Origin of the sequence: Undibacterium sp. TC4M20W, from assembly GCF_049340245.1 — a bacterium.
Taxonomy (GTDB): domain Bacteria; phylum Pseudomonadota; class Gammaproteobacteria; order Burkholderiales; family Burkholderiaceae_D; genus Undibacterium.
This window is the reverse complement of record NZ_JBMPPI010000006.1, coordinates 230687-339120: the sequence shown is the minus strand read 5'-3', so window position 1 is coordinate 339120 and position 108434 is coordinate 230687. Positions and strand designations below refer to the sequence as shown.

Genomic DNA, 108434 nt, shown 5'->3' with positions numbered 1-108434 from the left:
AAACTTTGATACTCTTTCATCTTGAAACTCCTTCTTTTGGTAGAGATAGAAGTTTCAAACCGACCGCCGTATAGGTCAAACCTTGAGGAGTCCCCCGGCAGAGCCGGGGGATTACCTTATTTATTTAGCTCAGGCTAAGACACTATTTTCAATGACGTCATTCGCTCAAAGAAATTTTTGAGATCAGTTTTTTCCCAATCTTCTTTGGTCATTTCAGCAGCAATCTTCCAATTTTGGTTCTTACCCCAAAATTTCGGAGAATCCTTGGAATTTTGAAATGGTAGTAATGGCTGATACTCCTCATTTCGCAATGCTAATTTTATGGCATCAGAAGTGAAATAGTTTTCAGTCGCCCTTAAACGAGTTTGCATGGCATGGTTTTCACCGAATATTTTGTTACAGACGTCAACAAATTTATTTCGTTTCGAAATAGAAGTATCTTCACTACTGCGTTCACTATCAACAATAACGAAAACTTCAACACCAAATCGCTTGAACTCTTCTAATTCATGCTGTCTATTTGCATCAATTAACGCTTCACCACCTAATGGCACTATCAAAACCGATGAATCAAGATTCCAATGACGTAAAATTTGCCGAAAAACTTTTACCTCTGTCACGCCTTCGCATAGCAATATCTTGTCATATCCTAATTCGCGAAATTGAGAAAACGAAAGCTCACCCATTAACTCTGAAAAATTATTTATCCCTTCAAAAGGTTTAATTGAGCTTCGACCTTGTTTATCTTGCTGAACAACCAATATTGAATCCGCACATGTTCTTGCTAGACCTATAGAGTGAGTAGTAAAAATCAAACCACACGATGCAAGTTGAGTTAATGCTTCTACAAATTTCACTTGCAAAGATGGATGCAAATGAGATTCCGGCTCATCAATTAAAATCCAACTTGGCTTCCGGGTTGCTGCTGTTACTATACAAATCACCAATTCAGAAATTCCTGCGCCGAGCTCAGAAATTGAATAACGATGTAAATTATCTTTCGTAAGATAAAGTTGTGATTTGTCGTCACTGGCATCAATCGACAAATTCGACCAGCCCAATAATTCAGCGATTAATCGTTCAGCTTTAAGTGCCATTGAAGCACTTAGGGAATTAACTCCAAATTTGAGTTGATTCCATGAATTAATAAAAACTGTTCCAACAGATAGATCGAAATAATCACTAACGCCTGTAGTGATTAAATTCCGTTGTGCACCGATGTACAAACTGTATTCGAATTGATCTTTTACATCATGAAATTTTTCGTCGAAATTAATTTCACTACTAGCTCTTACTTGGGTCTTATGTAATTGGTACCCAACACGTTCATTTGGTTTGGAAATTTCAAATGCATATGTAATATCGGAAGTAGAAAAAGAAAATTTGACAGAGTTTGAGGAATCTCTATTGGGGTATATATCAAGATTATCCCTTAGTCCATATCTAGCATTTAATTCTGGGTCTACTGGATTTTGATTTTTCCTCGTCAATACATCAACCGTCTCCCAGTTGCCATTAATAAAATTAATGAGTGGATATTTAAATTCATAAAAGAAACGCAATAATGCAGACTTCCCAGCATTATTCTTTCCGATAAGCGCAATTGTTTTTCCTGGTTCAAGAGAAAACTTAGTTGGAATTGGCTCTTGAAAACACCGGTAATTTTTTAGTTCAATTTCTATTTTCTGCACAGTAAAACTCCAAAATACTGCTTCTTAGGACAATAAATTATCTCGTTGTGCAATGTTCCTCAATGCGCCTCTTCCCAATTTCCCCCCACGCCCACTTCAGCCAATAAAGGTACATCCAGCTTCGCCACGGTCGCCATCAACTCTGGCAGTTTCTGTTTGACCAATTCCAGCTCAGCTTGCGGTACTTCGAGTACCAGTTCATCGTGTACCTGCATGATCATTCTTGATTGCAGCTTGTCTTTTTCCAGCCAGCCTTGTACCGCAATCATGGCGAGTTTGATGAGGTCGGCGGCGGTGCCTTGCATGGGGGCGTTGATCGCAGCGCGCTCGGCTCCAGCGCGGCGGGGGCCGTTGGGGGAATTGATTTCGGCCAGCCACAGGCGGCGGCCAAAGACGGTTTCTACATAGCCGTGGGCCTTGGCCTTGGTGCGGGTGTCGGCCATGTATTGGGCGACACCGGGGTAGCGCTGGAAGTATTTGTCGATATAGCTTTGTGCGGCGCTGCGTTCTATGCCGAGGTTGCCAGCGAGGCCAAAGGCGCTCATGCCATAGATGAGGCCAAAGTTGATGACCTTGGCGTAGCGGCGCTGTTCGCTGCTGACTTCATCAAGCGCTACGGCAAAAATCTCTGATGCAGTGGCACGGTGAATGTCTTCACCATTGGCAAAGGCGGCCAGCAGGCTGGCGTCACCAGAGATGTGGGCCATGATGCGCAATTCAATTTGCGAATAGTCGGCAGAGATGATGACATTGCCAGGCCCGGCGACGAAGGCTTCGCGTATGCGGCGGCCTTCGGCGGTGCGCACGGGGATGTTTTGCAGGTTGGGGTCATTCGATGACAGGCGGCCAGTCACAGCTACGGCTTGCGCATAATTGGTGTGGACGCGGCCTGTGCTGGCGTTGACCATCTTGGGCAATTTGTCGGTATAGGTGGACTTCAGTTTGGCCAGGCCACGATATTCAAGCAAGACCTTGGGCAGGGGGTAATCCTCGGCCAGTTTTTGCAAGACTTCTTCATCGGTCGATGGCGCGCCGGATGGTGTTTTCTTGACGACAGGCAGGCCCAGCTTGCCAAAGAAAATCTCGCCCAGTTGTTTGGGGGAATTCAAATTGAAGGGCTGTTCTGCCAGTTCATAGGCCTTTTGTTCCAGCTCCAGCAGGCGTATGCCGATTTCATGCGACTGCGTTTCCAGCAAGTCTTTGTTGATGTGCACGCCATTGCGTTCTACCTTTTGCAGCACGACTGAGGTGGGTATTTCTATCTCGCGATAGACGCGCAGCAAATTGGCATCCGGCTCTATCTCTGGCCACATGGCCAGGTGCAGTTGCAGGGTGATGTCGGCATCTTCAGCCGCATAGGTGGTGGCGCGTTCTATGTCTACCTGGTCAAAGCAGATCTGGCTTGCGCCTTTGCCACACACTTCTTCAAAGCTGATGGTCTTCTTGCCGAGATGGCGCATGGCCAGGCTGTCCATGTCATGCGATTTGTGGGATTCAAAGACGTAGGATTGCAGCAGGGTGTCATGGACTATGCCGTGCAAATTCACGCCCTGGTTGGCAAAGATGTGGCTATCGTACTTGAGGTTTTGGCCGACCTTGGCTTTACTGTCGTCTTCCAGCCATGGCCTGAGTTTGTCGAGTACCAGGGCCTTGGGCAACTGATCAGGCGCGCCTGGGTAGTTATGGGCGACAGGTATATAGGCTGCATGCCCTACCTCGCAGCATAGCGAAATGCCGACCATTTGCGCGGTCATCGGGTCCAGCGAGGTGGTTTCTGTATCCACTGATGTCAGCGTCGCGGCGTTGATGCGGGCCAGCCATTCGTCCAGTGCGGCCTCGGTCACAACTGTCTCGTAATTTTGAATAACAGGTGTCGCAGGATTGTCAACGTCGGTTGCATCATCATTGAACAAACCAGCCTGTACTGAATTACTGCCGCTGGTCGCTGCTTTGGCAGCAGGCAGCGGTGTGGCACCGGCAGTAGCGTCGCCAGTCAATTCACGCAGCCAGGTCTTGAAACCCCAACGGCCAGCAAAGCCGACCAGTTCTGACTTGTCTTCTTCTTTCGCGATCAGGCTGTCTTGTATCGATGTGTAATGCCCAGTCAGGTCGCAATCAGTCTTGACGGTGATCAGTACGCGGCCTTGTGGCAGCCATTCCAGCGCACTACGCAGGTTGTCGCCGACCACGCCCTTGATCTTGTCAGCATTGGCGATGACGCCATCAAGGCTGTCGTATTCTGTCAGCCATTTGACGGCAGTCTTGGGGCCGCATTTGGCGACACCAGGGACGTTATCGACGGTGTCACCTATCAGTGTCAGGTAATCGATGATGCGGTTAGGTGGCACGCCAAATTTGGTCAGTACACCAGGCTCGTCGAGCTTTTCATTACTCATGGTATTGATCAGGGTGACATTGGCATTGACCAGTTGCGCCAGGTCCTTGTCGCCGGTAGAGACGATGGTGTTCATGCCCAACTTGGTGGCCTCTACTGCCAGTGTGCCGATAACGTCATCAGCCTCTACCCCTTCTACCATGAGGATAGGCCAGCCCATGGCCTTGACGGCGATGTGGATAGGCTCTATCTGCAGGCGCAGGTCGTCTGGCATGGGGGCGCGCTGGGCCTTGTATTCTGCATACAGGTCGTCGCGAAAGGTCTTGCCTTTGGCATCAAACACACAGGCAATGTATGCTGCCGGATAATCAGTACGCAAACGGCGTAACATATTGATCATGCCGTGTATGGCGCCCGTTGGCTCGCCTTGTGCATTACGCAGGTCAGGCAGGGCATGGAAGGCGCGGTACAGATAGCTAGAGCCATCAACTAACAAGAGAGTATTTTGCATATGAACGGAAACAGAAAAGATGTAACGAGGTTGCGCCAGATTATCGATCAGGAAAAAGCAACTTCGCTGAAAGCGCGCGAATCATGGCATATGTTCACGATTATGGCAGAATTTATCGAGTCCACCGAGCGGCTTTCATCTATCCGCCCTGCCGTGACGATTTTTGGGTCTGCCCGTACCAAGGATGACCACCCGGATTATGCCAAATGCGTGGATTTGTCGCGTCGTTTGTCGGACGAGGGTTTTGCCGTTATCTCTGGCGGTGGCCCCGGTATTATGGAAGCCGCCAACAAGGGTGCGTTCGAGGGAGCCTCCCCTTCTGTTGGACTGAATATAGAATTGCCACACGAGCAACGTAGTAACCCCTGGCAAAACATCAGCCTCTCCTTCCGCCACTTTTTTGCGCGCAAGGTGGCTTTTGTCAAATATGCCGATGCCTATGTGGTTTTCCCTGGCGGCTTTGGCACTCTGGATGAAGTCAGTGAAGTATTGACGCTGATACAGACTGGCAAGACCCGCAACATCCCGGTGATTTTGGTAGGCACCAGTTTCTGGCAGGGTTTGCTGGACTGGATCAGGGTGCAAATGGCGGGCAACGGCATGATCAACCATGATGACCTGAATCTGGTACAACTCATCGATGAACCAGCAAATATCGTCGATGCGATTTTTGCGTTTTATGAGGCCAGGGATATTAATCTGACTGAGGAGCAAAGACAAAAGATGCTGTATCTGTAGAATAAATTTGGTAGGGTGCGCCGTGCGCACCGTTCGTGCAGTTTACGCAAAACAGGTGCGCACGGCGCACCCTACCAAGGTTTTCACACCATCCATCATTCAACGTTTACTTCGCTTTCAAAGCCCCCTGCTCTGCCTGCGGAAAACTTTGTATCACCTCACCTTTGTCATCCAGGAAGTTCAGCATGGCCTGGCCTTCTGGTGTCACCAGCATCATGATGCGCGGCTTGCCTTTGGCGTCTGCCATGATGATGGCAGATGATTTGCCACGGGTCTTGCCGATGAACATGCGGTTGGTTTGCTGGCCACCCGCATCTTTCCATTTCTGCAGCAGCGCATCTTTTTCTGGTCCGGCCGGGGCTTTTTCATAGGCTTGGTACAAGCCATCGTAATCTTTTTGCAGGCCGCGGTCGTAGATCTTCAGGCCAGACTCCATGCTACCGCCGCTTTCATAATGACCGAGCGAGAGTTGCTGGTCACCGCCAAACCTGTCCATGGAAAAATGCATACCGGCGACAGGCCTGCCCTTGTCGTCAAGCTTGCCGTCGAAGATGAAGCCACCGTTTTCATCGCCCTGCGCATTATAAAAAATCATGCCGGGGCGTTGCGGGCCGCTGCGCTTGCTTTGTTTGCCATCAATCACAGGCTCAGGCAGGCGCAGGTGATTGGCGATAACCATCTCATGCTTGCCTTCAGGCGTGACGATGTTGATACGCTCTACATCGATTTCAGAAAATTTGCCACGGTTTTCAGTATATGCGGCAGCCGTCAGCAGCATGATGCCCAGGCCTGCCCCTGCGACTGTCAGCACTTGCTTGAGCAAACGGTTCTGGCGGCTTAATTGTGTGATGAGTTCATCTTGCTGTGTCATGCTGTCTCCTTGATTGTCGTTGATCGTTATGGCTGCCTTCATGGTTTCTTACAGCGCTTGCGCATGATAAAAGTTCGGCATTCGTGCAAGCCAGCATGCTGCGACTAGTGGGAAGACCGGAGGCTCGAATGGCAGATTAGAAAGATGAACGGGAGGGCAGACTTCTGTATATAGGCTGCGAATGCAAATCGGACTACTATTTGCCAACGACATGGCTGCATGCCTTTGATCCTGACCCGAAAACATGATACGCGCACTACTTTTATTGATTAGCTTGCCGGGAGCTCTCTTGTCCGCCCTGGCATTGCTACTGTCTTACAGCAATCCCGTCATGGTAGAAAACATGGCACGTGAAGTTGTGCGTCTGGAAGTGAAAAAACGGGTTCATGCGAAGCTGCATACGCTGCAAGACAGCAAAATAGCCGAGTTGGCAGGCCAGGTGCTTGCACGCCAGACGGCAGAGATGGAAAAATTAAAACTTCAGCTTGCCGCAGACCTGCCTGCCCGCATTGCAGGCATCGTGACAGATTTGGGCAAACTCGACTGCACTTGCCGACAGAAGATAGAAAGGTCCCTGACAATAGGCATGCAGGAGCGCAGCCAGAAACTTGCACAAATCAATGACAGATTGAACGAACTGATACGCAGAAAATACATGGAAGTGGCACAGTCATTGACGCGTGAATTCCGCATTTTTACTGCGGCCAATACCCTGATTTTTGTCTTGCTGGCTGCCACAGTGGCACTGCGCCCACGCGCCAGCGTGCAATTGCTGCTGCCTGCTGGCGTATTGCTGGGTGCTGCTGCACTCACCGCGTACTTCTACCTGTTCGGGCAAGACTGGCTGCACACTGTCATTTTTGCAGACTATACAGGTCTGGCTTATTTTGCTTACCTGACGCTGGCCATTGTTTGCCTTGCCGATGTTGCTTTCAACAAAGCCAGGATATGCACTGCCGCAATCAATGCTGCGGCAAATGTCGTGGGTTCTGCGTTTCAGGTTTTGCCTTGCTGAGCCAGCTCGGCCTCATCAAACAGACGCAAGGCCAGCAGACCATGCCCGACAGCGGCACCAGCGCGCAATGCCGCGGCAATGAAAACCACCTCGGCAATCTCTTCCCTGGTCGCCCCAGCTTTTGCGGCATTCTTGCCATGCGCATCGATGCAATAAGCACACTGGGTAGTCAGGGCAACGGCAATGGAAATCAGCTCACGGTATTTTTCAGGGATGACACCATCGGCTCTTTCTGCTGTGGTCTTGAGTGCCAGAAAAGCCTGTGCCTCTTTAGGCGCGAGACTGATCAGTTCTTTGGCTTTGGCCAGGTCTTGCGGGTTTTGGTAAGTGAGCATATTGTTTCCTTTCAGGGGCTGTTTGACATCTGCTTGCCATGACAAGAGTCAGCAACGAACCAAAAGGATTCATCAGAGGCGATCTTTTTTTTGCATCTGTGTGTATATACACTGAAGGTATAATTATCAGAGCAGCGCGTGCAGACTCATGGCAGCATTCCAAAATTTTTTATCAATACAGCTTTTAGCGTACTCCAGCAATTACATAAGTACCGGACAATGACTACCAACCAGTTCCCGCAAATTACTTCTACATTATTCGCCCATGAGCGCCTGCTATGGTCAGGCCAGCCACGCCAGGGCATCATGTTCCAGGTCACTGATTTGTTCATGGTGCCCTTCAGCCTGCTATGGGGTGGCTTTGCGCTGTTTTGGGAATACAACGTCATCACTTCTGGCGCTCCCCTGTTTTTTTGCTTGTGGGGCATCCCATTTGTACTGATAGGTTTGCACATGATAGGAGGCCGCTTCTTTCTTGAAGCAAGACAAAGAGCTGGCACTTATTATGCCGTCACCAGTGAACGCATACTGATAGTCTCAGGTCTGTTTAACAGCAATCTGAAATCACTGGACCTTAAAAACCTGGGTGAAATCAGCCTGGCTGAGGCTAAAGAGGGTGAAGGCAGTATCGTGTTTGGCAATAACCCACTGGCAACCCTGTTTGGCGGACTCTCAGGCCTGCCTGGTAAGATAAATGCGAAGACGATGACGCAGTTTCAATCCATCGCAGAGGCGAAACAGGTATTTGAGCTGATACATCAGGCTAAGAGGATGGCTTAAAACTAAAGAAGCCGTGCTTTAATTTGCAGGGTGCGCCGTGCACACCGTCGTAGATTTATCGCTGTAAAACGAATGGTGCGCATGGCGCACCCTACGAATCAGTAAAGGTATGGGCAAGCGATAGTAGTGCTGTAAGCAGCCCTGTCAACCTATTTTGTTGCCTTATCAATCGCCCGGTTCATGGCTTTCAGATGCAGGTCTTCCTCAGCACTGGATGCCGGGGCACTTTTACCCAGTGCCTGCTCCATGATTTTTTTCTTCATTTCTTCATTGCTCATAGAAGCCGGATAATTATTATCTGCACCCTTGCCGCCATCTTCTTTGGCGACGGCAGTTTTTGGCGGCTCCATGCCTTTGGAGTCATTGAGTTTGATTTTTTTGGTAGTGGGATTATTGTCCAGGCACAGGGTGTCTGAATACACGGTCTTGCCATCAATGGTGCAGCGGCGCACGCCTTCGCTGGTGGTGGCAGCCTGGCGCATGCCGGGTCCTTCACTGTTGCCGGTTGGCAGACCTGTGGTTTCTTTAACGTCATTGCTGATGACAGCAGCCGCCTTGCCAAAGCGCGCCCACATGTCATGCATGGGCAGGCGGCCATAGCGCATGTAGTACAGGAAGCCCATGCCCAATGCAGCAATCAGCATGGAAAGGAAGGCGACGGCAATCAGGCTCAGCCCGCGTTGTTTTGTATATTTCATGGCAGTTCAGAATTATTCATGCGCTGCAGGATGACTTCGCTACGTCTTTGCAAATAGCCAGAGCCCGGGTTTTTATAAAAATAGCGTGGTTTGGGTAGCATCACGGCCAGCCTGGCTGCCTGGGCAGGGCCGAGATTGGCGGCACTGGTATGGAAATAATTTTGTGCGGCAGCCTCTGCCCCAAACACGCCTACGCCCCATTCTACAACATTGAGGTAGATCTCCAAAATGCGTTGCTTGTCCATGCATTTTTCCAGCATATAGGTGATGATCAGTTCTTCACCCTTGCGGAAATAACTACGGTCTGGCGAAAGGAACAGGTTCTTGGCCAACTGCTGGGTAATGGTGGAACCGCCAGAAACGACCTTGCCTTTTTTCTGGTTTTTTTCGTACGCTGCCTGCATGGCTTCCCAATCGACACCTTCATGATCGACAAAACTGTCATCTTCTGAGGTTATAACGGCGCGCTTGAGATTATTCGAGATGCGGTTATACGGCACCCATTTATGCTTGAGCTGGAAGTCCGGCTTTTTCTCTTGCAAGACACTGAGTTGCTGGCGCATGAAGCTGGTCGATGTCGGGTTGTGGTCTATCCACCACCAGACATGCGCCAGATAATACGCCTGCAAAAGCGTGAACAGCAACAGGGGTACGAGTACCAGCCAGAACAGGATGCGGCCAAATAATTTCATCACAGGCTCGCTTGCAGAGCGGCACGCATTTCCGCCAGTACCGATGCCGATGGCGGGCGCACGCCGCGCCACAAAACAAAAGCTTCTGCTGCCTGCTCGACCAGCATGCCGAGACCATCACGGCATTGCGCACCGTGGCTGGCAGCCAGCCGCAAAAATGAGGTGGGTGCAGCGGCATACATCATGTCATAGGCCAGTGTGTCTTTGCCAAATACTATCGCAGCCAGGGGCGGCACATCGTCATTGATGCTGGCCGAGGTGGCATTGATGATGACATCAAAAGGCTGTTGCAAGTCTTCAAAACGACAGGCTTGCAGCTCACAACGATCACTCAGGCTGCTGGCTTGTTGCTGCAAATCCTGTGCTTTGGCAAGCGTGCGGTTGGCGATAGTCAATGCAGCAGGTTCCTCCTGCAACAACGGCAGCAAGGCACCACGGGCTGCACCGCCAGCACCCAGCAAAAGCAGGCGCTTGCCGCGCAGGCTGACACCGGCATTGCGCACGATATCGGCCACCAGGCCTATGCCGTCGGTATTGTCGCCATAGATATGGCCGTGCTCAAACTTGAGGGTATTGACAGCACCGGCTATCCTGGCGCGCTCACTCAACTCTGTCGCAAGAGCAAAGGCTTCGAGCTTGAAAGGCAGGGTCACATTGGCGCCCTTGCCACCAACCGCAATAAAATCGTGCACAGTGCTGGCAAAACCGTCCAGTGGTGCCAGCAGGCGCTGGTAATCAACTTGCTGGCCTGTCAGCTCTGCAAAGCGGGCATGAATGGCAGGTGACTTGCTGTGCGCAATCGGGTTGCCGATGACGACGTAGTGGTCAAAGTTCATTCTCGTGCCTCACGCAACTCGGCCTCAAGATGTTGTTCCCGTGTAAACTTGAATCGGGCAATCATCTCAAAATAGACATTACCATCTCCCGGAATTGCATTCTTGGGATATTTCTTGAATGGTGCAGAACGCCTCACGATACGCAATGCCGCTGCATCCAGGTCCTTATCACCTGAAGTCGTAATTACTTGCGGCCCACCATTTCTTTCATACAGGCTGCCATCAGGTGAAATTGGAATGGCTACGTACATCTGACCATAAAGTTTTTTTCCATCCTTTTGAGGGAAATTCAGGGTACCTGTGTCTTCAATACGCTGGCGTACTTGTGTGTAATACAGAGAGTCCTCCCGCTTTTGAGTAGAAGGAGTGATCGATATTTTTTTTGGCCGCTTGTTCTGGTCTTCTATCGTCTGTGCAATTTCAGCGGGGCCACGTGCAAGAGCTTTACTGGTTTCTGCATTATCGCTGCCAGTATTTGGTTTGGGTTTATCATCGGTATTTTTTCGTTCTTGTTTTTCCTGTCGAAAAATATCTTTGAGTTTAGTCTGATCAATTAATTGCTTTTGCTGCTCTTCGAGCTCGGCAATTTTTTTTGTGCTAGTCTGCAGTGCGTCACCGTTTTCAATACGGTTCATATCAGGCAAGGGTGATTTGCTGCGGCCACTGTCGTGCGCTCCGCCGCCATCCAGGTCTGCCTGCGCAAGTGCTTCAGCGACCACCGGACGCTTGCTGTGTTTGGAATTAACCAGTATCACTTCCAGGTCCGGTTCACGCGACTTGTTTTCTACCGTTTTCGGCATGACAAAATGCACCAGCAAAGCCAGTGCATGCAAGACCAGAGACGTTGTGATCGCAACACCGAAAATCAGTTTTTCTGTCTTGCCAGCTCCAGGTTGCGCAGAGCCAGAACTGGTTGCTTTAGTTCTGGCTTTGCTGTTAGTCGTACTAGCTACAGCAATACCTTTAGCCGGTATTGCAGGTGTTGCTGTAGTCGTGGGTGTGACTTCACCTGCCTTGGCGGCCTGTTCTTGCCCGCCTGGCGGTTGTTCTTGTTTAACCTGTTTCGCAGGCTTGGTTTTTTTATTCTGACTTTTCATTACTAGGCTTGTGGCTGTTCTTCGTCTGGAGTATTCGCGTCGTCATTGGCAAGCTCATTGCTAAGCTCAGTTGCCACCTCAGTTTCCACCTCTGTTGTCGCGCTCTCCGCCTCTGCTACTGTCTCTGCTGCAGGTGCGCCTTCTTCTGCGCTGAAGTCTTCTGCAACTTCAGTGCTGGTTTCGTCGTCCAGTTCTTCTTCCTCAAGCTCGGTAACGGTAGATAACAATTCCAGAAGGCGCGCTTCGACTTCAAGATCGACTTCATCCCAGCGCAGGATATCCAGTCTGACTTGGGCACCGCGTGCTGTCTGCGGCATGCCCGGCAAACGGATGATGAGCGGAATATCGACGAGGCGCAAGACTTCGTCTTTCAAAACAACAGCTTCTACCTGGCGCTGTTCTTGCTGGCCCAGCCAGCGCAGGCACCAGTAGCGTTCCATATTGTTCTGGAAGTCGGCATAAGCGGCATAAGCGGCATCAAAGCCTGAGACTATCGCGAACAGGTCGGCATCCTTGGGTTTAAAGGTAGCGACCAGCGGTGCGGTAATGCCGTGTTGCACACAGGCGATGATCTGCCATTGATTGACCAGGTCGGTATAGCGGCGCAGTGGCGATGTGCTCCAGGCATATTGATCGACACCCAGGCCCTGATGCGGCGCTGCATGGGTCAACATGCGTACCTGCATGCGCGCTGTCCAGCCGCCGGGGCCACGGCCACCTGCCACGCCCTGGGCGCGGTAGATGCCAGGGATGCCATGGTCAGCCATGAGTTTGCCCCAGGTGCTGTTGGCAAAGATCATCAGTTCGGCGACGATCTTGTCCAGCGGCGCACCACGCTTGCGGCGCACGATGGAAACGACATCATCTTCTACATAGAAATTGAAATCGACGCGATTGTTTTGCTCGGGCTTCATGCCAAAGCTCTCGCGTTTGACCATACGGCCCTGCTCGAGCACCAGCGCCCATTTCCACAATTGGGCGATGTCGGCCTTGTGCGGATATTCACCGGCATTATTGGCGAGATTGTCTTCTGTCACCAATGCATCGAGGTCATTGTGGCGCAGATTGCTGGCCATAGGCACGGCTTCTACCTTGGTCTCGGTGCTGATGACAGACCAGTCTTCAGTATTCAAAGTCGCATACAGTGATACTGCCGGGCGGGTCTGGCCTGCCCCCAGGGTATAGACATTGACAAGTTCATCCGGCAGCATGGTGATCTTGTCGCCAGGCATATACACGGTAGACATGCGGCCACGGGCCATCTGGTCTATCGCATCGCCGCGCTGTATGCCCAGGGCTGGCGCGGCAATGTGTATGCCGACACGCAACTGGCCATTGCCAAGATCAACGACAGAGAAGGCATCATCAATCTCGGTCGTGGTAACGTCATCGATGGAGAAAGCCTGCACATCTGCCACGGGCAAATCAGTGGGTAAAGCTGGCAAGGTAATCGCCGGGAAACCCACGCCTTTTGGGAAATGCTCGTAATGAAACCTGGCCAGGTGCAGATGCTTGGGGCTGGCAATACCACCGACGGCAAGCATCAGACGTTGCGGTGACATTTGCATGGCATCGCAGGCTTCTGCCAGGGCCTTGTATTCTATGCTGTTCTTGTCGGGTTTGAACAAGAGCTGCAGCGCCAGTGATTTCATTGCATCTGGCAGGCGGTTTTGCTTGAGTTCTTCTACATAGCCAGCCTGTATCAGGGCTTGCTGTTTTTTCTTTTCTATACCGGCCAGTGCGGCTTTCAGCGATGCTTCAGGCGCGGCCTTGTAACGGCCACGGCCTTTTTTGTAGAAATAAACGGGGGCGTTATGCAGGGCATAGATGAGGCCTGCCGCTTCTACCGGTTGTGGTGCATGGCCAAAATATTCGGTACCCAGTTCAGCAAAACCAAACTCTTCCTGTCCGGCGACTTCCCACAGAAATTCCAGGTCTATCTCAGCCGCAGCGGCTTTCGCCTGCTCTATCAGGCTGGCGGGATCGGGCGAGGCAAATTGCAGCAGCACATCCTTGGCTTTGACCTTTGTGCGCTTGCCACTGGCCATCTCGACCTGATAAGCCTCACCAGCATGCGTCATGATGCTGCCTGCCTTGAAATCACCGGATTCTTCGAAAAATAAATTCATTCAATACTTCTTTATGTTTTAAGACCAAAAAGCTCAACACAGAGGTACGGAGACACAGAGGTGGCACTGAGAAAATCTTTGTCATTTACTCGTTCTGTTTTTGCTCTGCGTCTCTTGTTTGAGATGTTTGTTGTTCTATATTTACTTTGCTTTTATCAGCAAAGCGGGAAATCATTCATATACCTATTTTATTCCCTCCCCTTCAAGGGGAGGGTTAGGGTGGGGATGGGTTTCGGTTAATTAGTCTGTCATCAAATTGCGTTAGAACCCCATCCCCCACCCAACCTCCCCCTTGAAGGGGGAGAAGTTTTAAACATTTCGGCTTGCGTTTTGGTTATATCAGTTTGCCACGAACGCCCCTGGATTCCTGCCTTCGCAGGAATGACGACTTTACGATTGCGGCTTCATTAACAAAGTGACGCAATGCACTCCTGTCTCTTTCTTGTCTTTCTCTGTGCCCCTCTGTGGAACCTCTGTGTCTCTGTGTTGAGAGGTCTTAAGGTCTTAGGTTTCAACGCTTTTCAATAATCCGCAAACCCTCAACCCCCGGCAAAAACACTTCCGTCACCTGCAAACACCCGCCCTTGCGCCAAAACAAAGACCGGCGGGCCAGCATGCTGTGCACGCCTGCCAGCTCCGGCTGTCTCGCCACGATGCGGCGTATCAGCGGGTGGCTCTGTCTTAGCCTGGCGTAATGCAAATCACCGCGGCGCACCAGCGGGTCGTTGAACAGGGTGCTGCCCAAGGACTTTTCACCCAGCGCATGAAACAACGGCCATTCATTGGCAGTGGAACTCAGCGGCACTATCGTATGACCATACACCATGGCCTCGCCATCGCAACGCAAAAACACTTCGCGCTCATGCACCTTCATGGCACGCGGTAAACCTATGGCAGCATATTCATCCTGCAGGCACACTGCCTTCTGCTGCGACAAACGCTGCACGCGAAACTGCTGGCACCGGGCCACCAGCCTGGCCGTCAGCGAATCGCGGTTGCTGAGCCAGTCTTCCATCAGCGCGCTGGTATCGACCGCATTCACATGCGCATACCATTGTGCGGCTTGTGGGCGCTGCATTTGCTTACTTGTCTGCAAACTCGTGTGCAAAATCGCTGCGTCCAAATCAGGCCCTGCCATCCGCAAAGGCCATCACCTGATCCAGGTAATCGGCAAATTCTGCAATGCCATGATCGCTGCCTTCAATCACGAACTGTCTGGCTTGCGGATAGTGAGCGACCATTTCGCGCCAGTCCAGTACTTCATCGCCAGTCGCGGCAATCAAAAAATAACGTTCAGGCTGGCTGATCTGTTCCACGGCAAGTGCACGCAATTCAGCCATGTATTCTGCCTTGAATTCAAAGACTCTATCGCTATGGTAATAAGTCGTTACACCTACATAGCTTTCCAGGTCACGGGGCGGCTTGACGGCGGGGTTCAGCAAGATGGCTTTGCAGCCGTATTTTTCTGCCAGCCAGGTCGCGTAGTAACCGCCCAGCGACGAGCCTATGATGCAGATATCGTCTGCCTTGTGCCCGGCCAGCAAGGCCTCGGCTTGCTGGATTGCCAGCGCTGGCGAGGGTGACAGGTCGGGGCAGGCTATCTCTTCGCTACGGCCCAGCTTCGCCATATGCGCAAGCATGACACGCGCCTTGTAAGAATCAGGCGATGAGCGAAAGCCGTGCAGGTAGAGGATCATGCTGCAATCGCCCTATTACCAGGTTGATTACCATCTTGACTATCGGCTGGGCTACCGGCCTGCTGTGCGCGGTCTTGCAGCGCATCCAGCAATTTTTGGTGTATGCCACCAAAGCCGCCATTACTCATGATGAGTACATGGTCACCTGTCTTGGCCTTGCTGACGATATCCTGCACCAGTTGATCTATCTTGTGATGACAGGCGACCTTGTCACCCAGCGGTGCCAATGCTTCTGCCAGATCCCAGCCCAGGGCTGATTTACCGTCCGCCTCACCAAAACCAAATACCAGGTCTGCCTGCTCCAGACTACCGGGCAAGGCTTGTTTCATCGTGCCCAGCTTCATGGTGTTTGAGCGTGGTTCCAACACGGCCAGGATGCGGGCATTGCCGACCTTGTGGCGCAAACCTTCAACGGTTGTGGCAACGGCTGTGGGATGATGAGCAAAATCGTCGATGACGGTGACGCCGTCCGCTACGCCGCGCACTTCCATGCGGCGCTTGACGCTGACGAACTGGGCCAGGGCTTCTATCGAAATTTCTGGCGTAACGCCGACATGGCGGGCAGCAGCAATCGCGGCCAGGGCATTCTGGCGGTTATGTTCGCCATTCAAATTCCATTGCACCCTGCCTTGCAACTGGTCGTTGAAATAGACATCAAAGTCTTCACCGTCTTGCATGAGCAGACGCCAGGCCTGCTCATTGCCAAAGAATTCTTTTTCACTCCAGCAGCCGCGTTTAAGCACACGTTCCAGCGAGTCATTATTGCCATTGACGATCAAACGGCCTACGCCAGGCACGGTACGCACCAGGTGGTGGAACTGGGTTTCTATGGCGGCTACATCCGGGAAGATGTCGGCATGGTCATACTCCAGATTGTTCAGTACTGCTGTCTTGGCATGGTAATGCACGAACTTGCTGCGCTTGTCGAAGAATGCAGTATCGTATTCGTCAGCCTCGATGACAAAGAAGTCAGAGGCATGGTTGCCCCACAAACGGGCAGAGATACCAAAGTTCAGCGGTACGCCGCCGATCAAAAAGCCAGGTGCATAACCGGCATATTCGAGTATCCAGGCCAGCATGGCAGACGTTGTTGTTTTGCCATGCGTGCCAGCGACCGCGAGTACCCACTTGTCATGCAGGATATGTTCGCCCATCCATTGCGGGCCAGACACATAGGGCAAGCCACGGTTGAGGATTTCTTCCATCAGCGGGTTGCCACGCGAAACGACATTGCCTATGACATATAAATCCGGTTCCAATGCTATCTGCTCAGCCCCAAAGCCCTGCGTCAGGCTGATGCCCTGGGATTCGAGCTGGGTGCTCATGGGCGGATAGACATTGGCATCACAGCCCGTCACGGTATGACCTGCTTCTTTTGCCAATACGGCCAGGCCACCCATGAAAGTGCCGCAGATACCTAAAATATGAATATGCATAATTGAACCAAATTCCAGAATCCCGCAATTCTACCTGAGAGAAGGCATGTTCTTGTCACCACTCGTAACAGAAGCTGAAAACCTATGACTACATAGGCAAAAAATCGGCATTTCTCTGGCTTGAGGGGCCTTGTTTTTGGATTTCCCCAAGGTTTCAGTTATGATTACCCCATGATGATCCATACACCGAATGAAGCAGAGAGCCTGCGGGCTGAGATTGCGGCGCTGGCGGCGCGCATGATCGCCGAGGATGGCGCCGACTATGCCTCCGCCAAGCGCAAGGCAGCCAAGCAGTTGCTGGGCAACCATAAAGTCAAGGGCGATGTCCTGCCTGACAATGCCCAGATTGAGCAGGAAGTGCGCGAATACAATGAATTGTTCTTTGGCGATACCCAGCCACAGCGCTTATTGCATTTGCGACAACTCACCCTTGAGCTCATGGAAGAGCTGGAACGCTACAATCCTTATGTCGTAGGTGCGGTACTGAATGGCACGGCTGGCAACCATTCCGACATTCATTTGCATCTGTTTGCCGACAATACCAAAGAAGTTGCCATTTACTTACTAAACAAGGATGTGCAGTTCGAGGTTTCAGAAAATTTCAATAACCGCAATGAAAGCATAGAAACCCTGAGTTTCATGTACAAGAATGAAGGCGTACACCTGATCTTGCGCGATCAGGACGATATACGCAGTGGTCATGGCAAAGCTGCCGAGCGGGCCAATGCCTCAGGCTTGCGTGCCATCATGGCGGAAGCCGGGGCAGAAGAATAAGCCAGGCAACACAGAAATAAACAGTAAAGCGGGATGGCGCACAGCAGTCCCGCTTAATTCTGTACTTGCTCCTGCAGCGATATCGCACTACTCCCCCACTAAATACCCTCCTTCAGGGGTAGCTGAAATACAATAGCGTTTTTTCATTTTCTGCCCGCCATGAGTTACACGCTGACGATTCTCGCTGCCCAGACACCGGCCAGCGATGCAGAAACCTACACCTGGTTGAACGACAAGCGGGAAAGCTATTACAGCAGTGATGCGGCGGCAGTACCAGTGCTGGTCAAATTTCATGATGCCATTACGCGCCTGTTCCCCTGCCTGTCCAGTTGCACAGATGGCGAAGCCATGGATGCCTGCCCCTGGTCGGATGGTCCGCTGATCAATAATTTTGTTGGCGACATGGGCGTTGTCGGCATTTCGCAGAGACATGAAGAAGTCATCACGCAGATATTGCGATTTAGCAATACGCTAGGGCTGACCGTGATTGATGAGCAGGAAGGTGTAATACACAGGCCGCAGCGCTATCGCATCGTGCTACAGGGTATCAAAGAAGACCTGACTGTCACTGCTGTAGCTGACAAACTGGCCCCCTTGTTCAAGCGCACTCCGGTGCAAGTTGCGGATATGCTCGCGCAACCTGGCCTGGTGCTGAAAAAAGACCTGACGCAGATTGTCGCCCAAAACTATGTGGCTACACTGGCGCAATATGGTTGTGTCTGCATCATGGAGCCAAGCGCCGACATCACCAGCACCGCCGCAGAGCAAAGCGCGGCTGTGCCCGACGAAAACCCGGAGCAAGCAGCAGCAACGACGACGGTTACGGCGGCCGCAGACACGGACGAAGCAATGCAGCGCTGGATAGCCTATAACAATACGGGCAAAAAGAAAGAAGTAGCAGACAAGCCCGAACCTGAAATCGTCAACTACGACGATATCCGCATTGCGGAACTGGCTGATGGTCAAAAGCAGCTGATTTATGCTGTGGTGCTGAATTTTGTAGTGATCAGCATGAAGAGCGATGTTATTGGTTTTTTCACGATTGCATTTTGCCTGCTGCCCATTGAAGTCATGTTCTTTGCCGGTTATTTAAAACTGGCCGCCAATATGGGTTTCAACAACACCATGAGAAAGGTCATCGCTTACGGTTCCATGGTACCGCTGGTGAACACCTTTATCTTGCTGGCCATCAATGATGAAGTCAATCGCCAACTCAAAGATGCAGGCTTGCGGCCAAGTATCCTTGGCCTGTCTGCAAAACAGCGCGCCAGCCTGAATGAGGAAATATGCCCGCCACCTGGCCGCCCGCTAAAGTGGGCGATAGGCACGGCAATTTTCATCGCTGCAGTGATAGGCATCGCGCATTGGAGAATCAGCATACCCAAAGATAAGCGCCTGGATTCCAGCTTGCCATGCGCGATGATGGGTAAATGGGTGTTTACAGGTACCAGCACGCAGAAAATATTGCGCCTGGATAAGGATGGCAATATGCAAAGCAGTGCCGGTATCATGGGTACTGCACCTTACAGCGGCCTGGACGGTACATGGAAGGTACAGGACAGGCACCTGCTACTGCAGGATAAAAATGACCGCCCGGCAAAACAGGGCAAGCCTGTCATTCTCAGCAAGGATGGCAAAACCATGACACTGATCGATGAAGAAAATGAAAAGCAAGACTATATGTTGATCGAAGCTCTGGCACCGTACAACTGTAATCACTAATTGTTGTTGACCAAACTCTTGCCAGCCTCCTTACTCAGTCGCAAATGCCGCTTTTCTGAAGCGTGCGATACGCTCGTCTGTAGCAGGGTGACTGGCAGTATAGTCATACACTGAGCGTAGCCAGTTTGGCGTAGCATCTTTACTGCTTCTTCTGTTTTGGCTACTCATGAAAGCAAGTGCGTCAGCCAGCCGGCCAGGTGAAATATGTCTTTGCGTCAAAAGATCGATAGCATAGATATCAGCTTCGGTTTCCATCGCACGTGTATATTCTTTGCTGATTAAAGCCGCAGGTGCGAGAGCCGCAACGGAGCTGACATCACCAAACAGGCTGCCCAGGGCAACTGTCATGAAACCCTGGCTGATCAGGCTGCGCATGCCGTGACGCTGCTCTATGTGGCCGATCTCATGGGCCATCACACCAAACAATTGTTCGGCCAGAAAACCGTTCAACTCCCTGTCTGCATCACCGACGAGTAGCGTAACCAGTTGATCTGTCACGACTATCGTACCGCCCGGCAAAGCGACGGCATTTGCCCCCATTTCCGGCGCATTGCGCACTTCCAGATGTATGGGCACGTGCGTATCCTGAGGACGCAGGCGGCGCAATAATTGTTCTACGCGCGCGATGCTGCTGTCACTGAGCTTGCTTGGTTTGAAAATGGTCTGGTCCAGCACATTCATCACTTCGGCACCCAGCGCACGTTCATAGCTGACAGGAACCAGAACTGCGGCCTTGCCGGCCAACACGGGCAATCCCCATTTATAAGCTGAAAACACGATACCGGCCATGACGATGACAGCCAGCAAGGCTGCCTGCCATTTGTGCTGCCAGCGCTCTATCGTGGATGGATGATAGCCAAGGTGTGCAAGCAGGCTTTGCTTGTCAGCCTGGTCACGGATTTCACAATGGCTGCCGTCGGCAAAATTGAGTATGCAAGGAGCATTTTTAAATGCTTCTTCCAGTTGCAATTGACTCTTGTCTATCTGCCTGTCTATACCCTCACCTGCCAGGCTGATGCCCGTAGTTTGAAAATACAGAATGACTTTGTGCAGCAAGGCCTGACGGTGGTCGAAATAATGCGCTTGTATCATATACATGTATCCTACCAGGACAAATCAAAACCAAACAAGTCTGCCGTGCTGTCACCACTGGCCTGACCTATCTGGCCTGCTTGTCCTTCTTGCGCAGCTTGTGCACGCTGAGCGGCCAGCAATTGTTCAAAGCCAGCAGCTTTAAGACTGACGTGTTGCAAGCGGAAGCGATAAATATTCACGACCGCAAAAGGCCGGTACAGACCCAGCGTCAACATGGTCAGGATAAGATTTTTTACCTGCAACAAGTAATAAGCTTTGTAAGGCAAATGCGAATCTATTTCTATGCCGGGAAAGCGGGTTGCATTCCAGGATTTGTTCCAGACTTTGACTTGCAACAAGGTACTGAAACTGAGGAAGCTGGCATAAACGAGCAAAACTGCCAGAAACCCTAAGGGAAACAAAAGCCAACCGTAGGTATCCATGAAAAGTTGGTAATCTGCAGGAGAGTGCATTTTGAGCGACGAAAAAAAGACCGCGCTGCCCATGCCTATCATCATGACAAAGATCAGCAAGGCCAGGCAGGACATAAAATAGGATAAGAAAAAAGCTCCTTTGGTGAGGCTGCAACTACTCCTCAATTCGCCAAAAGCCAGTTCTTTGTGCTGGTAAATACGCATGCGCGCATGCAACCAGGGCCAGCTCAGATAAGGGATAAATGTGAAAACAAAAATACCCACATAATATGGAAAGAAAACGCCAAGCAAACCGGGCAACAAGATAATCAGAGCAACCGGCAAATACGTTGCGTAAGCACCGGCAAGCGTGCCATGAAATTGCAAGCGCAAGCCAAAATAACTGGTATTGCGCAGACGAAACCGCAAGGCACTGCGCATCATCCACGGCACCCCCAGCAACAAGATTGCAAACAAACTCAGTGCCAGCGTTTTTGAAAAAGTGAACAGATAGTGGTAGCAAAACAGCAGTATCACCGCGATAACCCGGCCGCGGAATATGGTTTTGGGATCACCATGAAAATTAAAGACGGCACCGTTCAAATGTGTATTACGGTCAAAATACTTGAGCCGCCGTACCTTTGCCCACGCGGAATAAATACCCAAAGTCGCCATGCTCAGGCAGAGATTGACGATCCAGATACGGAAATATTCCTTGCCTGTGCCAGTGAATGACAGATGGTATTCAGTCAGCTGTCCGCTCGTCACTGCGGTACTGGCAACTGTTACAGGATAATGATCTGGAATAGTCGTTGCGGGCTGGGTATCTGCCGCAGGCGGCCACATCGCTGCAGCCCCGGTTTGTATTTGCATGCCTGACAGTCTTTATGATCTTATGGATTTATCTGCTTTGCCCTGCACTTTTGGCAAGGACACAGGAAAATAACATAAGATCAATGACTTTGTAAAATTTTGTTACACATCCCTGCGCAGGCTGTTGCTGTTGCTTTTGCTCGGTGCGATTCAATCGCACTATTTTGCTGCCGCCCTGAACCTTGCCACCCTGTCTTCAGTCGCCGGATGGCTGGACATGTATTGGGTGATACGCTTGGTGGTGGATTCTTGTGCGGCTTCACGCTTGTGCATTTTTTCCATGCGTTCCAGCGCATCTGCCAGGCGGGCGGGTGACAAGCCTGTTTCCTTCATGCGCCTGATCGCATAGTCGTCGGCTTCGGTTTCCATTTCACGCGAAAATTCCATATTCACGACCCCGGCAGACGCCAGGCTGACGACGGAACTGAAATCAGAAAACAGGCTGCCCGCAATCACCGTCACCATGGCGTCACGCACCAGGCGGCGCATGCCATGATTTCCTTCGACGTGGCCGATCTCATGCGCCAGCACACCCGCCAGTTCTTCAGCCCCTGCCGGACTCAAGCCACGGTCTTTATTGGTACTGAGCATCTCTATCATGGCGTCGGTAACGACTATGGTGCCGCCTGGCAGGGCAAAGGCGTTGGCACCGATATTCGGGGCATTCCTGATTTCCAGCCGCATGGGTATGCGCCCATGTTCCGGCATGACGCGCTCTATCGCTTCCTTGGCCTGGGCTATGCGTTGATCACTTAAATGGCTGCGGCTCAGCACTGATTTGTCCAGCAGTTTCATGACTTCGTCGCCAAGGGCCTGTTCATACTTGCCAGGCAGGCGAGCAGCGATCTTGTCAGCCAGCAAAGGCACACCCCATTCACGTGCTGCCAACAGCAATGCCGCCATGACGATGATTGCTGCCAGTGCCCATTTCCATTGTCTTTGCCAGCGCTGCACGAGGCTGGGCCGGTAATCAAGAAAATCCAGCAGGGTTTGCTGGTCTGCCCTGTCATGGATTTCGCAATGGCTGCCGTCTGAAAAACTGAGTATGCAGGGCGCATGTTCAAAGGGCTCTGACACCTGCAATCTCTTTTTCCTGACGGGATATTGCTTGCCATCAAAAATGACATTCACAATATCTTGTTGCAAGTCCAGCTGGATGGGCTGTATCCGGCTCTGTTGATGGTCGAAATAATTGGCTTTAATCATGGGGCAATTACCAGGATAAATCAAAGCCAAACATGTCGGCAGAACTGTCACCGGTGGCTTGCGTCTGCCCGGCTCTGCTGATGGCTTGTACCTGATCCAGTTCTTCCGCCATTAGACGTACATACGCCAGGCGAAAGCGATACAGCGCCACGACCGCAAATGGCCGGTACAAGCCAAGGCTGAACAAAGTGAAGAAAAAGTTTTTTACCTGCAAGCGCCAGTAAGGCCAGTATGGCAGTGATGAGTCTATGTCTATACCTGGGAAACTGGTGTTGTCCCAGGATTTATTCCAAGCCACGGCCTGTATATAGCTCAGGCACCCGATTGCGGCCAGCACTGCCGCCAACAACATGAGAAATCCCATGACCAGGAAAAAAACGTCTTTGGTACTACGGATGTATTGCAACAGGCTGCCACCATTTTTTTCTATGACGACAGCAACTATGCCACTCAGAAAAATGCCGACAATCAAAGAACAAAACAGTGCCAGCAATACCCCGACATAACTCCAGCTAAAGGCCCCGCTTTTCATGTCGCAACTGGCGCGCAAATTACCGTAGCTGATATTGTCATGCTGGTAGATACGCATTCTGGCATGCAGCCAGGGCCAGAAAAGATAACCGGCGAAAGCGAAGAATGCCATATAGCTTTCTTCAGGAAACAGCGCACCAAACAAGCCAGGCAAGAGGATCACGAGAGCAACCGGTGCATAGGCCGCATAGGCATCCTGCACCGAGCCATGGAACTGGAAACGCAAACCACGGTAACTGGTCTGGTGCAAGCGAAAACGCAAGGCGCTGCGCATCATAAAAGGCAAACCCAGCACGAATATGACGAAAAACAGCAATGCCAGGTTCTTTGATAAAGTGAACAGATAGTGATAACAAAACAGTAAAACCACGGCAACAAGACGGCCACGCAAGATGGTTTTTGCCTCACCATGAAAATTGAAACTGGCACCGGCGAGACTGGTATTGCGGTCAAAATATTCCAGCCGTCTGACCTTGGCCCAGGCCGAATAAATGCCCAGTGTTGCCAGACTCAGGCAAAGATTGACTACCCAGATACGAAAATACTCTTTGCCAGTGCCGCTGAAGCTGAGTTGATACCAGTCTGGCATGCGCGGCTGTTCAGACTTGCTGGCAATGGCTGCGGCTGTGGCGGGCGCTTCAGGCAAGGGATCGATGTCTAAGTCGTTCGTCCATTCCTGGTATTCAACAAGGGGGACAGTGGGTAGCCAGACTTCGGCTTCTTGATGGATTTGCATTGCTGAACGTGGGTGTAGTGTTTATCTGAGATCAGATGCAAATAGATTTTTCCAGCTTTGCTGTATCGAATATATGGATCAGGATGTCTTGATGAGTATGGTTTTATCAGTCTGTCCGTGTCAAGGACATCAAGGATAAAACACACCTACGTGAAAACCCGCAGGTTTAAGTACAGGCAGCTCAAAATACAGTTTGATGCTTTGTTCGCCGCCAGCAGCAAAACCTTTTGCCAGCTTGTCTTTTTCGGTCAGATAGTCTGCCGGGGTAAAAGCGCGCTGCAACAGGGGCTTGTCTTTGACGTCGTTCAGGACCAGTTCTATATTTGGCCAGGTCTGCGCGACGTCGCTCTGGTTCTGGATTTGCATGACCAGCATGAAGACATTGCGTTCTGGTGCCAGGTTTTGCAATTCATTTGAATCAACGGCAATTTTTTCTATTTGTGCAGGCAAAGTTACCTGGCAATTCAGGTATTTGCATGCTTGCAGCAGCCAAGGTTTGGTTTCTGGCACACGTGCAGCGAGCTGGTTACGGAAGATATAGGCAGACTGGCCCAGCAACAAAGGCAACAGCAAGCCAACCATCAGGCCCAGCATGATGTTGGCCATGCGTTTGCGGGAACGCTGTTTTTCTGCCTGGATCACAAAATTGGGTTTGGCCGGCTCTTCTTCAGGATCACTGCTGGAGTCTTCATTGGCAGCAGCCTGCTGCGCGAGCGCGGCTTCGGCCTCGCCTATGTAGGCTTCACCTTGTATGCCATCGACAGTATTGCCGGTGGTGGCCGTTGCAACCTCATCATTGATGGACACAGCATCATCTGGCGCGGCCACATCAGCATGGTCTTTATGGCGCCAAACTTTGCTGGCAGCATGTGCATCGGCTATTTCAGTGGCCGGGAATTCTGGCAGTTTTTCTTTAGCGTCGGCCGCTTCTTCTGCACCTTCGCTGACTGACCAGTCGGCAGTTGGTGGGTCCATCAGAGCGGCGCGGGTTTCCAGTTCCATGCGGGACAGATCAGCTTCCTGCACTTCTTCAGATGGCAACAGGAAGCCACCATCACCGAGGTCAAAATCAAGAGCAGATGAGCTAGTAATGACAGGTTCTTTTTTTAAACCTGCCGGTTCAGGGTCAGCCTTGAACTGGCTGAGCGGGTCAAGCACAGGTTCAAGCTTTTGCATCTCTGCGGTGGTGGCTGTCGTGCTAACTGGAGTAACAACAGTAACAGCGGCGGGAGTAAGCGCAGCGGGAGTAACAGCGGCAGGAGTAAGCACGGCGGGCCTGGCTGCCGGAGGAATATCCCTGGGCATGTCAAAAGCTTCTGCCTCAAATTCCAGCTCGGCCTTGCTGATGGCGGCCAGCACTTTTGTTGCGGGCCTGGCAGTAGCGCTGCTTGCTGGCTTGCCGACAGCTGCGGGCCTTTCTGGCGGCACCAGACTGTCTGACAAGAGCATGTCTTCTTGCGGCAACGCATCGGGCGGAAAGAAGCGGCCCACAGGAGTGACGGGAGACGGCGGCACTATACGCGTCTGCTCGAAATTGGGCTCAGGTTCTATCAGGAACGACAGATGTTCTGCCGGCAGTGGCTTGGCGTCCTGCTTGGCGTCCTGCTTGAGTTCCGGCCTGGATTCTGGCTTGCTTTCTGCCACAACTTCGCTTGCCGTGGCAGACATGACTGGTTTTGCTGCTGGCGCTGGCACCGCTGCACTGACTTGTGGCCTGACAGGTGCAACAGGTTGGTCAGGTGCTGCCGGTGTGGCTGGTGCTACTGGTGTGACTGGTGCGGCACTAGCCGCCGCTGGCACGGTAGCGACAGTTGCTGTTGCTACCGTCGGTGTCGCCTGAGTTGGGACACTCGCAATACTTGCTGGTCTGGCAGACGTTGGAGAAGGTACCGGTGCCGGTACAGGTTTTTGCCCATCGCCGGGCAACAGGTTTTCTACCGCATTAAAAGTTTGCTGGCATGAGCCGCAACGCACCAGGCCCGCATGCAATTTCAACTGATCATTGGCTACCTTGAAGGCAGTCTGACAGTGGGGGCAGCGGGTCGCCAGTGCCATAGTCGCCTCAGTTAGCCAAAGAGCCTGACAACGCGACCCAGCCTTCATGCTCAGCCCAAACGGTGAGCTTGATGAAAGGTTCGTATGCTGCTGCCACTTCTTCGGCCTGCCTTGCCAGCACGCCCGAGAGTATCAGCGAACCGCCAGGGGCTACACGGCCAGCCAGCATTGGGGCCATCAACTTCAAGGGACTGGACAGGATATTTGCTACGACCACATCAAATTTCTGTGATGCCGGGTGAGCTGCACCAAAACCTTCTGGCAGCGCATATTCAATCTGGCAGTTATTGCGCTCAGCATTGAAATTCGCAGACTCAATTGCTTGCGGGTCAATATCGACACCAATGACGCTGGCGGCACCCAGCTTGCTGGCGACCATGGCCAGAATGCCGGAACCACAACCATAATCAAGTACAGACAAGTCCTTGGGCGCGTGCGCTTCCAGCCATTCCATGCACAGCTTGGTGGTTGGGTGGCTACCAGTACCGAAGGCGAGACCAGGATCAAGCTCCAGGATCAGGGCATCAGGATCAGGCGCGTCATGCCAGCTAGGCACAACCCAGATATTCTTGCCGATATGAATAGGGGCAAACTGCGATTGCGTCAGGCGCACCCAGTCTTGCTCTTCGACATTACGGGTGATGTAGGCTGGCACGACAGTCAGGCCAATCGCAGCGGCAGCTTCAGCCACCAGTTCTGCGTGATCGGCGTCGATATCAGCGAGTGCAACCACGCGGCTGCGGTCCCAGGCGGCTTCATCAGGCTCCATGCCTGGCTCACCGAACAGCGGACGTTCAGCATCCGTACCTTCATCGGCATCTTCCACGGACACCGACAAGGCCCCCGCATCCATCAAAGCGTCCGACAAAGCCTCAGCCTGCTCACGCGCTACTTCTATGACTATTTCTATCCAGCCCATATTGCTACTTTCTTACGTTCTATATACAGCGTTATTACTTCCAGAAACTTCAAGGTACTTCAAGACCCAAAGGCTCAGCACAGAGCAAGGAAAGGCAGCCTGCATGCTGCCTTCGTTTCGCAGGCGAACGGCATGCCGTTCGAAACCCCTGCTACACCACAGAGGGGGCACCGAGATGCACAGAGAAAATCAAGAGAAAAAATCACTCATCGACGCTACGCACATAAAGATGAATATGCTGTGTTTGTTTAACTTCGTGCGTTAAAAATCTCAATAGCAAAAAGCTTACCACAGAGGCTCCATAACAAAGCCAAAAGCACAGGGAAAAACTTGTGTTTTCTCTGTGCTTCTTTTTGACGGGATTTTTACATCCCGCCTATTTTCGTAGGTTGGGCCGGGCCTCGCTAGGCTACGCTTCATCAGCCCAACACTGGGCCTCAACAAACATATACGTCATTCCAGCGCCGAGTGTTGGGCTGGTAAACCGTAGCCCAACCTACACTCCAAAGCCTTACCCCGTGACTCGGTGTTGAGAGGTCTTAAGCTCTTACTTACTTTTCTTCGACAACTCCGGCATATCTGCAAGCTTATGCTCAAGGTAGTGAATGTTCGTACCACCTTCAATAAAGCGCGCATCTATCATCAGCTCGCGGTGCAGAGGGATGTTGGTTTGTATGCCTTCTACCACCATCTCTGACAAAGCGATCTGCATGCGGCGTATCGCCTGTTCGCGGGTTTCACCGTAGGCGATGACCTTGCCTATCATGGAATCATAATTCGGCGGCACGAAATAACCTGCGTAGGCATGCGAATCCACCCGTATGCCAGGGCCACCCGGTGTATGCCAAGAGGTGATGCGACCTGGCGAAGGGATGAACTTGAACGGGTCTTCGGCATTGATACGGCACTCAATGGCATGGCCCTTGAGCATGATATCGGTTTGCTTGAAGCGCAGCTTTTCATTGAAGGCGATGCGGATTTGCTCTTGCACGATATCAACACCAGTGATCATTTCTGTCACTGGATGCTCAACCTGCACGCGGGTATTCATTTCGATGAAATAGAATTCGCCGTTTTCGTACAAGAATTCAAAAGTACCAGCGCCACGATAACCTATCTTGCGGCAGGCGGCAGCGCAGCGGTCACCGATTTTTTCTATGATCTTGCGTGGGATGCCTGGTGCCGGTGCTTCTTCGATGACTTTTTGATGGCGGCGCTGCATGGAGCAATCACGCTCACCGAGCCAGATGGCATTGCCATGCTGGTCAGCCAGGATCTGGATTTCCACGTGACGTGGGTCTTCCAGAAACTTTTCCATATACACTTCTGGATTACCAAATGCTGCACCAGCCTCTGACTTGGTCATGGTGACTGCATTGAGCAAAGCCGCCTCAGTATGCACCACGCGCATGCCACGACCACCGCCACCGCCAGCGGCCTTGATAATGACGGGGTAACCAACCTTGCGGGCTGTTTGCACGATGACTTTAGGGTCGTCTGGCAATGCGCCTTCAGAGCCTGGCACACAAGGCACACCAGCCTTGATCATGGCGTGCTTGGCCGATACCTTGTCACCCATCAAGCGGATGGATTCAGCACGCGGGCCGATGAAAACAAAACCGGATTGCTCTACACGTTCAGCAAAGTCGGCATTTTCAGACAAAAAACCATAACCGGGGTGGATAGCCTGGGCATCAGTCACTTCAGCGGCGCTGATAATGGCTGGCATGCTCAGGTAACTTAAATTCGACGGAGCCGGGCCTATGCAAACAGATTCGTCGGCCAGCTTCACATATTTTGCTTCGCGGTCAGCCTCAGAGTGTACGACCACGGTTTTGATACCCATCTCGCGGCAGGCGCGCTGGATACGTAGCGCGATTTCACCACGATTGGCGATAAGAATTTTTTCAAACATGATTTAACTTTGCGGTGGCAATGGTTGCAATTGCGTGAGCAGAAAACCTGTCCGGTATGATTGCCCTCAACACGGGCAGCGGACTTCAGTTCGCGCACGCGCGCCTGGATCAGCCAATCACGAACAGCGGCTGGCCGTATTCAACAGGCTGACCATTTTCAACCAGAATCTGTTTGATCGTGCCGGTGAAATCGCTTTCGATTTCATTCAGCAATTTCATTGCTTCGATAATGCAAAGGGTGTCGCCAGCATTGACGCTCTTGCCGATATCAGCAAAAGGAGCGGCACCTGGGGAAGACGAGCGGTAGAAAGTACCGACCATAGGGGATTTAACAATATGACCATCTGGCACCACTGGTGCTGCTGCAACAGGAGCGGCTGCGGCTGGAGCAGCGGCAGGCATCATCTGGTGCTGCGGTTGCTGCATCATGACTACCTGGTTTTGCGGCATTGCAGAAGATTTGACGATGCGGACTTTGCCCTCACCTTCAGTTACTTCGAGTTCAGCGATATCTGATTCTGCTACGAGGTCGATCAGGGTCTTGAGTTTTCTTAAATCCATGTGGAATCCCCTTGAAAAAAGTGGTTCTGAATTAATTGGGACGCACAATACTGAGCACAAAAACAGCTCTACAATTGCCGCCGAAGTTTGGATTATATACGAAATAAGCTGGCTTTATCAGCAAATTACGCGAAGATGCGAGAATTTAAATATTTTTCAGGGAAAAGTCAATCGCCAGACGGTAACCTTCAGTACCGAGGCCGCAGATGACGCCTTTGGCAATTGCAGACAAATATGAATGATGTCTGAAGGCTTCTCTTTGATGTACATTCGATATATGTACTTCAATAAACGGGATCGCCACGCCTGCAAGTGCATCCCTCAGGGCAACACTGGTATGCGTCAGGCCGCCCGGGTTGATGATAATAGCATCGACTTGCTCATTGCGGGCAGCATGGATGCGGTCAATTAATGCGCCTTCATGATTACTTTGAAAAAATGACAACTCTGCGCCAGCTGTTTTTGCCTGCTCCTGCGCTGCAGCCTCTATCTCGGCCAGGGTATTAGCGCCATAGGTAGCGGGCTCGCGGGTGCCGAGCAAGTTCAGATTTGGGCCATTCAGCAGCAATAGTTTGCGCGCCATAGTCACTTACAATTTGACGAAGATGGCCGCATTTTGCCGCTAATCGACGCAGATTGGCAAGGAAAAACGACGCGTCTTTTATTTTTCCAAAGAATATTTGGCAATATCGGTATGCAATTCATCCATTTTCAGGCGACCAAGATAGGATTTTACAACCTTGCCTTCTGCATTAATCAATACGGTAAAGGGCAAGCCACCACCGGTATTACCTAATTGGCGCGATAACTCAGAACCTTCCATGCCCGTAGAAAACAAGGGATAACTGATTTTATATTTTTTTGCAAAATCAGCAATATTTGTCGGACTATCTATACCCAGGCCCAAAATCTGTATGGACTTGCCCTTGTATCCATCTTGCATGGCAGACAACTCAGGCATCTCTTGCACGCAAGGTGCGCACCAGGTCGCCCAGAAATTCACGACCAGGAACTTACCCCGCCATTCCGCCATCGATTGCTGCTTGCCTTCACTATCCTTGAACTGCTGCGCCATCAATTGCGCGACCGACTTGTCGGCAGGTGGCTTGGGCGTGGTCTGGCGATTGCCCGCGTAGATACCCAAACCCGCAAACAGCAAACCCAGCGCCACTGCCAGGCCAATAAGCTTCTTATTCATAAATACCCACTCACATAAATCCAAAATCACGGCTCAAGGCAGGGATATTAGCCTAGCTGGGAGATTTATGCTGCATCAGTAAGCGAATCAGTAAGCAAGTCAATGAGCGAAGCCGGGCGGATGACGGCTCGCCACCGGGCATCGGTCCCGGCACTATCTGTAGAAAAATCACGATACATATCATTGATATATATCATCATCGAATATGAAAAATTGGTATATACTTTTGATACATACCATGACAGGAGAAGCAAATGTCATCTACAGCAAAGTTGTTTACTACCGGCCGCAGTCAGGCAGTAAGACTGCCTTTGGAATTCCGCTTCCAGGGAACGGAAGTGTTCATACGCCGCAATCCTGACACGGGTGAAGTCATACTCTCACCCAAGCCTGTGACATGGACAGATTTTTTCGCCCTGGCCGACAGCGTTGATATTCCGGCAGATTTCATGTCTGAGCGTGACGACAAGCCTGCAGAAGAAAGGGATTTGCTTTGAGCAATATGCGCTACATGCTTGATACCAACATGGCAAGCTATATCATCAAAGGCAATTTCCCCGAAGTCCGTCAGCGCCTTGCCTCCCTCCCCATGGACAGTATCGTGATCTCGGTTGTTACCGAGGCAGAACTACGTTATGGGCTGGCACGCAAAGGTAATCCGGCAGCCTTAAGCAATCTGGTCAATGAGTTTCTTTTGCGCGTAGAAATACTAGCCTGGGATAGTTCGGTCGCCATCACCTATGCCGACTTGCGGGCATCTTGCACCGCATCCGGCATAGTCCTTGGCGCGCTCGACATGATGATTGCAGCCCATGCCATTGCAGTGAAAGCCCGTCTGGTAAGCCATGATAAAGCCTTTTCCCTGATACCTAATAATGCACTTGGTATTGAGGACTGGATCAGCCAGACCTGAGTGATTATTCGTTCCTGATGCTTGCAACACATTCACATCAGTTAAAGTACTGACTCAAGAAAGAGGCGAGGCATTAAACTATTCCTCGCCCCTGTCCGATACTGGCACTAATTACCCTTCCATATCCATCAAAAAGATAGACTCCGACCAAGTCACGGCATCCAGCTCACGCACGGCATTACGTAACTGGGTTTCCAGCCTGGCGCTGGCAGCAGGATCTGCTGACACACTGAGCAATTGCGCAGTATCAGCGCTTGTTCTTTCACTAGCCTGCAACCCTGCTCTCTGCTCTTGCGATGGCAGCAGGCGCTCCAGCATTTCTGGCTCAGCCATGATGCTGAAAAAGAGTTTGATGACTTGCAGTGGGCTGAGCTGGTCTTTGCAGTCTTCCCAGATTGCCAGTTCCAGCCATTCAATGATAGCTTCACCCAGCTGTATCTGTCTGAGCCCGGCAAAATTGTCTGGCCACAATTGCTCGTCGAAGTATCTGAGCAAGAGTGTCAGGCCCAGCGGTGTCAGCCCCTGATAATGCATGTCACGGCAGATTATCCTGTCCGCCCCAACAGCGTTGGCGTATTCAAAAAACGCTTGCATTGCCTCTGCATCAAGTACCGACCATTTTGCAGCAGGCGATGGCAGATTACTGGCGTCCATGGAACGCTCACCCGGTTCATCAGCCATATCCAGAGCGGCAAGTTTGGACAATTTCCAGGCCGCCAGCCTGCTGCGCAGATCCGGCGCGGCAGGCACAGGTGCCGCCTGCGAGGACAAGGAATAGGCCGCACCACCGGCGGCAGCGGGCGCAGCCATGACCGGCGCGGAGCAAACACCGCCCGCGATAGCCCCCAGCCCACCCCAACCTGCCGCCAACATATGCGCTACCTCCATCAGGGCAGGCATATCCAGTGGCTTCTCATCTTCTGCTCTTTCCTCGACGATCAGGAAGCTGGTTTCTGTGCAGATCAATTGATATTGCACCGCCAGTTCCTGCACGACCGATAGCTGCTCAGTCATGCCTTGCATACCGGACAAATAAGTCGCCGCAGCCACGCGTGACAAACTGGTGTCAGCCTGCAAGTCCGCTGTCAATGCAAGGCTGCCCAATTCGACTTCCTCCACCTGCCCTGACAAGCGGCCAAACAGCTTCATCTGACCCTGAGGTTTTTCTGGTAACAGATAAAACATATTCAGGGTTTCACCTTTGAATACGCTTGCAGGCAAAGCCGTGGACCACAATGGCTTACCGGCAAAGCCGGTGTCGATGCGAATATCCTGCCAGACTGGCGAGCGCAATTTCATGAACATGCGCAGGATGGCGGGTGCCACATCTTCGCCCGGCGCCACATATTCACAAGAACCACCACTGGCCCTGGCCAGACGTTCCAGATGCACTTCTGCCGGGCTGGAACCTATGCCAACAATAAACACCCTTTGCCCGGCAGCGCGGGCGCTGCTGATGAGGCTATCGACGCTGTCGATTTCTCCATCAGTAATCATCAGCACATCGCTGCGCCCGCTGCTCTGTATGGCAAAGGTAGATTCCAGCGCCAATGCCATCTCGGTACCACCAAGATTGGCATGAAGCTCATCTACCCAACGCAATGCTGCTGCCTTGCTGGGTTTGGCAAACTTCCACATCGCTGGTGAACGGTGCTGCACTTCACTGCCAAAGCGTGACAGGGAAACATGATCCCCGGCACTGAGTTGTTCGACTATCTCTCTCAGGGCCGTGCGTGCAGCCTGTATGCTGTCGCCATTCATGGAACCTGAGCAATCAACCAGCAGCTTGACGGCCACATCAGTCATGTCAGCAGCCGCAATTTGCGGGCAAAAACTGGCCAGCAAAGCGACATGTTCAGGCTGATGATAGTCCCGTCCAAGAACACTGAAAGCCTGCTGACTGAACTGATCCAGGCACAGCACAAAATCACGGTCGAGATTACCCTTGCGTGACAGGCTGACGATCGTGCCGCCATCGCCAGGCATGACGCTGATGGGATGGCTGGGCGAGGCAATACGCGCACCCGCCACTTCAGCCGCCAGGCGCAAGCTGATCTCAAACGGATACTCGATGCGTATGTCATGCCTGGGAGTCGTCAAGCGCTCAAACAGGTTTTGCTTTTTGGCCGCGACCGCCTCTGTCATTTCATAGCGTGGCGCAATCACTGTTGGTACACAAATGCGCAAGGCATTCATGCCATCCATCTCGGCAAAGCGCAGGCTTTGTGCGTAATGCATGCTCAGCGTGCACGCTTCACCCGGCGCCAGATTGCCTATGCTGAGGCTATAACTGCGGTCACCATTTTCTTGCAGCATGAAAGCCGTATTGCCTTCAGAGATGGCTTCTTCATAATCGATTTCAGCCTCTTTCCTCGGTACGACAGCGCCAGATAATTTCCTGCCATCCAGCTCGACTTCTATATCCAGCAAAACTGCATCCACAGGCAAAGGAAAGGTATACAACACCTCAACATGTTCTTTGTCCGATGGATTGATAAAGCTTTGTGTAAGCTGCATGTCCAGCAGCATGCCTTGTATGACACCCATCGCACTGACCTTGGTCAAGGCCATTGCCTGCCCCAGGCTGGATTGTATTGTGGCTGTATTTTGGTTAAACATATTCATCCTCTCTCTGCTAGCCATTCGCATTAATGCGTACTGTTATGCGTGCTGTCATGCGTCCTGGCTGTTTTTCATACGCTCTGCCAATTCGATAGCCTGCCTGACGAATTCCCTGAGCTGCTCCGGGGTCCAGCCTGCTTTGCCGGCATCGATCACCAGCTCCACCCCCTGCGCTACCGTCAAATGTGTACAGACAGAAATTGACCCGATTTGCTGCGGTTTTACTTCCAGCGGGGCAGGTGCGCCATGCAACAATTCACGTATGCGCTCCAGTGATACCCCCGCAGAACTCCACTTCTTGATCAGCAATAATTGTTCGAGATGCTGCGCTCCATAACGCGCCGCCCGCGTCCCGCCTTCAGGCTTGCTGACCAGACCTATCTGCATGTAGTAACGCACAGTGCGTACTGACATCTCTGCCATCAAACAGAGTTCAGGGAGCAGATAGCTGCTGTCTTTTTTATCAGAAGAAGTATTCATACAGTACTTTATAACAGTTAAACTGTCATTATTCAAGTTTACTTTTTTGGAAAATGTTTGGCGCCCGATCAATCCAGGGATTGAATCAGTATAAAATCAACAACCATGAAAAAAACAATCAAGCAAAACACAGGGCTCAACTTGCCACTTAAATCTCCAGGAGCAGAACAGTTTAAAAAGAGGGCTATACCTATCTCCTTGTTACTGGGCATATTTTCTGCTGCTATCTGTTATATTTTTTTGCTGTTGCAACTGACTGCCATGTCAGGCACCAACAACATCAGCAGGCAACTGGTGGTGATTGCCAATTCCCCTCAAGTTTCAGCAACTTTGAATTTGTCACCCAATTGCAGTGTGTGGACTTTGCAAGCATTAAGACTTGAATGTGGTGAAGTTCAAGTGGCAGAAGAATATGTCAACAAGGGACAACTCCCTCAATTGATAGCTGCACTGACAAATCCTTGTGTAAGCATGCAGGGCCTGCCAGAAGCAGACCGGGACAAAGCACGCCGCTACTTTCAGTGCGATGGAAATCCCATCCCCTACAAGGCAACGGTCAGCATCGTCAAAATCACTACCACGCACCCTGAGCCAAGAACAAGCATCAACAAGAAAGAAAAAGTTGGCGAAATTGTGATCAACAAGTTTTAGCCACATCAAGGCAATCAAACCCAAGGCGAAGCTGCATGAATTTATGCAAATCGTTCAACTTGACATAAATTCGTTTATAAACGAAACTTGATTATGTACGATATCAAACACTATTTAAGCTCGGACAATAAAGACATTTACTTTGACTGGGTTCGCAAGCTGCGTGATGTTAAAGCAAGAATTGCCATAGATCGTCGCATTAACCGGATTGAGCTTGGCAACTTTGGTGATCACAAATTTTGTCGGGATGGTATTTGGGAGTTACGCATAGACGTTGGTGCAGGATATCGAGTTTATTATGCAATTTCGGGCAAGGAAATTGTTTTGCTCTTATGTGGCGGCGACAAAGATACGCAAGACAAGGATATAGCCAAAGCCTGCGATTATTGGCAAGATTGGCAGAGGAGAATAGGTGATGAAGGATAAAAACCATGACGAGGCAATGGCCGAACTATTTCAAAATGACCCGGCATATGCGGTGCAATTGCTCAATAGCATACTTGAGGATGGCGATCAGGGTGAACTGCTTATCACCTTAAGGCAAATGACCAAGGCTTTTGGTGGCGTACCAGCAGTGGCTGAAACAGCACATTTGAGTACAACCCAGCTTTATCGTACGTTATCGCCGGATGGAAACCCTGTATTAAGCAGCTTGTCTGCCATACTTAAGGCAATGGGATTAAGGCTTGCGGTAGAAACGATAGATTCCAGCCACGCAATACCTGAATTGCCCTGATATACCTTCCTCGCTGAGCTGTGACAGGCATCATAAAGAAAAAGGCTTGCAGGTTTATACCTGCAAGCCTTTTTTGTCATCTCAGCACCAAGTCTAATGCGCCCCACCCGCATCCACAGGTACCGCCGATTTTTTTGGTTTGGTCAACCACACCAGACCGATGAGACCGATGAACATATAGGCCGACATCCAGAAAATATCCGTCGCGGCCATGGTGCTGGCCTGTACGCTGATGGTGCGGTCGATGATGGCGTAAGCACCTTGTTCTGGTATGCCTTGCTGCATCAGACCCTGCACGGTTTGTACAAAGGTCGGGAAGCTGCTGCCGGTGTTCTCGGCGATCTGGGCATGGTGCAGAGTACTGCGGCTGTCCCAGATGGTGGTCATGATGGAGGCGCCCATGCCACCGCACATGATACGCACGAAGTTCGACAAGCCCGATGCTGCCGGGATCTTATCCGGTGGCTGGCCAGACAGGATGATCGACGTCAATGGGATGAAGAACATCGACATCGCTGCACCCTGTATCAAGGTAGGGATCAGCAGGGTATAAGTATCCACCTCGGTATTGAAACGCGAGCGCAGGAAAAACACTAGCGCAAATCCCATGAAGGCAGCAGAGGCAACCTTCCTGGCATCCACCTTGGGCAATATCTTGCCTATGATAGGTGACAGAATAATCGCGAAGATGCCAACTGGTGCCATGACCTTGCCCGCCTCAGTTGCGGTATAAGCCAACTGCGTTTGCAACCATAGCGGCATGATGACCAGGCTGCCGAAGAACAGGCCATAACCTATCGAAATCGCCACCACCCCGGCACTGAAATTACGACCCTTGAACAGCGACAGATCAACCACGGGATGGTCTTGCCCCAGCTCCCACACGACAAAATAAATCAGGCCTATCACAGCAATCACCGTCAACAGGACAATCTCGCCAGAATTGAACCAGTCCAGCTCCTTACCCTTGTCGAGCATGATTTGCAAGGCACCGACCCAGATCACCAGCAAGAACAAACCGACCTTGTCGATAGGCAGACTCTTGATGGCAGATTCGCGTTTGCGGTAGATGGACCAGGTGGCCCAGGCAGTAAACAAACCTACCGGGATGTTGATATAAAAAATCCAGGGCCAGGAATAATTATCCGATATCCAGCCACCCAGCAAAGGACCCATGATAGGCGCGACGAGAGTGGTCATCCCCCATAGCGCCAGCGCCATCGAGCTTTTAGCGGGCGGATAACTCCCCAGCAACAAGGCCTGTGACAACGGGATCATCGGGCCAGCAACTGCACCCTGCAAAATACGCGCAGCAATCAAAATCTCGATATTCGGTGCCATACCGCACAGCCACGACGAAATGACGAACAGCAGGATAGATGACAGGAACAACCTGACCTGACCAAAGTGGGTCGTCAGCCAGCCTGTCAGCGGCACAGAAATCGCATTTGCCACCGCAAACGAAGTGATGACCCAGGTGCCTTGCTGCGGCGAGACACCGAGGTTGCCAGAGATCGCCGGTATCGATACGTTGGCAATCGATGAATCCAGCACATTCATGAACACCGCCAGCGACAGGGCCAGCGTGCCCATTGCCAACTGCCCACCTTTCAGTGGTGGATGCGGTGCCTGAGGACGTGGCGCGCTCATTACGCACCCTTGCCTGTAGATTTCACTGCGGCAGCGCTGTGATTTTCTTTATGGTCGTCTTTGTGATCGTCTTTGTGATCCTTAGTACCCGGCAAATTCGCTGCAATAATCTCGGCGATGCGCTGGTCAGCATCTTTACCGTTTTGTTCAAACACAGCTGTCTGGTAAGCAGGTGCCGTGCGGGCAGCCGCAGTTACCGGTGCGCCTTGCTGTTGCGAGATATTGACCTGTACCTGCATCGAAACACCGATGCGCAGCGGATGCGCTTCCAGCTCTTTAGGATCGAGGCTGATACGTACTGGCACACGCTGCACGACCTTGATCCAGTTACCGCTGGCATTTTGTGCTGGCAGCAAGGCAAAGGCAGAGCCCGTACCAGCCGACATACCAAGTACCTTGCCGTGGTAAGTGACGTCGCCGCCAAACAGATCAGAATGCAATTCCACATCCTGGCCTATACGCATATGGGCGAGCTGCACTTCCTTGAAATTGGCATCAACCCACAAAGTATTCAAAGGCACGATGGACAGCAAAGGTGAACCTGGCGCAATGCGCTGGCCGACTTGGACGGCACGTTTGGCGACAAAACCATTCATGGGTGCTGGCAAGCTGGTGCGGCTCAGTGCCAACAAAGTTTCACGCACACGGGCAGCGGCACGCAAGACATTCGGGTGCTGGGTGACAGTGGTGTTTTCTGTCAGCGTGCGGTTGGATGTCAGTTGTTCATTGGCCGCTTGCAGGGCAGCTTCTGCACTCTTGACGGCATTGCGGGCATGTTCCAGTTCTTCAGCAGAGACTGCGCCTGTGCTCAGCAACTGGGTACGGCGCGCCAGGTCAGACTTGGCTCTTTCGACTTCGCTGCTGCGCAGGCTGACATTGGCTTGCAGACTGCCGTTATTGGCAAACAACACGCGTACTTCGCGCACTGTCTGTGCCAACTGGGCCTCAGCCTGATCAACAGCTACCTTGGCATCCGTTTTGTCGAGTTCTACCAGGGGCTTGCCAGCTTGCACCACATCAGTATCATCGGCATGAATGGCAACTACAGTACCGGCAACTTGCGATGTCACTTGCACGACATTGCCAGCAGCATAGGCATCTTCAGTATGTTCAAAATTGCGGCCTACTGTATACCACCAGAATGTATAGGCAGTAATTGCCACCAAGACGATGAGGGTAATGATGATCAGCAGTACACGGCGCTTGCCATTTTTTTCTGGTGCGATTTCAGCTTGAGGAGCTACGTTGACAGGTTTGTTTTGATCTGGGGCGTTCATAACGCAGCCTCCGGTGTGTTTTTAACTTGGGATTGAATGATGGTTTGATTGGTGCTGGCAGCAGGCAGGTTCTTGCTTTCATAGCCGCCACCCAGCGCCTTGATCAGGTTGATGCGCGCTTCGGTATGACGCACGGCCAGTTCCAGTGAGAGCTTTTGCTGTGACAGCACGGCACTTTCAGCAGCCAGCACAGGCAGTTTGTTGGCAGTGCCTGCTTTTTGTCTTTGCTGTGCCAGTTGCAGGCCAACGCGGGATGCTTGCTCGGCAGCTTGCTGCTCAACCAATTGCGACTGGCTGGCTTGCAGTATCTGCACCTGGTCTGCCACTTCATGCAGGGCATCCGTCAGGCTCTGGTTGTAGGTCGCCACGGCCACATCATAGGCCGCGACCTTGCCCTTCAACTGCGCACGCAAACGGCCGCCTTCAAATATCGGCAAGCGTATCGCAGGGCCTGCACCTATAATGCTGCTGCCACTATTGGCCAGGTTGGACAAACCAAGGCTGGACAAACCCACGAAGCCAACGATATTGATGTTGGGATAAAACTGAGTCTTGGCGACATCGACATCACTTTGCCCTGCTTCTACACGCCAGCGCGCAGAAACGATATCAGGACGGCGGCCCAGCAATTCCAGAGGCAAATTACCCGGCAATGCCGTATCTGCCACAGGCTGGAATTTTGGTGTGGCAATCAGCTTGCCTTCTTCTGGCCCCAGGCCTTGCAAGGCGGCAATCTGGTTACGCGTCAGCGCCATGGCCTCTTGCCACTGGGCGAGTTCATTTTTGAGGCCAGACAATTGCACCAGGTTTTGCTGCACTTCTACTTTGGTATCGAGACCGGCTTTGACACGTTGTTGCGTCAGGCTGTCAAACTGTTCACGCACAGCCAGCTGTTGCTTGCTGAGTTCCAACTGTGCATTCTGGCGTGCCAGTTGCAGCCAGGCGCGGGCAATGGCGTTACTAAGCATCAGACGTACGCTTTGCGCTTCGGCTTCTGCCACTTTTTCCTGCGACAATGCGCCACGCATTTCGGCACTGTGCTTGCCCCAGAAATCGAGTTCATAAGTAGCATTGAAACTGATCTGGTTATTTGTATTGTAAGTACCTGCCAGTGGTGGTGGCACCAGGCCATGTTCAGTAAAGCGCTGGTAAGTACTATCGACACTCAGATTTGCCGATGGCAATTTGTTGGCACCCACGGCAGCAGTGGCGGCCTGCGCCGCCTGTAAACGTGCGGCGGCAGCCTGCAGACTGGGGTGATTTTCCAGAGCGCGGTCTATCAGAGACTGCAATTCTGCACCGCCTATACCTGTCGCCCATTGCAAATCAGGCCAGGCAGCATTACCGCCCTGGTCAGGGAAGGCCCCTGCTTGCGCCGTCAGTGTCTTGAGTTGCGCCTGGCTTTGTATACCTTGAAAACTGACGCAAGCCGACAGCAAGCACAATGCAGATGCACTGAGCAGCAAACGCAGGCTGGCTGCGGCTTTGGCTGGTTTGAAAAGTGATTTTTTCATATGGACGTTCACTAAAAAACGATGACTACAATTAAAAGTCTTTAAATCTACAAATGAAGCTATAAAGTGGAGCTAAGATTGGAGCTAAGATTGCTTGCCTGAGCAATCAATTATTCTTTTCCATCCAGGCTTCAAGAATCGGCCTGTTCAACAGCAATTTACGCAAGAGATACTTGAGGAAATTGATTTCTTCAGGAGCAAATCCGGTAAAGCCCACATCCAGCACTTCGGAATAAACAGCTGGCAATTGCGCCGCCAGTTCCTTGCCGCTGACTGTTAGCGCCAACTTGAACAGGCGCTTGTCATTCTCATCGACGATGCGCTGCACGTAGCCTTTGCTTTCAAGTTTGTCCAGCGTGCGTTTCATAGCGGCAGAATCAATAAACAACTCGCGCGCCAGGTCAGCCGCGGTATGGCAGCTTCCCATGGACAACATCATGAATACACTGCCCTGGGCATGGGTAATATCCAGGCGGCGCAGGGATTCATCAATAGCACGTGACAACATGGTGCGGGAACGGGCAAGCAAGTAACCCACGCTTTCTTCAACCTGATGAGCAAAAAACTCTGAATTTTGTATTTCGGGATTCATGGCAGCAACAATATTCATTGACTAGTCAACAGTTTATACCAGTTTAAAAATTTTTGCAGGGCAGCATGGAAATTGATTGCAGCAACAAATAAATATGCCGCTGTCATAGGAGAAAATGGCCGAAATCGACTCAAAAACAGGGGTAAGAATGGAGTAATTCTCATGCTGCGTTACAAAAAATAACAATCGCGACACAAGTAACAGCATGCTGGTAGCATGCAATATAGCAATAGGCTTACTGGCAAAAAACAGAAGGAGTCATGGCACAGATTTGAAGAAAATCATATCTGATTGCTAATGCACTCTATAATCAAGCTCTATAATCATTACCTATTTGCACTGATTTGTCCGATTAAGATAATGTGAGGCTCTTGTCACTTATTGCAGGCAGCCTTAAACAATCAATGATGGAAGGTATCCCTTCATGACCACCATAACAGCCATAAATACCGAGCGCCCAACCCAGGCCCCAGCACCCAAAAAATTGCCCATCACTACCCTGGCAATAGGTTTTGTCGTTCTGGTATGCATATCTTTGATATTGATACAGGTATGGGTTACCTGGAAGGCTCGTGAAGTGCAATTGGCAGAAACCGAGAGAGCCACTTACAATCTCGCCCGGTCCATAGGCCAGCATGCCTACGACACCATAAAAGGGGCAGACACTGTCCTGGTTGGCTTGGTTGAGCGGCTGGAAGTCGAAGGTTTTTCAGAATCCCATCTGCAGCGTTTTCATGCATTGGTGGTCAAACGGGTAGAAGAATTGCCGCAGTTACACGGTATTTTTGTATATGACCAGGCCGGCAACTGGGTCGTCAACTCCCAGCCTGAGTTAAAAAAAGGCGCCAATAATTCAGACCGCGAATACTTTATCTATCACCGCGACCACACCGATCGCGGTGTCCATATCGGCCCGCCGATCAAAAGCAAATCGACTGGTGAATGGATTATCACGGTGTCCCGCCGCTTTAACAAAAGTGATGGGAGTTTTGGCGGTGTCGTGCTGGCCACGGTAAAGATGAGTTATTTCAAGAAATTTTATGAGCAATTTGAAATAGGTAATTCTGGCGCGATTTTTGTTGCACTCAACCAAGGCATTATTTTATTACGGCGTCCGTTTGAAGAAAAAACCTTGGGCAAAGATATCTCGCAGTTCCCCTTGTTCCGTGAGTATCTTCCCCAAGCCAGGGCTGCGACGAAAACATTTACTTCTGCCCAGGACGGTGTCGTACGCATCAATAGTTACCGTCAACTCGATGAATACCCGCTGGTGGTTTCTGCCGCCCTGTCACGCGATGAAGTCTTGGCGGACTGGAAATCTAACACCATTATTCATGCCATAGGTGTGGGCTGCCTGGTCATCGTGCTGGCATTCATAGGCTCTCGCCTGATACGCCAGATAGCATTGCGTGTACAGGCAGAAGCCGAGCTGGTCAGGGCGCGTAACTCTCTCGAACAATTGAATCAGACGCTGGAAAAACTCGCCATGCAGGATGGCCTGACCGGCCTTGCCAACCGGCGTCAGTTTGATATCGCCCTCAAAGATGAATTCAGTCGGGCCATGCGCAACGCCAGCTCCCTGGCTTTGATCATGATTGATGTCGATTGCTTCAAACAATATAACGACATCTACGGCCATGCCGCCGGTGACGAATGCCTGCGCGCGATCAGTAAAGTAGTGGCCGCTGGCAAACACAGGCCAGGGGACTTGAGCGCACGTTATGGCGGTGAAGAAATGGTCGTTTTATTGCCCGGCACCGATGTAGCCGGTGCCATGAAAGTCGCTGAAAGCATCAGACAGGCAATTTACCAGCTGGAACTGAAGCACTCAGGCAATGCCACCGGCGTAGTCACCATCAGCGCTGGCATAGATGCCTTCGTCCCCGTCAGAGAAAACAATCAACCACTGGAATTGATACAAGCCGCCGACAAAGCACTGTATTACGCCAAGTCTCAGGGGCGCAATTGCATACGCGTCAGCAACGGGCACCCGACCTGAGCTTGCCTTGCGACCTGATGAGCCCGTGCGGCTTCAAGACTTCACCTTCCTGCGCCAGATCGTGTAATAGATCAGCCAGACTGGCATGATGAGAGCGTTGGAAATCAGAAAGGCAAGGCCTGGATTCTTCACGTCACCATTGATGCTCAAACCTATTGCGATTAATTCTGCATAAACTAGCGGCCCGACAACAAACAGGGCAAACCAGGTTTTCTTGACCCAGCTTTTTTGGCTGCTGCTGATACTGGCAATCGCACGGGCTTCGTCTATTGATGCCTGGAAGGGATCATTCGGGCGATAGACGTATTGCGCTTCTTCCACGGGTTCGGGTGTTTCCGGCTTGTCTGCTTTGACTGGCGCAGCAGCAGCGGCGGCAGAGATGGAACTGCCCTTGGGCAGCTCCAGGTAAAAATCGCCTGCTTTAAAGCGTTGTGGTGTTTCGCTCATGGTGCGATGTGGTACAAATCTGTACTGTAAGAGAATGTCCACATCTTACACGCGTGCGCAGCAAAATTAAATTCTTACCATACATTGCTACAAAAACCAAAAACCAAAAACCAAAAACCAAAAACCAAAAACCAAACTACTCACTAGCGCATCAGGCAGTCAGCTTCAGTTGCAAACTGGTTGCAGTGTAAGTCGGCGTCGCTGTATATCCATCAACCGTGATGCTGGTGAACTTGCCTTTCAAACTGCCTGCATTGATAACGGTAAGGGTATCGCCAACGCTGGGTTTGTAGCCATTCTGGAAGCGTATGCGCAAGCTACCGCCAGCGATGGTGACTGTGCTGCCAACCTGCATCTGGCTTTGCGCGCTGCGCAGGTTGATCTCCAGTGTGCCGCTAGCTAACTGCGTATATTTGCCCGCGATTGCCAGATTGCCTGCGGTATTGACGATGACGCCAGCGCCGCTGTACACATCGCCAGTACCAAAGGCCGTGGCTGAATTGGCTTCGATTGTACCTGCATCGATTTGCGTGCCACCGGTCCAGCTATTATTACCTGCCAGCTTCAACGTGCCGCTACCGAGTTTGCTGAGTTTGCCGCTGCCATTGATGTCATTGCGCCAAATATCCATGATATTGAAACCACCTTTGGTGGCATCCATGTTGACAATGACATTGCCAACAAAACTGCCATAACCATCTGCGGCGGCAAACAGGTTCAGCCTGCCCCAGCCTTCGGCATCATCCATGACAGGGTAGCCGGATGCCATGGCAGTAGTTTTCAAGACCACGCGCCTTTGCGCATCGCTCAAATAAGGCAAACGGGTTTCCAGCAAGACTTCTGCCCCCTTGGGCACGACAGGGGCAACATTAGTGGCAGCAATCGGCGCAAAGCCGTAGGTCATGCGGCGCAGATAGTTGACCTTGTTGCTGGCATAGTCAGCAAAACGGTCTGTCGTTGCAGTGGCAGAATGGGCATAGGCATTGAAGCTGTCTGCCGTGGTATTGGTTTGCGTGATCAGCGTAGCGTGAGCCTGTGCATAAGCTGCAGTTTTCTTGGCTGCATTGGCAGCATCATACAAGTTGGCGGCGGCTACGGCTTGTGCCTGTATGCGGCCACTCATGACATCGAGTGGTGAATGCATGCCTGCCATGATGCGGTTTTCACCGAGTTCCAGGCCACGGCTCAACAATTCCTGGAAACGCTCGGGCACCATATAAGCCATGGCAATGACGTCGCGAGTCGCTTCTGCCGAGTGACCACTGGTGAAGCCGCCATCGGTTGCCGGTGCAGTGCTCTTGGCTGGCACCAATGAAGGAGCAACGATGACCTGGTTGCTCCAGCGGTAAGGGCGGGCATATTTATAAAAGCGCTTGGCCGGTTCGGTAGAACCGTTATTGCCTATCAGCGACAACAGATCGACGGCATTGCCAAAGCTGGTATTGGCAATGCCACCCACACCTGTATTATTGCCGCTGTCATTGTATAAAACCGTGCCCGCATCAGCGGGGATTGCGGTGATGCTGGTAGTCTGCTGCGCAGCGCTGCGCCATGCTGCTGTCAATGGGCCCAGGCCATCGGTCACGCTATAGCCTTTGCCGCGGCGATCATCAAGGTAGGCAGCCAGCTCCTGTTCAGGCGTGCGTTTGCCAGTCAGGTTCGCAACATAATTGATGTTGGCATCGTGCACTACACGGTTCAGGATGGTGCCGTCCGCTGTGCCATCATTAGGCACACCTGTCCACTTGGAAGTGGCTACTGCCGGGAAATTATCTACTGCCGGTGCGGTCACACCAGCATCCACAATCAGGGTCAGCGGCTGCCAGATCGCGAGAAAGCCTGACAATACGCGCACACCCGCATTGGTTTCCAGCGTCGCATATCTGGCGTCCCCACGCTGGTTGCTGGCGACATTATCGACAAAGGCGGGCACACCGGCAGGCACCGGTGCGCTATCGACCGTGCCTGGATCAGCAGGCGGTGCAGGTATCACCAGCGGGCCTTCGATAACGACGGTATCGGTCACCACGGTGTTCGAGCCGCCACCACAAGCCATAAGAGTAAGCGCAGTGCTGATCATTAAAGCCAGGGGCAGGCGTTTCAAGCAGTGTTTCAAGCAGTGTTTCAAGCAGTGTTTCAAGCAATAAGCAGAGGTCATGATGCAGGTCTGATCTGAAGTGGAAAAGTCCGGCGATCATAAGGTATGCACATGACTGTTGTATGACAACCGATCACAAAACACATGAAATTTGCCAAGCCTCATCAGAAAACATGATTATTTAGCCGCTTCACTGGCATTTACATGGCAATGTTGTAGGATGACTAGCTTACAAACAAAGTGCCCCAAACCATGCCTTACCGCTTTTCCCTCACCCTGCTCGCTTTGATATTCAGTTTCTGCCAGCCTGAAAGCTGGGCGCAAGCTGTAGTGCCTGTGCCCGCATTGAAAGACAGCGCCAAATTCCCTATCGGGGTTGCCTTGAATGTAGGGAATGCGCCTGGTGATATGGCCGACATCAAGGAAAACGCTGCACTCATCAATGCGCAGTTCAACAGCATCGTCGCAGAAAACGGCATGAAAATGCGTTTCCTGCATCCCGCCATTGATACCTATGATTTTGCGGCGGCAGATGCACTGGCAGAATATGCACGTACACATGGCATGATATTGCATGGACATACCCTGATCTGGCACCATGATTACCAGCTACCGGTCTGGATGAAAAACTATCAGGGTGACTGGCAGGCGATGCTGCGTGAACATGTACAGCAAATTTGCAGGCATTTTGCAGGCAAGGTCAAAAGCTGGGATGTCGTCAATGAAGCGATAGATAACAAGCATCCCAAACAATACCGTGCCACCCTCTTTCTTGAAAAGCTTGGCCCCGCCTACATAGAACAGGCCTTCATCGCCGCCCATGAAGCCGACCCCGCTGCGGTGCTGTACTACAACGACTTTAACATGGAGAGCAAGGCCGACAAATTGCAGTTCATGCTGGATATGATTGATGACTTCCAGCGCCGTCACATCCCCCTGCATGGCATAGGTTTTCAGATGCATGTCAGTGTCGATAGCCCGGATATCGCGCAAATCAAAACTGCGCTGCAGGCGGTGGCTGCACGTGGCCTGCAGGTACGTATTTCAGAACTCGATGTCAGCCTGAATCAACAACAAAAGGCAGCCAGCCTGGACCCGGCACGGGCACAACTGCAAAAAGCCAGATACCGGGACATCGTCAGCGCTTATCTGCAAAGCGTGCCACCTGCCCAGCGCGGCGGTATCACCTTCTGGGGTTTGCTGGACAAGGATTCATGGTTGCTGGACAACAAACCCTACCCGGACTGGCCACTGCTATTCGACGACATAGGTCAGGCAAAACCAGCGTACTTTGGCGTACTGGAGGGTTTGCAGGAGTCACAATAAATGCTGCCCGATGCCATTTGCTTCTCATATATTTTTCGCTCCAGAGTCACGTGCTTCAGATGCGGTACAAACCTCAGGTAATTTTTTGAAACAGTTTCGTGATTGTTAAATCAGGTCTCATCCCGTATCTTTGCTGGATCTTCTCTCATCAATGATTGCCATGACACCATCCCGCCTTGCCATTGCTGTAAGCACCTGTCTTTTCATCAGCGCCAGCCCGGCGTGGGCTGCTGACCTCGCCTATAAAAAACTCTCAGGCACAAGCTTTGAACTGGTGCTCAGCAGTGACAGCAGCCTGACCGTAGATCAGGCACAAACCATGATGGCCGAACCTGCGGCCAAACTATGCAATGGCAAAATACCAGAATTTGGCAAATACAAATTCAACCGCGATGAACCCCTGGCGGGTCAGGCTGCAGAGGGCAAAACCAGCTTCAGCATGGTACAGATATTGAATTGCGTGGCCGACATCCCGGAACGCCCCAAGCTGGCCAGTAGCAAACTCAGTGAAGATGACATCGCCAGGTTCAAGATAGAAGGCAAAAAACTCAGCAATGCCTATATGTCAGCCATTGACAATGGCTACTATGAAGTTGCCTACAATATGCTGAGCAAGGGTTTGAAGAACACCAGCACGCTGGAAGAATGGCAAACCCGCACCTCAGCCTACCAGACGCAAATTGGCAAGCAAGTCAGCCGCGACCTCTGGCGCATCACCGTCTATGACAACCCTGCCAATGCGCAGCAGGCAGGCACCTATATCGCCGTCGATTATGAAACCAGGCAAAGCATCGCCCCCGTCACCTGCGGCTACCTGATGTGGTTCCAGCCCGCCGGAACCAAAAATAATTTTACCCTCATGCGTGAAGAATATGGGCACATCCCTGAAGACATCCTGAAAGCGACTGCAGCCGGTGATGTGGGCAAGTTGCGTAAGCAGATGGGGTGCAAAATTTAGCATGAAATCATGATAAGAACCGAGCATCTGGAAAACCTGATTCTTCAAGAACTGCATTGCTATTACCACGCGAATGTAGTTGTTTGGAGCAAAGAGGGATTTTCTTCACTCGCAGAACAAACAGCTTTCAGGTTGCATGATGGTGCCCCAAAAGAAATGGATGCTCTGATCTCTTTACTTGACGAAGTAAGATCAAATCGTCAGCATGTATTTCTGGATTTTCTGATTGAAGAAACCTGGATAGAATGGCGGGAAGATTCATCTTGGCACTGCCTTCAGATACACTTGAAAAAAATGACTCAACATCTGAAGCGACTCATCAATGCTTCATAAATAGCAATCGTTACTTTGCTTTTGAGAAGCGTCGAAAACAAAGCACAATAAAAAAAATGAAATTCAACCTCCGCCGCCGCGATCTGTATGCCGTCAGTATCGTTTCATTTGCGGACGTAATCATCTCTGCCTGCCTGGGCAGATTGCTGCCTGCGCTTGCATTTGCAGTCTTGGCGCTGGTATTCTTTTTATGGGCCAGAAAAGCGTGAGCATATCGTTGGCACTGGCATGGCTAATACTGATTGGTATCTGCGGCGCAGCCGTATATATACAATTCTTTGTTAAAAACTGGAACTCTGTTGCCCGCTGGTTTGGTGTTGCGACTTTGTGGATGTTTTTATCAAGAGGTTTTTTCGAGATCATTTATTGCGGTGACCTGTTATACAATGCTTGCGCGCTCACGCTCATCTGGACTTCGCTTTTTTTCATTGCGCCTGTTGCCTATATAAAAATCTGCGGTGACAAGGTTCGCTTAAAGAATATGCAGCTAGTCCTGTATCTGACAGGTGCCACCGGCATATTGCTGCCTGTGCTATTCATACAACTGACAAAAATCAGCACATCGGTTTGCTGATCTCTTATTCAATTCTGCAATGACGCAGCTTTATCATTATGTAGGCCCCGTAGAAATTGCCACCGCAGTTGCAGCCATCCCCATAGGTTTTGCGATTCGCGAGTTGCAGGATGTCATGCGCTGGGTAAAAGAGACTGAACAGCATATCAACCGTGATGGCAGCATAATTGCGACCTTCACCATAGACCAGCATGGCATCCTGCACCTTGCAGACCGGCATAGCGAACATGTCGCTTGCGCCAGTGGAAAACCAGTATTATCTGCTGGTGAAATCACTTTTGTCATCAATGGCGACAAGCCCGCAGTGAGCGCCATCACCAATCAATCCACTGGCTATTGCCCGCAAACCTCGTCATGGCCGGATGTGGCAAACGCCTTGCAACTCGCAGGCATGGCTGCGCCCGGACATTTCAGCAGCAGCTATGAATTTCGCCGTTGCAGGCTATGCCAGGCCATCAACATCATCAAGGACGATGTGCTTGAATGTGCGCTGTGTGAAGCTGCATTGCCTGAGGAATGGAATTTTTGACATAGTGAGGCAATATATTGCTTAAAATACTGTGACTTACTCCCATTCTTAAAAAGGAAATATTCCATTGAAAAATTTTCAAAGCCATTTCCTGAGAAAAATAATTTTATCAATCACCTTATTCTCTTTAACTCTGTACTTGATTCCTGCTTTTGCGCAATCGCAAGTAAGCAAGTCAACTGCCAATCAGACAGTATGTCTGAACAGGCTCAGAGACAGGGAAGCCTGCACTGACCCATGGCGTCAAGTTCCTATCAAGTTGCTTGAACTTGCCGACTATCAAACTCAATGCCAGCAAGCAGGCGATCGCGGTGCCTTCGAATATTACGAAGGGGTACTGCGTAAGCTCTGGTATCGATCTGAACAATATGATGCAGCCATTGATCGCGGCATAGCGAGTATAGAAATATCGCTGATGAATGGTGGCCGAGGTGGCGTATATGGTTCCCCCTTCTTTTTGTCCTACCTCGTTCCTCCTGAGATGAGAAAAATAAATGGCGCAGGTATTTCCGCAGATGGCAATAAAGCACTAATAGATGCCTATGCAGGATTAATTCCAGGTTTCAAGCATTGGGTCAAGGCTGGTATTCCTGTCATTGAGAAAGAACTATGCGCACACAAGGCCAGACTGGCAATTTCTGATGCAAAAAAACTGCTTCAACTGCCAATGGCTACAATGACAGAATTAGAAAAACACACTGAGCAGTTTGGAAAAATTCTTACGCTGGCAGAAAATGTCAGCGCCTGTTCCTCTAGTGCATCCGATGGAATTGAATGGGGTGATTTCTTTGATTTTTATGAAGCTACTTGCGAAGGATGTATTACAGAGATCAGTGATCTAGCCAGGAGGCAGCTTCGTCTGGAAATTAAAGCATACAAACATCTGATCTTGGGAATGGTAAAAATCAGGGCCAAGAATGAGAAACCGCCATCCTGCGAGACGCTGGAAGAGCGAGTCACACATTTTAAAGACCACGTAAAAACACAACTGGTGCGTGGCACTTGGATTCCATTAGATGAAAAGTAGTAAGCCCAGAAACCAAAGATCATGACATCAAACAATTAATCTTCAACATCCCCGGCTGTTGTGTCTTGTTTCCGACGCGGCGATACCAGGCTACTTCCGGCGCATTGTTTTTTTCTACGTCTATCTGCTTCAGCGACATCTGTTTGCCATCATAGAAAATCCTGTCGGCAGCATGAACAGATGTTGCAGCGAGGAGTAGAAGGCAGATGACTGCTTTCTACTTGTTGGTGGGCTTGTTCATTTTTTCATCTTCCTCTTTGTACAGAGCGCAGCCTTAGTCCTTATCGTCCACTGTTAACCTGTTATGCCTGAACCACTCAGCAAATCCCTGATCCTCCAGCGCATAGATGCCGCGCGATTGTTTCCAGACCAGGTTTTTTTCGCGCAGGCCATCAATGGCTGTTTGCACCGTTGCCTTGGATAAGCGTCTGGTTTTGGTGATGGCCATATAGGCCGCCATGGATTCATCAGAAAATGGTATCCAGTGTTCGCCCTTGCTGATGAGCACGCTGAGCACGGCTTTCTGTATCGCTGTCAGGGCATCGAACTCGCTGGCGAATTCTTCCCACAGGCGGTTATTGATTTTGCGGGCACCATCTTCGAGTATTTCTGAAAGGCTTTGCGCCTGACCTTCGAGGGCGATGTGGGCGATCAGGTCACGCAGCATTTCTGGCCGGTTGCCCAGCAACTGGAATGCTGCCCACACACTCTCGGCGCGCAGCTTGTTGCCTCTGGCCAGATTGCCATTTGCCCATTTGGTAAAGGCATCGGTGTATGACTTGTTGAGCAAGGGAAAAGCGGTAATGCTGGAACCAAAGAAAGGCTGGGTGCGGTTCAGCACGAGGTGGGCGAGTTTGTCACGGTTGGAACCAGTAAATACCAGCATCAGTGCGGGCAGCTCAGCACTGAGGTTCAGGGTATCGCGTGCTGACTTGAGTGCAAACATGGCATTCAGGCCTGCTGGCGTGCTCAGGGCATGCTGGGCTTCATCGACGATGAGCACGATAGGTTTTTTAACCTGGTGACTGAGCTCGGCAATCACATCTGACAGCGTGACATTGTCTGGCAAACCCGGTTGGTTAATATCAATGGTCAGCGTGCCCATGACATTGACTTTGGACAAGCCCACGGCCTTGGCCGCCTTGCTGATGATGCCTATGGTGTCGGCCAAATGTTTTTTGATGGCCTCGGTAATGATGAGGGCAGGGTCGCGCTCTTTGTTGGCCCACAAATCCACATACACGGGCAGCCAGCCGCGTGCACTGATCTCTGGCACCAGGTCTTCGCGCAGGAAGGTGCTCTTGCCGACGCGCCTTGGGGCAGCCAGGAATAAACCCGAGCGCGCATCACTCAGGCCCTTGCCTTGCAACCTGTTGCAAAGCTCCTGCGCCAGCTCAGGGCGGCGAAAAGTAAAGGAAATGCTCATGGCTGACGACCCTTTTTATCTCTGCTTTTTATTTGTACTTACTCTATTATGCTTTATTATGTCCAGATACATAAATTATGTACCAAGACATAATAAAGCATAAATTGCAGCAAATACAAGATATTTTTAAGGTCTTGTCACTGCAAAAGACGATGTATCTACGCCTTTTCAGGTTTAATGCATCTGCGGCACGAGCTAGTAAGCAGTGATGGTTTCAGCCACGAATCATACTGCTTCAAAAGTGCAGACCAGCTCAGGTGCAAGCGCATGCAAAAAGCTACGCGCATCAAAGACTGCACCTGGCGCATGCGCGCCACTATGCTGTTTCACTTCACCCTGCAAAATCCGTTGCGCTGCCTCGCATATCAGTGGCGCAGTGAAGCCATAGATGTCGCGCCCCTGCGCCATCAGTTTGCGGGTTTGCCCATCCTTGCCTGCGATGATCTCGACCAGAAATATCTGGGCAGACTTGCCGCTTTCGTCTGCTGCCGCGGGTGGTGGCGTCAGCGGGTCACGTATATCCTGCAGGGCAGACAGATTCAGATAGGTATGCAATTGCCCTATGCTCAAATGTTGTGTCATCAGTATAACTTCCGAGAACGGCACTTCTATCGCATCAAGCCGCCCGAAGGGCTCAGCATAGTCCCAGGCAATTTCAGTTGCAGGCAATGTCATGGGTACCAGCTTGCCATCACTGACCACCAGACGATGTGCTGTATTGCGCGCACCGGTGATGCGCGTGCCTTCGGTAGGGTGCCAGCTGTCGAGGGCGATGCCTATGCGGATGTCATCAACTGCATCCCAGTCGCCAGTTACCGCTGTCGCCAGCAAATCTGCGAGGCCACCGTAAAAGCCCATGGCGGGCATAACCAGCACGCCTGCTTCACGCGCTGGACCATCAAAGTTCTTCAAGGTATCGTGGGCGCTCATTTGCTCTGCGCTGACATCGAGATAATGCACGCGATTGCGTATGGCTGCGGCAGCAAGCTGGTTGGCGGTTTCCAGGAAGGGGCCAGCGCAATTGATCAGGGCCGCGACGCCTTGCAAGGCCTGATCCAGCGCGGCATCATCAGCGATTGAAACGCAGTGGGTCCGGATGCCGCGACTTTCAAAGCCAGCAGCGGCCAGCTTGCCGCTATCGCGGGCCAGGGCAATTGGCACCATGCCGCGCCTTACCAGCTCATCCACCACGAAGCGTCCGGTATGCCCGGTAGCACCAAAAACAGCAACTTTGTTATTGACTGGGGTATTCATCGTTTGACTCCAAGTTTATTATTTATTCAATACGATACAGACCGGTATGTTTTATAAGATACATACAGGTCTGTAGCATGTCAAGCAATCATGCTATAATTTTTTCCATGAATACTTCAAAGACCGCCAGCGCATCTGCACCCTCAGAGGTAAAAGAACGCATACTTGAAACAGCTTCCCGGCTTTTTTATAGCCAGGGTGTCAGGGCCGTGGGCGTGGATCTGGTGGCAGAGCAGGCTGACGTCGCAAAAACCAGCATCTATCGTCACTTTGGTACCAAGGACGATCTCATCGCCGCTTTTTTACAGCGCGAAGATGAAGATTTCTGGCAATGCTGGGGCGATGTGCACAAGCGCCATGCAAATGATGCGGCTGCCGAGCTTGATGCGCATTTCCAGTGGATAGGTGAACGGGTAGCCCGCCCTAACTACCGCGGGTGCCCACAAATCAATGTGGCGGCAGAGTTTCCTGACCAGGATCACCCAGCCCGCGAGGTTGCCTACAAGCATAAACATGAGCTGCGACGCAGGCTCAAAGACATCGCTGTGCGCCTGGACGCAAAACGCCCGGATGAACTGGCTGGCCAGTTAGCGGTGTTGATCAACGGTGCCTTTGTCAGCTCTCAAATGTTCTTTGACGGCGAAGCCACGGCATTGCTAACTGCAACAGCACATGCGCTGCTTGCTGCAGCCAAAGCCTGATGGACGAAGACGCATCCGCAGATGCTAAGATAAAAACCTGCCAGGATTTTTACCGGTACTGGATGAAAAATGCTGGACTGGAAATGGTGTCCCTGCCAGATGCTGCCAACAGATTGCAGGCTATTGCGCATCCGCTGCCACTCGCATTGACAGCCTACTATCTTTGCGCCGGCAACAGCCCTGCCAACACTGCATACAATGAACTTTTACAGCCCGAAGATTTGTATGCAGAACAAGAACATCTGATCTTCATGCACGAGAATCAGGGTGTGGTCGATTGGGGCATACGTCTGCAAGACCTGGCGCAAGATGATCCCATCGTCTGGCAAAGAAATAATGATGACGAAGCATGGTACGCAGAAGATCATCATCTCAGCAGTTTCTTGATGGCTTGCTGGTATTGGGCAGAATTTGGTGAAGACAGACCTGAGGATTTTTTTAAACTTGGGTAGCGTGTTCTGTCGAATGCGCCCTACGCGCCATTGCCTGCCGCAGCTTCGAATACAATGGTGCGCACGGCGCACCCTACAAAAATTACGGTGACATACTAGCGCCTCATCATCTTTCATCAAATGAAAAAAACACCACCTACCGTACTCGCACTTGATCTTGAAGGCACACTGATCTCCAATGCAATGAGCCAGATACCACGTCCTGGCCTGCATGCTTTTCTCGAGCGCTGCGCTGCACTATTCCCACGCCTGGTCATGTTCACGACAGTGAAGGAAGACAAGTTCAGGCAAATCGCCCGCTTGCTGGTGGAAGAAGGCATGGCACCAGCCTGGTATGCAGACATGGAATATGTGCACTGGCAAGGTGAAACCAAGAATCTGGAATTTGTGCCTGATGCCGCAGTCAGTGACATCATCCTGGTGGATGATTTTGAAATCTATGTCCATCCAGGCCAGGAGGCGCAATGGATGCAGATAGCGTATTTTGACTATCCCTATTCTGAAGACGACAGAGGATTATTTGTGATGCTGGAAAAGCTGGAAGCACTAGTCAGTGGCTTTATGTAAAGAATCGCTCAAGCCTTTTATTATTTTTCAGGACTGATTAGGGCTACACAACATATTCATATCGTCTGTCAATTCATGCTTCACATAAAAGAAGCCCTCATACAACAATGACTTCGCTTTTGAGCGCCAACTGACATAACGACTGGTGGGCGTAGCAGCGGAGATGGCATGGAGTTCCATTTCATTCGCCATCGTCATCGCCCGCTTCATGTGCAAAGGGTCACTGACCAGCATTACATTCTTTAATTGATGCGCGCGCATGATTTTGCAAGCCTGCATCAGGTTTTGATGGGTATTTTTCGATACCTCTTCCGTCAAAATCTTTTCAGCAGGAATACCCTCGGCAATGGCATATTGGCGGGCTGTGGCTGATTCAGAAAGAGTGTCACCTTCACTCAAGCCACCTGTGAAAATCAGATACTGCACCTGACCGTTTTTGTACAGGTGTATGCCATGCTTGATGCGTTCTGCAAATACGGGCGATGGCCTGTCTTTCCAGACTGATGCGCCTAACACTATCGCCGCATCAGCTTTGATTTTCTCTGGTATGGCAGATTGTTGGGCCAGCATTGCAGGATAAAGAGCAATACTCAGCATGATCTGGATAAAGCCAGCCAGAGCGATGATCAATGCTAGCAACAGAATATACTTAACGCGGAAGTAACGGCGCACAACAGTAAAATAAAGCTTCACGCTGGCCTGCTACTTTCTTAACACGCGCCAGGGCTTGCTGGTTTTTGAATAGACGGGTACACGCTTTTCATTACTCGCATAATCGTCTTCAAAGACTACCCATGCATCACTACGCCTGACCAGATACCAGAATGGCAGCTTGCGGCCTTCAACACGCAATGGCGTGCCATACAAATCCAGCTCAGACAAATCCAGGGACAATCTGGCTTTATCCGGTTTGCCATTGATGCTGAGCTTGCCGTCTGCGAAACACCATTGCTCTTTTTCTTCGCTGACAAAGCAGCCTTGTATGATGCGTGCCAGATAAAGGTCGGCCTCGTTCTGCTCAAGTGTGCCCAGGCGTTGATACGGCCCCTGCTCTGCCCTGTGCTTGCCGTTACCCACTAACCAGACTTTATCACCTGCTAGGCGCAGGCAATAGGCAGTCTCGTCACCCTCATGCCAGGCCAGGTTTTGTTTGATGCGGCCATCCTTTATGCTCAGGGCAATTTGCTGGCTGTCAGTGGCTTTCATGGCCCCTGTCCAGTTGCCATGTTTTTCCAGCAGGCTCAGAAAATGAGTCGTAGCCCAGTAGCCATCCAGCTTGCTCAGGGCGGCGGCGCCTGTGCAAATTTTGGCTTCCACTGCCATGGCAGTAGAAGCAGATAACAGTAGCAATGCGAGGGCGAGTTTGGTGCAGGTGGTTTGCATGATAAACGGGCTCATTTCATCTCATTGAGATACTTTATCCAGAGTTCAAAATAACGCTTCAATTCTGCCTTGCGTTGATGGGTATCGGCATGGTGCTTCAAAAAATCTGCCTGATTTTGCAACTTGTCAGCCAATAGCATCTTGCGCACTTCTGGCAAGGTCCAGCCTACGTAGATGGCAAGATCAGTTATCTCCCATGCATCGGTATGTGGCTTGCATAAGTAGGCATTGGCTGCGCGACGGTACTCCATCACCAGCATCATCACTTCTGCTGAAAATGAAGATACCATGGACACATGGGAAGCTAATTCTGCATCCCCTTGAAGCAATGGATGTATGCAAAACGCCTTCAAGGCGTCCATGCTGGCATCGAGGCGCATCATGATGTCCAGGCCGTCATCAATGTGCTTCATCAGCAATTCCTGGCTGCGTTCAGCCCGGCGCCCACCGTAAAATTTGCTGATCGCCTGATATTCTGTGCTTGCCTCAAGCGTTTGTTTCACAGCATTTCTTCCTGTCCTGTCAGTCGGTCTCGATCTGATGCATCAACATAAAATTACTTTCGTCGATTTTAACAGAACAGCAAAACCAGGCAGCCCGATAGAGCTTGCCTGATGTCGCACGGATATTAATTTATTCCACTTATTTGACCAGACTAGCCGTCATCGCAATATCAAAGTCCTGCTGTTTGTCTGGCGTTTCTTTTTGCAGCTTCGCTTGCTGGCCGAGGCCTGTGATCAGTTTTGGCTTGGCGATCACTTCATCGCCTTTTTTGACGATCATGTCTATGACGACTGAATTTTTATATTTGTCTGAAGGTGCCGGAGTAAGCGTAAAACTGAAGTCCCATTTTGCCTGACCGTCTTCAGACTGTATGCCGATGGCGGCTGGCGTACCTTGCTTGACTACAACACGGGGTGAACTTTTTATACCAGCAACCTTAATATCCATCGCCACGGAATAACTGCCCACTTCTGACTTGTCCGCGTCCTGGCCAGTCTGTATGGGTGTGGCAACACTGCTCACTGGTGTCGCAGCCCAGGCACTGTAGGCACTGACACTGCACAGGCAGCTCAATACTGCGTAGGCGACCACACGTTTCAATTTACTCGGATTGTTCTGTTGCAATTGCATGATTCTCTCCTTTAAAGGATGACGGGAAGGCCAATGGCAGGCCAGGGCGCTGCGGGTGACACTTAACTGGGTTTTGAGCATGGCTTCGGCATAGGTGCGCCTGGCCTGAGGCTCTTGCGCAATCACGCTGGCATCGCAGGCCAGCTCCTGGTCGAGACGGAAGCAGCGGGCAGCGACATGCATGAGTGGGTTGAACCAGAACAGACATTGCAGCAACGCAAACAGGGTATTGGCAATGACATCACCACGGCCTTTGTGCACCAGTTCATGGCGGATGATGAGTGCCTGTTCTGCTTCACTATAACGCTCATAAAAATCAGCGGGAACAATGATCTTTGGTCTGAAGCAGCCTGCCAGCGCCGGGCCAGTATCAACATCGCTGGCGAGATAGACACCCTCGCTCTCGGTCAGTTTGCCGAGCCTGCGCAAGAAATGCAGGTGCTGCATGCCAAGCAGGGCCAGCAGACACAGGCTGCCTATGAGCCATACACTGACAAGAATTATTGGCCAGACACTGGTGGGCTGTATCTCCAGCAGAGTTGTACCTGAGATGAACTGGTTAGCAGGAGCCTGCAACTTTTCCGCCATGTCCAGATATTGCCGGTGCGGCAAAAACATGGCGAGCAGGGAGAGTGGCAAGACCGCCCAGAGCTGGTAGGCAATACCGGCACCTGCCAATTTACGCAAAGGGTTTCTGACCAGCAGGATGAGCACGATCAGGCCGCTGATGACAAGGCAGGCGAGTATTGCTGGCTGCAAGAAATTACTGATCATCACCGAGCTCCTTGATGAGACGTTTGAGTTCAGCGATATCCTGTTTGGACAATTTCTTTTGCTCGCTGAAGTGCGCCACCAGCGGTGCGATACGGCCATTGAACATGCGGTCGAGAAAACCCTTGCTCTCTGACATCAGCCATTGTTCACGCTGCAGGATGGGGGAATACAAAAAGCGTCTGCCATCCTTCTCGGCAGCGATCGCACCTTTTTTCAGCAGGCGGTTCAGCAAGGTTTTGACTGTGGCTTCCTGCCAATCCTGTTGCTGCGCCAAAGCGGCGCTGACCTCTTCGGCTGACTGCGGATGCTGTTTCCACAGGGTTTCCATGACTAGCGATTCTGCCTCGCTGATGGCGATGTTTTTCATTGCGGGCTCCAGAGTGAAATTAGCATCAGACATTCATTTACAGATGTAATCGACAATTAATGATTACACGTGTAATCAGTGAAGTCAACAAGAAATTGCAATCAGCTGACTTGCGCAACATCCTGATTTTTGCCTTCCATCTGCAAACCATGCTTGCACACCACGGCTTTGCATCGCATAATTGGTCTTACCAATTTAAATTTGGTCAACCAAAACCCAAAACAATACATGATGACAAGAAAAACTGGACTATTGCCCCGGCTACTGGCTGCCTTTCTGCTGGCACCCGTTTTGGCTATACCGGCGCATGCCCAACATGCCGCCCATGCCGACCAGGCGCAATACCAGAATCCCATCATCCATGCCGATTATTCCGACCCCGATGTCATCCGTGTAGGCAAGCGCTATTACATGACGGCATCGAGTTTCAATAGTGCACCCGGCTTGCCTTTGCTGGAATCGGCAGACATGGTGCACTGGCAACTGGTGGGGCATGCCTTGCCACAGCAATTGCCACTCGCGGATTTTGCCCGGCCACAGCATGGCAAGGGAGTGTGGGCACCCTGTCTGCGTTATCACGACCAGCGCTTCTGGATTTTTTATCCTGATCCTGACCAGGGCATTTATGTGATGACGGCAGAAAATTTCAGCGGCCCCTGGACTACACCTCACCTGCTGCTGGCAGGCAAGGGTATCATCGATCCTACGCCTTTGTGGGATGAAGATGGCCAGGCTTATCTGCTACACGCCTGGGCCAAAAGTCGTGCTGGCATCAACAATATGCTGAGCCTGCGCCGCATGAACAAGGAGGCGACACAGATACTGGATACCGATGCCAAGGTCGTTATCGATGGCAACAAGCTGCCTGGCTACAAGACACTGGAAGGCCCCAAGTTCTACAAACATCAGGGCTACTACTATGTCTTTGCCCCGGCTGGCGGCGTGGAAGAAGGCTGGCAATCGGTATTCCGCTCACGCCATATCGAGGGCCCGTATGAAGACAAGATCGTCATGGCACAGGGCAAGTCAACCACCAATGGCCCGCACCAAGGTGCCTGGGTACAGACGCCAGCAGGCACTGACTGGTTTTACCACTTCCAGGACAAGCGCGCCTATGGTCGCATCGTGCACCTGCAACCCATGCACTGGAAAAATGGCTGGCCCGTCATCGGTGACGATGTCAACAATACCGGAACAGGTGAACCCGTGCTCAGACATGCGATGCCGGTAGCAGGCAGCTTCCCGCAAGTACAGCCTGCGACTACCGATGAATTCAAAGACAGCAAGTTGGGCCTGCAGTGGCAGTGGAACGCCAACTGGAAACCAGAATGGTATTCATTGACAGCCAGGCCACAGCACCTGCGCCTGCACACTCAAGCCGACAGCAGCTATGCAGAACGCAAAAACCTGTGGGACGTGCCCTCCTTGCTTTTACAAAAACTACCAGCCGAACAATTCACAGTAGATACCAGACTGGACCTCAGCCACCTGCAAAACAGCAGCAGCACTGGCCTCATCATGTATGGCTTCAACTATGCCTGGCTGGGCGTGCGCCAGCAAGACAAGGCAAGACAGTTACTCTTATCGACTTGCGACAAGACAGAAGCAAAATGCGCAGAAGTGGTACGCGCCAGCCTGCCACTGGACAGCAACACAGCCTATTTGCGCATGGTGGTGCAGGCAGGTGGCAAAACGCAATTCTATTACAGCACCGACAATCAGCAATTCAATGCGATTGGCGATGAGTTCACTGCGACGATGGGCCGCTGGGTTGGTGCACAGATGGGTTTGTTCAGCGTACGGCCTGATGCATCACCTTCTGCTGGGGATGATTATGTCGATGTAGATTATTTCAGGGTGACGATAAACAAGCAGTTACCATAATTCAAACGCCCAGGCGGTGCGTCTTGACGCACCAGTTCTGGCTTTGATGTTGTCCACAACTGCTCCCCTGATGCCCTTCAACGACAAATCCTTGTCATGGCGCAAATATATCCCTGCGTAACTCCAGCAAAACCTGATATTGAGGTAAAGTTGATCCTGCACGCGGCGCAAATCTCAGCAACGTGACAAAATAGAAAGAGATGTCGCCGGGTAAAAATCCCTGCATGCTGACATCCGATAACAGAGACAAACCACCGTAAAACGAATTCATCATGCGTATTTTGCTAGCAGAAGACGACAGTGTACTGGCCGACGGTCTGACCCGCTCGCTCAGGCAATCCGGCTATGCCACTGATTGTGTCAATGATGGGGAGGCAGCAGATACTGCGCTGACTACCCAGGACTTTGATTTGCTGATCCTTGATTTAGGCTTGCCCAAGTTGAGCGGGCCAGAAGTCTTGCGCCGTTTGCGGGCGCGTAATTCGCGTTTGCCTGTGCTGATACTGACGGCTGCAGACTCTGTCGAACAAAGGGTCAAGGGTCTGGACCTCGGTGCCGATGATTACATGGCCAAACCCTTTGCCCTGTCTGAACTCGAAGCGCGCGTGCGTGCACTGACGCGGCGTGGTGCAGGTGGCGGGCCTACCGTCATCAAGCATGGGCCGCTGACTTATGACCAGGTCGGGCGTATTGCCTATATCCATGAGCAGATGCTGGACTTGTCAGCGCGTGAACTGGGTTTGCTGGAAGTGCTGTTGCAACGTACCGGGCGGCTGGTGTCCAAGGAACAACTGGTCGATCATCTATGCGAATGGGGTGAAGAAGTCAGTAACAATGCCATCGAAGTGTATGTGCACCGCCTGCGCAAGAAAATAGAGGTGGATGGTGTGCGTATTGCGACAGTGCGCGGTCTCGGTTATTGCCTGGAAAAATTCTTTGTCCCTGCCACTGCCCCGGCAACAAACTCTGCTACTGCGGCGCCTACCGCCAGCACTGAACAAAAATGAGTCAACAGCCAGGCAGGGATGACAGCGACGCAGCAGCGCCTGACAGCCTGGCTGGCAAGCAGCCCGAAGAAAAAACGCAACGTTCCCTGTTTGGCGAAATCCTTGACTGGATGCTGGCACCGCTCTTGCTGCTATGGCCGATGAGCATTGCCATCACCTACCTGGTGGCAAAATCCATCGCCAACCAGCCCTTTGACCGGGCGCTAGAAGACAATGTACTGGTATTGTCACAGCAGGTCAAAGAGATAGATGGCAAGGTCGTTACCCAGCTCAGCAACCCTGCAAGAGATATTTTGCGTGCAGATGATCTCGACAATATCTATTTTCAGATCAAGGTCAGCAAAGACCAGCTCATCGATGGTGACCGTGATCTTCCCGCTCCCATTGAAGAAGACAAACCGACCATAGGCACAGTCCAGTTCAGGAACGCCGTCTTGCGCGGCATAGATATACGCATTGCCTATAGTTATATCGACCTCAACAAGACAGGCAAACCCGGCCCGAATACAGACCCGCATTTAGCCTTGGTACAGGTCGCCGAGACACTGGAAAAACGCGCCTTGCTGGCCAATGAAATCATCAAGGGCGTAATCCTGCCGCAATTCATTATCCTGCCGATTGCTCTGGCACTGGTCTGGTTTGCCCTGAGCCGAGGCTTGTCACCTCTGGCAGAATTGCAGCAGCGCATACGCGCACGCAGGCCGGATGATCTCAGCCCCATCGATTCACGCCATGTGCCGGAAGAGATTACACCCCTCGTCAAATCACTCAATGAAATGCTGGAAAGGCTGGCGCAAACCATCGCTATCCAGAAGCGCTTTATCGCCGATGCAGCACACCAGATGAAAACCCCGCTGGCCGGTTTGCGCATGCAGTCAGAGCTGGCCCTGCGCCAGACCGACCAGCAAGAGATACATCAGTCACTGACACAACTGGCCACCAGTTCAGAAGCAGCCACGCGCCTGGTCAACCAGTTGCTGACACTGGCACGCGCAGAAAACCTGGCACCGGCCAATCAACCACGCGAACAGATAGACTTGAACATCCTGGCCCGCAATGTGGTGCAGGACTGGATACAGGCTTCATTCGCAAAAAAAATAGACCTGGGTTTTGAGCAGGATAAAAATTCCGTGCTGATCTTTGGCAGCCCGCTGATGTTGCGTGAAATGCTCAGCAACCTCATCGACAATGCATTGCGCTATACCCCGCAAGACCATAGTGTGACCGTACGGGTGCGTACCGACCATGAACAGGCACTGGCAGTACTGGAAGTGGAAGACAATGGCCGTGGCATACCGGTTGAAGAACGCGGGCACGTGTTCGAGCGTTTTTACCGCATCCTCGGCAGCAATGTGCAAGGTAGTGGCCTGGGCCTGGCTATCGTGCGCGAGATCGCCAGCCAGCACGAGGCCAGGATAGAAATACTCGATAATCCGCAACCGCAAGACCCGGCCTACCCAGGCTGCGTGTTCCGCATTTCTTTCCAGTTGAATCCTTACGATGAACTTGCCATGGAGGGCTTGTCATGAGTACAGCACCTGAGCAGGCTGGCAGTGTCAGCAAACAATACTGGCGGCATACCCGGCGACTGACCGTGGCCCTGATGGCTTGCTGGGCTGTGCTGTGCTTTTGTGTACTGTTCTTTGCGCGTGAATTGTCCAGCGTGGTTTTCTTTGGCTGGCCGTTTTCTTTCTACATGGCGGCGCAAGGCCTGACGCTGAGCTTTGTGCTGATACTGGCTATCTATTCACTCAGCATGGGCTGGATAGGCCGCAGGCAAAAAGGAAGCTGATCACATGGGGCAAAAAACCTTCACACAAAGATTGACGGTGTATTACCTGTGGTACACGCTGCTGTTTTTCATCTTCCTGATCAGTCTGGCCATACTCGAAAAAGAAGGCGTGCCGCGCGCCTGGATAGGTTATCTGTTCATGTTTGCCACTATTGTGCTGTATGCAGGCATAGGCGTAGTCAGCCGTACGGCTGACATCAGCGAATATTATGTCGCCGGGCGGCGCGTGCCTGCGGTTTTCAATGGCATGGCAACGGCGGCAGACTGGATGTCTGCCGCGAGTTTTTTGAGCCTGGCTGGCGGCCTGTATTTGCAGGGCTTTGATGGCCTTGCCTACATCATAGGCTGGACTGGCGGTTTTTGTCTGGTGGCGATGCTGATCGCGCCTTACCTGCGCAAGTTTGGTCAATACACGATCCCTGATTTTCTAGGTGCACGCTTTGCCGGTAACCCGGAAAACAATATGGTCAGGATACTGGCTGTGATTGCCACGGTATTCATTTCCTTCATCTACGTGGTCGCGCAAATTTATGGTGTGGGCCTGATAACATCACGCTTTACCGGTGTGGATTTTTCTGTCGGCATCTTCCTCGGCCTGGCCAGCATACTGGTTTGTTCTTTCCTGGGTGGCATGCGTGCCGTAACCTGGACCCAGGTTGCGCAATACATCATCATCATTATCGCCTTCCTGATCCCGGTTGCCTGGCTGTCAGTCAAACACACCAATAACCCGGTCGCGCCGCTCTCGTACGGGGCGGTGCTGCCTGAGCTGGTCAACAAGGAAAAAATCTTTGAATCAGATCCAAGGGAAAAAGAAGTCAGGGCTATTTACCACCAGCGTGCCGACGAGCTGCAAAAGAAAATTCAACAATTGCCGCAATCATGGGAAGATGGCCGTTTTGAATTGCAGCACAAACTCGAAGAATTAAAATCAGGCAATGCCTCGCTGCTGGATATCAAAGCCGCCAGCCGGGTGTTGGCGAATTATCCCAAAACGCCGCAAGAGGCACAAAACCGCTGGAACGACATACGCAATAACTACCTGAGTAAATCGCAACCCGGCTTCTCCAAATATACTCCCTACGCTGCCAAAGACCAGAAAGAGTCTGACAGCAAACGCAATAATTTCATGGCACTGGTACTGTGCCTGATGATGGGTACTGCTGCGCTGCCCCATGTGCTGGTGCGGTACTACACCACGCCCTCGGTCAAGGAAAGCCGCGATTCAGTATTCTGGTCACTGTTCTTTATCATGCTGCTGTACATCACGATACCGGCACTGGCGATACTGGTTAAATACGATATCTATAATTCCCTGGTCGGCACAGAATTTTCCAAGCTACCTGCCTGGGTCACTTACTGGGCCAATATAGACCGCAATAATCCTCTGGTAAATATCACCGACATCAACCATGACGGCATAGTCCAGTTGGCCGAAATCGTACTTGATGGTGACATCGTCGTGCTGGCCACACCCGAGATTGCCGGCCTGCCGTATGTGGTATCTGCGCTGGTGGCAGCTGGAGGCCTGGCAGCTGCACTCTCTACTGCGGATGGCTTGCTGTTGACGATATCGAATTCCCTGTCGCACGACATTTATTACAAAATCATAGACCCGCAAGCCTCAACACAAAAGCGGGTGACGATATCCAAGCTGCTGTTACTGGTGGTGGCATTGGTGGCAGCCTATGTGGCTTCGCTCAAGCCTGCTGATATTCTGTCACTGGTAGGTGCGGCATTTTCAGTGGCTGCATCAGCACTATTCCCCTGCCTGGTATTGGGCATATTCTGGAAGCGTGCGAACCGCCAGGGTGCCATTTGCGGCATCATTGCCGGCTTTGTAGTCTGCGTGTTTTATATGCTGTACACCCACCCTATATTTGGTGGCAGTCCGGCGAATCAGTGGTTCAGCATTGCGCCTATATCGGCAGGTGTATTCGGTGTGCCGGCTGGTTTCATCACCATGATGGCAGTGAGTTTTTTCACGCCCAGGCCGGATCAGAAGACGCTGGATCTCGTCGATTTTATACGGCAGCCTTGAGGACAGGAAATGTCTGGCATTGGTAAAAAAGTAGATGTCGTAGGGCGCATTGTAATGCGCCGCATGTAAACGGCGCGCACGGCACAGATTATTTCCCGAGTATGCAACGTCATGCGGCGCATTGCAATGCGCCCTACGTCACGGTATTTCTGGGCATGTGTATGTTGATCACAGTACAGATGTGCAGCTATAAGTCTGACGGCATACCCGGTGATGCTTTTCGACATTGCGCAGGCGACATGCCAAAACGCTTGCGGAATATCTTTCCCAGATAACTGACATCGGCTATGCCTGCTTCATCTGCGATGACAGCAATACTGTGGGCAGAATTGAGCAAGCGCCATTGCACATGTTGCAGGCGCAGCTCATTCCAGTAATTCTTTGCCGTCATGCCATGCTCAGACAAAAACTGGCGATCCAGCTGCCGCCTGCTGATGCCGACCATGCCCGCAAGTTCATCGATGGTCTTGCTGGTACTGAGCAGGCTGCGCATCAAGGCAATAGCACGACCTGTATGGCGGCTCGTTGCAGCTTCTATATCAAGTGAGCGCAACTCATGACTGCTGCTGCGTGCCTCATCAACCAGCATGTCGGCCAGGCCCTTCAGCGCACGGCTGCGGCCACAGGCACGCGCAAGCATTTCTATCGCCAGGTCTATCGCTGCCATGCCACCGGCACATGAAATGCGCTCGCCATCAAAACAATACATCTGCCCGCTGACGACTTCTATGCGTGGGAATGAGGCACGGAATTCAGCTTCATGCCGCCAGTGCAGCGCAACTTTATGCCCAGTCAGCAAACCACAGGCGGCCAGCAGGAAGCAGGCATTATCAATACAGACCAGCTTTACGCCGTGCCCTACCGCTTTACGCAGGATGTTTTTGTAGCGTGGTGCGAGCGCCTGTGTCGCCTGCGCGTTCCTGCCACCAAAAACTACCAGGTAATCAAAGTCTGCATAATTAATTTCTGCCGTGGTGGTCTGAACTTGTATGGCTATGCCACTGCTGGATTTGATACTGCCAGTTTCCAGTCCGAGGATTCGCCAGGTGCAATAACGCTGGCGGCTGTAGTCGGCCTCATCTGCGGTAAAACGCAGCTTATCCAAAAATCCTCCAAACGGCAGCATCGCAAATTCTGGCAAAGGCATGATCAGCAGGCGTATGTCTGCCACAGTCGTTTCAGTACGCATAGCCCATGTCCATAATTTACCTCAATAAGTCCAGATAATACCATTTATAAAACATGATCCTGTTTACACTGATTGCATAGAAACGGGAGAAAACATGGCATTGAGCATCTGGATTATTTACGCCATCACAGTACTGGGACTGTCGCTGACACCTGGCCCAAATGGCTTGCTTGCAATGACACATGGCGCGATGTATGGCGCAAGAAAAGCCTTGTGGACCATCACTGGCGGCGTGGTGGGTTTTACTGCCCTGATTGCCTTGTCCATGTTTGGGCTCGGCGCCTTGTTACAGGCATCTTCACATGCCCTGCTGGTGCTCAAGATAGGCGGCGGGCTTTATCTGGTCTGGCTGGGCATACAGTTATGGCGCGCACCCGCCCTGCATCTCTCGCTGAAAGACAACAAGGGCAGTGCGCACGGATACATTCTGTTCCGCACCGGCTTGCTGACCGCCATTGCGAATCCAAAAGTGATCCTGTTCTATGGCGCTTTCTTGCCGCAGTTTATTGATCTACAGCGCTCTTTGCTGACGCAATTCCTGATCATGACGGTGACATTTGCGGGCATGGAATTTGTGGTCGAATGCCTGCTGGCCAGATTGGCCCACCAGCTACGCCCCTGGCTGGAGCGAGGCGAGAAACTTTTTAACCGATCGTGCGGGACTTTGTTTGTGCTGGCTGGCGCTGCCTTACCCATAATCAAGTAAGGCCAGATTTTTGATTAAAAAAACCCGGCCTGCCTTGTAGCCATATTCTGTGTAGATGTATCTGTATAAGCGTATCTGGTAATCAATCAGCCAGCACAGACTGCAAAGACACAGGCTTGCTGGCCTGCGCCATGGGGAACAACCACCAGCGCATGCCGGTTTGTGGTTCAGCGATATCGACTTCTTCACCCATCTGCGGCGTACTGATACGCACATTATGCTGCTTGGCCAGCGCGACAATGCGCTCGAACGGCTCAAACCAGCTATGCAGTGATAAATCAAAAGTGCCGTTATGGATGGGCAGCATGGTTTTGCCACGCAAATCAATATGAGCCTGCAGCGATTGTTCAGGCTGCATGTGGACATCAGGCCACATCTTGTTATAGGCACCGGTTTCTATCATGGTCAGGTCAAACGGGCCGTATTTGTCGCCTATCTCTTTGAAGCCCTTGAAGTAGCCGGTGTCGCCACTGAAAAATATTTTCAGTTCAGGCGTGAGTATGCTCCATGATGCCCACAGAGTCTGGTCACGGTCATGCAAACCACGGCCAGAAAAATGCTGGGCAGGTGTGGCGACAAACTGCGTGCCATTGATCCAGGTGCTTTGCCACCAGCCAAGTTGCTGAATTTTGTCGGCAGCTATACCCCATTTGATGAGACGGTCACCAACACCTGTCGGCGTCAGGATGTGCTCGGTCTTTTTCGCCAGTTGCAAAATAGCGGCATAATCAAGGTGATCATAATGATCATGCGACAGGATGATACCCTTGATAGGCGGCAGGTCTGCAATGCTGATTGGTGGCTGGTGAAAACGTTTTGGGCCCATCCACTGGAAGGGCGATGCACGCTCAGAAAACACAGGATCAGTCAGCCAGAATTCGCCTTGCAACTTCATCAGCATGGTTGAATGGCCGAGGCGATAGAGGCTATTGTCTGGCGCGGCCAGCAACTGCTCTTGAGTCAGCTCAAACACGGGAATGCTGCCACCCGGTACAGTGTCTTTGGGCTTGTCAAAGAAAAATTTCCACATGATTTTGAGATTGCCCCACAAGCCGGGTTCGCGCATCTCTTTGTCATTGACAAAACCGCCTGTAGTAGCGGGAGCCGGTGTTGCAGGCGTAATTGCAGAAGCAACGACGGGTAAATTCTGGGCATTGCTGGGGTAAGAAACATAAGCCATGATGATCAACACTCCTGTCATGAAGAGACTGAATACAAACCGCGAAATTCGGGGCATAAATGATTGCGCCTGGCAACTGCACAAAACTACACAAGAAAAATACTGCGTCGAATATTTACACTACACAGTGTAGTTTCTAAATCTGAAAAAGTAAACTACTTAGTGTAAAATTCTTTTATCGCAGCCAGACAGGCTCAACCAGCACATCAGATAATAAAATTTCAAAATGTCAGAACCCGTACGCCAGACCGACCGCAAGCGCGAAGCAATATTGCAGGCAGCCATCCATGAATTTCGCCTCAATGGCTTCGATGCAACCAGCATGGACAAGATCGCCGCCACGGCCATCGTCTCCAAACGCACGGTGTACAACCACTTCCCTAGTAAAGACGATTTGTTCGCCGCAATATTGTTAAAATTGTGGCAAAGCGCTGTTTCTCAGGATGATTTTCGCTATCAAGCCGATAAAAACCTGCGAGAACAGCTGGAAACTTTCCTTGGCAACAAGATGCGCCTGATGAGCGACACCAATTTCATCGACCTGGTACGCGTCGCCGTGGCCGCCACCATCCACACCCCGGACCGCGCCCGCGACATGGTAGAGCGCATGAGCAAGCGCGAAGAAGGCATCGTCGCCTGGATCAGGGCGGCACAGGCAGATGGCAAGTTAAAAGCTGGCGATCCCTATTTCATGGGCGACATGCTGCAAGGCCAACTGAAGTCCCTGGCCTTCTGGCCACAGGTCGCGATGGGGCAGCCTATGCTGGAAGAGCAGCAGCAAAAGGTGTTGATAGAACTGACGGCGGGAATGTTTTTGGGATTTTACGGGGTGGTGCCTGCAACAGCGGTAGGTGCAATTAGCGTAGCGTAATCGGACGCATCGAAAAAATATATGAAACTGATCTTCTTTATATTTGCGGCCCTACTGACGCCGCTAACAAGCTCTGCTGCTTGCTCTGGCGAAGTTTCAGGTAAGAGCCACAATGTAGCTATCGAAATTTCTGACAGAGGCTGCGAATACAGTAGCGCTCATATATTTTTCGGTAAGAAAAATGGCGAAGAAGGGCATTTTCCAGTTGAGGAAGAATGTACGGGTGACGGAGACCAGTTCTCGTGTAAAGCAAACGGCCGCACACCTCTTGCAGGAAAAACCTACAGACTTCAAAAACATGGGCGCGATGCTTGCGACGCAACGGGGAAAACTCCAGGCGAAAGATTCAAGTGTATTAAGGGCTGCACAAAAACTGGTGATGCCCCTATGTACTTGTACATCACGCCCTACGAATGTTAATCAGCAACATGCGTAATCGGACGCATGCCAAGCGCATACATTCAAAATTATCCTACTTGCGTATAACAAAAAGTCCTACTAAAATAAAACTGATGCATTATCAGGAGGCATTATGCTGCAAACATTACGACGTGCCGGTGGCTCACTGGTGATGACGGTTCCCAAAGCGTTTATAGAACAAAACCAATTGCAGGAAGGCTCCCAAGTAGAGCTTTCGCTGGAAGGGGCACGCATGACTGTCAATGCACCAAGCAAGCGTCGTTACAAGCTCGAAGAGCTGCTGGCAGAAATGCCAGGCGGGGAACTGCCAAAAGTAGAAGGCTGGGATGAAATGCCTCCCGCCGGATTGGAAGTCCTCTGATGGCGGCATACGTCCCGGCTCGTGGTGATATCGTCCATTTACAATTTGACCCGGCATCCGGTCATGAAATGAAAGGCAGGCATTTTGGTCTGGTGATCAGCCAAAAAGCTTTCAATCAACGCGGTCTGGCGATGATCTGCCCCATTTCCCAAGGTGCTGCAGATGCTGCCAGGACACACGGGATGATCGTTACTCTGATGGGATTGGGACTTGATACCCAGGGTGCAGTCCATTGTCATCAAATGAAATCACTGGACTGGAAAATACGTCAGGCCAAATTTAAAGAAAAAGTGCCACTGGCCATCGTTGATGATGTGGCTGCGCGTGTTGAGGCGATTATTTTTGAGTAAAAGCTATGGTACTGCTGAAATTGACCTGACAATTGCCGCCTTTCAAATCAGGTAACTGTCAAATCAGAGCACAACTACAACAAATATCAGCTTCACTCATTCTCTGAACAAGCAAATGAAAATTCAATACAAGCTTCTGCCACTTTTATTTTTTTCCCTTTGCCTGAGTGCATGCCATTCCTTGCTCAGAGTGTCAGGCAAGGTCGTGGATGAAGAAGGCAAGGCTATCAGCAAAGCCTCTGTTTTCATTATTTATGGGAACTGGGTGAGTGAATCGACCACGCGTGAGGACGGTACATTTTCCAACGCGCAGGTGCATGGCGGGACTGAGAATCTGCAACTGCTGGTTTCCAAAGAAGGCAAGCAACTTTATTTGGAAACGCTAGATTACCACACATCCCCTGTCAGCAAGACCATAGTCCTGAAAAAAGGAACGCAGTCAGAATTGCAAACACCAGAGCATCATTCATAGACTTCTAATTCAGAAACATCAAACAACTTGATGGTTCAAATTCCCGTATGCATCTGCCAATTTCTGCCAGCTCTCATCGCTAAAGCTTTCGCGTCCAACAATAATAAATTTTCTTTTGCCATTCTTTTCCCACACGCAGGTAAAAGTATCGTCATTAAAATTTTTTTGCTTAAGAGACTGGAAATCAATCGTATCAACGATCTCACCACCTTTCATGACTGTAAGTTCACTTGGAGTGAAGATCAATTGATCACCCCATCTATTACGTCCAGAAAACTGCCATGGCATTGCGATGCATAAGGCTACAATCAGGCAAGCTGGCAGTACCCATGATTTATAAAAGTAGATATTCATGAGTATGACTCCGACTACAAGCCATAAAGGCATGGATTTTCTCAAACCACGAAAAAATGCCCCTTGCTGCTGGTCTTTCAGTATATGTATTTCTGTCATAATTTTTGGTGATGCTTGCATTGAAATGGATTGCAATCATAAGCTAAAAAACCAGAGAACTCTGCTTTCTTGCTTGCTGATTTGGGGCCTGAACAGTGTTTAGATATCCTCTCCACTCTTCTCCAACACCGCCAGCATCGCCCTCAACCCCTCATTCAAACGCTTCAAATCCGCAGCATTTAAACCAACCATGATGCGTCTCTCGTTCTCTACATGAGCAACCAGCGCACGATCTACCAGGTCTTTGCCGGTATCTGTCAATTGCACCAGCATGCTGCGGGCGTCGCCGGGGTTTTGCAGGCGTAGTATCCAGCCGCTGGCTTCGAGTTTTTGCAGTCTGTGGGTCATGGTGCCGGAGGTGACCATGAGTTTGGAGAACAGGTCGGTCGGGCTCATGCAGAAAGTGGCGCTGGAGCGACGCAGCGTCGCCAGCATATCGAATTCCCAGGCGCTCATGCCGAAGTTATTGAAGGTGCTCTCAAGCGCGCGGCTCAGCAGGTCACTGCAACGGCGCAGGCGGCCTATGTTTTCCATGGGGCTGCAATCAAGGTCTGGTCTGGCATTGCGCCATTGTTCCAAAATTTTATCGACTGCATCCATCTTCTTTTCCGCCATCTTGCTCCCCTGATTATTCATTCGCGCATCAATTATTCGTTTGCGTATAGGTCGTCATTATATGGGCAGCCCTATGGTGATTCACGTATTTACGCTCTTTAACCTCCTACAGCGACCTCAAAGACCACACAAGGCATGTGCATTTATCTTGATATCAAGATAGTTTGTGATAAGATGAATTTATCTTGAACTCAAGACATTATCATGAAAACTGCAAATGCATCTTCACGTCTGGGCTTTTGGCTCGATACCTTGCTGACTGCCCTTGCCCCTGCCATCTGGGGCTCGACGTATATCGTTACCACTCAATTCCTGCCGCCAGACCGGCCGTTTACTGCCGCCCTGCTGCGCTGCTTGCCTAGCGGGATTTTGCTGGTGCTGTTTTGCAAGCGCCTGCCCTTGTCGCGTGAATGGGGACGTTTGCTGGTGCTGGCTGCGCTGAACATAGGCTTTTTCCAGGCGCTGCTGTTCATTGCAGCTTACCGCCTGCCGGGTGGCATGGCTGCCGTGATTGGCTCCATACAACCTCTGTTGATCATGGCGATGGCCTGGCTGCTGGACAGGCGCAGGCCAGCCGCGTTGGCGATCACGGCCAGTGTCTGTGCCGTATTGGGGATGGCGGCGCTATTGCTATCAGCCACGGCTGTCATGGATGCCGTGGGCCTGGCGGCCGCTGCGGCCGGGGCGATCTGCATGGCGGGCGGCACTTATCTGTCGCGGCGCTGGCAAAGCAGTTTGCCGGTATTGGCTTTCACTGGCTGGCAGCTCTTGCTGGGCGGTTTGATCCTGCTGCCTTTGAGCCTGCTGGTGGATGCGCCGCTGCCGGCACTGAACCTGACGCAGATACTGGGCTATGCCTATCTGTCCATCATCGGTGCTTTGCTGGCCTATAGCCTGTGGTTCCGCGGCATAGCGCGTTTGTCACCGGTTGCTGTGTCTTCACTGGGTTTGTTAAGCCCTATCACTGCCGTCATCCTGGGTTGGGTTGTGCTTGATCAAAGCATGCGGGGTATGTCACTGGCGGGTTTATTGATCGTTCTGGCCAGCGTCATCGTCATGCAAAAAAGCATGCGTAGCCAGGCCTGAATTTTTATCGCTCTCATCTTTATCAAGGAAAACAAAATGCACGCTTCCATACAAGAAATTATTGAGTCCCGCGTTTCTGCGAATAACTATGACAGCAGCCGCAAACTCAGCAATAGCGAAATCAGCGAACTGGTGCGCCTTGCGACGCTGGCACCGTCTGCCTATAATTTTCAGAACTGGAAATTCGTGGCGGTTGTCAGCGACGAGGCTAAACAGCGCTTGCAGGCAGCAGCTTTTAATCAGCAAAAGATCAGCGATGCTGCGGTGACTTTCATCATCTGCGGCACCTTGAATGCCCACGCGCAACTGGAACCCGCCTTGCGCCCTGCTGTTGCAGCCGGGATCATTGACGACAAGATGTTGACAACATGGGTAGGCATGGCAGAACAAAGCCATACCAATAACGCGGTGCTGCAAAGGGATGAAGCCCTGCGCTCAGCCTCGCTGGCGGCGATGACCCTGATGCTGGCCGCGCAAGGCATGGGCCTGGCATCTTGCGCCTTGAGTGGTTTTGATGCAGATGCGGTGGCGCGTGAGTTTGATCTGCACGCCACAGAAATCCCGGTCATGCTGGTGACTGTAGGTCATGCCGCCGCAGGCAACTGGCCGCAAAAACCACGCAAGCAAGTGCATGAAGTGATGCAACTGGTCTGAGTATCTGTTGATAATCACCAGGGTAACGTCTCACCTGCATAAGTATAAAACTCACCCGATTGTGCAGGCTGCATGCTGTTGATCACCGCCAGCATTTCACTGGCTGCCTGCGCTACCGGGCGGCCTATGCTGGCACCGCGAAAGGGTTGTGACAAGGCGGTGTTGACCGTGCCGGGGTGCAAGGCAAATAAGACTGCATCGGGATGGGTGCGTTTGAGTTCTATGGCGGCGGTCTTGATCATCATGTTCAGTGCCGCCTTGGATGCGCGATAGCTATACCAGCCGCCAAGGTGATTATCTTCTATGCTGCCGACCTTGGCAGATAGCATGGCCATGACCGCTCTTTGCTTGTCGAGCAGAGGGGCAAAGTGACGAAGGAGCAAGGCCGGACCAAAGGTGTTGACGAGAAAAGTCGCCTGCATTTGTGCATACTGCAAATCGGCCAGTTTTTTCTCTGGCATGAAGTCAGCAGTATGCAATACACCAGTCGCATTGATGATCAGATGAAAAGGGCCACGCTCTTTCATCGCAGTAGCGGCTCGCGCGATGATGTCTTCACTGGCGAAGTCCAGTGGCGGCTGGCTTTGGCGATGCAGACTTACAACCAAACTACAATGTTCCTGCGCGGCCAATAGCTCTACAAATGCCGCACCTATGCCGCCAGATGCGCCAATCACAAGTGCTCTGAAGCCCTGCGGGAAGGAGCTTAGCAGGCTATCCGCCATCATAGCCATCCTTGCTTCCACATTGCCGTGTCAGCCAGTTCCCGCCAGGCGACCTTGCGCCTGGCCTTGGTATAGACGGCTTCAAGCTCAACAAATTCTACCTGGGCATTCATGACAAGCTGCCCTTCTTGTTGCTCAGGCAAATAGACTTTACTGACCAGAAAATGCTTTTGTTTGGCAACGACTTCTACCGCAGTCCATTTGGAAAGCATGAGCTTGTTTGGCTGTATGGGATTCATTTTCTGGCTTTCAAATGGTGCTATATCTACTTAAAGATCATCGAGCCTGGCACGTATATCTGTTGCCCTGCCGCGCAGTGCCTGCAAGACGTCTTTATCCATTTTCCTGAGTTGCGGATATACCATGCCTATGCGTGGGTTGCTGGATAACTTGTCTTCATTACGCGCAAAAAAATCCCAGTACAGAGCATTGTAGGGGCAAGCATTATCGCCAGTGCGCTGCTTTTTATCATAATGGCAGCCCTTGCAATAATCGCTCATCTTGTCGATATAGGCTGCGGCAGATACATAGGGTTTGGTTGCCAGCATACCACCATCAGCAAACTGGCTCATGCCCAGGGTATTGGGTAGCTCTACCCACTCAAACGCATCGATATAAATACCCAAATACCAGCGATGGACTTGCTGTGGCTGCAAGCCCGCTAGCAAGGCAAAATTGCCTATGACCATCAGGCGCTGTATGTGGTGAGCATGGGCCTGCTCCAACGATTGCGTGATGGCGCTGGAGAGGCAGCGCATTTTTGTTTTACCGGTCCAGAACCATGCTGGCAATTCTGCCTCATGGCCAAAGAAATTATGTTCTTCATAGCCTGGCATTTGCGCCCAGTAAATGCCGCGCACATATTCTCGCCAGCCCAGTATCTGGCGTATATAACCCTCTACTGCAGGCAGGGCGGCATGGCCGGCCCAGAGTGCAGCCTCGACCTTGCTGACCACTTCTTGTGGCTGCAGCATTTTGACATTCAAGGCGAAAGAAATCAGTGAATGAAACAAGCGCCATGACTTGCTGCTCATGGCATCCTGGAACTCGCCAAAATGCGGCAAGGCATGCTGGATGAAAGCATCAAGTTGCGCCAGTGCTTCTGCCCGGTTCAGCGGCCAGGAAAAATTAGCCGCATTCGCCTCACCAAAACTATTGATGCCTGCCTGCTGTATGGTTTTCCATAAGCCTGAATGATCATGCCGAGGCCGGAAATCAGCAGGCTCCCAGGGTATGCCGGGCCAGGCTTTGCGGTTGTCGTGGTCATAATTCCATTGCCCGCCGACTGGTTTGTTGGCTTCTTCCAGCAAGACCTGGTGCTTGACCCGCATGTAACGATAGAAATTTTCCATCAACCATTTTTTGCGGCCTTCAAACAGGATGGCGGCTTCATCACGGCGGGTAAAAAAATGTTCACTGCTACGCATGCGGCAATTGACCTTGCTGGCATCGCTGTAAGCAGCGAGTTGTGCATCGAGTCTGAATTCGTCAGGCTCCTGGTATTCAAATTGACTGCACTGATAACGTGCCAGCAGCCAATCAAGATTGGCTGTCAGGGATTGGGTATTATCTGCATCATCAATAGTCAGGTAATGCAGGCGATGGCCAGCAGCCTGGAGTTGTGCAGCCAGCTCGCGCATGGCGGCAAAGATAGCGATAATTTTTTGCGCATGATGGAGGACGTAATCTGTCTCCTGACGGATTTCCATCATGACATAGACGACATCGTCAGAAGTTTGGTTAAACCAGCTATGCGCAGGATAGAGCTGGTCACCGAGTATCAGGCGCAATGTCGTTGCAGGTGCAGTAGATTGCATGGCGCTTTCCGATCTGATAACGGCTCTCAAGTCTGTGGTTTGGCACTGCGATTGCTTTGGCTGTCGTTGCGGCAGCGCTGGGAACAATATTTGACCTCGTCCCAGTTTTTTTCCCATTTCTTGCGCCAGCTAAATGGCAGGCCGCAAGTCTGGCAAAGCTTGCTGGGCAGGTCGGCCTTTTTCCGCATTTTCATCTAAATTTCATCTGAATGCCATCTAAATTAAGGCGGTCAGGAAGATGCCTTGATCTTGCAATTGGGGCGATGGCTGCATTCAGCAGCCATCTGTTTCATCCGCGACCGATTCCAACAATGGCGCCTTTATTGATCGTAACGTGTCAGGCTGGCTGCGTGATGCGTAGCCAGTTCATCAACAGAACTGATGGTCATGCCAAGTTCGCTCAGCAAACCGTCGCGCAGGCCATATACCCAGCCATGCACAGTCAGTGGCTGGCCACGTTCCCAGGCATCTTGCACGATGGTGGTGCGGCAGACGTTGGCTACCTGTTCAATGACATTGAGCTCGCACAGTCGTTCACTTCTCTCTTGCTCTGAGAGAACCTCACCCAGGTATTTTTCATGTTTCTGATGCACGTCCTGGACATGGCGCAGCCAGTTGTCAGCCAGGCCGACACGGCGGTTGGTCATGGCGGCATGCACACCTGAGCAGCCATAATGGCCACAGACGATGATGTGTTTGACACCGAGTACGTCAATCGCGAATTGCAATACAGAAAGACAATTGAGGTCTGAATGCACGACCACATTGGCGATATTGCGGTGAACAAACAGTTCGCCGGGCAAAAGGCCCAGCAATTCATTGGCTGGAACACGGCTGTCAGAGCAGCCTATCCATAAGTATTCAGGGCTTTGCTGTGCCGCCAATGTCTTGAAGAAATTGGCGTCTTTTGCCGTGATGGCAGCAGCCCACTTGCGGTTGTTTTCAAATAATTGCTGTGGAGTCAATCCTGTGTTGCTTGTTGCGTTCATGCTCTCGCCCATTTATTTTAGACAGGCGAGATTCTACCTGCAATGCGAGCTTGCTGCATGATTAGGCCATAATATATCCGGGCATGGTCTATCTGACATGAGCAAAATATTCATATTGCACAGCTGGCCTGTATCAGCAATACTTGGCAAAAATTAATGTCCAGCACTGGATTTGGAGTTCATGCATGATCCCAGACAAGTATGGCAAAACAGTGGCAAACTGGCTTGTCACATTCAGCATTTTTTACCTCAGTGCAATCTGCCCTGCACAAGCGCAGCAAGAGAGCCTGCGCATAGCCACCTTTGGCCAGGGCGGCCCCATGGAAAAAGCCGCCGCCGTACACCTGACTGAATTTTATAAAAAACTCGGCGTGCGGATCGAGTTCGTCAACCTGCCCGGCAACCGCGCCCTGCAGGAATCCAATAGCGGGCGTCTGGATGGTGAGCTCATGCGCAAGGCCGGGCTGGCTGTGGAATATCCCAATCTCCTGCAAATCATGGTGCCACTGGCAACCACCAATACCGTCGCCTTTGCACTCGATAAAAACATCGACCTCGACAAAGGCTGGGCCAGCCTCAAGGAACATACGTTTTCTTATGAGACTGGCACCAAGGTCATAGAACAAAACACCCAGGGCTTCAGCACCGGCTATGCCGAGCACAATATCAAGGCCGCCTTCCGGCAGATGCTGAACCGCCGGGTAGAACTGATCGTCATTGATGAACAGGCAGGTTTGCAACTGGTCAAAGAGATGCAGCTGGAAGGCACGGTACATATGCTTACTCCACCCATCAGCACGATACCGCTCTATCATTATCTGCATAAGAAACATGCAGACCTGGCCAGCAGGCTGGAAACCCTGTTGCGCAAGAATCATTGATACAGACTGATACGCTGTTTTGCAGTCAGCGTATTTGATCAATCAATGACAAAATTCCTTCATCATTTCATTCAATCTCAATGGCAGCCCGGCATCCAGTCTTTGCTCATCGCTTATCCTGGGGTTGATAGTACACACCTTGAAAGGCGTTTTTGACACCAGTTCCAGCCCATACTCCCTGGGGATGCCGCTGGCCTTCAGATAGCGCTCAATACGGCTAACCATACTTCCGGCTTCCTCCAATATACCCAGCCTGGCCGCCTTGCGTGACATAAAGAAACCCAGCAAATGATTTTCCTGTGAACGCCAGTTCTCATTTTCTTCGGATTCGCCACCGGTATTGGTGTGCTGAAAAACCCGAGAGACCAAAGCAAAATCCCTGGCGTTCCACGGCAGATCATCAACCATCATTTCAAACAGACGCATGCGGTTGGCAGCGTCCGACTTCAATTCAGCCGGTCTGTCATAGACATCACCGCGTTTAAATAGCGTACGGGTTTTTTGATCTTCCTGATAAATCTTGTCGATTTCGGCAGACCTGCTCATGCTTTCAGCGCTGGCAACAGCGTGGAAGGTGAGAACAAGCAATAACGGTCCGTTTTTTAAGATATTCATCGTATTTTTGTTTGCTCATATCAGGGAAACGGCGGGGATACGGACAAAACTCAAGGTGCGGCTTCGAAAGCCAATGTCTTACCTGCCCCGCGCCACTGCCCCAGTAACTTATTACCTTCCCGACGATAACTGATGGTGGCGCTTGGTTTGCCCTTGCCGTCAAATTCAGTCAGCTCGGTTACATCCTTCTTGCGTACTACCTTGAGCGGTATGGCCTGGCGATGCCTGTCATAAAAGTAGCGCGAGCTTGAGTAATATGCACCTTCAACACTATCTGTGAGCATCAGGGTAATCGGCGTGTTGCCATTGATCTTGCCGCGAAAAAACTGGGCATAGGGATTGATGTCAGCAATTGCTCCATCCCCCTCGCCTAGCAAAATATATTTTCCATAGTTGCTGAGGTAAGTAGTCAACTGCGGTGCCTTGAGTGTCATGACCAGATTACCCAGATCATCAATGGCACGGTTGGCATGTGCTGAACATGTGCCGCTGTCAAAACTGAGTGCACCATCAAGTATGCTTATCTGACCAGGATACTTCAGATACAAATCGTAGAGGCTGCCAGATTTGGTATAGCGTTCTTCCAGGCAGCGCTCGTATAGCTCGATCTGGTCAGCTACCGTTTCTTTGCCGCGCTCTTTCGTCGCCTTGTTGGACAATTTCTCCAGACGTGCTATTTCTGTACGCAAACGCCGGGCATTGGTTTTTTGCGCAAGTATCGCCAGGGTCTTTTTACCAGACTCGCTTAATAACTCCACAGGCGTGATGACACGCCCTGTCCTTGCATCAAAGTCAAAACGTATTTCATTCAGGCTGCAATATGCGCCACAGCCCTCAGTACTGACTACGATGGCATAGTGTCGCTTGCCATTCAGCAAACCAGAGGATGCTGGCTCCATGGATTCAAGAGGAAGCTCCAGCTCTATCAGTGCAGTATTTGCAGCAGTGTCCTCTTTTGCAGGTGGCAAAGTATTCAATAACTGTATGTGCAAAAAGTTATTGATACGATCTGCCACCTGCCTATCCTCGGTTGAGATGAAAGGGATGGTGAGCTCTACCTTCTCCCCCGAGGAATTCTTGCTAACATACTTGAGCGGTTTATCACTGACGGTCGCGCCCAGGCAAGTGCCAGAAAATAACAAGGCACCGCCAAAGAGACTGAAGAGGCTGATATTTTTAGCGAACATTATCCGCGAGACGGTATCAACAAGCCTCTCTGCACTGCCGGGCGCCCTACAAACTCGGCCAGGGCGCGTTGTACATGCGGGAAGTCATTGATACCTACCAACTCACCTGCCTCATAAAAACCGATAAGGTTGCGTATCCAGGGGAAGATCGCGATATCGGCGATGGTATAGGTATCGCCCATGATCCACTTGCGGTCTGCCAAACGCTGGTTGACGACGGCCAGCAGGCGCGTGGACTCTGCCACGTAGCGGTCGCGCGGGCGTTTGTCTTCATAGGCCTTGCCAGCAAATTTATTGAAGAAACCAAGCTGACCAAACATCGGGCCTATGCCACCCATCTGGAACATCAGCCATTGCAAGCATTCATAACGCTCTGCTGCATCTGTGGGGATGCACTGCCCGGTCTTGTCTGCCAGGTAGATCAGAATGGCACCAGATTCAAACAGCGCCAGTGGCTTGTCGCCTGGGCCTTGCGGGTCAATGATGGCGGGGATTTTATTGTTGGGGTTCAGCGACAAGAATTCTGGCGAAGTCTGATCATTGGTCTCAAAGCTGACCAGGTGCGGTTCATAGGCCAGACCGATTTCTTCGAGCATGATAGAGACTTTCACGCCATTCGGTGTCGGCAATGAATACAGTTGCAGGCGTTCAGGATGCTGGGCTGGCCATTTTTTAGTAATAGGGAAATTATTGAGAACAGAGCTGGACATGGTGTTTCCTTCCTGGGTTGATCTGGTAGCGGCCTTTCAGGCGCAGAAACCAGATGCTAATCCATTTATGAAATTCCTGCGCAGGGCCAGAATATCCATGATGGCATGTACAGAGCATTTAAGCTAAGCTGCATGGCTTGTGCCGTACATACTATTATTTGCCTCATGCTCAGAACCATCCTCACACGCCTGCTGTTTGTTATTGCCTTGATCGCCATAGTCCTGGGGCTGGCACGCTATCTGGGCAAGGACAATAGTGATATTGCGCCAGACAATTTGCTGGTGAAAGTGGGCGTGATCAAAAAACCGGCAGCAACTTCATTTGAATGGCAAGCCGAGCTGGATGTATATGCAGGCTTACCTGATGTCGACAACAGTTATTTCTCTGATCCTTACGCGGTCGCGATAGACAAGCAGGGCACTATTTTTGTCAGTGATGCGGGTGAGCATAACCAGATCTTGAAGATCAGCACTGATGGTGCAGTTGCGCCCTATGCCGGTTCTGTCGAAGGCTTTGTCGACGGCAAGGCTGATCAGGCGGCTTTCAATACGCCATCTGGCATAGCTCTCGATGGCAAGGGTAATTTGTTGGTGGCTGATACTGGCAATCACGCCATACGCAGCATCAGCCCTGAAGGCATGGTGACTACATTGGCAGGCAATGGCAAACCCGGCTATCGTGATGGTGCAGGTGCTGAGGCACAATTCAATGGCCCGGTGGGTATAGCTGTAGATGCTGCTGGCAATATCTACGTGGCAGACACCTACAATGACCGCATACGCAAGATCAGCCCTGACGGCCAGGTCAGCACACTCGCTGGTGGCAATGGCTCGGGTTATCTGGATGGAGCAGCAGCCACTGCCCTGTTTGATACGCCAACAGGGCTGGCACTCAATAGCAAGGGCGACATACTCATCGCCGACAGCAAGAACGACGCCATCCGCAGGCTGAGCAAGGATGGACAAGTCACCACACTGGCCCGTGCACTGGATGATGAAGAAAAACCCCTGATGCGCCGCCCTTTGAGTATCATTGCGACATACGACGATCATCTGTACGTGGGCGAAGGCGGCAAGGGGCGCATCATACAGATTTCTCCCACAGGTGAAATGCGTGGTGTGACAGGAGTGGGTATCAATTTTGATGCCGGAGATGAAAAGGCCATACGTTTCTTGCAGCCCACAGGCATAGCGCTGAATGACAAAGGTGGTCTGCTGGTCAGCGATTCCGCCCGTCTGCAATTGGTGAGCCTACACGCCAAAGGCATGCCTGACAGCATGGCCGGGCAAAAACCGGCAGCGCCAGCCAATGTGCAGGAAATAAAAAATACCCGTCTTGATGACGAGATCAAATCCTACCCATGGCCTGTCAAGCCGCAAAAATCACCGCATGAAGTCGTCGGTACCATGGGTGAAGTGCGTGGCAATTATGATGGCGAAAGCCGTGATCACTTTCATGGCGGCCTTGATGTGCAGGCAAACATGGGCACAACCGTGTATGCCATCGCCAGTGAAAAAGTACGCGGCACCAGCAGTAGCTGGGGCTACGCTGGTCTCAGCGAAGGCATCAAGCTCGACAGCATGGCTTACATCCACATGAAGGTCGGGCGCACCGCCAAAGACGCGCTGATCGATGACGATAAATTCCAGCTACAGACGTTGGCAGATGGCAAACCCTATGCAGTGCGTGTCAGACGCGGCACCCGCTTCAAGACTGGTGAAGCACTGGGCAGTATCAACCGCATGTTCCATGTGCATCTGGAACATAATCATGCGGGCCTCAAAATCAACCCCCTGCAACTGAACTTCCCCGGCCTGGTCGATACCGTTGCACCACAGATAGAAGACATCACCATCATCGATGGCAGCGGCAAAGAGATCAAGGACAAACAACAGGGCCGCCTGCTCCTGTCCAGCCAGGTCAAAGACTATGGCATCGTCGTTGATGCCTATGACCAGGTCGATGGCAATGCCAAACGCCGTCGTCTGGGTCTGTATCAGCTAGGCTACCAGCTCTTATATACCGATGGCAGCCCCGTGCCTGGCTATGAAACCCCACGCATGACGATGGAATTCAATGCCCTGCCACCTGACCGTGAAATGGTCAAATTATTGTATGCAGAAGAAAGCGGCATCACCGTGCATGGCGCAAAGAAAACCCGGTTTTTGTACATGGCCAGCAATACGGTCAAGGATGGCATTGCTAAAAAAGGTAGCTGGGATGTCAGCAAGCTGGCGCCTGGCGATTATGTCTTGCGTATCCATGCGGCGGACTTTGCAGGGAATGTGGCTAAGGATAATCGTGACCTGAGATTCACAGTGGAATAATGCTTTTGCAAGCACACAATAGCTAAGCGTTTAACAATTACCTACCGCATTAAAGATATTATCAATTCTTCACGATGAAGCATATTCACATAGTACGTTTACTTTTTCTCGCTGCCTTGACTCAGCTAACTTGCCCTGCATTGGCAGAGATAGTTCCAGAGCCATCTTGGCATGGGATGGTTTCGTTCGGCAAATACCAGCCAAAAGAACCCAAATCGCTGGCAGATATCCCACAGCCTGTAGCCGCAAGACTTATTGAGCACCTGAAAAAACGCCTGGGTGAAGTGCAATATGCACGTTTGAAATTTGCAGGCGGCCAATTGATAGACGCAAAAGAGTTACGTAAAACAGAGCCAAACTCCAAGGACTATCAATGGGAAATCCCAGCCTATATATTGCACTTTGATCTTGAACTACCAGGAACACCCAAAGTCATTTTCCCTGCCGAAATCTGGCTCAAGTCTGACGCGAGTGTGCTCAAGGAGATTAACCTGCCTGCTTATGCGAATTCACCAAACAAGCAAGTGTTTCATTCTTTCAGAGAGTTAACAAGCGTCGTAGCCAGAAAAGGTTTTCTCGAAAAAAACCTGGCTTTCATACACGAACAAGATGAAGACGGTGCCATCATCAAGAAAGGCTTGCTCGAAAAGGACATGACCGCCAGGCTCAGGTACTATGAAAAACTTGATACCTTGGCCTGGGAATATACCAAGATATTATCGGACGATGGCTACACCAAAAACATGAAATCTATTTTGGTCAATGCGTATTCAGGGAAAATTATACGGACCATAAAGTCCTATTCTATTCGTTGAAATGAGCCACCAGACTTCCCCCTCAACCCGCCACACCCAGTATCACGCTCGAAGCCTTGAACAAGCCAGTCACCGTGCCACCTACGACCAAGCCCATGCTGGTCGCGCTTTCATTGGTGATGATGGCGGCCAAAGTCGCACCACCTGGCAATTCAACCACCACTTCAGTATTGACTGCGCCTGGCAGGATGCGGCTGATGGTGCCTGTGAGTTGGTTGCGGGCTGAGAGCCTGGCTTTGGGGTCCTCTTCCATGAGGATGATGGAAGACGCTTTGATGAGTGCAAAGGCTTCTGCACCAATTTGCAAACCCAGCTCCAGCGTACTCTCATGAGTGATGATGGCGACAATCTTTTGGCCGCCGGCTATTTCGAGTTCTATCTCGTCATTGATGGCACCGGGTTTGACCTGGCTGACTTTGCCAAGGAACTGGTTGCGTGCGCTGGTTTTCATATTCATTTTCCTGATGAGTAAAAAGTCGTCGGCAATGCCTACGGCCTGCCGATCTAGCTGGGCGATGAAGTCGCGGTGTTCCTGTTCTATGATCCTGAAATTGCTGACCAGTTGTTCGCCGCGCTTGGTCAGCCTTGTGCCACCGCCACCCTTGCCACCTGTCAGGCGTTCTACCAGGGGTTCGCCTGCGAGATTGTTCATGGTGTCGATGGCATCCCAGGCAGCTTTATAACTCATTTTGACGGCTTTTGCGGCTTGGGTAATCGAGCCGCTTTCTGCCAGTTGGGCAAGCAGTGCAATACGGCCCTTGCCACCAAAGTTTTCACCATCGACTGTCATCCATACTGAGCCTTGCAGGGCGATGGATTTATCTTTCGCTGCCATGTTGTGCTATGCCGTAGTTGCTGAATCTGGAAAGCATACATGGAAGTCGTCGCAATGCGTACATTTTGGTGGACGTAAATCGTCTTTGCCTTGTTTGCGGCCCGGTTCGGCAAATAAAAAACGCTTCCATTTGAGATTTTGGGTATTCGCCAGATACAGCTCGGTGAAATAATCACGCATCAGCGTGGAGACTGCCTCGCGGCCTGGTACTCCCAGGTCTTGCCACAGGTGGCGACTGCCAAAGCTGGCGGCAGCAATGGCGCTGGCCAGCCAGCTGGCGTGCCGTACATTAACTGACACAGCTTGATGATCTAGCAGTAGCTGTTTCAATTGCATGAATTCGACAGGCGCGCTTTGTAGCAGAGCATGATACTGCTCACCTGATAAGTTCATGAGTATCTTGGCATCTGACATGCCGGGTTCGGGAAAGCCACTTGCCAGCATCACCAGCAATTCCTGTTGTGGCAGGCCCAGGGTCAAGGCGAACAATGGCAGTTCGCCTTCTTTTGCATGCCTGAGTACACCAGCAATTGCCGTGTGCAAATAAGCTGACGCTACATGCGGCTCGCTATGCTTGCGGATGAAATGCAGTTGCTGGCTATCCATGATGAGCTTTTTTTATTCGCTGATCTTTCTGACTTCCAGGGACTTGAGCCATTTGACATGGCGCGGGCCAGTACGTATATCCTTGCCGGAAATCATGGCGATGCGCCCTTCTTCATCTGGCAGGGCCTTGCCATCTTTTTCAAAGAAGACCAGCACGTCCTCGCCGACGGCGGTGTTATAGATTTCACTCCATGAATAGACGACCTTGTAGCCATCGGTGGCGGTAGCGATGATGATGGTTTTTTTGACGTCATTGTGGTCACGCGCAATGACAGTGGCTTTGTCGAGCAGGTCGCGCAGGAGCACGCCTTTGAAATTTTCCAGCTTGCCTGCATTCGCACCATTTTGCCTCGTCAGCGGCAATTCACTGATTTGTTGTACGGGGAATTTTTTCAAGTCTTCCACGGTCAGCATCAGCGGTTTTTCAACTGCGCCACTGATGTTCAGGGTCTGGCTCACATATTGCGAAATATCGCCAGGCTTGTCATGTGAAAAGGCGGCAGGTGCGTGTAAGAGTATGAGGGCGAATGCAGTGTTGCTCAGTATCTTGAACATGATGATCCTTAAAAACGGTAATTCAGGTTGGCAAACCACATACGGCCAGCATTGGGGAAACCGTCTGCCAAAGCATAATTCTTGTCTGTCAAATTGGTGACGCCTGCTTCCAGGTTCAGGTTCTTCATGGGCTGGTAAGCCAGCTTCAACTTGAGCGTGGTAAAACCCGGCAATTCCAGAGTATTCGATACCCAGCGGCTGCTATTGTTTTCTACATAGGCGGTGATATCAACTTGCTCCATTGGATGCAAGGTGGCATGGGCGGTCATTTTATGGCGCGGTATATCGGTCAGCCGTGTAGCAGGGTTGCTGATATTCTTGAGCTCAGTGAAGGTGTAATTGCCACCGAGTTCCAGCCATTGATTGACATTGCTGCTGAGACCTGCTTCCAGGCCACTGATCCTGACCTTGCCGGCATTTTGCATTTGCGATTTAGTGCCAGCGACGTTGGCAACAGTCTGGATTTTATTACTGACATCGCTATAGAAAATCGCCGCCTCAGCTTTGGCACCCTGCCATGGCTGGCCCTGGTAACCGACTTCCATATTCAGGGCACGCTCAGGCTGCAAGTCCGGGTTTTCTATGAAGGTGCCCAGGCGTTGTGAATAGCGGTCCTTGAGTGTGGGCAATCGGTTCTTTTGCGCGATGCTGGCATACAGGCGTGCGCTATTGCTGAGCGTGTAGAACAGGCCTGCCTGCGCATCTGTCGCCGACTGTGTACGTGGCAGGGAATACGGGTTGCCGAGGCTGAAGACACTGTCCGGCCTTAACTCATGCCTGCCCAGGCCCAGCGACAACAACAAAGACTGGCTCAGTTGTATATTGTCTTCTGCCGCAATCGACATCAGCACGTCTTTAAAGCGAGTATTCAGCGTACCAACACCATCGAGCTCTTTATGTTCATCGGCCTTGTAATGGCCTATCAGGCGCAGGGTATGCGCTGAAAAACGCGTGGATTCCAACGTAAGCGATGCGCCATTGGTGTGGTCATCATAAATACTGCGACCTGTATTGACACTGCCCGAACCGGAAGTCTTGAGCGTGGTATAGCTGTCGTTGGTATAGGTATCGACTTCATTGCCATAGCTATCGTGGTAAAGCCTGAGCTTGATGCTCTCATATTCACCCAGCATGGTATTGGAAATGAAGTACAGACTTTCCTTATCCCAGTAAGGCCATTTCCAGTAGCGCGCTGCTGCTGGCACGGTGGATGGTGGCTGGCCCTTTTCGCCATTTTGTTTGTAATAGCTGATGGCATATTCATCACCGGCATTTGGTGTCAAACCCAGTTTGAAGGAAAACTTGCTGTCCTTGCGGTAGGCATTATTGCGTGAGCCACCGTTCTCGCTGCTGGTCGGGACAAAGTCGCCAGACAGCGGGAAAGTGTCGCTCTGCAGATAAGACAAAGCAGTTTGCCAATACCAGATACCCTGTTTGCCACCAAGATTGACGGCTGCCTGCCGCTCACTGCCGCTGCCCAGGCTAACGATGGCATCCCCCTCCAGCGCTGCCCTGGGTTTGCGCGAAATCAGGTTGATCGCGCCACCTAAAGTATTAGGGCCATACGTCATGGAAGAGAAACCCTTGGCCAGTTGTATCGCTGCCAGGTCGGCTGTCGTGAAACGGTTGAAATCCACATAACCGTCATAGGGTACATAGACCGGGATGCCATCAATGAATAGAGGCACCTGGCGGCTATCGAAACCACGCACGGCAATGGTTTTTTCATTGCGGGCATTGGTTGAAAGACTGACACCTGAGAGCAGGTTCAGCGCGTCACCGATGTTATTGCGGTTGTATTGCTGGATGTCTTTGGCAGTGAGCACAGAGGCAACTTGGTCACCCGTCTCGCCTACTTCAGTCTGAGGCAAGCGCTTTGCGGTCACCAAGACTGTACCCAGTTCAAAAGCTGAGGTCTTGTCTTCGGCTGCCTGAACAGACTGGCTTTGCATGGCCAGAAGAGCAAGGGCAATGCTGGTGGCAAGCAGGCCGGGATTGAGTCTGTGTAATGGAGATTGTTTGAAACCTGACAACATAGCTACCTTCAAAAAAACGTTATAGCAACTTGTATATAACGATGGTTAAAAATTTTTATGCGGCGCTGAATATGCTGGGTGAGCCGGATGAACCTGCAACAGCCAAACTTGTTTGCAGCTTTCCATCCTGCAGGTTCAGCACATGCTCACCAAACACCTGGGCATCTTCTGCATCGTGGGTGATCAGTATCATGGGGATATTCAATTGTCTTTGCAAACTGTCCAATTCTTTGCGCATGCCGATACGCAAGGGCTGGTCGAGGGCTGCAAAGGGTTCATCGAGCAAGAGTGCACGTGGCTCAGCGATCAGCGCGCGTGCCAGGGCGGTTCTCTGCTTTTGCCCGCCCGATAATTCGTGCGGCATTTGCCTTGCCAGCGCTTTTATGTGCAGGGCTTCTAGCCAGTAATCGACCTTCTCATCCTGTACTTTGGCGGAAGGATTACGCCAGCCGTGACTAAGGCCAAAAGCAATATTCTGGGCCACGTTCAGGTGCGGGAACAGGGCATAGTCCTGGAACAGGTAAGCCAGCTGACGGCGCTGTGGTGGCAGGTTGATACGCGCAGTATGGTCAAACAGGGTATTGCCAGCCACATGGATATAACCAATATCGGGTGTCATCAAGCCAGCAATAGCCTTCAGTACCAGGCTCTTGCCAGCACCGGATGGGCCAAGTATGACGAGACGCTGGCTATCGCTGCGAACCACGACATCAAGCTCGAAACAGCGCTGGCCGGATCGCAGGGTCTTGTGTATGTGCAGGTCAAATTGCATTTTATTTGCTCATATTCAAAGGCGTCAGATGCGGTTGGCGATACGGCCGGGCGCCAGTTTGCCCGCCAGCAGCAAGACCACAATACAGACTGCCGAAGTCAGCAAGACCAGGGTATTGGCTACATCGTCCTGCCCGGCCTGCACAGCTTCATAAACCGCAATCGATAAAGTCTGGGTCTTGCCGGGTATGCTGCCCGCCACCATCAGGGTGGCGCCAAACTCACCCAGGGCGCGGGCAAAGGCTAGCAAGACACCGGCCAAAATGCCACGCCATGCGAGCGGTAAAGTCACGCGGAAAAACACGGCCATTTCAGAAACACCCAACACCCTGGCCGCCTGCTCCAGTTGCCCATCGACCGCTTCAAAAGCTGCTCTCGCCGGTTTGAATACCAGCGGGAAGGCAACGATGGCTGCCGCAATGACAGCGCCCTGCCAGGTAAAAATAAAGCTGAAACCGAAATGATCCTGCAACCATGCGCCGAGCGCGCTACGCCGCCCCAGCAAGACCAGCAGGTAGTAACCAAGTACCGTAGGTGGCATGACCATGGGCAGGGTCAGTATGGTATCAAGCAGGTCGCGACCAAGGAAGCGCTTGCGTGCCAGCAGATAGCCCACGCCTATGCCAAAAATCAGGTTCAGCAGCGTGGCCCAGCCCGCGACTTTCAATGACAATAGCAGGGCTGTCCACGCTGGATTCATCTATAGCCTTATTTTTTTACGGCTTCTGGAAACCGTATTTAGTCAGGATAGCCTGGCTTTGCGGCAAGAACAAAAACGAGATAAAACGCTTGGCTTCTTCCCCATTGTTGCTCGCCTTGATTTTCGCAACAGGATAAGTGATAGGCATGTCCAGCGGTACTTCCATGGCGACCTTGACCTTATCCTTCATGATCGCAGCATCGGTCGCATACACAAAGCCGCTCTCGACTTCACCACGGGCCACATAATCGAGCGACTGGCGCACGTTCTGGGTATAGATGGCCTTGGCTTCCAGTGCGGGCCAGAGCTTTGCTGCCGTCAACGCATGCTGGGTATAACGCCCGACCGGCACGCTGGCAGGGTTGCCGACGGCAATGCGCTTGACGCCAGCCTGGCTCAAATCTTCCAGACGCTTGATGGGCAAGGTGCTGTCTATGGGCGCAATCAACACCAGAGTATTTTTAACGAAATCACGGCGGTCAGCAGGAATAACCAAGCCCTGCTTTTGCGCTTCATCCATGCTCTCCTGATCAGCCGAGGCAAATACATCGACCGGCGCACCTTTGGCAATTTGCTGCAGCAACGCACCAGACGCACCAAAATTCAGCGATACCTTGGCTTCAGGATATTGCGCCTGATAATTTTGCGCGATTTCCTTAAAGGCATTGGTCAAGCTGGCAGCGGCAGAAACTGTGACTTCTGCAGCAAGGCTGCTGGCAGAAATTGTGCAGAAAGCAATACTGGCAACGAGTTTGCCCAGGGTCTTGATTTGCATAAGGTATCCAGAGGGAAATGAGGAACAAGAAGCGTAATATACACTTATATATAGCGACTGAGAAATAAGCAGATTTGAATACTTGATATGTGTCACGAAAATACCCGCTTCCCGGTATTTCTGCGCAAAATAATCATGTAATTTTTACAGGAATGAGCAATTAAAAATGCATGGGTCTGCATCTACCTGAGCCTACGCTATCATTAGTTCCAATCCATGATCAATTGCATAGCTTATTCCATCCATCAGTTCATTTATGCGCTGAAAAAAATCTTCAGGCACACCTACTTTGAGGTCGCCATCAGTCCAATATTTTTCTAATTGTTCTACTTCATTTTTAAAAAGAACTAAATTATCAGAAGAGAGTATCAACCCTTGTTCAAAATCTGCGTTTTCTGTCAATGTAGAAATAATTGGTAAATTTAATTTGCGCCCGACAGATTCCCATTAAATATCAATAGTCCCTGCTGTTCCTAAGAAAAAATCAAGTATTGGTTCATCAGAAGGAGAATCACCAAAAATAAATATGTTGTATGCCATTTTTTGATAGTCTTTATCTGGAAAACTTGGATCAGGTCTTACACTGGAACATACTTAAGCAGTTCATTGCCTTTGATGTTTATACATAGTGAACCCAAAAACAGCGCCTTCTGCCATGGAATACTCACCTGAGCGATACGGCTGGAAAATTCCTACGTTATCGTCAGCACATTTTTCCTCTAGCTACGATTAGTGCTTACGTAATCGTATGCATGGCTAACCATAACCCGTCATGATGCATGAAAGATAGCATCAGACATCCATGCAGCTCTTTTTGGGATGGATAAAGGGCAGCCAGGGACAAGCTGAGACTATTTGTTATTTGCGGCTCATCATTCGTACGATTACGTAAGCACTAATCGTATCTACATGGGCTGGGTAGCATCACAATTAAGTTTTTTGAATATTTAACTCATTCCATAACGGAAATAATCCAATTTCTTCCATGTACGTACCAAAGTCTGTAAATGGTGCTACGCCAATATCATGTAAGGTAAACCATGAGGCCTCACATTCTTGGCACACATATATATCTTTCCCAGTTTTATTTATCTGTGCTTTGGCTACATCGCCTTGCTCACATCTAGGACACAACATCTAACGCTCCTGATTTATTAAAATGAGTAGACTGTGATAATTTTATTCGTGTCGGGGCGAACAATAATTTTAATATTGGCCTGCCCAAAAACTGGAGCAGGTATTACCTTACAGCATATTTAAGCAATTCAATGCCTCAGGTGTTCAGGTATAGTAAGCCGAAAAAAAAGCGACTTCTGCCATGGAATACACACCCGAGCGATACTACTGGGCAATTGCCACCTTATCGGCAACACATTTTTCCTGATATATACCGCACCTGCAAGCTCTAATCGCAGAGGGCCGACCATAATCAAACACAGCATGTTTTGCAAAATGCATGAGTGTAAGACCTGCTTTCCTTTTTTCCGCTCCTGCTACAAGTTGCTCAAGCACTCAATGCCAACTGAAGCACGCGAATGGCACAGACGTAAAAAAACGCAAAGACTTGCGTCCCTGCGCTTTCTGTTTACTACCGTAGCTGACAAATCAGCGACCGCGCGTATCTTCCTCAGCCAGCATGGCTTTCTTGAGGCTGCGATCTACCGGGGATTCACCCAGCCAGATACGCAGCAAGGCATTGTAGAAACCGAGGTCCGGGTAAGGATCGCCCATTTTCTTGCCATTCAGTGCTACGACGGTGCCGACACCGGGTATCCAGTCATTGGTCATGACATCGCCTTTTTTGAGCTCAGGCACGGAGGCAAACAATTCACCGAAACGGATGAATTGCGAAGTCATTTTGGACTTTTCTGCCTTGTCGGTGTTTTGTTGAATACCGGTCATGAAACCACGACCGAATTCTTCATTACTGAGGTCGCGCAACATGACGATAGTCACGCGGCGTGGCCCTTGTGATGCCAGTACTTCTGGCACTGTGGTCTTTTTCTCTTTCAGATACAGTCCCGCTGCATAGACTTTGAAAATGGCCTTGTAACGTATGCCTGCACCGTTCAACTTCAGATCAGTGCCGCCTACTTGTACGTTTTCATCAAACTTAACCCCGGCAACTTCGGTGGCACTGGCTTGCACACTCATGCATACGGCCAGCGCCAGACCTGCCAGGCGCATTACTGTTTTGTTCAATCGCATTTGTCTCCCCTTTTATTTTAATACCACTTGAAAACTGCCCGCCTCGCTTTGGGTTACGAAGGCGGTGCCACTAGCTTACCTGAATTTCAACTTTTGGGCTGTCGGCTTTTTGCAGTGCGTGGCGGGCACTGATGAAGCGGTCAAATTCGTCTATGGGAATGGGTTTACAGAACAGGTAGCCCTGATAAGCCTGGCAACCGGCCTGCAGTAAAAATTCGCGCTGCTGTTCGGTTTCCACACCCTCTGCAATGACGTTCAAATCGAGGCTGGCACCGAGGCTGATGATGGTGCGCACAATGTTTGCATTGTTCACATCGTCAGGCAGATTATGCACAAAACTGCGGTCTATCTTGAGCTGTGTCAAAGGCAAACGTTGCAGATAAGAAAGGGATGAATAACCGGTACCAAAATCATCCATGGAAAAACCGACGCCGAGTTTCTTGATGGCATGCATTTTTTCTATGACGATGGTGACATCTTCAAGCACCACGCTCTCGGTCAGTTCCAGTTTCAACAAGACCGGGTTGGTACCAGTCTCATGCAAGATGCGTTTGACGTCATCGACAAAACCCGGATGGCGGAACTGGCGGGCACTGACATTGACGGCCAGTTGCATACCGGATTTAACCGGATCATCAGCCCAGATGGCGATTTGCTTGCAGGCTGTTTCCAGTACCCACAGGCCTATCGGCAGGATAAGGCCGGTTTCTTCTGCCAGCGGGATGAAGTCCAGCGGCGACACCAGTCCGCGTGCAGGATGATGCCAGCGCAGCAATACCTCCGCCCCTATCGGGTCGCCGAGCGCACTGACCTGCAATTGATAATGCAGGACAAACTGCTTGTGCATGAGGGCATGGCGCAAATCGGTTTCCATCGCAGTGCGGAATTCCAGCGCTGCCTGCATGCTGGGGTCAAAGAAGCGCACACTGTTTTTACCGAGTGCCTTGGCCTGGTACATGGCCATGTCGGCGCGGCGCAATAATTCATCAATGCCGACTGCTTCGCTGCCAAACATGGTGATACCTATACTGCCTGAACTTTCATAATCAATATGCCCAAGATTGATGGTCTGGCTCAGGGTAATACGGATTTTTTCTGCAACGTTTTCAGCCAGGCCGGCAGCATATTGCAGGTCTTCATGCAAGCCTTCGAGCAAGACCACGAATTCATCACCGCCAGTGCGCGAAACGGTATCGTCTACCCTGACACAGGCATGGATGCGCTTGCCTATCTGGGTCAGCAGCAAGTCGCCCATATTATGGCCCTGGGTATCATTCAGGGTTTTGAAGTTGTCCAGGTCTATCATCAAAATCGCACCATAACGCAGATGCCTGCGGCTCAGCGACAAGGCGCGCGCCAGCCTGTCCAGCAAAAGACGGCGATTCGGCAAACTGGTGAGCGGATCAAAGAAAGCCAGTTGATGGATTTTTTCTTCCGAGACTTTATGCTCGGTGATGTCATTGAAGGAGCCGACATAATTACTGACCTTGCCGTCTTCATCGAGCACGGCAGATATCACCAAGCGCTCGGAATAAATTTCACCATTCTTGCGACGGTTCCACAATTCGCCTTGCCAGCGATGATTGCGGCGTATTTCTTCCCACATCTGGCTGTAGAAAGACTCGTCGTGGCGGCCCGATTGCATCAACCTGGTGCCCTGCCCTACAGCCTCGCTGGCTTCATAGCCTGTGATGCGGGTAAATGCCTTGTTGACGCGCAAGATGACCAGATTGGCATCGGTGATCAATATGCCTTCTTCGGTTTCAAAAGCCATGGCGGCAATTTCGAGTTCCTTGTCGGCCAGCTTTTTGTCTGTGATGTCACGCAACAGGGCAACGTATTGCTGCAAAACATTTTGCTGGTCATACACGGGGGTCAGCAATAACTCCAGCCATAACAACTGGCCATTGTCGGCCTTACGGCTGTATTCCAGCGTCAGTGGTTTTTGCTCCTGATTGTCTTGCGCCAGCATGGTGGCAACAGCAGGTGTGAATAAGTCGCCGAGTTTTTTTTCATATAAGGCGTGCTCAGCATATCCGCTTAAATGACAGGCAGCTTCGTTGACGTAGTTGATATGACCATCACGTGCTGCAATCATGACGCCTTGCGATGTTGCGCTCAGGGCTTCATTGCGCAGGCGTAGCAGGGCCTCGCTTTCCCGCAATTCTTCGGCATTGAGTTCGCGCTGACGGCGCTTGATGGTCGATTGATAGCTGAGCATCCATGCCATCAGGCAGACAATGAGACCAAAAACCTCGATGAATCTGGATAGCCTGGTCGTGCCTTGCCAGCCGCCATGTGGCAAGGCAGCCAGTTCCCAGCTACCGCCCGGCAAGATGATGCTCTGCCTGACGGCATCGCCGGCAAACAAATTGGCTTCACCGAGAAATACTTCACCCTTGCTACCCTTGGCATCGCGGCCACGTATGGCAAGACTGATTTCATTTTGCACTTGGGCGATGCCAGCCTGCTCCATCAATTGGTCATAATTAACGACCATGGCGATAGAGCCCAGGAATTCGTCGCGGTTTTCATGCTGATAAACAGGAATGCGTACCACCAGCCCGACGCCGCCCTGCACCAAGGTCAGTGGCCCGGCTATCTGTATGGTGTGTTCTTCTATCATGCGCTGATAGACGGGCCATTGCTTGGGCAACTGGCGATAATCCACGCCAAGGATTTTTTCATTGCCTTTGTAGGGATACACATAACTGGCCACCGTACCCTTGACGAGTACCAGATTGCGTATGCTGGGATTGGCACTGGCCACTTCTGTCGCCAACACCTTGAATTCTTGCTCAGTCAGGCTGGGCTTGGTGGCGAAAGTGACAGCCAATACCCGGGCGGCAGAAATATTCGAAGTCATGCCGGTGCTGAGCTTGGTGCGCAAAACCACCAGTTTTTCTATGATATCGACTTTTTGCTTTTGTATTGCCAGTTCGCGTTCATTATTGTCCAGGGCCCACAAACCCAGGAACACAATCAGAGCCACGCCCAGAGCAAAAAGCCTGGGATATCTGGATGACAAGCCGATATATGATTTATCCATCAAGGCGATATAAGTCCTGAAAACAGGCTGAATGTGACGCTTTCTTGATTTAAGCCATTTTAAGCCATTGCTCGCTGCTGATTTTCCTTACTTTTTTCTTACTTTTTCCTTGCTTATTGAAGCCCGCTTCTGGTCTGTCTTTTAACTCAGGAGCAACAATATCCTGCTCTCATCATAGTAGCAGAATGCCATATGAGTGACAGGCAGAATTACACCCTTGATGTGCAAGAAATGGTTAAGCTGTCTGGCAGCAACAAAAAAGCCTGCCCAAACAAGTTTGAACAGGCTTTTTCAGCTTATTTTGCAGGTCTTTTTGCAAAATAATCAGGATGCGGCTTTATTCTGCAACGTCATTCAAAGAATTTCTTGACCTTGTCCATCCAGGTTTTACTTTGCGGATTGTGCTTGGAGCCGCCTTCTACCGTCAGCTTTTCAAAGTCACGCAAGAGTTCTTTTTGTTTTTCTGTCAGTTTCACCGGTGTTTCGATGACAACGTGGCAGAAAAGATCACCCGCATAACCAGAGCGCACGCCCTTCACACCCTTGCTGCGCAGGCGGAAAGTCTTGCCTGACTGGGTACCTTCAGGCACGGTGAAAGATGCCTTGCCACTCAGGGTTGGTACTTCGATATCGCCACCCAGTGCTGCCTTGACAAAGGAAATCGGGATTTCGCAATGCAGGTCATCACCTTCACGCTGGAATACCGGATGCTGCTTGATATGGATTTCCACATACAAATCACCAGGCGGACCGCCATTGACGCCTGGCTCACCATTGCCGGATGAGCGTATGCGCATGCCGTCATCAATACCAGCTGGTATCTTGACTTCCAGGGTCTTGTTACGTTTGATGCGACCAACGCCGGAGCAGCTAGGGCAAGGGTCAGGAATCATCTTGCCTGTGCCATGACATTTAGGGCAAGTCTGCTGTATGCTGAACAAGCCTTGCTGCATGCGTACCTGGCCATGACCGGCGCAAGTAGTACAGGTAACCGGCGAAGTGCCTGGCTTGGCGCCAGAACCGTGACAAGTCTCGCAAGAATCCCAGCTAGGTACGCGGATGGTGGTATCAAAACCGTTGGCAGCCTGCTCCAGTGAGATTTCAAGGTTGTAGCGCAAATCGGCACCACGATATACTTGCGGGCCCGCATTACGGCGACCGCCACCACCAAAGATATCACCGAAAATATCACCAAAGGCATCCGCAAAACCACCTGCGCCACCACCACCGCCGCCACCCATATTCGGATCGACACCGGCGTGACCATAGCGGTCATAGGCATCGCGCTTCTGGCTGTCGGAAAGCATCTCGTAAGCCTCTTTGGCTTCCTTGAATTTTTCTTCCGCGACCTTACTGTCCGGATTGCGGTCCGGATGGTATTTCATCGCCATTTTGCGATAGGCCTTCTTGATTTCTTCTTCAGTGGCGTTTTTGCCTAACTCAAGAATCTCGTAAAAATCACGCTTCGCCATCTCTTGTTAACCTCAGTATTGTTCTTGAACTTAAGTCTAGGACTTCAGCATAAACTTAAGCATAAAACTTAAGCGCAAACGCCGGGCAGGCACCGCAATGCGAGCCACCCGGCGCGTCATGACGGGCAAGCCCGTCAAAGTAGATATTACTTGCTGTCTTTGACTTCTTTGAAGTCAGCGTCAACTACATCGTCATCTTTAGGTTTGGCATCTGCACCGGCAGCGCCTGCACCACCGGCCGCACCTGCTGCTGCCTGTTGTGCCTGCATGTCGGCATAGACTTTTTCACCCAGCTTTTGTGATGCTGTGGACAATGCGCCCAGCTTGGTATCAATCTCAGCCTTGTCACCGGATTTCAAGACATCTTCCAGTTCCTTGATGGCGACTTCGATTTTCTCTTTTTCGCCAGCTTCCAGCTTGTCACCATGTTCAGCCAAAGCTTTTTTGGTGGAATGCACCAGCGCGTCACCCTGATTGCGGGACTCGGCCAGTTCCTTGACCTTTTTGTCTTCTTCCGCGTTCAGTTCAGCGTCTTTGACCATTTTCTGGATTTCATCTTCTGTCAAACCAGAGTTGGCCTTGATGGTGATCTTGTTTTCTTTGCCAGTGGCTTTGTCTTTTGCACCTACGTGCAAGATACCGTTAGCGTCGATGTCAAAAGTCACTTCAATCTGTGGTGTGCCACGTGCTGCTGGTGGAATACCTTCGAGATTGAATTCGCCCAGGCCTTTATTACCGGCCGCGATTTCACGTTCACCCTGATAAACCTTGATCGTCACCGCAGGCTGGTTGTCATCTGCAGTAGAGAACACCTGGCTGAACTTGGTCGGGATAGTCGTATTTTTCTGGATCATTTTGGTCATGACGCCGCCCAGGGTTTCGATACCCAGAGACAAAGGTGTCACATCCAGCAACAACAGATCTTTACGGTCACCAGACAAGACAGAACCCTGGATCGCTGCACCAACGGCAACGGCTTCATCAGGGTTCACGTCTTTACGTGGTTCTTTACCAAAGAATTCCTTGACCACGTCTTGCACTTTAGGCATACGTGTCATACCACCAACGAGGATGATGTCGTCGATGTCTGTCGTTTTCACGCCTGCATCCTTGATCGCCATGCGGCAAGGATCTATCGTTTTCTGGATCAGTTCTTCTACCAGGGCTTCCAGCTTGGCACGTGTGATTTTCAAATTCAAATGCACAGGTGCGCCGTTTGCCATGGCGATGTAAGGCTCGTTGATCTCAGTCTGTTGCGAGCTCGACAATTCTATCTTTGCGCGTTCGGCAGATGCCTTGATACGTTGCAAAGCGATAGGGTCTTTGGACAGGTCCAGACCATTGATCTTTTTGAATTCGTCGATGATGTAATCGATGATGCGTTGATCGAAATCTTCACCACCAAGGAAAGTATCGCCGTTTGTAGACAATACTTCGAATTGCATTTCGCCATCTACGTCAGCGATTTCAATGATGGAAACGTCGAAAGTACCGCCGCCCAAGTCATATACAGCAATCTTGCGGTCGCCTTTTTCTTTTTTGTCCAGACCAAAGGCCAGCGCAGCAGCAGTTGGCTCATTGATAATGCGCTTGACATCCAGACCGGCGATACGGCCAGCGTCTTTGGTTGCCTGACGTTGTGCATCATTAAAGTAAGCAGGAACAGTGATGACCGCTTCTGTCACTTCTTCACCGAGGTAATCCTCAGCGGTTTTTTTCATTTTGCGCAAAACTTCTGCAGAGATTTGCGGTGGAGCCAGTTTTTTGTCGCGCACGGACACCCATGCGTCGCCATTGTCAGCTTTGGAAATGGAATAAGGCATCAGACCGATGTCTTTTTGCACTTCTTTTTCTTCGAACTTACGACCGATCAAGCGTTTTACCGCGAACAGTGTGTTCTTAGGATTTGTAACAGCCTGGCGTTTGGCGGATGCGCCAACCAGGATTTCGCCGTCTTCTTGATACGCAATAATGGAAGGCGTAGTACGTGCACCCTCTGCATTTTCTATCACTTTTGGCTGGCCGCCTTCCATGATAGCAACGCAAGAATTGGTAGTACCCAAATCAATACCAATCATTTTTCCCATGATAATTCCCTCAGAATGTAGATTTTTTTGTCAATGTTGGTGAGTCAGTGCAATTTTTTGCTGTAACTGACTCGTCTGTTTCGGATATATGGTAAAAAACACGCTTTTCAAGCGACTTTTGCGTGTATTTTTACGCTTTTCTTACTTTCCTTGCGCTACTGTCACTAAAGCCGGACGCAATAAACGGTCGGCAATGCTATAGCCTTTTTGCAATACTGTCACAACGGTATTTGCCTCTTGCTCGGCAGGCACCATGGAGATGGCCTGGTGTTTCATCGGGTCCAGCTTATCGCCCTGAACCGGGTTGACTTCGGTCAGACGATTTTTTTCAAATGCTGAGCTGAGTTGCTTCAAAGTCATTTCCACGCCTTCTTTCAGCGCTTCTATGGATGGTGTATCAATCTTCAGGGCCATTTCCAGACTATCCTTGACCGGCACCATGGCTTCGGCAAAGCCTTCTATCGCAAATTTATGCGCCTTGCTGATATCTTCCTGGGCGCGGCGGCGGATGTTTTCACCCTCGGCCTTGGCACGCATGAACGAATCTTGCAATTCTTGCACTTTTGCTTCCAGTTTGGCAATGACTTGCTCGGCGGTGTCCTGTACAGGCGCTGCAGCCTGGGCAGCTTCTGGTGCGGATGTCTGCACCGTTTCACCTTGAACTACGCCGTCCAGTTGAACTTCCGGCGCGGTGGCTTCTTTTATTTCTACCTTTTCCGCTTGCTGGTTTTCTTGCTCTTGCATACTTACTCTCCCGATCAAAAACGTACATTACCCCTGCATCTGGGGATATATCCTTACGATTTCAAGGCTTTATCAGCAAATTTTCCTGAACATCCCATATTTGCGCCTGTTTGCCACAACATGGGGGCTTTCGAGCTACCTGCAAGCTACATTTAATGTACAAACGAACACATTTCGTAACAAAGTCAAAACAATTCATTACTGGCATATGCCGTGCTGCCTCCTAAAATGGTAATTAAGAAATATCTCCATTGGAGGTCTCATCATGAAACTCTCACTCATCTCCCTGCTCTTGCTGGCCTATACCGTTGCCACCGTCGCCTGGATCTGCCTTTCGCAGACAAACCCGCTGGCCTCTTAATCCATCAAGACATAGCAACATTTTCATATTGGCAAGTTTGTAAGCCCGCCCGCTACTTTGCTGCGCGCTGTTACACGCTGCCCCGGGCTGTCTGTACATAAACAATTGCCAAAACATATTAAATAAACGCATAGATTAGTAGGCCCCTTCAACGAAAGCGCGCTCTTCTCAAGTAAAATCGCCTGTTGCGAGCAATTCAGCAGATTTCAGCGATTATTAGAGGAGTGAGGCATGATTTTTGTCACAGGGGGCGCAGGTTTCATCGGTGCCAATTTTGTTCTGGACTGGCTGGCCCAGTCAGATGAGTCCGTACTCAATTACGACAAACTGACCTATGCCGGTAATTTGAACAACCTGGCCAGCCTGAATAATGACGCACGCCATGTGTTTGTCAAAGGTGACATCGTTGATAGCGCGCATCTGTGCGGCTTGTTTTTTGAATATCAACCCAGGGCTATCGTCCACTTCGCGGCAGAAAGCCATGTAGATCGCTCCATCCATGGCCCGGCAGCCTTTGTAACGACCAATGTCAACGGCACCTTCAACCTGCTGGAAGCGGCACGCACTTACTGGCAAAGCCTGGAAGGCGAAGACAAGGCCAACTTCCGTTTCCTGCATATTTCTACTGATGAAGTATATGGCACGCTGGCCGCAGATGATGCGGCATTCAGCGAAACCACAGCTTACGCACCGAACAGCCCTTATTCAGCCACCAAGGCAGCGTCCGACCATCTGGTACGCGCATATCACCATACCTATGGTTTGCCGGTACTGACGACCAATTGCTCAAACAATTATGGCCCTTACCATTTTCCGGAAAAACTGATACCGCTGATCATAGCCAATGCCCGCGCAGGCAAAGATTTGCCAGTATATGGCGATGGCTTGCAAGTACGTGACTGGTTGTATGTGAAGGACCATTGCGCCGCAATCCGCCGCGTGCTCGACGCTGGCAAACCCGGAGAAACCTATAACGTCGGTGGCTGGAATGAGCAAACCAATTTGAGCGTGGTACATACCCTGTGTGAATTGCTTGACGAGCTGCAACCCAAGGCACAGGGCAGCTATAAAGACCAGATCAGGCATGTGACAGACAGGCCAGGCCATGACCGTCGCTATGCGATTGATGCCCGCAAGATAGAAAAAGAACTGGGCTGGAAACCACAAGAGACTTTCGCTACCGGCCTCAGAAAAACCGTGGAATGGTATCTGGCCAATGATGAATGGACCAAGCAGGTACAGTCTGGCGAATACCTGAAGTGGGTAGCGCTGCAATATGAAGAAGATGAAGACGGGGACGTAGTATGAGTGGCAACAACATGGCCAGTACTTCGGCACGCAAAGGCATTATCCTGGCGGGTGGCTCTGGCACGCGCCTGTATCCAGTGACCCAGGCGATATCCAAGCAATTGCTGCCTGTGTATGACAAGCCCATGATTTACTACCCGCTGACATCACTGATGCTGGCGGGGATACGCGACATCCTGATTATTTCTACACCGCAGGACACGCCGCGCTTTGCGGAATTGCTAGGTAATGGCAATCAATGGGGCATACAACTGAGTTATGCAGTCCAGCCTTCGCCCGATGGCCTGGCACAAGCCTTTATCATAGGTCGTGAATTTGTAGGCAATGCCAGCACAGCACTGATACTCGGTGACAATATCTATTACGGCCATGATTTTGAGCCGCAAATGCGCCAGGCTGATGCGCAGCAAAGCGGTGCCACCGTATTTGCCTACCATGTGCAAGATCCTGAACGCTATGGCGTCGTTGAATTCAATGAGAAACGTCAGGCTATCAGCATAGAAGAAAAACCGAAGACACCGAAATCGAATTACGCTGTCACTGGCCTGTATTTCTATGACAACCAGGTCTGTGACATCGCCGCCAGCATCAAGCCTTCGGCCCGGGGCGAACTTGAAATTACTGACGTCAATAATGAATACCTGAAACAGGGTACGCTGAACGTCGAGCTGATGGGGCGCGGCATGGCCTGGCTTGATACCGGCACCCATGAATCCCTGCTCGAAGCCGGACAATTCATCGCCACGATAGAAAAGCGCCAGGGCCTGAAAGTAGCCTGCCCTGAAGAAATTGCCTACCGCCGCCATTACATCAGTGATGCCGATCTCGAAAAACTCGCGCAGCCACTGAAGAAAAATGAATATGGTCAGTATCTGTTGAAGTTACTGGACAAGAAAGCGTATTGATAGATGAGAGTTTTACGATGAAAGTGGTAGAAACCGGCTTGCCCAGCGTATTGATACTGGAACCCCGGGTTTTTGGCGATGACCGTGGCTTTTTCTATGAAAGCTTTAATGCCCGCACCTTTGCCGAGCTGACAGGCCTGGATGTCAATTTTGTCCAGGATAATCATTCCAAATCAGCCAAAAATGTCTTGCGCGGCCTGCATTACCAGATACAGCAAAGCCAGGGCAAACTGGTGCGTGTGATTGCCGGTGAAGTCTTTGATGTCGTCGTTGATCTGCGCAAGTCTTCACCGACTTTTGGCAAGTCTGAAGCTGTCGTCCTGTCTGGCGAAAACAAGCGCCAGTTGTGGATACCGCCAGGCTTTGCCCATGGCTTTTTAGTCACCAGCGACAGCGCAGAATTTTTGTACAAGACCACCGATTACTGGGCACCGGAGCAAGAACGCTGCCTGCTGTGGAATGACCCGGTACTGGACATCAACTGGCCCTTGCAGGATGCACCACTGCTGTCTGGCAAAGACCAGTTAGGCAAGTTGCTGGCAGACGCCGAGGTCTTTGCATGAGGATATTATTGACAGGCACGAGCGGGCAACTGGGCCATGCTCTCTTACCACGTCTGCCTGCAACGGCGATCATCCATGCGCCGCAAAGAGCAGAACTGGATTTGAGCAATGCCGCGCAATTGCGACTGTGCATCGCCGACTTCAAGCCTGATCTGATCATCAATCCGGCTGCTTATACAGCGGTAGATCTGGCCGAGAGCGAAGCAGAAAAGGCACATGCCATCAATGCGACTGCACCCGCCATCATGGCAGAAGAAGCTCGCAAGCTTGGTGCAGGCCTCATCCATTATTCGACAGATTATGTGTATGCCGGAGACAAGGCAGATGCCGCAGGCAACTGGCAAGCTTATGCTGAAACTGATGCGACGGGCCCCTTGAATGTATATGGCAAAACCAAACTGGCTGGGGAACAGGCCATCATCGCCAGCGGTTGCCAGCACCTGATCTTGCGCACCAGTTGGGTGTATTCAAACTTTGGCAAGAATTTTTTCCTGACCATGCTGAAGCTGGCGCGTGAACGCGATCAATTGCGCGTCGTCAACGACCAGTGGGGTACGCCCAATTCGGCTGACTGGCTGGCTGTTGCTACTTGCGAGATACTGGCGCAATTGCAGCAATCCACAGATGCGGTGGCATGGTGGCAGCAATTTGGTGGTGTGTATCATCTGAGTGCCACAGGCGCAACCAACTGGTTTGACTTTGCCACCGCCATCATAGAACTGGCAGACCAGCAAAACAAACTGGGCAAAGCTGCGCCGCAGATCACCGGCATACCGGCCAGTGAATATCCTGTGCCTGCGCGCCGCCCGCATAACTCTTTATTGAATACAGAAAAATTGCAGGCTGCTTTTGGATTGTCCATACCAGACTGGCGCACCACACTGGATGCCTGCATGCAAAGCGTGCAAGCGCCTACTTTTGCATCACCCCATACAACAACTCAAGCTCAAGGTCAGACCACGTGAAACTGCAAATGATACCTATGCGCGTGCTCGGTGATGAGCGCGGCAGCCTGGTCGCCGTTGAGGCCAATCAGGACATCCCTTTTCCTATCGCCAGGGTTTACTATATTTTTGGTACGCTGGAAGGTGTGGAACGCGGCTTTCATGCCCACAAGACCTTGCAGCAAGTGGCAGTGGCAGTACGTGGTTCCTGCACCATGGTGTTTGATGATGGCAAAGAGCGCGTCGAACTGGAACTTGATTCGCCGGCCAAGGGTGTTTATATAGGCACACGCATCTGGCATGAAATGAAAAATTTCACTGAAGATTGCGTCTTGCTGGTGTTTGCTGATCAGCACTATGACGAGGCAGATTATTTGCGCAAGTATGATGAGTTTTTGAAGTTCATAGAAACCACTTGAATTAGTAAACCACAAAAAAACCTCTCACCACAGAGGCACAGAGATACAGAGAAATTCGTAAGAGAAAATCCATGCAAACTCTCTGTGTCTCCATTCTTTTGAACGAATGGATAATATGAAACCTATACCTTATCTGGAACTCAAGCCTCAGCATCAGGATTTGCGAGCAGAGTTGAATCAGGCTTTTAATGAAGTATTGGATAGCGGCTGGTTCATCCAGGGCAAGCAGCTGGAAGCCTTTGAAACTGAATATGCTGCTTACTGCGGCAGCCAGTATTGCGTTGGTGTCGGCAATGGCATGGATGCACTGCACCTGATCTTGCGTGCCTATGGCATAGGTGAAGGTGATGAAGTCATCGTACCTTCGAATACTTATATCGCCAGCTGGCTGGCGGTGTCGTATGCAGGTGCCACGCCAGTGGCAGTTGAGCCTGATCTGCCCACCTATAATATCGATCCGCAAAAAATCGCCGCGGCCATCACGCCGCGCACCAAGGCCATCATGGTCGTGCATCTGTATGGTCAGTTGGTGGATATGGACCCGGTACTGGCCATCGCCCGCGAGCATGGTTTGAAAGTCATTGAAGATGCGGCGCAATCACATGGCGCGACCTACAAGGGTCGCATTTCTGGCAGCATAGGTGATGCGGCCGGCCATAGTTTTTACCCAGGCAAAAACCTCGGTGCACTCGGTGACGCCGGTGCGGTGACCACGAACGATGCAGAGCTCGCGCACAAGCTCAGGGTCTTGCGCAACTATGGTTCGCAAATCAAATACCATAATGAAGTCAAGGGCTATAACTCACGCCTTGATGAATTGCAGGCAGCTTTGCTGCGGGTAAAACTGCACAGGCTTGATGGCTGGAATGTACAGCGCCGTGCACTGGCACAGCAATATCAGGAAGGCTTGAAAGACTTGCCTGGTCTGGTGATACCTTTTGTGCCCGAGTGGTCTGAACCGGCCTGGCATGTTTACCCGGTACGTTATGCACAACGCGATGCTCTGCAAAAACACTTGCAGCAGGCAGGCATAGGCACGCTGGTGCACTACCCTATTCCGCCACATCTGCAGGCAGCTTATGCTGAACTGAATTTGCCTGCAGGCAGCTTCCCGCTGTCAGAGCTGGTACACCGCGAAATCCTGAGCCTGCCGCTGGACCCGTATCTGGCATCTGAAGATGCCAGCCGCGTCATCGCCGCTGTACGCGAATTCGCCCTGCAAGCTGACTCGGCTACCTCAGTTACCAGATAATGACACTGGTACGTACCAGCCTGTTAAATGCAATTGCTGTCATGGTCAGGATGCTGACCATGCTGGGCCTGAACAAACTGCTGGCAGTGTATGTAGGGCCAGGCGGCTATGCCGTCATAGGCCAGTTCCAGAATGCCGTAACCATGATCTTGTCATTTGCCAGTGGTGCGATTTCCACAGGCGTGACCAAATACACTGCTGAACATGGCGACGATGCCGCTGCCCAGCAAAGAGTATGGGCCAGCGCGGCGCGTATCTCGCTGTATTGTTCACTGGCGGCGTCTGTCGTCATTGCGGTATTTCACCAGCAACTGGCGGTATTGCTCTTAAAAGATGCGCAGTATGGCAGTGTGTTTTTATGGCTGGCTGCCAGCCTGGTGCTGTTTGTCTTGAATACGCTGTTACTGGCGATTTTGAATGGCAAGAAAGCAGTCGCGGCCTATGTAGGTGCCAATATCGCGACCAGCATAGTCACCCTGCTGGCAACCTGGTTGCTGGCCAGCGTCTGGGGCCTGTATGGTGCGCTGGTCGCGCTGGCAGTGAACCAGTCTTTCGTCGCCATCATCACACTCATCCTCTGCCTGCGCAGCAAGTGGTTCAACATTGGCATGCTGTTTGCAAAGGCAGATAAAGACATGCTGCGCAAACTAGGCGCGTATGCGCTGATGGCTGTTGTCACGGCCACGGTCGTGCCGCTGAGCCAGATGCTGATACGCAATCACCTGGTGCAGGACTTTGGCTGGCAAGATGCTGGTTACTGGCAGGCGGTGACACGCATCAGTGATATTTACCTGATGCTGATCACTACTACGCTGACGGTGTATTACCTGCCGCGCCTGGCAGAAATCAAGGCTGCGGCAGAATTGAAGAAAGAAATCGCCCGCGTGTATCGTTTCGTTTTGCCATTGACAGCACTGGGTGCGGTCATGGTCTATCTCTTGCGTGACCTCATGCTGTGGCTGGTGTTCACTGAAGAATTTCGCCCCATGTTGCAACTACTGGCCTGGCAACTGGTGGGCGACTTTATCAAGATAGGTAGCTGGGTGCTGGGCTTTGTCATGCTGGGCCGGGCGCTAACCACACCTTATGTGATTACCGAGATCGTCTTCAGCCTGTCGCTGGTTATCCTGACTTATCTGCTGACCCCGGCATTTGGCTTGCAAGGTGCAGTCATTGCTTTTTGCATTAACTATGTATTGTATTGGGCATGTATCGCCTGGATTTTAAAAAAATATGCCTACCGCTGAACGCTCACCCAAGCTCACCAGTTTTATACAGGCATGCGTCGCCCGTGTACTCGCGGCGGGCGAACTCGATAGCTGCGTGCGGCGTGCACGCGCGCTGGGCGAGCTGCTATGGAAAAACAATCTGGGCCAGTATGCCTTGGTTGAACTGGAACAGGCTTTACTGCAAAGCTACCAGCATTTATTCACAGCGCCGGCACAAACAGACATCAAGGCAACTTATCTGCATGTATTGAGCCAGGCTTACACCGCCAGCGGCCATACCCGCGTAGTTGAGCACCTGATCGCCAGCCAGGCCTTGCAGGATTCTGCAGTACTGGTAACAGAAAAAGCACCGCCTGCTACCTGGGAAAAGCTGAGTACACCCGGCCATCCCTGCATCTGCCTGCCCAGGTACAGAGACAGGCAAGAAAAGATACAGGCCTTGCTGAATCAATTTGCACAATACAAAATCCTTGTGCTGCATATCCACCCTTATGACATCGATGCTGTCGTCGCGGCAGGATTAGCCAGGCAATTGTGCGGCACCCGCATTTATATGTACAACCATGCTGACCATGTATTTTCTTATGGTCACGGCATCGCAGATGTAGTGCTGGAACTCAGTTATTTTGGCTGGGAACTCAGCAAGTTGCGCGGCACGCATGAGAAATGCGTGTTTGCCGGTATCCCGCTCAAGTTGCTGGATGCCACTGCCGAGCGGCAGGAAAATACTACCGGCCACATCGCCAGCGCAGGATCAGCCTATAAATATAAACCCGGTGGCGCGTATTCCTTCCCTGATTTTGCAGTGCAACTACAAGCCAGAACAGGCCGCAAGCTGATGTTGATAGGCCCCAACCTGAAAACCAACTGGTGGTGGTGGAAGCCTGCACGGCAGATGGGCGAGCAGGCGATTTTCCGCCAGCGCATGGCATATCAGGATTATCTGGCCTGTATGCACGATGCCAGTGTGTATGTCGATAGTTTTCCGCTGACCGGTGGCACGGCCTTCCCGGAAATGGCAGTCAAGGGCCTGCCCTGCTTTGGCATATTGACAGGCGCGCACGGCTATTCCCCGGCAGACCAGCTCAAATCAGGCAGTCAGGATACCTTGCTGGATGATATGGATTATTATCTGCAACAAAAGCAGCAACGCTCCGGCTTAGACCAGGCTGTCATACTGCAAGAAATCAGGCAAGCGCACGGCATAGAACAGGTTGCACGCCGCATCAGTATGGCAGAAACAGCGAATGCGCAAGAAAAACAGCCGCCATGGTTAAATCCGGCACCTATAAACTGTGATTTCTATGAGAAAATCTGGTACACAAGGAAATTGTTCACGCCGCCCATCCATAATTTCCCTGACTGGAAACTGGGCGTATTATTTTTAAAGTATTGGATACAAAGTCGGCAGCTTGGTCACCAGACTTAGTGCCGCAGCTAATTTATGATACATGTCGCAATCGTCAGCCACGGCCATGAAAACCTGCTTATCGCAAGCGGCATGGGTGGCCTGCGCGATGCCGCTGAAGGCATGCATGTATGGATCAAGGATAATCAGCCTTCGCCGGAGTTGAGAGCCTATTGCCTGCAACATGGCGTTTCTTACGTGGACGATAAACCTGGCCTGGGCTTTGGTGAAAACAATAATTACCTGTTTGACCTGATCAGCAGCAGCATAGGTTTTGCTGAAGGTGACAGCTTTATCGTCATGAACCCCGACATCACCATCAATGCTGACACCATCTTCACGCTGGTCGAGAACATGCGGCGTGATGCCTTTCCGGTGGCGACCATCAATCTGTACCGCGATGACCAGCACCTGTATGTGGATGCGAATGTACGCC

The 108434-nt window shown here is 51.2% G+C and carries 110 protein-coding genes (1 of these 110 cut by a window edge); 46 read left to right on the top strand and 64 right to left on the bottom strand.

What is annotated here, in order from left to right:
• Positions 1–134: 134 nt before the first annotated feature.
• The gene (locus ACO0LL_RS11155) at positions 135–1691 is read right to left on the bottom strand and encodes an ATP-dependent nuclease (RefSeq protein ID WP_422950935.1); all 1557 of its coding nucleotides are present in this window, start codon (positions 1689–1691) and stop codon (positions 135–137) included.
• 59 nt (positions 1692–1750) lie between these two features.
• Positions 1751–4537, bottom strand: coding sequence for a DNA polymerase I (polA, locus tag ACO0LL_RS11150; RefSeq protein ID WP_422950934.1), 2787 nt, complete (start codon positions 4535–4537; stop codon positions 1751–1753).
• Here polA and ACO0LL_RS11145 point away from each other — a divergent pair, their 5' ends adjacent.
• Complete coding sequence (locus tag ACO0LL_RS11145; RefSeq protein WP_422950933.1) at positions 4538–5275, top strand: TIGR00730 family Rossman fold protein; 738 nt, start codon at positions 4538–4540, stop codon at positions 5273–5275.
• A gap of 106 nt (positions 5276–5381) precedes the next feature.
• Here the strand turns inward: ACO0LL_RS11145 and ACO0LL_RS11140 are convergent, their stop codons facing one another.
• Positions 5382–6146: a hypothetical protein gene (locus ACO0LL_RS11140; protein WP_422950932.1), complete on the bottom strand. Its 765-nt coding sequence runs from the start codon at positions 6144–6146 to the stop codon at positions 5382–5384.
• Between the two features lie 289 nt (positions 6147–6435).
• Here ACO0LL_RS11140 and ACO0LL_RS11135 point away from each other — a divergent pair, with 289 nt between their 5' ends.
• The gene (locus ACO0LL_RS11135) at positions 6436–7161 is read left to right on the top strand and encodes a hypothetical protein (protein ID WP_422950931.1); all 726 of its coding nucleotides are present in this window, start codon (positions 6436–6438) and stop codon (positions 7159–7161) included.
• Here the strand turns inward: ACO0LL_RS11135 and ACO0LL_RS11130 are convergent.
• A complete protein-coding gene (locus tag ACO0LL_RS11130; protein WP_422950930.1) occupies positions 7143–7496 on the bottom strand; it encodes a carboxymuconolactone decarboxylase family protein in 354 nt (117 codons plus the stop codon). The genes ACO0LL_RS11135 and ACO0LL_RS11130 overlap by 19 nt on opposite strands.
• A gap of 219 nt (positions 7497–7715) precedes the next feature.
• Between ACO0LL_RS11130 and ACO0LL_RS11125 the strand changes: the two genes are divergently transcribed.
• Positions 7716–8276, top strand: a complete 561-nt coding sequence (locus ACO0LL_RS11125; RefSeq protein ID WP_422950929.1) for a hypothetical protein — start codon at positions 7716–7718, stop codon at positions 8274–8276.
• Between the two features lie 149 nt (positions 8277–8425).
• Here ACO0LL_RS11125 and ACO0LL_RS11120 read toward each other — a convergent pair whose 3' ends face one another.
• The 8 genes from ACO0LL_RS11120 to mpl all read right to left on the bottom strand — a co-directional run bounded on the left by ACO0LL_RS11120 (position 8426) and on the right by mpl (position 16861).
• Positions 8426–8974, bottom strand: a complete 549-nt coding sequence (locus ACO0LL_RS11120) for a hypothetical protein (protein ID WP_422950928.1) — start codon at positions 8972–8974, stop codon at positions 8426–8428.
• On the bottom strand, positions 8971–9666 hold the full coding sequence (gene mtgA, locus ACO0LL_RS11115) for a monofunctional biosynthetic peptidoglycan transglycosylase (protein WP_422950927.1): 696 nt from the start codon (positions 9664–9666) through the stop codon (positions 8971–8973). Before mtgA ends, ACO0LL_RS11120 begins: the two co-directional genes overlap by 4 nt.
• On the bottom strand, positions 9666–10502 hold the full coding sequence (gene aroE, locus ACO0LL_RS11110; protein ID WP_422950926.1) for a shikimate dehydrogenase: 837 nt from the start codon (positions 10500–10502) through the stop codon (positions 9666–9668). The genes mtgA and aroE overlap by 1 nt, the downstream gene beginning before the upstream one ends.
• On the bottom strand, positions 10499–11599 hold the full coding sequence (locus ACO0LL_RS11105) for a TonB C-terminal domain-containing protein (RefSeq protein WP_422950925.1): 1101 nt from the start codon (positions 11597–11599) through the stop codon (positions 10499–10501). Before ACO0LL_RS11105 ends, aroE begins: the two co-directional genes overlap by 4 nt.
• 2 nt (positions 11600–11601) lie before the next feature.
• Positions 11602–13728, bottom strand: a complete 2127-nt coding sequence (locus ACO0LL_RS11100) for a ribonuclease catalytic domain-containing protein (RefSeq protein ID WP_422950924.1) — start codon at positions 13726–13728, stop codon at positions 11602–11604.
• A gap of 511 nt (positions 13729–14239) precedes the next feature.
• Positions 14240–14806, bottom strand: a complete 567-nt coding sequence (locus ACO0LL_RS11095) for a chorismate--pyruvate lyase family protein (protein ID WP_422950923.1) — start codon at positions 14804–14806, stop codon at positions 14240–14242.
• A 46-nt stretch (positions 14807–14852) separates the two neighbouring features.
• Positions 14853–15425, bottom strand: coding sequence for a YqiA/YcfP family alpha/beta fold hydrolase (locus tag ACO0LL_RS11090; protein ID WP_422950922.1), 573 nt, complete (start codon positions 15423–15425; stop codon positions 14853–14855).
• Positions 15422–16861: a UDP-N-acetylmuramate:L-alanyl-gamma-D-glutamyl-meso-diaminopimelate ligase gene (gene mpl, locus ACO0LL_RS11085; RefSeq protein ID WP_422950921.1), complete on the bottom strand. Its 1440-nt coding sequence runs from the start codon at positions 16859–16861 to the stop codon at positions 15422–15424. The genes ACO0LL_RS11090 and mpl overlap by 4 nt, the downstream gene beginning before the upstream one ends.
• Positions 16862–17032: 171 nt before the next feature.
• Between mpl and ACO0LL_RS11080 the strand changes: the two genes are divergently transcribed.
• Together ACO0LL_RS11080 and ACO0LL_RS11075 are read left to right on the top strand one after the other, a co-directional pair.
• Positions 17033–17635 carry a hypothetical protein gene (locus tag ACO0LL_RS11080; RefSeq protein WP_162043130.1) on the top strand — a complete coding sequence of 201 codons (603 nt, stop codon included), beginning with the start codon at positions 17033–17035 and terminating at the stop codon, positions 17633–17635.
• 159 nt (positions 17636–17794) lie between these two features.
• A complete protein-coding gene (locus ACO0LL_RS11075) occupies positions 17795–19357 on the top strand; it encodes a hypothetical protein (protein ID WP_422950920.1) in 1563 nt (520 codons plus the stop codon).
• Positions 19358–19387: 30 nt separating this feature from the next.
• Here the strand turns inward: ACO0LL_RS11075 and ACO0LL_RS11070 are convergent, their stop codons facing one another.
• The 10 genes from ACO0LL_RS11070 to ACO0LL_RS11025 form a co-directional block, all read right to left on the bottom strand.
• On the bottom strand, positions 19388–20449 hold the full coding sequence (locus ACO0LL_RS11070; protein ID WP_422950919.1) for a M48 family metallopeptidase: 1062 nt from the start codon (positions 20447–20449) through the stop codon (positions 19388–19390).
• A gap of 11 nt (positions 20450–20460) precedes the next feature.
• The gene (locus tag ACO0LL_RS11065) at positions 20461–21717 is read right to left on the bottom strand and encodes a YjgN family protein (RefSeq protein ID WP_422950918.1); all 1257 of its coding nucleotides are present in this window, start codon (positions 21715–21717) and stop codon (positions 20461–20463) included.
• A 159-nt stretch (positions 21718–21876) separates the two neighbouring features.
• Positions 21877–22923, bottom strand: coding sequence for a M48 family metallopeptidase (locus ACO0LL_RS11060; RefSeq protein WP_422950917.1), 1047 nt, complete (start codon positions 22921–22923; stop codon positions 21877–21879).
• A gap of 7 nt (positions 22924–22930) precedes the next feature.
• Entirely contained in the window at positions 22931–24190 is a 1260-nt protein-coding gene (locus ACO0LL_RS11055) for a YjgN family protein (RefSeq protein WP_422950916.1), read from the bottom strand.
• A 129-nt stretch (positions 24191–24319) separates the two neighbouring features.
• A complete protein-coding gene (locus tag ACO0LL_RS11050) occupies positions 24320–26245 on the bottom strand; it encodes a DUF3426 domain-containing protein (RefSeq protein ID WP_422950915.1) in 1926 nt (641 codons plus the stop codon).
• Between the two features lie 7 nt (positions 26246–26252).
• Positions 26253–27164: a 50S ribosomal protein L11 methyltransferase gene (gene prmA, locus ACO0LL_RS11045; RefSeq protein ID WP_422950914.1), complete on the bottom strand. Its 912-nt coding sequence runs from the start codon at positions 27162–27164 to the stop codon at positions 26253–26255.
• 547 nt (positions 27165–27711) lie between these two features.
• A complete protein-coding gene (accC, locus tag ACO0LL_RS11040) occupies positions 27712–29079 on the bottom strand; it encodes an acetyl-CoA carboxylase biotin carboxylase subunit (protein ID WP_422950913.1) in 1368 nt (455 codons plus the stop codon).
• 109 nt (positions 29080–29188) lie between these two features.
• Complete coding sequence (gene accB, locus ACO0LL_RS11035) at positions 29189–29641, bottom strand: acetyl-CoA carboxylase biotin carboxyl carrier protein (RefSeq protein ID WP_422950912.1); 453 nt, start codon at positions 29639–29641, stop codon at positions 29189–29191.
• A gap of 145 nt (positions 29642–29786) precedes the next feature.
• Entirely contained in the window at positions 29787–30224 is a 438-nt protein-coding gene (gene aroQ / locus ACO0LL_RS11030; RefSeq protein ID WP_422950911.1) for a type II 3-dehydroquinate dehydratase, read from the bottom strand.
• Positions 30225–30302: 78 nt separating this feature from the next.
• Entirely contained in the window at positions 30303–30839 is a 537-nt protein-coding gene (locus tag ACO0LL_RS11025) for a redoxin family protein (RefSeq protein ID WP_422950910.1), read from the bottom strand.
• 254 nt (positions 30840–31093) lie between these two features.
• On the opposite strand from ACO0LL_RS11025, the gene ACO0LL_RS11020 reads away from it, so the two are divergent.
• Together ACO0LL_RS11020 and ACO0LL_RS11015 are read left to right on the top strand one after the other, a co-directional pair.
• Positions 31094–31336: an antitoxin gene (locus ACO0LL_RS11020; RefSeq protein ID WP_422950909.1), complete on the top strand. Its 243-nt coding sequence runs from the start codon at positions 31094–31096 to the stop codon at positions 31334–31336.
• A 5-nt stretch (positions 31337–31341) separates the two neighbouring features.
• A complete protein-coding gene (locus tag ACO0LL_RS11015; protein ID WP_422950943.1) occupies positions 31342–31752 on the top strand; it encodes a type II toxin-antitoxin system VapC family toxin in 411 nt (136 codons plus the stop codon).
• A 111-nt stretch (positions 31753–31863) separates the two neighbouring features.
• Here the strand turns inward: ACO0LL_RS11015 and ACO0LL_RS11010 are convergent, their stop codons facing one another.
• Both ACO0LL_RS11010 and ACO0LL_RS11005 read right to left on the bottom strand, forming a co-directional pair.
• Positions 31864–34371 carry a VIT and vWA domain-containing protein gene (locus ACO0LL_RS11010; protein ID WP_422950908.1) on the bottom strand — a complete coding sequence of 836 codons (2508 nt, stop codon included), beginning with the start codon at positions 34369–34371 and terminating at the stop codon, positions 31864–31866.
• 54 nt (positions 34372–34425) lie between these two features.
• The gene (locus ACO0LL_RS11005; RefSeq protein WP_422950907.1) at positions 34426–34854 is read right to left on the bottom strand and encodes a MerR family transcriptional regulator; all 429 of its coding nucleotides are present in this window, start codon (positions 34852–34854) and stop codon (positions 34426–34428) included.
• 105 nt (positions 34855–34959) lie between these two features.
• Here ACO0LL_RS11005 and ACO0LL_RS11000 point away from each other — a divergent pair, with 105 nt between their 5' ends.
• From ACO0LL_RS11000 to ACO0LL_RS10990, 3 genes are all read left to right on the top strand, one after another.
• On the top strand, positions 34960–35505 hold the full coding sequence (locus ACO0LL_RS11000; RefSeq protein ID WP_422950906.1) for a hypothetical protein: 546 nt from the start codon (positions 34960–34962) through the stop codon (positions 35503–35505).
• 93 nt (positions 35506–35598) lie between these two features.
• Positions 35599–35931, top strand: coding sequence for a type II toxin-antitoxin system RelE/ParE family toxin (locus tag ACO0LL_RS10995; protein WP_422950905.1), 333 nt, complete (start codon positions 35599–35601; stop codon positions 35929–35931).
• Positions 35921–36241, top strand: coding sequence for a DNA-binding protein (locus tag ACO0LL_RS10990; RefSeq protein ID WP_422950904.1), 321 nt, complete (start codon positions 35921–35923; stop codon positions 36239–36241). The genes ACO0LL_RS10995 and ACO0LL_RS10990 overlap by 11 nt, the downstream gene beginning before the upstream one ends.
• A gap of 93 nt (positions 36242–36334) precedes the next feature.
• Here the strand turns inward: ACO0LL_RS10990 and ACO0LL_RS10985 are convergent, their stop codons facing one another.
• The 4 genes from ACO0LL_RS10985 to ACO0LL_RS10970 form a co-directional block, all read right to left on the bottom strand.
• Positions 36335–37891, bottom strand: coding sequence for a DHA2 family efflux MFS transporter permease subunit (locus ACO0LL_RS10985; protein ID WP_422950903.1), 1557 nt, complete (start codon positions 37889–37891; stop codon positions 36335–36337).
• Positions 37891–39168, bottom strand: a complete 1278-nt coding sequence (locus ACO0LL_RS10980) for an HlyD family efflux transporter periplasmic adaptor subunit (RefSeq protein WP_422950902.1) — start codon at positions 39166–39168, stop codon at positions 37891–37893. The genes ACO0LL_RS10985 and ACO0LL_RS10980 overlap by 1 nt, the downstream gene beginning before the upstream one ends.
• Positions 39165–40682, bottom strand: a complete 1518-nt coding sequence (locus ACO0LL_RS10975) for an efflux transporter outer membrane subunit (RefSeq protein ID WP_422950901.1) — start codon at positions 40680–40682, stop codon at positions 39165–39167. The genes ACO0LL_RS10980 and ACO0LL_RS10975 overlap by 4 nt, the downstream gene beginning before the upstream one ends.
• Before the next feature lie 106 nt (positions 40683–40788).
• Positions 40789–41274: a MarR family winged helix-turn-helix transcriptional regulator gene (locus ACO0LL_RS10970; RefSeq protein ID WP_422950900.1), complete on the bottom strand. Its 486-nt coding sequence runs from the start codon at positions 41272–41274 to the stop codon at positions 40789–40791.
• A 424-nt stretch (positions 41275–41698) separates the two neighbouring features.
• Between ACO0LL_RS10970 and ACO0LL_RS10965 the strand changes: the two genes are divergently transcribed.
• The gene (locus tag ACO0LL_RS10965) at positions 41699–43273 is read left to right on the top strand and encodes a sensor domain-containing diguanylate cyclase (RefSeq protein WP_422950899.1); all 1575 of its coding nucleotides are present in this window, start codon (positions 41699–41701) and stop codon (positions 43271–43273) included.
• Positions 43274–43306: 33 nt separating this feature from the next.
• Here the strand turns inward: ACO0LL_RS10965 and ACO0LL_RS10960 are convergent, their stop codons facing one another.
• Both ACO0LL_RS10960 and ACO0LL_RS10955 read right to left on the bottom strand, forming a co-directional pair.
• Positions 43307–43720, bottom strand: a complete 414-nt coding sequence (locus ACO0LL_RS10960) for a hypothetical protein (protein ID WP_422950898.1) — start codon at positions 43718–43720, stop codon at positions 43307–43309.
• 151 nt (positions 43721–43871) lie between these two features.
• Positions 43872–45800, bottom strand: coding sequence for a phosphatase PAP2 family protein (locus ACO0LL_RS10955; RefSeq protein WP_422950942.1), 1929 nt, complete (start codon positions 45798–45800; stop codon positions 43872–43874).
• 270 nt (positions 45801–46070) lie between these two features.
• Between ACO0LL_RS10955 and ACO0LL_RS10950 the strand changes: the two genes are divergently transcribed.
• From ACO0LL_RS10950 to ACO0LL_RS10920, 7 genes are all read left to right on the top strand, one after another.
• Positions 46071–47144: an endo-1,4-beta-xylanase gene (locus ACO0LL_RS10950; RefSeq protein WP_422950897.1), complete on the top strand. Its 1074-nt coding sequence runs from the start codon at positions 46071–46073 to the stop codon at positions 47142–47144.
• 160 nt (positions 47145–47304) lie between these two features.
• Entirely contained in the window at positions 47305–48102 is a 798-nt protein-coding gene (locus ACO0LL_RS10945; RefSeq protein WP_422950896.1) for a DUF4019 domain-containing protein, read from the top strand.
• Positions 48103–48111: 9 nt separating this feature from the next.
• Positions 48112–48435: a hypothetical protein gene (locus ACO0LL_RS10940; protein ID WP_422950895.1), complete on the top strand. Its 324-nt coding sequence runs from the start codon at positions 48112–48114 to the stop codon at positions 48433–48435.
• A gap of 56 nt (positions 48436–48491) precedes the next feature.
• Entirely contained in the window at positions 48492–48644 is a 153-nt protein-coding gene (locus ACO0LL_RS10935) for a hypothetical protein (protein WP_422950894.1), read from the top strand.
• On the top strand, positions 48641–49009 hold the full coding sequence (locus tag ACO0LL_RS10930; RefSeq protein ID WP_422950893.1) for a hypothetical protein: 369 nt from the start codon (positions 48641–48643) through the stop codon (positions 49007–49009). Before ACO0LL_RS10935 ends, ACO0LL_RS10930 begins: the two co-directional genes overlap by 4 nt.
• Before the next feature lie 19 nt (positions 49010–49028).
• On the top strand, positions 49029–49538 hold the full coding sequence (locus ACO0LL_RS10925) for a hypothetical protein (protein ID WP_422950892.1): 510 nt from the start codon (positions 49029–49031) through the stop codon (positions 49536–49538).
• Between the two features lie 67 nt (positions 49539–49605).
• Positions 49606–50565 (top strand): hypothetical protein, encoded by a 960-nt coding sequence (locus ACO0LL_RS10920; RefSeq protein WP_422950891.1) that lies wholly within the window; start codon positions 49606–49608, stop codon positions 50563–50565.
• Between the two features lie 274 nt (positions 50566–50839).
• Here ACO0LL_RS10920 and ACO0LL_RS10915 read toward each other — a convergent pair whose 3' ends face one another.
• Positions 50840–51991 (bottom strand): hypothetical protein, encoded by a 1152-nt coding sequence (locus ACO0LL_RS10915; protein ID WP_422950890.1) that lies wholly within the window; start codon positions 51989–51991, stop codon positions 50840–50842.
• 225 nt (positions 51992–52216) lie between these two features.
• The gene (locus ACO0LL_RS10910; protein ID WP_422950889.1) at positions 52217–53245 is read right to left on the bottom strand and encodes a saccharopine dehydrogenase NADP-binding domain-containing protein; all 1029 of its coding nucleotides are present in this window, start codon (positions 53243–53245) and stop codon (positions 52217–52219) included.
• Between the two features lie 107 nt (positions 53246–53352).
• Between ACO0LL_RS10910 and ACO0LL_RS10905 the strand changes: the two genes are divergently transcribed.
• The 3 genes from ACO0LL_RS10905 to ACO0LL_RS10895 all read left to right on the top strand — a co-directional run bounded on the left by ACO0LL_RS10905 (position 53353) and on the right by ACO0LL_RS10895 (position 54965).
• A complete protein-coding gene (locus tag ACO0LL_RS10905; protein WP_422950888.1) occupies positions 53353–53946 on the top strand; it encodes a TetR/AcrR family transcriptional regulator in 594 nt (197 codons plus the stop codon).
• Positions 53946–54398: a hypothetical protein gene (locus ACO0LL_RS10900; RefSeq protein ID WP_422950887.1), complete on the top strand. Its 453-nt coding sequence runs from the start codon at positions 53946–53948 to the stop codon at positions 54396–54398. Before ACO0LL_RS10905 ends, ACO0LL_RS10900 begins: the two co-directional genes overlap by 1 nt.
• A 120-nt stretch (positions 54399–54518) precedes the next feature.
• Positions 54519–54965, top strand: coding sequence for an NIF family HAD-type phosphatase (locus tag ACO0LL_RS10895; protein ID WP_422950886.1), 447 nt, complete (start codon positions 54519–54521; stop codon positions 54963–54965).
• A gap of 27 nt (positions 54966–54992) precedes the next feature.
• On the opposite strand, the gene ACO0LL_RS10890 is transcribed toward ACO0LL_RS10895, so the two are convergent.
• The 5 genes from ACO0LL_RS10890 to ACO0LL_RS10870 form a co-directional block, all read right to left on the bottom strand.
• Positions 54993–55658, bottom strand: coding sequence for a YdcF family protein (locus ACO0LL_RS10890; RefSeq protein ID WP_422950885.1), 666 nt, complete (start codon positions 55656–55658; stop codon positions 54993–54995).
• Between the two features lie 9 nt (positions 55659–55667).
• A complete protein-coding gene (locus ACO0LL_RS10885) occupies positions 55668–56363 on the bottom strand; it encodes a hypothetical protein (protein WP_422950884.1) in 696 nt (231 codons plus the stop codon).
• Positions 56360–56851: a hypothetical protein gene (locus ACO0LL_RS10880; RefSeq protein WP_422950883.1), complete on the bottom strand. Its 492-nt coding sequence runs from the start codon at positions 56849–56851 to the stop codon at positions 56360–56362. The genes ACO0LL_RS10885 and ACO0LL_RS10880 overlap by 4 nt, the downstream gene beginning before the upstream one ends.
• A gap of 139 nt (positions 56852–56990) precedes the next feature.
• Positions 56991–58256, bottom strand: coding sequence for a M56 family metallopeptidase (locus ACO0LL_RS10875; RefSeq protein ID WP_422950882.1), 1266 nt, complete (start codon positions 58254–58256; stop codon positions 56991–56993).
• On the bottom strand, positions 58246–58623 hold the full coding sequence (locus ACO0LL_RS10870) for a BlaI/MecI/CopY family transcriptional regulator (protein ID WP_422950881.1): 378 nt from the start codon (positions 58621–58623) through the stop codon (positions 58246–58248). Before ACO0LL_RS10870 ends, ACO0LL_RS10875 begins: the two co-directional genes overlap by 11 nt.
• Before the next feature lie 231 nt (positions 58624–58854).
• On the opposite strand from ACO0LL_RS10870, the gene ACO0LL_RS10865 reads away from it, so the two are divergent.
• On the top strand, positions 58855–60507 hold the full coding sequence (locus ACO0LL_RS10865) for a glycoside hydrolase 43 family protein (RefSeq protein WP_422950880.1): 1653 nt from the start codon (positions 58855–58857) through the stop codon (positions 60505–60507).
• 94 nt (positions 60508–60601) lie between these two features.
• Here ACO0LL_RS10865 and ACO0LL_RS10860 read toward each other — a convergent pair whose 3' ends face one another.
• Positions 60602–60781 carry a hypothetical protein gene (locus ACO0LL_RS10860; protein ID WP_422950879.1) on the bottom strand — a complete coding sequence of 60 codons (180 nt, stop codon included), beginning with the start codon at positions 60779–60781 and terminating at the stop codon, positions 60602–60604.
• On the opposite strand from ACO0LL_RS10860, the gene ACO0LL_RS10855 reads away from it, so the two are divergent.
• The 4 genes from ACO0LL_RS10855 to ACO0LL_RS10840 are packed head-to-tail and all read left to right on the top strand — an operon-like array spanning position 60780 to position 65347.
• The gene (locus ACO0LL_RS10855) at positions 60780–61514 is read left to right on the top strand and encodes a response regulator (RefSeq protein ID WP_422950878.1); all 735 of its coding nucleotides are present in this window, start codon (positions 60780–60782) and stop codon (positions 61512–61514) included. The two genes, ACO0LL_RS10860 and ACO0LL_RS10855, sit on opposite strands and share 2 nt — an antisense overlap.
• A complete protein-coding gene (locus ACO0LL_RS10850) occupies positions 61511–63043 on the top strand; it encodes a sensor histidine kinase N-terminal domain-containing protein (protein WP_422950877.1) in 1533 nt (510 codons plus the stop codon). The genes ACO0LL_RS10855 and ACO0LL_RS10850 overlap by 4 nt, the downstream gene beginning before the upstream one ends.
• Positions 63040–63306 carry a DUF4212 domain-containing protein gene (locus ACO0LL_RS10845; RefSeq protein ID WP_422950876.1) on the top strand — a complete coding sequence of 89 codons (267 nt, stop codon included), beginning with the start codon at positions 63040–63042 and terminating at the stop codon, positions 63304–63306. The genes ACO0LL_RS10850 and ACO0LL_RS10845 overlap by 4 nt, the downstream gene beginning before the upstream one ends.
• Positions 63307–63310: 4 nt before the next feature.
• On the top strand, positions 63311–65347 hold the full coding sequence (locus ACO0LL_RS10840; protein WP_422950875.1) for a sodium:solute symporter family protein: 2037 nt from the start codon (positions 63311–63313) through the stop codon (positions 65345–65347).
• A 187-nt stretch (positions 65348–65534) separates the two neighbouring features.
• On the opposite strand, the gene ACO0LL_RS10835 is transcribed toward ACO0LL_RS10840, so the two are convergent.
• Positions 65535–66536 (bottom strand): GlxA family transcriptional regulator, encoded by a 1002-nt coding sequence (locus tag ACO0LL_RS10835; protein ID WP_422950874.1) that lies wholly within the window; start codon positions 66534–66536, stop codon positions 65535–65537.
• 94 nt (positions 66537–66630) lie between these two features.
• Here ACO0LL_RS10835 and ACO0LL_RS10830 point away from each other — a divergent pair, with 94 nt between their 5' ends.
• Positions 66631–67242: a LysE family translocator gene (locus tag ACO0LL_RS10830; RefSeq protein ID WP_422950873.1), complete on the top strand. Its 612-nt coding sequence runs from the start codon at positions 66631–66633 to the stop codon at positions 67240–67242.
• Between the two features lie 82 nt (positions 67243–67324).
• On the opposite strand, the gene ACO0LL_RS10825 is transcribed toward ACO0LL_RS10830, so the two are convergent.
• Positions 67325–68422: an MBL fold metallo-hydrolase gene (locus tag ACO0LL_RS10825; protein WP_422950872.1), complete on the bottom strand. Its 1098-nt coding sequence runs from the start codon at positions 68420–68422 to the stop codon at positions 67325–67327.
• 226 nt (positions 68423–68648) lie between these two features.
• Between ACO0LL_RS10825 and ACO0LL_RS10820 the strand changes: the two genes are divergently transcribed.
• The 5 genes from ACO0LL_RS10820 (at position 68649) to ACO0LL_RS10800 (ending at position 70896) form a co-directional block, all read left to right on the top strand.
• Positions 68649–69293 carry a TetR/AcrR family transcriptional regulator gene (locus tag ACO0LL_RS10820; RefSeq protein WP_422950871.1) on the top strand — a complete coding sequence of 215 codons (645 nt, stop codon included), beginning with the start codon at positions 68649–68651 and terminating at the stop codon, positions 69291–69293.
• Positions 69294–69314: 21 nt separating this feature from the next.
• Positions 69315–69713, top strand: a complete 399-nt coding sequence (locus ACO0LL_RS10815) for a hypothetical protein (protein WP_422950870.1) — start codon at positions 69315–69317, stop codon at positions 69711–69713.
• 112 nt (positions 69714–69825) lie between these two features.
• On the top strand, positions 69826–70074 hold the full coding sequence (locus tag ACO0LL_RS10810; RefSeq protein ID WP_162060618.1) for an AbrB/MazE/SpoVT family DNA-binding domain-containing protein: 249 nt from the start codon (positions 69826–69828) through the stop codon (positions 70072–70074).
• Positions 70074–70424 (top strand): type II toxin-antitoxin system PemK/MazF family toxin, encoded by a 351-nt coding sequence (locus tag ACO0LL_RS10805; RefSeq protein WP_422950869.1) that lies wholly within the window; start codon positions 70074–70076, stop codon positions 70422–70424. Before ACO0LL_RS10810 ends, ACO0LL_RS10805 begins: the two co-directional genes overlap by 1 nt.
• A gap of 205 nt (positions 70425–70629) precedes the next feature.
• Positions 70630–70896: a hypothetical protein gene (locus tag ACO0LL_RS10800; RefSeq protein WP_422950868.1), complete on the top strand. Its 267-nt coding sequence runs from the start codon at positions 70630–70632 to the stop codon at positions 70894–70896.
• Between the two features lie 18 nt (positions 70897–70914).
• Here the strand turns inward: ACO0LL_RS10800 and ACO0LL_RS10795 are convergent, their stop codons facing one another.
• Complete coding sequence (locus ACO0LL_RS10795) at positions 70915–71370, bottom strand: hypothetical protein (RefSeq protein WP_422950867.1); 456 nt, start codon at positions 71368–71370, stop codon at positions 70915–70917.
• A 78-nt stretch (positions 71371–71448) separates the two neighbouring features.
• A complete protein-coding gene (locus ACO0LL_RS10790) occupies positions 71449–71964 on the bottom strand; it encodes a MarR family winged helix-turn-helix transcriptional regulator (RefSeq protein ID WP_422950866.1) in 516 nt (171 codons plus the stop codon).
• 204 nt (positions 71965–72168) lie between these two features.
• On the opposite strand from ACO0LL_RS10790, the gene ACO0LL_RS10785 reads away from it, so the two are divergent.
• Together ACO0LL_RS10785 and ACO0LL_RS10780 are read left to right on the top strand one after the other, a co-directional pair.
• Complete coding sequence (locus tag ACO0LL_RS10785) at positions 72169–73050, top strand: EamA family transporter (RefSeq protein ID WP_422950865.1); 882 nt, start codon at positions 72169–72171, stop codon at positions 73048–73050.
• 36 nt (positions 73051–73086) lie between these two features.
• Positions 73087–73704, top strand: a complete 618-nt coding sequence (locus ACO0LL_RS10780; RefSeq protein WP_422950864.1) for a nitroreductase family protein — start codon at positions 73087–73089, stop codon at positions 73702–73704.
• 14 nt (positions 73705–73718) lie between these two features.
• Here ACO0LL_RS10780 and ACO0LL_RS10775 read toward each other — a convergent pair whose 3' ends face one another.
• The 5 genes from ACO0LL_RS10775 to can form a co-directional block, all read right to left on the bottom strand.
• Positions 73719–74438, bottom strand: coding sequence for an SDR family NAD(P)-dependent oxidoreductase (locus ACO0LL_RS10775; RefSeq protein WP_422950863.1), 720 nt, complete (start codon positions 74436–74438; stop codon positions 73719–73721).
• Positions 74429–74668 carry a TIGR02450 family Trp-rich protein gene (locus tag ACO0LL_RS10770; protein WP_422950862.1) on the bottom strand — a complete coding sequence of 80 codons (240 nt, stop codon included), beginning with the start codon at positions 74666–74668 and terminating at the stop codon, positions 74429–74431. The genes ACO0LL_RS10775 and ACO0LL_RS10770 overlap by 10 nt, the downstream gene beginning before the upstream one ends.
• Before the next feature lie 30 nt (positions 74669–74698).
• A complete protein-coding gene (locus ACO0LL_RS10765; RefSeq protein ID WP_422950861.1) occupies positions 74699–76246 on the bottom strand; it encodes a cryptochrome/photolyase family protein in 1548 nt (515 codons plus the stop codon).
• Positions 76247–76272: 26 nt separating this feature from the next.
• A complete protein-coding gene (locus ACO0LL_RS10760; protein WP_422950860.1) occupies positions 76273–76440 on the bottom strand; it encodes a DUF2256 domain-containing protein in 168 nt (55 codons plus the stop codon).
• 126 nt (positions 76441–76566) lie between these two features.
• Positions 76567–77235 carry a carbonate dehydratase gene (gene can / locus ACO0LL_RS10755; RefSeq protein WP_422950859.1) on the bottom strand — a complete coding sequence of 223 codons (669 nt, stop codon included), beginning with the start codon at positions 77233–77235 and terminating at the stop codon, positions 76567–76569.
• Positions 77236–77420: 185 nt separating this feature from the next.
• On the opposite strand from can, the gene ACO0LL_RS10750 reads away from it, so the two are divergent.
• A complete protein-coding gene (locus tag ACO0LL_RS10750; protein ID WP_422950858.1) occupies positions 77421–78116 on the top strand; it encodes a hypothetical protein in 696 nt (231 codons plus the stop codon).
• Between the two features lie 42 nt (positions 78117–78158).
• Here the strand turns inward: ACO0LL_RS10750 and ACO0LL_RS10745 are convergent, their stop codons facing one another.
• The 3 genes from ACO0LL_RS10745 to ACO0LL_RS10735 all read right to left on the bottom strand — a co-directional run bounded on the left by ACO0LL_RS10745 (position 78159) and on the right by ACO0LL_RS10735 (position 80628).
• Positions 78159–78662, bottom strand: coding sequence for a hypothetical protein (locus ACO0LL_RS10745; protein WP_422950857.1), 504 nt, complete (start codon positions 78660–78662; stop codon positions 78159–78161).
• A 119-nt stretch (positions 78663–78781) separates the two neighbouring features.
• Positions 78782–79918, bottom strand: a complete 1137-nt coding sequence (locus ACO0LL_RS10740) for a hypothetical protein (RefSeq protein WP_422950856.1) — start codon at positions 79916–79918, stop codon at positions 78782–78784.
• Positions 79918–80628: a glutathione S-transferase N-terminal domain-containing protein gene (locus ACO0LL_RS10735; protein WP_422950855.1), complete on the bottom strand. Its 711-nt coding sequence runs from the start codon at positions 80626–80628 to the stop codon at positions 79918–79920. Before ACO0LL_RS10735 ends, ACO0LL_RS10740 begins: the two co-directional genes overlap by 1 nt.
• A 165-nt stretch (positions 80629–80793) precedes the next feature.
• Here ACO0LL_RS10735 and ACO0LL_RS10730 point away from each other — a divergent pair, with 165 nt between their 5' ends.
• Both ACO0LL_RS10730 and ACO0LL_RS10725 read left to right on the top strand, forming a co-directional pair.
• Positions 80794–82956 (top strand): gluconolaconase, encoded by a 2163-nt coding sequence (locus tag ACO0LL_RS10730; RefSeq protein ID WP_422950854.1) that lies wholly within the window; start codon positions 80794–80796, stop codon positions 82954–82956.
• Between the two features lie 74 nt (positions 82957–83030).
• Positions 83031–83771 (top strand): hypothetical protein, encoded by a 741-nt coding sequence (locus ACO0LL_RS10725; protein WP_422950853.1) that lies wholly within the window; start codon positions 83031–83033, stop codon positions 83769–83771.
• 22 nt (positions 83772–83793) lie between these two features.
• Here the strand turns inward: ACO0LL_RS10725 and ACO0LL_RS10720 are convergent, their stop codons facing one another.
• The 14 genes from ACO0LL_RS10720 to grpE form a co-directional block, all read right to left on the bottom strand.
• Entirely contained in the window at positions 83794–84606 is an 813-nt protein-coding gene (locus ACO0LL_RS10720) for a TOBE domain-containing protein (RefSeq protein WP_422950852.1), read from the bottom strand.
• Between the two features lie 6 nt (positions 84607–84612).
• Positions 84613–85212, bottom strand: coding sequence for a nitrogen fixation protein NifQ (locus ACO0LL_RS10715; RefSeq protein WP_422950851.1), 600 nt, complete (start codon positions 85210–85212; stop codon positions 84613–84615).
• Positions 85213–85224: 12 nt separating this feature from the next.
• Positions 85225–85767, bottom strand: a complete 543-nt coding sequence (locus ACO0LL_RS10710) for a molybdopterin-dependent oxidoreductase (protein ID WP_422950850.1) — start codon at positions 85765–85767, stop codon at positions 85225–85227.
• 8 nt (positions 85768–85775) lie between these two features.
• Complete coding sequence (locus ACO0LL_RS10705; RefSeq protein WP_422950849.1) at positions 85776–87803, bottom strand: TonB-dependent receptor plug domain-containing protein; 2028 nt, start codon at positions 87801–87803, stop codon at positions 85776–85778.
• A 55-nt stretch (positions 87804–87858) separates the two neighbouring features.
• Positions 87859–88575 carry an ABC transporter ATP-binding protein gene (locus ACO0LL_RS10700; protein WP_422950848.1) on the bottom strand — a complete coding sequence of 239 codons (717 nt, stop codon included), beginning with the start codon at positions 88573–88575 and terminating at the stop codon, positions 87859–87861.
• 24 nt (positions 88576–88599) lie between these two features.
• Positions 88600–89274, bottom strand: coding sequence for a molybdate ABC transporter permease subunit (gene modB / locus ACO0LL_RS10695; RefSeq protein WP_422950847.1), 675 nt, complete (start codon positions 89272–89274; stop codon positions 88600–88602).
• Between the two features lie 16 nt (positions 89275–89290).
• Positions 89291–90049, bottom strand: coding sequence for a molybdate ABC transporter substrate-binding protein (modA, locus tag ACO0LL_RS10690; RefSeq protein ID WP_422950846.1), 759 nt, complete (start codon positions 90047–90049; stop codon positions 89291–89293).
• Positions 90050–90241: 192 nt separating this feature from the next.
• A complete protein-coding gene (locus tag ACO0LL_RS10685; protein ID WP_422950845.1) occupies positions 90242–90451 on the bottom strand; it encodes a hypothetical protein in 210 nt (69 codons plus the stop codon).
• A 528-nt stretch (positions 90452–90979) separates the two neighbouring features.
• Complete coding sequence (locus tag ACO0LL_RS10680) at positions 90980–91186, bottom strand: hypothetical protein (protein ID WP_422950844.1); 207 nt, start codon at positions 91184–91186, stop codon at positions 90980–90982.
• Positions 91187–91654: 468 nt separating this feature from the next.
• Positions 91655–92257 carry a chalcone isomerase family protein gene (locus ACO0LL_RS10675; RefSeq protein WP_422950843.1) on the bottom strand — a complete coding sequence of 201 codons (603 nt, stop codon included), beginning with the start codon at positions 92255–92257 and terminating at the stop codon, positions 91655–91657.
• 70 nt (positions 92258–92327) lie between these two features.
• Positions 92328–95306, bottom strand: a complete 2979-nt coding sequence (locus ACO0LL_RS10670) for an EAL domain-containing protein (protein WP_422950842.1) — start codon at positions 95304–95306, stop codon at positions 92328–92330.
• A 350-nt stretch (positions 95307–95656) separates the two neighbouring features.
• Entirely contained in the window at positions 95657–96778 is a 1122-nt protein-coding gene (gene dnaJ, locus ACO0LL_RS10665) for a molecular chaperone DnaJ (protein WP_422950841.1), read from the bottom strand.
• A 146-nt stretch (positions 96779–96924) separates the two neighbouring features.
• Complete coding sequence (dnaK, locus tag ACO0LL_RS10660) at positions 96925–98865, bottom strand: molecular chaperone DnaK (protein ID WP_422950840.1); 1941 nt, start codon at positions 98863–98865, stop codon at positions 96925–96927.
• Positions 98866–99006: 141 nt separating this feature from the next.
• Positions 99007–99609, bottom strand: coding sequence for a nucleotide exchange factor GrpE (gene grpE / locus ACO0LL_RS10655; RefSeq protein ID WP_422950839.1), 603 nt, complete (start codon positions 99607–99609; stop codon positions 99007–99009).
• Positions 99610–100201: 592 nt separating this feature from the next.
• On the opposite strand from grpE, the gene rfbB reads away from it, so the two are divergent.
• From rfbB to ACO0LL_RS10610, 9 genes are all read left to right on the top strand, one after another.
• A complete protein-coding gene (gene rfbB / locus ACO0LL_RS10650) occupies positions 100202–101278 on the top strand; it encodes a dTDP-glucose 4,6-dehydratase (protein WP_422950838.1) in 1077 nt (358 codons plus the stop codon).
• Positions 101275–102183: a glucose-1-phosphate thymidylyltransferase RfbA gene (rfbA, locus tag ACO0LL_RS10645; RefSeq protein ID WP_232063086.1), complete on the top strand. Its 909-nt coding sequence runs from the start codon at positions 101275–101277 to the stop codon at positions 102181–102183. Before rfbB ends, rfbA begins: the two co-directional genes overlap by 4 nt.
• Before the next feature lie 17 nt (positions 102184–102200).
• Entirely contained in the window at positions 102201–102746 is a 546-nt protein-coding gene (gene rfbC, locus ACO0LL_RS10640) for a dTDP-4-dehydrorhamnose 3,5-epimerase (protein ID WP_422950837.1), read from the top strand.
• Positions 102743–103711, top strand: a complete 969-nt coding sequence (rfbD, locus tag ACO0LL_RS10635; RefSeq protein ID WP_422950836.1) for a dTDP-4-dehydrorhamnose reductase — start codon at positions 102743–102745, stop codon at positions 103709–103711. The genes rfbC and rfbD overlap by 4 nt, the downstream gene beginning before the upstream one ends.
• Positions 103708–104109: a sugar 3,4-ketoisomerase gene (locus ACO0LL_RS10630; RefSeq protein WP_162060650.1), complete on the top strand. Its 402-nt coding sequence runs from the start codon at positions 103708–103710 to the stop codon at positions 104107–104109. Before rfbD ends, ACO0LL_RS10630 begins: the two co-directional genes overlap by 4 nt.
• Positions 104110–104224: 115 nt before the next feature.
• A complete protein-coding gene (locus tag ACO0LL_RS10625; RefSeq protein ID WP_422950835.1) occupies positions 104225–105361 on the top strand; it encodes a DegT/DnrJ/EryC1/StrS family aminotransferase in 1137 nt (378 codons plus the stop codon).
• Entirely contained in the window at positions 105361–106608 is a 1248-nt protein-coding gene (locus tag ACO0LL_RS10620) for an O-antigen translocase (protein ID WP_422950834.1), read from the top strand. The genes ACO0LL_RS10625 and ACO0LL_RS10620 overlap by 1 nt, the downstream gene beginning before the upstream one ends.
• A complete protein-coding gene (locus ACO0LL_RS10615; protein ID WP_422950833.1) occupies positions 106595–108019 on the top strand; it encodes a hypothetical protein in 1425 nt (474 codons plus the stop codon). Before ACO0LL_RS10620 ends, ACO0LL_RS10615 begins: the two co-directional genes overlap by 14 nt.
• 15 nt (positions 108020–108034) lie before the next feature.
• Positions 108035–108434, top strand: the 5' portion of a protein-coding gene (locus ACO0LL_RS10610) for a hypothetical protein (RefSeq protein ID WP_422950832.1). 392 nt of this gene lie beyond the right edge of the window; the window shows 400 of its 792 coding nt (coding positions 1–400); its start codon is at positions 108035–108037; its stop codon lies beyond the right edge, outside the window.

What these genes read in the sequence shown, in the direction of transcription:
- polA (WP_422950934.1), bottom strand. Translation starts at nt 4,537, where the DNA reads ATGCAAAATACTCTCTTGTTAGTTGATGGCTCTAGCTATCTGTACCGC.
- ACO0LL_RS11145 (WP_422950933.1), top strand. Translation starts at nt 4,538, where the DNA reads ATGAACGGAAACAGAAAAGATGTAACGAGGTTGCGCCAGATTATCGAT.
- ACO0LL_RS11140 (WP_422950932.1), bottom strand. Translation starts at nt 6,146, where the DNA reads ATGACACAGCAAGATGAACTCATCACACAATTAAGCCGCCAGAACCGT.
- ACO0LL_RS11130 (WP_422950930.1), bottom strand. Translation starts at nt 7,496, where the DNA reads ATGCTCACTTACCAAAACCCGCAAGACCTGGCCAAAGCCAAAGAACTG.
- ACO0LL_RS11125 (WP_422950929.1), top strand. Translation starts at nt 7,716, where the DNA reads ATGACTACCAACCAGTTCCCGCAAATTACTTCTACATTATTCGCCCAT.
- ACO0LL_RS11120 (WP_422950928.1), bottom strand. Translation starts at nt 8,974, where the DNA reads ATGAAATATACAAAACAACGCGGGCTGAGCCTGATTGCCGTCGCCTTC.
- mtgA (WP_422950927.1), bottom strand. Translation starts at nt 9,666, where the DNA reads ATGAAATTATTTGGCCGCATCCTGTTCTGGCTGGTACTCGTACCCCTG.
- aroE (WP_422950926.1), bottom strand. Translation starts at nt 10,502, where the DNA reads ATGAACTTTGACCACTACGTCGTCATCGGCAACCCGATTGCGCACAGC.
- ACO0LL_RS11105 (WP_422950925.1), bottom strand. Translation starts at nt 11,599, where the DNA reads ATGAAAAGTCAGAATAAAAAAACCAAGCCTGCGAAACAGGTTAAACAA.
- ACO0LL_RS11100 (WP_422950924.1), bottom strand. Translation starts at nt 13,728, where the DNA reads ATGAATTTATTTTTCGAAGAATCCGGTGATTTCAAGGCAGGCAGCATC.
- ACO0LL_RS11095 (WP_422950923.1), bottom strand. Translation starts at nt 14,806, where the DNA reads ATGCAGCGCCCACAAGCCGCACAATGGTATGCGCATGTGAATGCGGTC.
- ACO0LL_RS11090 (WP_422950922.1), bottom strand. Translation starts at nt 15,425, where the DNA reads ATGATCCTCTACCTGCACGGCTTTCGCTCATCGCCTGATTCTTACAAG.
- mpl (WP_422950921.1), bottom strand. Translation starts at nt 16,861, where the DNA reads ATGCATATTCATATTTTAGGTATCTGCGGCACTTTCATGGGTGGCCTG.
- ACO0LL_RS11080 (WP_162043130.1), top strand. Translation starts at nt 17,033, where the DNA reads ATGATGATCCATACACCGAATGAAGCAGAGAGCCTGCGGGCTGAGATT.
- ACO0LL_RS11075 (WP_422950920.1), top strand. Translation starts at nt 17,795, where the DNA reads ATGAGTTACACGCTGACGATTCTCGCTGCCCAGACACCGGCCAGCGAT.
- ACO0LL_RS11070 (WP_422950919.1), bottom strand. Translation starts at nt 20,449, where the DNA reads ATGATACAAGCGCATTATTTCGACCACCGTCAGGCCTTGCTGCACAAA.
- ACO0LL_RS11065 (WP_422950918.1), bottom strand. Translation starts at nt 21,717, where the DNA reads ATGCAAATACAAACCGGGGCTGCAGCGATGTGGCCGCCTGCGGCAGAT.
- ACO0LL_RS11060 (WP_422950917.1), bottom strand. Translation starts at nt 22,923, where the DNA reads ATGATTAAAGCCAATTATTTCGACCATCAACAGAGCCGGATACAGCCC.
- ACO0LL_RS11055 (WP_422950916.1), bottom strand. Translation starts at nt 24,190, where the DNA reads ATGCAAATCCATCAAGAAGCCGAAGTCTGGCTACCCACTGTCCCCCTT.
- ACO0LL_RS11050 (WP_422950915.1), bottom strand. Translation starts at nt 26,245, where the DNA reads ATGGCACTGGCGACCCGCTGCCCCCACTGTCAGACTGCCTTCAAGGTA.
- prmA (WP_422950914.1), bottom strand. Translation starts at nt 27,164, where the DNA reads ATGGGCTGGATAGAAATAGTCATAGAAGTAGCGCGTGAGCAGGCTGAG.
- accC (WP_422950913.1), bottom strand. Translation starts at nt 29,079, where the DNA reads ATGTTTGAAAAAATTCTTATCGCCAATCGTGGTGAAATCGCGCTACGT.
- accB (WP_422950912.1), bottom strand. Translation starts at nt 29,641, where the DNA reads ATGGATTTAAGAAAACTCAAGACCCTGATCGACCTCGTAGCAGAATCA.
- aroQ (WP_422950911.1), bottom strand. Translation starts at nt 30,224, where the DNA reads ATGGCGCGCAAACTATTGCTGCTGAATGGCCCAAATCTGAACTTGCTC.
- ACO0LL_RS11025 (WP_422950910.1), bottom strand. Translation starts at nt 30,839, where the DNA reads ATGAATAAGAAGCTTATTGGCCTGGCAGTGGCGCTGGGTTTGCTGTTT.
- ACO0LL_RS11020 (WP_422950909.1), top strand. Translation starts at nt 31,094, where the DNA reads ATGTCATCTACAGCAAAGTTGTTTACTACCGGCCGCAGTCAGGCAGTA.
- ACO0LL_RS11015 (WP_422950943.1), top strand. Translation starts at nt 31,342, where the DNA reads ATGCGCTACATGCTTGATACCAACATGGCAAGCTATATCATCAAAGGC.
- ACO0LL_RS11010 (WP_422950908.1), bottom strand. Translation starts at nt 34,371, where the DNA reads ATGTTTAACCAAAATACAGCCACAATACAATCCAGCCTGGGGCAGGCA.
- ACO0LL_RS11005 (WP_422950907.1), bottom strand. Translation starts at nt 34,854, where the DNA reads ATGAATACTTCTTCTGATAAAAAAGACAGCAGCTATCTGCTCCCTGAA.
- ACO0LL_RS11000 (WP_422950906.1), top strand. Translation starts at nt 34,960, where the DNA reads ATGAAAAAAACAATCAAGCAAAACACAGGGCTCAACTTGCCACTTAAA.
- ACO0LL_RS10995 (WP_422950905.1), top strand. Translation starts at nt 35,599, where the DNA reads ATGTACGATATCAAACACTATTTAAGCTCGGACAATAAAGACATTTAC.
- ACO0LL_RS10990 (WP_422950904.1), top strand. Translation starts at nt 35,921, where the DNA reads ATGAAGGATAAAAACCATGACGAGGCAATGGCCGAACTATTTCAAAAT.
- ACO0LL_RS10985 (WP_422950903.1), bottom strand. Translation starts at nt 37,891, where the DNA reads ATGAGCGCGCCACGTCCTCAGGCACCGCATCCACCACTGAAAGGTGGG.
- ACO0LL_RS10980 (WP_422950902.1), bottom strand. Translation starts at nt 39,168, where the DNA reads ATGAACGCCCCAGATCAAAACAAACCTGTCAACGTAGCTCCTCAAGCT.
- ACO0LL_RS10975 (WP_422950901.1), bottom strand. Translation starts at nt 40,682, where the DNA reads ATGAAAAAATCACTTTTCAAACCAGCCAAAGCCGCAGCCAGCCTGCGT.
- ACO0LL_RS10970 (WP_422950900.1), bottom strand. Translation starts at nt 41,274, where the DNA reads ATGAATCCCGAAATACAAAATTCAGAGTTTTTTGCTCATCAGGTTGAA.
- ACO0LL_RS10965 (WP_422950899.1), top strand. Translation starts at nt 41,699, where the DNA reads ATGACCACCATAACAGCCATAAATACCGAGCGCCCAACCCAGGCCCCA.
- ACO0LL_RS10960 (WP_422950898.1), bottom strand. Translation starts at nt 43,720, where the DNA reads ATGAGCGAAACACCACAACGCTTTAAAGCAGGCGATTTTTACCTGGAG.
- ACO0LL_RS10955 (WP_422950942.1), bottom strand. Translation starts at nt 45,800, where the DNA reads ATGATCAGCACTGCGCTTACTCTTATGGCTTGTGGTGGCGGCTCGAAC.
- ACO0LL_RS10950 (WP_422950897.1), top strand. Translation starts at nt 46,071, where the DNA reads ATGCCTTACCGCTTTTCCCTCACCCTGCTCGCTTTGATATTCAGTTTC.
- ACO0LL_RS10945 (WP_422950896.1), top strand. Translation starts at nt 47,305, where the DNA reads ATGACACCATCCCGCCTTGCCATTGCTGTAAGCACCTGTCTTTTCATC.
- ACO0LL_RS10940 (WP_422950895.1), top strand. Translation starts at nt 48,112, where the DNA reads ATGATAAGAACCGAGCATCTGGAAAACCTGATTCTTCAAGAACTGCAT.
- ACO0LL_RS10935 (WP_422950894.1), top strand. Translation starts at nt 48,492, where the DNA reads ATGAAATTCAACCTCCGCCGCCGCGATCTGTATGCCGTCAGTATCGTT.
- ACO0LL_RS10925 (WP_422950892.1), top strand. Translation starts at nt 49,029, where the DNA reads ATGACGCAGCTTTATCATTATGTAGGCCCCGTAGAAATTGCCACCGCA.
- ACO0LL_RS10915 (WP_422950890.1), bottom strand. Translation starts at nt 51,991, where the DNA reads ATGAGCATTTCCTTTACTTTTCGCCGCCCTGAGCTGGCGCAGGAGCTT.
- ACO0LL_RS10910 (WP_422950889.1), bottom strand. Translation starts at nt 53,245, where the DNA reads ATGAATACCCCAGTCAATAACAAAGTTGCTGTTTTTGGTGCTACCGGG.
- ACO0LL_RS10905 (WP_422950888.1), top strand. Translation starts at nt 53,353, where the DNA reads ATGAATACTTCAAAGACCGCCAGCGCATCTGCACCCTCAGAGGTAAAA.
- ACO0LL_RS10900 (WP_422950887.1), top strand. Translation starts at nt 53,946, where the DNA reads ATGGACGAAGACGCATCCGCAGATGCTAAGATAAAAACCTGCCAGGAT.
- ACO0LL_RS10895 (WP_422950886.1), top strand. Translation starts at nt 54,519, where the DNA reads ATGAAAAAAACACCACCTACCGTACTCGCACTTGATCTTGAAGGCACA.
- ACO0LL_RS10885 (WP_422950884.1), bottom strand. Translation starts at nt 56,363, where the DNA reads ATGAGCCCGTTTATCATGCAAACCACCTGCACCAAACTCGCCCTCGCA.
- ACO0LL_RS10875 (WP_422950882.1), bottom strand. Translation starts at nt 58,256, where the DNA reads ATGATCAGTAATTTCTTGCAGCCAGCAATACTCGCCTGCCTTGTCATC.
- ACO0LL_RS10870 (WP_422950881.1), bottom strand. Translation starts at nt 58,623, where the DNA reads ATGAAAAACATCGCCATCAGCGAGGCAGAATCGCTAGTCATGGAAACC.
- ACO0LL_RS10865 (WP_422950880.1), top strand. Translation starts at nt 58,855, where the DNA reads ATGACAAGAAAAACTGGACTATTGCCCCGGCTACTGGCTGCCTTTCTG.
- ACO0LL_RS10855 (WP_422950878.1), top strand. Translation starts at nt 60,780, where the DNA reads ATGCGTATTTTGCTAGCAGAAGACGACAGTGTACTGGCCGACGGTCTG.
- ACO0LL_RS10860 (WP_422950879.1), bottom strand. Translation starts at nt 60,781, where the DNA reads ATGATGAATTCGTTTTACGGTGGTTTGTCTCTGTTATCGGATGTCAGC.
- ACO0LL_RS10850 (WP_422950877.1), top strand. Translation starts at nt 61,511, where the DNA reads ATGAGTCAACAGCCAGGCAGGGATGACAGCGACGCAGCAGCGCCTGAC.
- ACO0LL_RS10845 (WP_422950876.1), top strand. Translation starts at nt 63,040, where the DNA reads ATGAGTACAGCACCTGAGCAGGCTGGCAGTGTCAGCAAACAATACTGG.
- ACO0LL_RS10840 (WP_422950875.1), top strand. Translation starts at nt 63,311, where the DNA reads ATGGGGCAAAAAACCTTCACACAAAGATTGACGGTGTATTACCTGTGG.
- ACO0LL_RS10835 (WP_422950874.1), bottom strand. Translation starts at nt 66,536, where the DNA reads ATGCGTACTGAAACGACTGTGGCAGACATACGCCTGCTGATCATGCCT.
- ACO0LL_RS10830 (WP_422950873.1), top strand. Translation starts at nt 66,631, where the DNA reads ATGGCATTGAGCATCTGGATTATTTACGCCATCACAGTACTGGGACTG.
- ACO0LL_RS10825 (WP_422950872.1), bottom strand. Translation starts at nt 68,422, where the DNA reads ATGGCTTATGTTTCTTACCCCAGCAATGCCCAGAATTTACCCGTCGTT.
- ACO0LL_RS10820 (WP_422950871.1), top strand. Translation starts at nt 68,649, where the DNA reads ATGTCAGAACCCGTACGCCAGACCGACCGCAAGCGCGAAGCAATATTG.
- ACO0LL_RS10815 (WP_422950870.1), top strand. Translation starts at nt 69,315, where the DNA reads ATGAAACTGATCTTCTTTATATTTGCGGCCCTACTGACGCCGCTAACA.
- ACO0LL_RS10810 (WP_162060618.1), top strand. Translation starts at nt 69,826, where the DNA reads ATGCTGCAAACATTACGACGTGCCGGTGGCTCACTGGTGATGACGGTT.
- ACO0LL_RS10805 (WP_422950869.1), top strand. Translation starts at nt 70,074, where the DNA reads ATGGCGGCATACGTCCCGGCTCGTGGTGATATCGTCCATTTACAATTT.
- ACO0LL_RS10795 (WP_422950867.1), bottom strand. Translation starts at nt 71,370, where the DNA reads ATGCAAGCATCACCAAAAATTATGACAGAAATACATATACTGAAAGAC.
- ACO0LL_RS10790 (WP_422950866.1), bottom strand. Translation starts at nt 71,964, where the DNA reads ATGGCGGAAAAGAAGATGGATGCAGTCGATAAAATTTTGGAACAATGG.
- ACO0LL_RS10785 (WP_422950865.1), top strand. Translation starts at nt 72,169, where the DNA reads ATGAAAACTGCAAATGCATCTTCACGTCTGGGCTTTTGGCTCGATACC.
- ACO0LL_RS10780 (WP_422950864.1), top strand. Translation starts at nt 73,087, where the DNA reads ATGCACGCTTCCATACAAGAAATTATTGAGTCCCGCGTTTCTGCGAAT.
- ACO0LL_RS10775 (WP_422950863.1), bottom strand. Translation starts at nt 74,438, where the DNA reads ATGGCTATGATGGCGGATAGCCTGCTAAGCTCCTTCCCGCAGGGCTTC.
- ACO0LL_RS10770 (WP_422950862.1), bottom strand. Translation starts at nt 74,668, where the DNA reads ATGAATCCCATACAGCCAAACAAGCTCATGCTTTCCAAATGGACTGCG.
- ACO0LL_RS10765 (WP_422950861.1), bottom strand. Translation starts at nt 76,246, where the DNA reads ATGCAATCTACTGCACCTGCAACGACATTGCGCCTGATACTCGGTGAC.
- ACO0LL_RS10760 (WP_422950860.1), bottom strand. Translation starts at nt 76,440, where the DNA reads ATGAAAATGCGGAAAAAGGCCGACCTGCCCAGCAAGCTTTGCCAGACT.
- can (WP_422950859.1), bottom strand. Translation starts at nt 77,235, where the DNA reads ATGAACGCAACAAGCAACACAGGATTGACTCCACAGCAATTATTTGAA.
- ACO0LL_RS10750 (WP_422950858.1), top strand. Translation starts at nt 77,421, where the DNA reads ATGATCCCAGACAAGTATGGCAAAACAGTGGCAAACTGGCTTGTCACA.
- ACO0LL_RS10745 (WP_422950857.1), bottom strand. Translation starts at nt 78,662, where the DNA reads ATGAGCAGGTCTGCCGAAATCGACAAGATTTATCAGGAAGATCAAAAA.
- ACO0LL_RS10740 (WP_422950856.1), bottom strand. Translation starts at nt 79,918, where the DNA reads ATGTTCGCTAAAAATATCAGCCTCTTCAGTCTCTTTGGCGGTGCCTTG.
- ACO0LL_RS10735 (WP_422950855.1), bottom strand. Translation starts at nt 80,628, where the DNA reads ATGTCCAGCTCTGTTCTCAATAATTTCCCTATTACTAAAAAATGGCCA.
- ACO0LL_RS10730 (WP_422950854.1), top strand. Translation starts at nt 80,794, where the DNA reads ATGCTCAGAACCATCCTCACACGCCTGCTGTTTGTTATTGCCTTGATC.
- ACO0LL_RS10725 (WP_422950853.1), top strand. Translation starts at nt 83,031, where the DNA reads ATGAAGCATATTCACATAGTACGTTTACTTTTTCTCGCTGCCTTGACT.
- ACO0LL_RS10720 (WP_422950852.1), bottom strand. Translation starts at nt 84,606, where the DNA reads ATGGCAGCGAAAGATAAATCCATCGCCCTGCAAGGCTCAGTATGGATG.
- ACO0LL_RS10715 (WP_422950851.1), bottom strand. Translation starts at nt 85,212, where the DNA reads ATGGATAGCCAGCAACTGCATTTCATCCGCAAGCATAGCGAGCCGCAT.
- ACO0LL_RS10710 (WP_422950850.1), bottom strand. Translation starts at nt 85,767, where the DNA reads ATGTTCAAGATACTGAGCAACACTGCATTCGCCCTCATACTCTTACAC.
- ACO0LL_RS10705 (WP_422950849.1), bottom strand. Translation starts at nt 87,803, where the DNA reads ATGTTGTCAGGTTTCAAACAATCTCCATTACACAGACTCAATCCCGGC.
- ACO0LL_RS10700 (WP_422950848.1), bottom strand. Translation starts at nt 88,575, where the DNA reads ATGCAATTTGACCTGCACATACACAAGACCCTGCGATCCGGCCAGCGC.
- modB (WP_422950847.1), bottom strand. Translation starts at nt 89,274, where the DNA reads ATGAATCCAGCGTGGACAGCCCTGCTATTGTCATTGAAAGTCGCGGGC.
- modA (WP_422950846.1), bottom strand. Translation starts at nt 90,049, where the DNA reads ATGCAAATCAAGACCCTGGGCAAACTCGTTGCCAGTATTGCTTTCTGC.
- ACO0LL_RS10680 (WP_422950844.1), bottom strand. Translation starts at nt 91,186, where the DNA reads ATGTTGTGTCCTAGATGTGAGCAAGGCGATGTAGCCAAAGCACAGATA.
- ACO0LL_RS10675 (WP_422950843.1), bottom strand. Translation starts at nt 92,257, where the DNA reads ATGCGATTGAACAAAACAGTAATGCGCCTGGCAGGTCTGGCGCTGGCC.
- ACO0LL_RS10670 (WP_422950842.1), bottom strand. Translation starts at nt 95,306, where the DNA reads ATGGATAAATCATATATCGGCTTGTCATCCAGATATCCCAGGCTTTTT.
- dnaJ (WP_422950841.1), bottom strand. Translation starts at nt 96,778, where the DNA reads ATGGCGAAGCGTGATTTTTACGAGATTCTTGAGTTAGGCAAAAACGCC.
- dnaK (WP_422950840.1), bottom strand. Translation starts at nt 98,865, where the DNA reads ATGGGAAAAATGATTGGTATTGATTTGGGTACTACCAATTCTTGCGTT.
- grpE (WP_422950839.1), bottom strand. Translation starts at nt 99,609, where the DNA reads ATGCAAGAGCAAGAAAACCAGCAAGCGGAAAAGGTAGAAATAAAAGAA.
- rfbB (WP_422950838.1), top strand. Translation starts at nt 100,202, where the DNA reads ATGATTTTTGTCACAGGGGGCGCAGGTTTCATCGGTGCCAATTTTGTT.
- rfbA (WP_232063086.1), top strand. Translation starts at nt 101,275, where the DNA reads ATGAGTGGCAACAACATGGCCAGTACTTCGGCACGCAAAGGCATTATC.
- rfbC (WP_422950837.1), top strand. Translation starts at nt 102,201, where the DNA reads ATGAAAGTGGTAGAAACCGGCTTGCCCAGCGTATTGATACTGGAACCC.
- rfbD (WP_422950836.1), top strand. Translation starts at nt 102,743, where the DNA reads ATGAGGATATTATTGACAGGCACGAGCGGGCAACTGGGCCATGCTCTC.
- ACO0LL_RS10625 (WP_422950835.1), top strand. Translation starts at nt 104,225, where the DNA reads ATGAAACCTATACCTTATCTGGAACTCAAGCCTCAGCATCAGGATTTG.
- ACO0LL_RS10620 (WP_422950834.1), top strand. Translation starts at nt 105,361, where the DNA reads ATGACACTGGTACGTACCAGCCTGTTAAATGCAATTGCTGTCATGGTC.
- ACO0LL_RS10615 (WP_422950833.1), top strand. Translation starts at nt 106,595, where the DNA reads ATGCCTACCGCTGAACGCTCACCCAAGCTCACCAGTTTTATACAGGCA.